We start from the raw sequence: 112,715 nt of genomic DNA on the forward strand, positions 1-112,715 counted from the left end.
CGATGCGCTCGAGCGCGGCCTCGGCGAGCGCGCGGCTCGTGGTGCGGCCCGCGGCGAGGTCGGCGGCCAGCTGGGCGAGCGGAGGGAATGGCGTGAAAGCGGATGGGGCTGAGGAGGCTGAAGGCGTGGCGGTCATGGCAGCGGGGGCATCGATGGCAATACGGTGGGCGGGGGTGCCGCGGGCGCGTCGTGACGCGTACGACGGCCGTGCAATGCGGCCATGCGCCGCGGCAAGGGACACATCATTGTAGAACGTGAATTTTTCTTGAGTAGCGATTTGGCGAGTCGCATGCATCGGGTAACATTCAACTTCTCGATAGCATTTTGTAAGGATATTCTGCCCATGCACCAGGGAATCGGCTTTATTCAGGATCTGGCAGTCGTGATGGCGATCGCGGGGATCGTCACCGTGCTGTTTCATCGCCTGAAGCAGCCGGTGGTGCTCGGCTATATCGCGGCGGGCGTGATCATCGGGCCGTACACGCCGCCGTTCCAGCTCATCCACGACGAGCAGACCATCCAGACGATGGGCGAGCTGGGCGTGGTGTTCCTGATGTTCTCGCTCGGGCTCGAATTCAGTCTGCGCAAGCTGTTCCAGGTGGGCGCGACCGCCATCGTGGCGGCGCTATCCGAAATCGTGGTGATGCTGTGGATCGGCTACGAGATCGGTCGCGCGTTCGGCTGGGCCGCCATGGATTCGCTGTTTCTCGGCGCGATCCTCGCCATTTCTTCCACCACCATCATCGTCAAGGCGCTCGCCGATCTCGGGGTGAAGCGCGAGCCGTTCGCGCAACTCGTGTTCGGCATCCTGATCGTCGAGGACATCCTCGGTATCGCCATGCTCGTGCTGCTAAGCGGCATTGCGCAGACGGGCGAGCTCTCGCCCGGCATCGCGTTCGTCACGCTCGGCAAGCTGCTGCTCTTCATGACGGTGTCGCTGCTCGCGGGCATCCTGATCGTGCCGCGCGTGCTCGGCTACGTGGCGCGCGTGGGCAGCGACGAAATGCTGCTCGTTTCGGTGCTCGGCTTTTGCTTCGGCTTTTGCCTGCTGGTCGTGAAGCTCGATTACTCGATTGCGCTCGGTGCGTTCCTGATCGGCGCGATCATGGCCGAGTCGCGCCATCTGCCACGCATCGAGCATCTGGTCGCGCCGCTGCGCGACGCGTTCTCAGCCATCTTCTTCGTGACGATCGGCCTGATGCTCAATCCGCTCGTGCTGGTCGACTACGCGTGGCCGATCGCCGTGATCTCGTTCGCGGTGGTGTTCGGCAAGCTCGTGTCGTGCGGGCTCGGCACCTTCCTGGCCGGCCGCGATGGCCGCACGGCGATGCGCGTCGGGATGACGGTGTCGCAGATCGGCGAGTTCTCGTTCATCATCGCTTCGCTCGGCCTGACGCTGAAGGTGACGAGCGCCTTTCTCTATCCGATCGCCGTGACCGTCTCGGCGATCACGACGCTCACCACGCCGTATCTGATCCGCTTCGCCGATCCGCTCTCGCAGCGGCTTGCGCGCGCGATGCCGCCCGCGGTGTCGAATGTCTTCGGCATGTACAGCCAGTGGCTGCGCTGCCTGATGCCGCGCTCGGATGGCACGCAAGGCCCGACGCTGTTTGCGCTCACGAAGCGCATCGTCGTGCAGGTCGCGGTGAATCTCGCGCTGGTCTCGGCGATTTTCATCGGCGCGTCGTATGGCGCACGCTACGTTCTGCCGCTGCTCGCGGGCTGGGTGCCCGACGAGCGTATCCAGCGCGTGGTGCTCTGGAGCGCCGCGCTGCTGCTTGCGATTCCGTTTCTGGTGGCCGTCTGGCGCAAGACGCAGTCGCTCGCGCTGTTGCTCGCCGAGGTGAGCGTGCAGCCCGAAAAGGCAGGGCGCTTCACGCGTGCGCTGCGCCATGCGATCGCCGAGCTCGTGCCGGCCGTCTCGATGATCGGCGTGTTCGTGCTGGTCGCCGCGCTCTCGGGGACGATCCTGCCGCCCACGGGCTTCCTGATCGGCGTGCTGGTGTGCGCGGCGGTGCTCACGATGCTGCTGTGGCGCTGGTGCGTGAAGATCCACGCGAGCATGCAGATCGCGCTGCGCGAGACCTTCGACGAGCGGCCGGAGCCATAAGGCCGGCGCGCGGTTGGGCGCGGTTGGACGCAGATTGGGTGCGGGACCTGCCCGTCCCTGATCGGCTGTGCCTAGCCGGCCGCACCTAGTCGGCCGCACCTGACCGGCCGTACCTAGCCGGCCGCACCTAACCGGCCGTACCCAACTGCAACGGAATGTGAGCGTTTGTGCACGGGGGTGGCGGCGATATGCGGTGCGACGCATAATCGAAACCCTGTTCATTCGTTCGCGCGCGCGGCGCGCCCGACCCCACGTTATGAGCGAAAACAAATCCGACCACCCCGAGGTTCCCGGCGGCGCTGACCGTCCTGCCAAGACCGATGCCCCCGGCGCTTCCGCTTCTCCCCACGCAACGCCCGCCGGCACACCCGGCGCAGCCACGTCCGGCTCTTCGGGCGCGGCTGCGGAGCGCGCATCGACCGATGCGCCCGCGAGCGCCTCGGCGCTGACGCCGGATGCAGCCGGCGCGGACAGCTCGGGCAGTGGCAGCGACGAGGAGCCGGTCTCGGCGCAGGTGGGGGCCGCTCCGAGCGCGCCGCCAGCCGGCGAGCCGCACGACGAGGCGGCGCGCACCGTGGCGCGCCAGCAGGCCGAAGCGGCCGGCGCACCACGCATTCCGATCGAGGTAGTGGGCGACGTGGGCAAAGAGGTGCCGGCGCCCACTGAGACCGGGACGCAGGACACCACAACGCAAGCCGCCCAGCCTTCGCCGCCGCAGGCCGGGGCCAGCCCGCGACCGGGCGCTGCGCCTGCCGGTTTCGGCCAGGCGCCCGACTTCACCGCGCAGCATCCCCCGCCGCCGCACGCCATTCCGCCTGAGCCGCCGCGCTATCTGCGGCCGAGCGATTCGGCATGGTCGGTGTTCGGCCGCATCATCGCGGCGCGCGCACGGCAATTGTTCGACCGCGCCGGTCAGCGCATCACCCAGCGGACGTTGCGCATCGGCGTGTCGGCCCGCATCTTTCACCCGGAACCCGGCGCAGCGGGCCTGCGCGGCAAGACGCTGCAATATCTCGAAGAGTCGATCGCGCATTGGGTCATGTCGCGCGACGTGATCGTCTTCATGATTCCGACGGTCGGCCATCAGGGCATGCTGCACCCGAGCAACATCCGCCTGCGCGACTACGCAAAGCACCTCGACGGCCTCCTGCTGCAAGGCGGCGCCGATGTCTCGCCGCAAACCTACGCGGAGACTGCGCCGCGACCGGAGTGGCCCGGCGATCGCGTGCGGGACATGTACGAGCTGGAGCTGCTGCACGAATTCATCGAATCGGGCAAGCCGGTGCTGGGCGTATGCCGCGGCTGCCAGCTCATCAATGTCGCGTTCGGCGGCTCGCTCTATCAGGACATCGCCACCGATGTGCCCACCGCGGGCGTGCACGTGAGCGAGCACTACGACCAGCATCGCCACGCCGTCCACTTTCCGGAGGGTTCGTCGCTGGCCAGCATGTTCCCGGGCAGGCGCGAGGCCATCGTCAACTCGATTCACCATCAGGCGGTCAAGAGCCTTGGCCGCGATCTGACAGTCGAGGCCGTCTCGTCCGGTGACGGCCTGATCGAAGCGGTGCGCTACCGGCGCGCGCCCTTCGTCGTGGGCGTGCAGTGGCACCCGGAGTTCCACCGCGCGGGTGGCCCGGAGCTGCTCGACTGCACACCGCTGCTCGATACGTTTCTGCGCTCGGCGCGCGAGACGCGGTTCTGACGAAAAAGGGGGCGCCGCCCCCTTTTTTAATATTGAGCGACATCGATCCCGATTCCAGTCACGCATTCCTAATCGGAAGTAGGTGATTTCGGACAAGTAATTGGCTGCTCTGTCGGTTATCCGAATTTAATCGACGTTTATGAGATTTTCTGGCGGCGATAATAAGCGGTTACTCGGAATCCTGAACGGAACAGGCAGTCATGAAGCAATCAACCCTGCTGCGTCGCGCCTTGCTGGGCGCCGCGGTCTTTACGCTCCTGCAGCACGGCGTGCTCGCATGGGCAGGCGCACCCGCTAGCGACGTGGCGCCGGTGGCCGGCAACCGGCCGTCGCTCGGCAGCCTGACGCCGCAGCCGGCGAACATGCCGCCGCCCGCGGGCCTGGTGGACGATCAGGCGACCACAGGGGCTTCGCAGGGCGACGTGGCTACGCTCATGCAGCTCATCCACGACGCGCAGCTTGTCGAATTGCGCACGACCTATAACGCCAGCTACGGCGCGAGCCTGTTCTTTTATCCGCCCGAGATGACGTATTACGTGGTGCTGTTCCAGGACAAGCACTTCTGGCGCGTGATTCGCTCGCAGGACGACACGCGCGCGGAAGCCATCTATGCGAATTTCGTCCAGCAGACCCAGCGCCTTGCCGAGGTGGAGATTCGCCGGACCCAGATCGAGGCGCAAAAGGCGTTCATCGATCGCGTCATCGCAATCAATGAGGACCGCGCGCGCCGGTTGCAGGCGGACCTCAACGTGGCGCGCACGCAGCAGGCCCGCGTCGACGACTATCAACGCCAGATGCAGGGCAATGCGCGGGCGCTCAATGCCGAGAAGATCCAGGCGCAGACCCAGTTGCGCGATCTTCAGAATCAGGTGGACCAGTTGCAGCGCGAAACCGAGGTGGGCTTGCCCGGCTCCCGCCGCTAACAACCTGTTGGGTTTGCATCGTGTCGTGCCGCTGGTGGGCGGTGCGGCGCGGCAGGACAAGTGGAGAAGCAGGCACGCAAAAAAGCCCGGCACCGATGCCGGGCTTTTTTGTTGTTGTGCTGGGCGTGAATCGCACGCGCCGCCCGCTAGCGTGTGTACGGGCGGGCGCTGCGCCGCGTGTCGAATGGCGGCTTACTTCGCGAAGCTGTCAGGCACCTCGGTCACGCGGCGTTGTGAAACGTGATTCACCCATTCTGTGTTGTCGACGTTCACCGTTGCGCGGCCTGCTGGCGGCGCGGCTGTGTGCGTGCCCGCGTAGGTCGTGAGCGAGGGATAGTCGTCGCTCGGCGCCGCGCTCGACCGGAGCGGCGAATAATCGGCCGCTTCAGAGTACATGCCATGCGTACGCTGGGTCGTCACGAGCGGCGCGCTCCGGTGCGCCGCGAAATCGTGCGCCGGATGCCGGCCGGCTTCCTTGTACGCCGTGTTGTCCCTGGTGCCGGCGGCCTGGCGGCCCTTGGCGAGCTGCGCAGCCTTGGCCGCCCGGTCGCCTGTGAGCGCGGCTTGGGGTGTCAGCGTGGCGCGCTGCGGTGCGCTCGCCTGTGTGTGTCCGGCGTAGTCGGGGCGCACGGGGGGGGCAGGTTTCGAAGGCGAGGCTGTTGCGGGGGCAGCGGCGCGTGTGGGGGCGGGCCGTGCTTCCGGCGTGATGATGATCGGTGCGGATGCAGGACCTTGACGCGGCGTTGCATTGGCCGCCGCCGCCACCGTCGTTGCGGTGGGTTGCGTGGCCGCAGCCGGTGCGCTTGCCGCGCGCGTCGTTGTTGCAGCGGACGTGTCCTTGTTGCTCCCTGCGGCGCTGGACATCGCGAGGTCGTGCTGCGAGCGTTCGTCGGAAAGGCGCGCCGACACGCTCGCGTCGGAGCTCGAGACAGGGCTCGCTGGCGTATGCAGGACCGTCTTGTCCTTGCCGTCGCCGAATTGCGTATGGCTGGCCACGATCCAGGTGAGCAGCACTGCGCCGCCAATGGCGATGGCGGTGGCCGCGAGCTTGTGCGACGAAGGCGGTGTGCGCTCGACACGAGCGGTGGTGCGCGCGGGCCGTGCACCGGCTGCCGGGCGCTGCTGCAAGGTATCGGCAGCGGCTTGCTGGGCCTGCGCCGCGTCGAGCGTGCCGCCGACGGGGGCGGCGGCGGGGCGCGGCGGCTCAGGAACGAAGCGGCGATGCAAGTCCCAGCGGCACGCCTGGCGGAACGCTTCGGCGCTCAGGCACACCGTGCGCAGGAAGGCGGCATAGAGCGCCTGGAGTTCGGTGCGCAAGCTGAAGTGCGGAGGCATGAGCGCCCAATCGCGGCCAAACGGCGGCGGGACGCGGGTGAGTGGACGCATGCGCGGTATCGCGAGTTCGCCTTCCACCTGGACTAACGGAAAAGTTGACATGGATCTCTCGCTGCCTTGGCGTGGTTGGGGCACCAGAACACGGTGGAGCCCGAAAGACGCGCGTTTTGCCAGCGCTGCAATGCCTTGTGCGGGTCAATCGTTTGGATTCGAATGATGCGGGTCAGGCTTGCGGCAATCCATCGGAAACGTCTGAAAATCAGACGAAAATTGTAGTCGGTGCGTGTTTTGGGGCGCGCCAGTGTGCGCGCTCGCGCCGCAGTGGGGCGATCCGGTGGCCTGACCGTCTGCGGGTGCGCGAATCCGCTGTCCCTTAAGTTATGCGGTATCGAGCCGGTAGACGTAGCGCAGGGCGGTAATGTCGATGCCGCCCATATGGTCAGGCTCCGCCCCCGAATATTCCCAGCCTTGGCGCTCATAGAACGCAATGGCGGACGCGTTGCCTTCGAGCACGTAGAGATAGAGCTGCGTTTCGCCCTGGGCGCGCGCCCAGGCCTGGGCGGCCTGCATGAGCCGCTTGCCTGCGCCAATGCCCTGATGGGCCGGCAGCGCATGGAGATTGTCGAGCAGCACGCCCCAAGGCGACCCGGGCTGACGCTCGGCGCAGACGAAGCCGACCGGCGTGCGCTTTGCCGATTGCTCCTCCAGCTCGGCGATCAGCACGAGGCGGCGTTCCTCGCCGGGGGCCTCCATGCGCGCGCGCCAGTAAGCGGCCCGTTCGGCGTCGACTTCCTGCTCGAGGAACGCGGCCGGCAGCAGATCGCGATACGTGGCCTGCCAGCTCGCGGCATGCATGGCGGCAAGCAGGGGGGCGTCGGCGGTCGTGGCCGGGCGCAGGGTCAGGGCAGCGGCGGTGGTCATGCGGGGCATCGGGCAATGGGGGGCGGACGGCGCAAAACGAAGCCGGCCGCGTCATCGCGTTATTGTGCACGATAGGCGGGCTCGCGCGGCTCAAGCGCTGTTGCGACGCCGGCGAAAGGCTCGGGAGTTCCACCAGGCAAACGCAATTTCAGGCGCAAAGCCCCTCGCGATGTGCGTATTGTGGTGCAGTCGGGAGTAAAGTGTCAGGCAGCGTTCCGGCTGGGGCGCACAGCACGATGGGCGTCCGCCAGGCACGCTCACGCGTGAGAACCGATGGTGGCGGGCGCTTCTGCTCCCTCAGATCATGTCGGACGGGGCGCTCGCAGGCATCATCCGCATCTCATCTGGCGAGATCTCGAGGGAATGTCATGTCTACCGCGTCTCATGCTTCCTCCAGCGAATCGAAAGTCCGGACGGTTTTCCGCGTCGTCAGCGGCAACTTCCTGGAAATGTACGATTTCATGGTCTACGGCTATTACGCTTCGGCGATCGCCCGGACCTACTTCCCCAGTAACAACGCCTTCGCTTCGCTGATGCTGTCGCTGTCCGTGTTCGGCGCCGGCTTTCTCGTGCGGCCGCTCGGCGCCATCGTGCTTGGCGCGTATATCGACCACCACGGGCGACGCAAGGGCCTGATCGTCACGCTCGGCCTGATGGCGCTCGGCACGCTCACCGTCGCGCTCATACCGGGCTACGCGACGATCGGCGTGCTCGCGCCGGCGCTCGTGCTGTGCGGGCGCCTGCTGCAGGGCTTCTCCGCCGGCGCGGAGCTGGGCGGTGTCTCGGTCTACCTCTCGGAGATCGCGACGAAGGGCAACAAGGGCTTCTACGTGTCGTGGCAATCGGGCAGCCAGCAGGTGGCCGTGGTGTTCGCGGCGCTGTTCGGCGTGCTGCTGCATCGGATTCTGCCCGTGGAAGACATGACGTCATGGGGCTGGCGCATCCCGTTCATCGTCGGCTGCTGCATCGTGCCCTTCCTGTTCCTGATCCGCCGCTCGCTGCAGGAAACCGAGGAGTTCGCGCGCAAGAAGCATCGTCCGTCGATTGGCGAAATCCTGGCGTCGATGGTGCAGAACTGGGTCATCGTGCTCGGTGGCATGGGCATGGTCATCATGACGACCGTGTCGTTCTACATGATCACGGCCTATACGCCCACTTTCGGGAAGGAAGTGCTCAAGCTGAGCGAGATCGACACGTTTGTCGTGACGGTCTGCATCGGCTTGTCGAATCTGTTCTGGCTGCCCGTGTCCGGCGCGGTCTCCGACCGTATCGGCCGCCGTCCGGTGCTGCTCGTGTTCACGATCCTCACGATTCTGAGTGCGTATCCGTCCGTGCAGTGGCTCGTCGCCGATCCGTCGTTCGGTCGCCTGCTCATGGTCGAGCTCTGGCTCTCGTTCCTGTACGGCTGCTACAACGGCGCGATGGTCGTGGCCTTGACCGAAGTCATGCCGGTCGAGGTGCGGACGGCGGGATTCTCGCTCGCCTACAGCCTCGCCACGACGATCGGCGGCTTCACGCCGGCCATCTCGACCTGGCTGATTCACATGAGCGGCAACAAGGCGGCGCCGGGCGCCTGGATGGGCGTCGCGGGCATCTGCGGGCTGATCGCCACGCTCGTGCTCTATCGGTCGGCCGAAGCGCGCAATCAGTACAAGACGGTCTGAAGCAGGCTTCGCCAACCCATGAAAAAAACCCGCGCAGGCGGGTTTTTTTCATGGGGCCGCCGCGTTTCGCGCAGGCGCGCGAAGGGGCCTGTCGGGCACCCGCTATCAGGCGTCGCGCAGCGCCGCGGCAACGCGCGCAACCACGTCGTCCCATGCGCCGGGCCGCGGCTGGCGCACGAGGCGCGCGCGCGGATACCAGGGGCTCGCGTCGGTGCCGGCGAACCAGCGCCAGTCGGCGGCGAACGGCAGCATCAGCCAGAGCTTCGCGCCCAGCGCGCCCGCCAGGTGGGCAATGGAGGTGTCGATGGAGACCACGGCGTCGAGGCGCTCGATGACGGCGGCGGTATCCGCGAAATCCTCGAGCTTGCCATCCAGCCGATGAATCGTGCGCGCGCGCGGATGCGCGTCGAGCGCCGCGTGCTCCGCCGCGCTCAAGTGCGGCTGGAGCACGATCCAGTCGATGCCTTCCAGTGCGAACAGCGGATCGAGCGCGGCGAGCGGCAGCGTGCGGTTCTCGTGCTTGTGGATGCGGCCCGACCAGGCCAGCCCGATCTTGCGCTTGGCCTGCCCGCCGAGCGAGCCGCGCCACTTGCGCAGATAGGGGGCGGGGGCCGCGAGATACGGCATCGGCGCGGGCACGGTCTCGAAGGTCGTGCCGAGCGCGAGCGGCAGCGAGAGCAGCGGGCAGTGCAGGTCGACGGCGGGGCGGGGCGTGCCTTGCGCGATCAACGAAATGCGCGCAACGTGGGCGGCCGGCGCGATGAGCGGCACGAGCGATGCCTGCACTTCAAGCACGATGCGTGCGCCGCTGTGGGCCAGCGCCACGACGTTCGGCACGAAACGCACGAACTGGAGCGTGTCGCCGAAACCTTGCTCCGCGTGGATGAGCAGCGTGCGGCCGGCGAGCGGCTCGCCGCGCCAGCGCGGCACGTGGGCCAGGGCGGCGCTGGCGGCCGCAGTGGCTTGAGGATCGGCGGCGGGCGGCACGCTGGCCATCGCGATGCCGGCGCCGGGCCTGACGCAGGCGACGCCCGCGGCGCCAGTCACGCTTTCGCGCGCGGTGGGGTCGAGTCGCCACTCGTAGGCGGGCAGGCCGCGCTGGAAGTCGCCGAGCGTGAGCAGGACCAGCGCGCGGTTCAGATGCGCGGCGGCGAGGTCGGGGCGCACGCGCAGCGCTTCCTCGAATGCGCGCAGCGCGGCGGCGTGGCGGCCGAGCGCGTGCTGCGCCGTGCCGAGCGCGAGCCATGCGAGCGCGAACTTCGGATCGAGGCCGATCGCGCGCTCATAAGCGCCGAGCGCGTCTTCGTGCCGCCCGAGCGCCGCCAGCGCATTGCCGAGCCCGAACAGCGCGGGCGGGAATTGCGGCTGCAGCGCGAGGGCGGCCTCGAAGCCCGCGGCGGCTTGCGCGTGATAGCCGGTCGCGTCGAGCGTGTTCGCCAGGTTGAAATGCGCGGCGACGAAGCGCGGCTGGACACGCAGCGCTTTCTGGAAATGTTCGACGGCGCCCGCGCTGTCGCCGAGCGCATTCAGCGCCATGCCGAGGTTGTTGTGCGCGCCCGCGTGGCCCGGACGGATCTTGAGCGCGCGGCGAAAGGCCTCGGCGGCTTCGGCGTGGCGGCCGAGCGCGTGCAGCGCGTTGCCGAGGTTGTTGTGCGACGAGGCGTCGCCGGGCTGCAGGCGCACCGCATGGCCGAACGCATACATCGCGTCCTCGTGGCGGCCGGTCGCCGCGTAGGCGTTGCCGAGGTTGTAGTGCGCGAGCGGGAAGGTGGGCGCGAGCGTGAGCGCATTGCGAAAGCGCTCGATCGCCCCATCGAGCTGGCCGAGCGCCTTCAGCGCGTTGCCTAGGTTCAGCTGGAGCGCGGCGTCGTCGGGCCGCAGCTCGACCGCCCGGCGCACGAGGTCCGCGGCTTCGGCGTGCTGGCCCTGCTGGTGCCGCAGCACGCCGAGCATGTGCAGCGCATCGACGTGCACGGGATCGGTGGCGAGCGTCGCGCGGTAGCCGCGCTCGGCGTCGTCCAGCCGGCCGTCGCGATGTGCGGCGTACGCGCGGACAAAAACCTGTTCCATAACCGAAAGGCAAATACTTGGGAGAAGCGAAGGCGGCATTTTCCCATACTCGGGCGGGCGCACCCCGAACCTGACGGGCGTGGCCTTCGCGTAGGGCTTGACCTGTTGCTGTGCTGCAACTAACATATGAACACCTGTTCATATGTGTGTGTCATTATCATGTCGCCCAATTCCGAGGACGAGCGCGTAGTACCGCTCGCCGACCTGTTCCGCCTGCTGGGCGATCCCACGCGCCTGCGTATCGTGCTGGCCTGCGTGCAGGGCCGTCGCGCCGTGGGCGCGATAGCCGATGCGCTTGGACTCTCACCGTCGCTCGTGAGCCATCATCTGCGTCTGTTGCGCGCCGCGCGCGTCGTGCGTGCGGAACGGGAGGGCAAACAGGTGTTTTATGCGGCCGCGGACGCGCATATCAGCGCAATGCTCGCGGGCATGCTGGAGCATGTGGCCGAGCCTGTGTCCACGTGGCAGGAGCTTCCATGAAGAACGTCAATTCCGGGCGCGCAGGCGAGGGCGCCGCGCCGCTCCATGCGCACGGAGCACATGGGCATGACCACGACCATGGCGACGCTCACGGCCATACGCATGGCGACGAGCACGGACACGAGCATGAGCATGAGCACCGCGACGACCACGGGCACGGCGCGCATGGCCACCACCATCACCACCACCACGCACCGGCCTCGGGCCATGGCCGCGCGTTCGCGCTCGCTGTCGCGCTGAACATCGTCATCGTGGTCGCGCAGGCGGTCTATGGCGTGATCGCGCATTCCACGGCGCTGCTCGCCGACGCCGGCCACAATCTCTCCGACGTCCTCGGCCTGTTGCTCGCCTGGGGCGCCGCGTGGCTGGCCACGCACCGGCCCTCGGGGCGCTACACCTTCGGCTTCGGCAGTTCGTCGATCCTCGCCTCGCTCGCGAACGCGGCGCTGCTGCTGGTCGCCTGCGGCGCCATTCTTGCCGAGGCGATCGGGCGTCTGATCCATCCCGCGCCCGTGGCGGGCCTCGCCGTGTTCATCGTCGCCACGCTCGGCATGGCGGTCAATGGCTTCTCCGCGTGGCTCTTCATGCGCGGCCAGAAGGACGATCTCAACATCCGCGGCGCCTTCCTGCACATGGCCGCCGACGCCGCCGTTTCGGGCGCGGTCGCCGTGAGCGGCCTCGTGATCCTCGCGACGGGCTGGAGCTGGATCGATCCGGTGATGAGCATCGTCGTCGTGCTCGTGATCGTGCGCGGCACGTGGGGGCTGTTGCGCGAGTCGGTGCGGCTGGCGCTCGCCGCGGTGCCCGAAGGCGTCGATATCGAGCGCATCCGCGTTTTTCTTGCGCAGCAGCAAGGCGTGACCGACGTGCACGACCTCCACATCTGGGCGCTCTCGACCACGGGCAATGCGCTTTCGGCACATCTCGTGATGCCGGCGGGCCATCCCGGCGACGCCGCGCTCGACGCCATCGTGAGCGCGCTCGGCGTGCGCTTTCGCATGACGCACGTGACGCTGCAGGTGGATCTGGGCACGAGCGCGCATCGCTGCGCGCTCGATGGTGCGCCGCAAATGCATCCTTGAGCGCGCGCTCGCGCGCCTGCGCGCACGCTGCATCCTGGCGTTCGGCGTGGTGAGGAGCGGGCGTACACTACGACTCATGTCGATCGCATGGAGGTCTGCATGACCGTGGCTCCTTCCCAGCCGTCCGTGCTCATCGTTGGCGCGGGACCGACCGGTCTCGCCGCCGCCCTGAGTCTTGCCCGTGCGCGCATTCCGGTCCGCCTGATCGATCGCGCGCGAGAGCCCGGACGTCACACACGTGCTATCGGCATTCAGGCGCGCACACTCGAACTCTTCGAGCAGCATCGCATTGTCGCGCCCTTTCTCGAGCACGGTCATCGCGCGCACGTCGCCAATCTCTATTCGAATGGCCAGCGCCGCGCGCGCCTCGATTTCGATCCCCTGTTCACACGCTATCCGTACCTGCTGTTCATCGATCAGACGGAGACTGAGCGCATTCTCGCCGCCCAGCTCGCGACGCTCGGCGTGGAAGTCGAGCGCGGCGTCGAACTGGTCGAATTCAATCAGGGCTCCGCGGGCGTGAGCGCGGACCTGCGTCTTGCCAATGGACGCACCGAAGCCTTGCGCTGCACCTGGCTGATTGCCGCCGACGGCGCGCACAGCACGGTGCGCCACCACCTGGGCATGCAGTTCGATGGCGAGTCGCTCGAGCAGTCGTTCCTGCTTGCCGACGTTGCCGCGACCACGCCCTGGCCCGAGGACGAGTTCCACGTGTTCGCCTCGGGCGATGGGCTTGCCGCGATATTCCCGTACGGACACGGCCGGTATCGCCTGATCGCCGATCACAAGGCGATGCTGCCCGCCGCGCCCGAGGGCACGCGGCCCGTGCCGACCCTCGAGGAATGCCGCTCGATCGTCGAGCGGCGCATGCATCATCCCGTATCGGTCGCCGACATGAGCTGGGCCTCGTACTTCCACGTGAACAGCCGCATCGTGCGCTTCCTGCGCATGGACCGCGTCTTCCTCGCGGGCGATGCCGCGCACGTGCATAGCCCCGCAGGCGCACAGGGCATGAACACGGGCATCCAGGAGGCGTTCAATCTGGGCTGGAAGCTCGCGCGCGCGCTGGGCGGCGCGCCCGATCGGCTGCTCGATACCTATCACGCCGAACGTTATCCAATCGAGCGCATTGTGTTGCGGCAGACGAGCTTCATGACACAGCTCGTCGAAGCCGATCACGGGCCGCTGAAGCTGTTGCGCGAGCGCGTGATGCCGGCGCTCGTCGCGCTTGGACCGCTGCGCGATGCGGCGCGCGAGGCGCTGAGCGAGCTCTCGATCCAGTATCGGCGCAGCCCGCTTACGCTCGAGCGCGTGCTCGACGGCGGACCGCGCGCAGGTGAGCGCGCGCCCGACGCATTGGTGCGCGTGGTCGATGGACCGCTCGGCAAGGCGCCGGAAAAAGGCCGCATCTTCGATCTGCACGACCCGGCGAGTTTCTCGCTGTTCCTGCTGGTGGACGGTGAAGCCGTGCGCGCGGCGGATGCCGCGGAGCATGCGGAGCCGGGAAGTGCAGCGAGTGCCGCGAGCACGCCCGGCGTGGCGAACGGAGCAGGCACGGCTGGGGCGAGTGGCGCGGCCGACGCCGCGAGCGGCCTGGCAGTGCTCAAGCCGTTCGCCGAAGCCGTCGAACGGGTCTTGCCGCAGGCGGTGCGCGTCTGGTGGGTGGCGGATCTACCGGGCGCGGAGGCGCCATTGGCGGGAGAGGGCGCGCCGTCGCTCGGCGACGCCTACGGGCGCACGCGGCCCGCGTTCTATCTCGTGAGACCCGACGGCTACATCTGCGCACGCGGCCGCACAGGATCGGACCTGCACGGCCTGCTGCGCCATTGCGAGCTGTGGTTCGCGCCTGCGCCCGCTCCGCGGCCGGCAGCGCAATAGTCGAGTGCCGGCCGAGGCGAGGCAGCGCTCTTGCGAGGCCGCGCGAGAGCACGCGGTGCGCGTGCGTCGCGTGACCTCCCGCGGCGAAACGCTCAAGCCGTAGCTGCGGGCGCGAGCGAGTCGCGATACTTCGTGAGCGCGGCGACCACGATCTCGGTAAAGCCCGCTTCCTGCGCGTCGGCATCGGCCGCCGTGCCATCGAGCGCGGCAAGCAGCGTGCGGCGCATGCGCGGCTCCCAGAACTTGCGGATGTGCTCGGCGATGCCCGTGAGCGCTTCCTCGCGATCGGGCAACGAGTCGAAGAACATGCCGATCTGGTTCGCCATCTCGATCAGGTGATCTGCTTTCATCGCGTTATTTCCCTGCTCATTTTCCTGAAGTCGTGACCGATTCGCGCTGGCTGAGCAATTCGAGCTGCGTCGAGTTGAAGCGCGAGTACTCGCGCTGCCACTCCGACGGCTGCTGCACGTGGCTCACCTGTACGGCGGTCACCTTGTACTCGGGGCAGTTGGTGGCCCAGTCCGAGGCGTCCGTGGTGATCACGTTCGCACCCGATTCGGGGAAGTGGAACGTCGTGTAGACCACGCCCGGCTGCATGCGCGTGCTGACCTTCGCGCGCAGCACCGTGTGCCCCGCGCGCGATTCGATGCCCACCCAGTCGCCTTCGCGGATGCCGCGGTCCTCCGCATCGACCGGGTGAATCTCCAGCCGGTCCTCCTCGTGCCAGCGCGAGTTCTCGGTGCGGCGCGTCTGTGCGCCCACGTTGTACTGCGAGAGGATGCGGCCCGTCGTGAGCAGCAGCGGGAAGCGCCGCGTGACCTTTTCCAGCGAGGCGATGAACTTCGTGATCACGAACTTGCCCTTGCCGCGCACGAACTCATCAATATGCATGATCGGCGTGCCTTCCGGCGCCTCTTCGTTGCAGGGCCACTGGATGCTGCCCATCTCGTCGAGCTTCTTGTACGAGACGCCGTGGAAAGTGGGCGTGAGACACGCGATCTCGTCCATGATCTGTGACGGATGCGTGTAGTTCATCTCATAGCCGAGCGCGCGCGAGAGCAGGATCGTCGCTTCCCAGTCGGCGTAGCCGGCGATCGGCGGCATCACCTTGCGTACGCGCGAGATGCGGCGCTCGGCGTTGGTGAAAGTGCCGTCCTTCTCGAGGAACGACGAGCCCGGCAGCAGCACGTGCGCGTATTTCGCCGTCTCGTTCAGGAAGATGTCCTGCACGACGATGCATTCCATCGCTGAAAGCGCCGCCGCCACGTGCTGGGTGTTCGGGTCCGACTGGACGATGTCCTCGCCCTGGCAGTAGAGGCCCATGAAGGTGCCGTCCATCGCCGCGTCGAACATGTTCGGAATGCGCAGGCCCGGCTCGCTATGCAGCGCGACGTTCCAGGCGCTCTCGAACTCGCTGCGCACGGTTGCGTCGCCCACGTGGCGGTAGCCCGGCAGCTCGTGCGGGAACGAGCCCATGTCGCACGAGCCCTGCACGTTGTTCTGGCCGCGCAGCGGATTCACGCCCACGCCTTCGCGGCCGATGTTGCCCGTCGCCATCGCGAGATTGGCGATGCCCATCACCATGGTCGAGCCCTGCGCGTGTTCCGTTACGCCGAGGCCGTAGTAGATCGCCGAGTTGCCTTGCTGCGCGTAAAGACGCGCGGCGGCGCGCACTTGCTCCGCCGGCACGCCCGTCACTTCGGCCATGGCCTCGGGCGAGTTCTCGGGCAGCGCCACGAAATCGCGCCATTGCTCGAACGCACGCGTCTCGCAGCGCTCGGCCACGAACGCCTCGTTCACGAGACCTTCGGTGACGATCACGTGCGCGAGCGAGTTGACCATCGCGACGTTGGTGCCAGGGCGCAGTTGCAGGTGATGCTCGGCCTTCACGTGCGCGGTGTCGACGATGTCGATGCGGCGCGGATCGACGACGATCAGCTTCGCGCCCTCGCGCACGCGGCGCTTCAGTCGCGAGCCGAACACGGGGTGGCCGTCGGTGGGGTTCGCACCGATCACCATGATCACATCGGAGTGATCGACCGAGGCGAAGGTCTGCGTGCCCGCCGATTCGCCGAGCGTGGTCTTCAGGCCATAGCCCGTGGGCGAGTGGCACACGCGCGCGCAGGTGTCGACGTTGTTGTTGCCGAACGCGGCGCGCACGAGCTTTTGCACGAGATACGTCTCTTCGTTCGTGCAGCGCGAGGACGTGATGCCGCCGATCGAGTCGCGGCCGTACTTGTCCTGGATGCGGCGGAACTCGCTCGCCGCGTATTTGATCGCTTCGTCCCAGCTCACTTCGCGCCACGGATCGGTGATCTTCGCGCGGATCATCGGCTTCTTGATGCGGTCCTTGTGCGTGGCGTAACCCCACGCGAAGCGGCCCTTCACGCAGGCGTGGCCTTCGTTCGCCTGGCCGTTCTTGTGCGGCACCATGCGCACGACCTCGTTGCCCTTCATCTCGGCTTTGAGCGAGCAGCCCACGCCGCAATACGCGCAGGTCGTCACGACCGAATGCTCGGCCTGGCCCAGCATCACGACGCTCTTTTCCTGCAGCGTCGCGGTCGGGCAGGCGGCCACGCACGCGCCGCACGAAACGCACTCCGATTCCATGAACGGCTCGCTCGCACCCGCTGCGACGCGCGACTCGAAGCCACGCCCGGCGATGGTCAGCGCGAAGGTGCCCTGGGTTTCCTCGCATGCGCGCACGCAGCGGTTGCAGACGATGCACTTCGACGGATCGTAGGTGAAGTACGGATTCGACTCGTCCTTCTTGTCCTTGAGGTGGTTCGCGCCGTCGAAGCCGTAGCGCACCTCGCGCAGGCCCGTCACGCCCGCCATGTCCTGCAGCTCGCAGTCGCCGTTGGCGGGGCAGGTGAGACAGTCGAGCGGGTGATCGGAGATGTAGAGCTCCATCACGTTGCGGCGCAGCTTTTGCAACGGGTTGCTTTGCGTGCGCACCTTCATGCCGGCCTCGACGGGCGTCGTGCACGAAGCGGGATAGCCGCGGCGGCCTTCGATCTCGACAAGGCACAGCCGGCACGAGCCGAACGGTTCGAGCGAGTCGGTGGCGCAGAGCTTGGGCACGTTGATGCCCGCTTCGACCGCGGCGCGCATGACGGAGGTGCCAGCGGGCACCGTCACGGCCTGGCCGTCAATCTCGAGCGTGACGTCCACATCGGCATGGCGCAGCGGCGTGCCGAAGTCGGTGTCGTCGAAAGGCGAGCGTTGCTTTATTGCTGCCGATTTACAGGCGCAATTGCCGGAGCCGCAACCGCCGGCTTGAGGCATGAGCGAGTCGGACATGGTGGAGGCTCCTCGTTCAGGCGGCCGCCGCGTCGGCGGCTGGCTGGACAGGTTCAAGACCGAAATCTTCGGGGAAATAGTTCAGTGCGGAGATCACCGGATAGGGCGTCATGCCGCCCATCGCGCAGAGCGACCCGGACACCATCGTGTCGCACAGATCGCGCAGCAGCGTGACCTGCTTCTCCGAGGTGTCGCCCTTGCGGATCTTCGCGATGACCTCGACGCCGCGCGTCGAGCCGATGCGGCACGGCGTGCACTTGCCGCACGATTCGAGCGCGCAGAACTCCATCGCATATTGGGCGAGACCGGCGAGGTCGGCGGTGTCGTCATGCACGACGAGGCCGCCGTGACCCACCACCGCGCCCACTGCGGCATACGCTTCGTAGTCCATCGGAATGTCCCACTGGCTCTCGGGCAGATAGGTGCCGAGCGGGCCGCCCACCTGCACGGCGCGCGCGGGGCGGCCGCTGGCGGTGCCGCCGCCGTAGTCGAACATCAGCTCGCGCAGCGTCACGCCGAACGCGATTTCCACGAGCCCGCCGCGCGCGATGTTGCCGGCGAGCTGGAACGGCAGGGTGCCGCGCGAGCGACCCATGCCGAAGTCCTTGTAGTACGCCGCGCCCTTCGCGAAGATGATCGGCACGGTGGCGAGCGTGATGACGTTGTTGATGACCGTCGGCTTGCCGTAGAGGCCGGCGAGCGCGGGCAGCGGCGGCTTCGCGCGCACGATGCCGCGCTTGCCTTCGAGCGATTCGAGCAGCGCCGTTTCTTCGCCGCACACATAGGCGCCTGCGCCCTTGGCCACGAACAGGTCGAAGCGCTTGCCGCTGCCGAGCACGTCGTCGCCGAGCCAGCCCTTGGCGCGCGCGCGACGGATGGCTTCCTCGAGCGCGGCGATCGAATGCGGATACTCGCTGCGCACGTAGATGTGGCCGACGGTGGCGCCCACCGTGATGCCGGCGATCGTCATGCCTTCGATCAGCACGTAGGGGTCGCTTTCCATCACGAGGCGGTCGGAGAAGGTGCCCGAGTCGCCTTCGTCTGCATTGCAGACGATGTACTTCTGATCCGCCTGGGCCTGGGCGACAGTGCGCCACTTGATGCCGGCGGGGAAGGCCGCGCCGCCGCGTCCGCGCAGGCCCGATTCGATCAGCGCTTCGCAGGCTTGGGTGCCGGTCATCGCGAGCGCATTGCGCAGGCCTTCGAGGCCGCCATGCGCGACGTAATCGTCGGTCGAGAGCGGGTCCGTGATGCCGATGCGCGCGAACGTGAGGCGCTGCTGCTTGAGCAGATACGGAATCTGCTCGACGAGGCCGACCGAGCGCGCATGCTGCGCGCCTTGCAGGAAGCCCGCGTCGAAGAGACTCGCCACGTCGGCTTCTTCGACGTTCGCATAGCCGACGCGCCCATCGGGCGTTTCGACTTCGACGAGCGGTTCGAGATACAGCAGGCCGCGCGAGCCGTTGCGCACGAGCTCGATGGCCATGCCGCGCGCGGCGGCTTCGCGCTCGATGGCGGCGGCGATGTCATCGGCGCCGAGCGCGAGTGCCGAAGAATCGCGAGGAACATAAATGCGCGTCATACGGCCTCCTCGGTACGGGCGACGGCGGCCACCGCTTTTGCCAGCAACGCGTCGAACTTTTGCGGGGTCACGCGCGCATGCAGCGTGCCGTTGATCATCATGGCGGGCGAGAGCGCGCACTGGCCGAGGCAATAAACCGACTCCAGCTCGACTTCGCCTGCGTGGTCGTGCACGTGCTCGCTCGCGTGGCCGTGCTGCTTGAAGCGGCAGCCGGTGTGCGCTTCGGCGTGCTGCGCGAGGGCTTCGCTGCCCATGCTGCGGCACGCCTCGGCACGGCACAGCTGCACGACGACGGGCGCCGGCGGCGCGGTACGGAAGTGATGGTAGTAAGTGATGACGCCGTGCACTTCGGCGCGCGAGAGGTTCAGCGCCTTCGAGAGCGGGGCGACCGCGGCGGGCGGCACGAAGCCGGCTTCGTCCTGGATCGCGTGCAGGATCGCGAGCAGCGTGCGGCCCGGCTGGGCATGGCGCCGTACGAGGTCGTCCGGCGCGCTGGTGGTTGTCTCGTCCACTGTAGAGCTCCTGCGGAGGCATATATGCGCTTGCTATTCATAAAGTGCGCATCTATGCTGGGGTTGTTTTCTTGTATGCCCGAACAATAGGCCCGTAGAAAAGCCGATGCAATAGGAGGCGAGATTTCATAATGATCAAGGTCGAGTGCCAGGCGCAACTGGTCGTGCGCGATGCGCAAGGCCGCGAGGCAAGCCTGACGGACGTCGTGCCGCTGCTCGCGCTCGTCGCTGAAGAAGGCAGCATCGCGCAGGCCGCGCAGCGTAAGGGTTTGTCCTATCGTCATGCATGGGGCCTGTTGCGCGATCTGGAGGAGCGCCTGGGCGGCGCACTGATCGCCAAGGCGCGTGGGCGCGGCTCCGTGCTCTCTGAGCTGGGCGAGGCGGTGCTGCGCTCGCAGCGTCTGTGCGGGGAGCGCCTGACCGGCAACCTCCAGGCGCTCGCGAGCGAAGTGGCGAGCGACCTCAACCGCTGGCTTGCGCCCGACAGACAGGACCTGCGCATCCACGCCTCGCACGGTTACGCGGTGGCGGCGCTGGTCACCGCGCTCGTGGCCGACCAGGTGCCGGTGGAGATCAAGTACCGCGACAGCGCCGACGCCATCACGGCGCTCGCGCGCGGCGAATGCGATCTGGCGGGCTTCCATCTGCCGCGCAGCGACTTTCGCGAAGCCTGCGCCGATGCCTACCGCAACTGGCTCGATCCGCAGCGCCACGTGCTGATCCACCTCACGCGCCGCAAGCAGGGCCTGTTCGTCGGGCGTGGCAACCCGCGCGGGATCGCCGGCCTCGCTGACCTCTCACGCGCCGACATCCGCTTCGTGAACCGGCAGCCGGGCTCGGGCACGCGCCTCCTGATCGACTTGCTGCTCACACGCGTGGGCGTCGATCCGGAGCGGGTGAACGGCTACGCCTCGTCGGAGCTCACGCATTCGGCGATCGCGGCATTCGTCGCGAGCGGGATGGCCGACGTGGGCTTTGGCGTGGAGCCGGCGGCGCATCACTTTGGCCTCGATTTCATCCCGATCGCCGACGAGGACTACTTTTTCGCCTGCGAGCGCGCACAACTGGAGCGCGAGCCTCTGGCGAGCGTGCTCCAACTGCTGCGCGGCGCGCCGTTCCGCGAGTCGGTGGCGCAACTGGAGGGCTACGATCCCGGCGAATGCGGCGCCATCGTGCCGCTCGGGGTGGGCTGGTCCGGCCAGGCGCGGGCGCGCTGACTGGCAGGTCTTTGTAATACGAAGCAATATGGCGGTCGGTTGGCGCTGCAGAGTGCGCCACTTTTTGTGATACTTTGGGCCGGTACTGGCTCCACTGTTTTGGATGCGCGTCATTCGCGCCGATCGACCATGAAATTTTTGCTTAATGTTTGTACAGCTGCCGCAGCCGCGGCTGCGCTCTTTGCAACCGTCGACATCGCTTTCGCGCAGAATTCGCCGGGCGTGCCGGGCGGCATCCTCACCGACGAATTCAAGATCAACGAGCATCCGCAAATGCCGTTCGCGGCATCGGCGCCTTCGAACAAGTATCAGAGCGGCAAGCCGTCGTCGATGCGCAAGAAGGGCGATCTGGGTGACCCGAACGGCTGTAATCTGCAGTGCCCGCAGGATAATTGATCTTCGGGATGGCTGGCGGCGCGAGAGCGCCGCATTGGTGCCTGATGCTGCAATTGACGCGCGATTAAATCCGGGCGTTAAAAAAAGAAAACTCGCGAAGCTTTTGGGCTGTCGCGAGTTTTTACTTTCTTTCAAAAAAATCTGGTGGAGCCGGCGGGAATCGAACCCGCGTCCAGAAGCAGTCCATAACCAGTTCTACATGCGTAGTTCTGTCATTTAATTTAACCGCAGCGACGCGGACGAACACGCTGCGCTACGGCGATTCACTAGATTTTCGACTCTGGCGTCGTGACGCCGACAGAGCTTAACTGACGTATATGACCTCTGGCGGTATTGCTACCGGTCTTGCGACACTAGCCCGTCAGTGAGCCAGGCAGAGGACGGCGGCCCTTAGGCTGCCAGTGCGAACGTTTCGTCGTTTGCAGTTACGTTTTTCCCATTGATTAACGAGGTGACGGGTCCTCGGCATGCCCTGATTACTTCATAACCCCTGTCGAAACCAGGTCGGCCCCGGGGAGAACACCAATTATCCCATAGTTCCGCCGATGAGGCTAACCGCGCCCGAATCAAGGGCGCGTACGTCAATACTCACGCGCGGCGAGGGCCCTGGCGTCAGGCGCGCCGGCCCACCCGCTGGAGCAGGGCGAGCAGCGATCCGGCGGCATCGGCCACGTAGTCGGCATTCCACTGTGACGGCGGTTCCACGTTGCCGCAGTAGCCATAGGCCGCGGCGATCGTCGCCATGCCGGCCGCGTGGCCAGCCTGCACGTCGCGCAGGTCGTCGCCCACGTAGACCACGCGCTGCGCCTCGATGCCGAGCGCCTGCGCCGCGTGCAGCAGCGGGGCGGGATGGGGCTTCGAGTAGGGTGTGGTGTCGCCGCTCACGACACAGGCCGCGCGCGTGTCCAGATGCATGAGCTTCACGAGCGGATCGGTCAGCCGCGCGACCTTGTTGGTGACGATGCCCCAGCGCACGCCGCGTGCGTCGAGGTCGTCGAGCACCGCGTCGATGCCCGGGAAGAGGGCCGTCTCCACGCGCAGGTTGGCCGCGTAGTTGGCGAGGAACTCTTCGCGCATGGCGGCGAACTCGCGGTCGTCGGGCCCGACGCCGAATGCGCCCCCGATCAGGCCGCGCGCGCCCGCCGAGGCGAGTGGGCGCAGCTTCTCGTAGGGCGCGGGCGCGAGGCCGCGCGCGTGACGCATCTGGTTGACCGCGGCGGCGAGGTCGGGCGCCGTGTCGGCGAGCGTGCCGTCGAAGTCGAACAGCACGGCGTCGAATGCTTCGAGCGCCGCGCTCGGGCCCCTTAGAGGCGTAGTTTCAAGCTGGGTCTGAGTCATATCGGAGGAGGCGCGCGAGTGGCTTCAGGCGTCGCGCCGGCAGGCAATCATATAGTTGACGCTGGAGTCGTTCGACAGTGCGAAGCGGCGCGTGAGCGGGTTATAGGTGATGCCCTTGATTTCGGCCGGACGCAGGCCGGCTTCGCGAGCGAAACCCGCGAGCTCGGAAGGGCGGATGAAGCGCGCGTAATCGTGCGTGCCCTTGGGCAGCATCTGCGCGATGTATTCCGCGCCGATCACGGCAAGCAGGTACGACTTCACGTTGCGGTTCAGCGTGGAGAAGAACACCCAGCCGCCCGGCTTCACGAGCGTTGCGCAGGCCTTGACCACGCTCAGCGGCTCCGGCACGTGCTCGAGCATTTCCATGCAGGTGACCACGTCGAACGAAGCGGGCTCGCGCGCCGCGATGGCTTCGGCCGCGATCTCCTCGTATTCCACCGTGATCCCGCTTTCCAGGCTGTGCAGGTCCGCGACGCCCAGCGCTTCGCTGGAGAGGTCGATGCCTTTGACGTTCGCGCCGAGGCCCGCCATCGATTCGGACAGGATGCCGCCGCCGCAGCCAATATCGAGCACGCGCTTCGCGCTCAGATGCGCATGGCTATCGATCCAGCCGAGGCGAATGGGGTTCAGTTCATGCAGCGGCTTGAATTCCGCGTTCGGGTCCCACCAGCGATGAGCGAGATCGCTGAATTTCTGCAGCTCGTGGGGATCGGCGTTGGTCATGTCGAAGAGGCCTCTGGCGCGGCAGGGCCGGTGAGAATAAGTAAGCCCCGAGTATATAGGCGGGGGCCTGCGGCGGCAAAATGGGTGGCGATGCCATCGCCCTTAATGCCGGGAAGTTGGCGGCAGGTTCGGCGGCAGATAGACGCAATTGTCTGCGTGATACGAAGCAAGCGCGAAATAAGCGGGGCGATGTGCGAATAAAAAAAGCCCCGCCGAAGCGGGGCTTTGAGACTTGCTGTCGCAGCTCGCAGATTACTGTTGCGGTTGCGCGTCGGTCTTCTGCGTGCCAACAACTTCGACTTCCACGCGACGATCCGGTGCGAGGCAGGCGATGAGTTGCTTGTGGTTCTTCTGGTTGCAGCCCGTCGTAACCGGGTTGCGCTTGCCCTTGCCTTCCGTGTACACGCGGTCGGCCGGGACGCCCTTGCTGACCAGGTACGACTTGACGGCTTGCGCACGGCGCAGCGACAGACGGTCGTTGTAAGCGTTCGAGCCGATGCGGTCGGTGTAGCCCGTTGCAACGACGACTTCGAGGTTCAGTGCCTGGATCTTGCTTGCCAGATCGTCCAGCTTTTCCTTGCCAGCCGGCTTCAGGATAGCCTTGTCGAAGTCGAACAGAGCGTCAGCCTGATACGTGATCTTCTGGCTCGTGATGGCCGGCGGCGGCGGAGCGACCGGCGGCTGCGGTGCCTGGGCGACCAGGGCGCCATCGCACTTTGCGTTGGCGGTGGCCGGCGTCCAGAAAGCATCGCGCCAGCAAAGCTCGTTCGTGCCGTTCATCCACACGTATTCGCCGGTACCATTCACCCAGTTGTCATTGACGGCTTGTCGCGACGCCGGCACCGACTGTGCCTGAGCGGATGCAGCCACAACTGCGGTAGCTGCAATGAACGCGAGCTTTGAAAGTTTATTCATATTTCTCCTCTCGAAATTGAGATTACCGCAGGTTTACTGCGAGCCATATGACGAAGACTAGTCATACATTGCTCGAAGTATAACATTGGCGAGTTGTGAGACACGTCTTGTGTAGACTTCGAGCGGTGTCTAACTTTGTGCGTTGGCATTTTGCCATATCGTTCCCGTCCGACGATAAAAAAAATCCGCCCCTTTCATTGACGCTCGCCGAATGTGGTACACCCGCAACAAAAAGTTCCCACTCGATCTCCTGGTAGTGTGCCTGGTTGATCGAGGAGTGCAAGGAGACTTTTAGCGGGAGCTGCGCCGCGTCACCCGAACGGTGTCCGGACCTCGTTGGCGCACGATATTTGCCGGCGCGTGCGGATCCCTTCGAAGCGCTTTGCGCCGTTTTGAGCCGCTCGGGCTCGCCCCACTAATAGGTATACGCACGCGGCCTCCTGGAGGCGGGCAGGGGCCCCGCGCATGATAGAATCATAAGATTGCGCTGCGTCTGCGGCGTCCATGCGACAGCAGGGCGCGTTGCGCGGCTGGTCCGGCTTGCAGGCTAGCCGGACCAGCCGCGCAACGCGCCCGACAACGACATCGATAATGGATCAATTCGCCAAAGAGACTCTGCCTATCTCCCTCGAGGAGGAAATGCGCCGCTCGTATCTCGATTACGCGATGAGCGTGATCGTCGGGCGGGCGCTTCCGGATGTGCGTGACGGCTTGAAGCCCGTGCATCGGCGCGTGCTGTACGCGATGCACGAGTTGAACAACGACTGGAACCGCGCTTACAAGAAGTCGGCGCGTATCGTCGGCGACGTGATCGGTAAATACCACCCGCACGGCGACACGGCTGTATACGACACCATCGTCCGGATGGCGCAGGACTTCTCGCTGCGCTACATGCTGGTCGACGGCCAGGGCAATTTCGGCTCGATCGACGGCGACAACGCCGCGGCCATGCGTTACACCGAAATCCGCATGGCGAAGATCGGCCACGAGCTGCTCGCCGACATCGACAAGGAAACCGTCGACTTCGGGCCGAACTACGACGGCAGCGAAAGCGAGCCGCAGATCCTGCCCGCGCGCATCCCGAACCTGCTCATCAACGGTTCGTCGGGCATCGCGGTCGGCATGGCCACGAATATTCCGCCGCACAATCTCAACGAAGTGGTCGATGCTTGTCAGCACCTGCTGAAGAATCCGCAAGCCACCATCGATGAATTGATCGAAATCATCCCGGCGCCGGATTTCCCGACCGCCGGCATCATCTATGGCGTCGCCGGCGTGCGCGACGGCTATCGCACCGGGCGCGGGCGCGTCGTGATGCGCGCGGCCACGCACTTCGAGGAGATCGATCGCGGCCAGCGCATGGCGATCATCGTCGACGAGCTGCCGTATCAGGTGAACAAGCGTTCGCTGCTGGAGCGCATCGCCGAGCTCGTCAACGAAAAGAAGCTTGAAGGCATTTCTGACATTCGTGACGAGTCCGACAAGAGCGGCATGCGTGTCGTGATCGAGCTCAAGCGCGGCGAAGTGCCCGAGGTCATCCTCAACAATCTGTATAAGGCGACGCAGCTGCAGGACACGTTCGGCATGAACATGGTCGCGCTGGTGGACAACCAGCCGAAGCTGCTGAACCTGAAGGAAATGCTCGAGCATTTCCTGTCGCACCGCCGCGAAGTGCTCACGCGGCGCACGGTATACGAACTGCGCAAGGCGCGCGAACGCGGCCACGTGCTCGAAGGCCTCGCGGTCGCGCTCGCGAACATCGACGACTTCATCGCCATCATCAAGGCCGCGCCTACGCCGCCGATCGCGAAGCAGGAGTTGATGAACCGTCCTTGGGATTCGTCGCTCGTGCGCGAGATGCTCACGCGCGCGGAGCAGGAGAACGCCTCCGCCGGCGGCCGCGAAGCGTATCGTCCGGAAGGTCTGAACCCGCAATACGGCATGCAGGCAGACGGCCTCTACCGTCTGTCCGATACGCAGGCGCAGGAAATCCTGCAAATGCGTCTGCAGCGCCTGACGGGTCTGGAGCAGGACAAGATCATTGGCGAGTACCGCGAAGTCATGGCGCAAATCGCCGACCTGCTCGACATCCTTGCGCGCCCCGAGCGCGTAACGACCATGATCTCCGACGAACTCACCTCGATCAAGAGCGAATTCGGCGATGCCCGCCGCTCGAAGATCGAGATGAACGCGACCGAGCTGAACACCGAAGACCTGATCACGCCGCAGGACATGGTGGTGACCATGTCGCACGCGGGTTACGTGAAATCGCAGCCGTTGTCCGAATATCGCGCCCAGAAGCGCGGAGGTCGCGGCAAGCAGGCGACCTCGATGAAGGACGACGACTGGATCGATACGCTCTTCATCGCCAACACGCACGACCATATCCTCTGCTTCTCGAACCGCGGCCGCGTGTACTGGGTGAAGGTCTATGAAGTGCCGCAGGGCTCGCGCAACTCGCGCGGCCGTCCGATCGTCAACATGTTCCCGCTCCAGGACGGCGAGAAGATCACCGTCGTGCTGCCGGTGAAGGAGTTCTCGGCGGACAAGTTCGTGTTTATGGCGACAGCCCTCGGTACGGTCAAGAAGACGCCGCTCGAAGCATTCAGCCGCCCGTTGCGCAAGGGTATTATTGCGGTCGGCCTCGACGACGGCGACTATCTGATCGGCGCGGCCATCACGGACGGCGAGCATGACGTGATGCTGTTCTCGGACGCGGGCAAGGCGGTGCGCTTCGACGAAAACGACGTGCGCCCGATGGGCCGCGAAGCGCGCGGCGTGCGTGGCATGCAGCTCGAAGACAGCCAGCAGGTCATCGCGCTCCTCGTGGCCGGCGACGAGCAGCAGTCGGTGCTCACCGCAACGGAGAACGGCTATGGCAAGCGCACGCCGATCACCGAGTACACGCGCCACGGCCGCGGCACGAAGGGCATGATCGCGATCCAGACCTCGGAGCGTAACGGCAAGGTGGTGGCGGCAACGCTCGTCGACTCCGAAGCCCAGATCATGTTGATCACGACCACGGGTGTGCTGATCCGCACGCGTGTCTCGGAGATCCGCGAAATGGGCCGTGCAACGCAAGGTGTTACACTCATCAGCCTCGACGAAGGCACGAAGCTTTCGGGTCTGCAGCAGGTCGCGGAGGCCGATGCCGAAGGCGATATCGCCGAAGGCGAGGGTGAAAGCGAGGAGTAATCTTCGCGCAGGTTGATGTGGCCCGGCGGCCCGCGTGAGCGGGCCGCTTCGTGTCAGGAATGCCGTGGGCAATACGAGTGGCCAACGGTGCTGAATGGTGCCGGGCGGATCGCTGGATCGGGCGGCGGGCGTGCAGGACGCACCCCGGAGCGCCCCACGGTTCGCGCGGCAGGCAGTTCGATTATTTTCTCAGAGGGAGTAATGATGCAAAAACGATTCAAGCAGGTAATGTTGCTGGCCGCTCTCGTGCCGACGTTCGCAATGGCTCAGGCGCTTCAAAACCAGGCGCCCGCCATGGCGCCGGCCCCGGCTGCTGCCGCAGCACCGATCGATCCGGCCAAGCAAGCCGCGATCAAGGACCTGCTGGACGCGATCGATGCGCAGAAGCTCGTCGGCGCAATCGGCAACAGCGCGCAAATGCAGGCGAAGCAGCTCGTCCCGGCGATCCTGTCGGACGCACTGTCGGAAAACAAGACGATGACGGACAAGCAGAAGCAGGCTTCCGTCCCGACGCTGCAGAAGAACGCCGTGCCGAAGCTGGTTGACTCGGCAGGCCAGGTCTTCACGACCCCCTCTTTCCAGCAAGACGCAATGCAAGCTCAGTACGACGCTTACGCGAAGTACTACAGCACGCAGGAAATCAAGGACCTGACCACGTTCTACCGCAGCCCGACCGGCCGCAAGTTCATCCAGGTTCAAGACCAGGTGGGCCGCGACGTCGTCAATGGCCTGATGCAGAAGTACATGCCGCAGTCGATCAAGGCGACGCGCGACCAGGCCGACAAGGAAGTCGCTTCGGTCAAGCCGACCAAGTAAGCATCGTCCGCGGCACCTCGTTCAGCTCAGTCTTTCGCGCGCCTCGCGGCGCATAAAGGCGGGCCAGATCGGGGTGCATCGCCCGGGAGGCCCGCGTTGGCGGGTTCCCGGCGAGAATGCGATAATGGCCGTTTGTGCGATAAGCACAAGCGGCCATTATCTTTTTCCGGCGCATCCGGCTCGTTGCCGTAGCGCCTGCCTCGGGAATCCCTTTAGATGCGCGTCTTCAACTTCTCCGCCGGACCGGCAGCATTGCCCGAAGAAGTGCTCCGCCAGGCCGCCGACGAAATGCTCGACTGGCACGGCAGCGGCATGGGCGTGATGGAAATGAGCCATCGCGGCCCGGAGTTCATGCAGATCCACAGCGAGGCGCTACTCGATCTGCGCGAGCTGATGCAGGTGCCGGCGAGCCACCAGATCCTGTTCCTGCAGGGCGGCGGCATTGGCGAGAACGCGATCGTTCCGCTGAACCTGTTCGGCACGAAGCCGCGCGCCGACTTCGTGATCACGGGCTCGTGGTCGCAGAAGTCGCAGAAGGAAGCGCTCAAATACGGCGCGGCGCATATCGCCGCGACGGGCCGCACCGAAGCGGGCTTCACGCATTCGCCGGCGCGCAGCGAATGGAAGCTCTCCGACGACCCGGCCTACGTGCACCTGTGCACGAACGAGACGATCGACGGCGTCGAGACTTTCGAGATTCCCGACCTGGGCGACATTCCGCTCGTGGCCGACGCCTCGTCGCACATCCTCTCGCGTCCGATGGACATCGCCAAATACGGCGTGCTCTACGGCGGCGCGCAGAAGAACATCGGCATGGCGGGCGTGACGGTCGTGATCGTGCGCGAAGACCTGCTCGACCGCGCGATGGCACTTTGCCCGTCGGCGTTCGAGTGGAAGACGGTTGCCGCGAACAATTCCATGTACAACACGCCGCCCACCTATGCGATCTATATCGCGGGGCTCGTGTTCAAGTGGCTCAAGCGCCAGGGTGGCCTCACGGCCATCGAGGCGCGCAATATCGAAAAAGCGCAGTTGCTCTACGACACGATCGACGCGAGCAGCTTCTATGTCAACAAGGTGGAGCGCCGCGCGCGCTCGCGGATGAACGTCCCGTTCTTCCTCGCCGACGAGACACGTAACGATGATTTCCTGGCCGGCGCGAAGGCGCGCGGGCTTCTGCAGCTGAAGGGCCACAAGTCCGTCGGCGGCATGCGGGCGTCGATTTACAACGCGGTGCCGCTCGAAGCAGTGCAGGCACTGGTCGAGTACATGAAGGAATTCGAAGCGAAGCACGCCTGACGAGGCCTCACGCCTTCAGTCGAGCGCGCGGCGCGCGTGCCGGCCCGGACGCATCCTGCTTGCCCGGGCCGTGCGCATCTCCTTTCAGATTGCCGGTTTCACGCATGGACGACGAACTCAATACACAACTCAAGCCGCTGCGCGAGCGCATCGACGCCATCGATGCCCAGCTCATCGCGCTCCTGAACCAGCGCGCGGCGGTCGCGCTCGAAGTGGGCGAAGTCAAGAAGCATTTCAACGCGCCCGTGTTTCGCCCGGAGCGCGAGCTTCAGGTAATCGAGCGCCTGCAGAACCTGAGCGCAGGCCCGCTCGGCAACGATCACATCAGCGCGATCTGGCGCGAGATCATGGCCGCGAGCCGCTCGCTCGAAAAGACAATTTCGGTCGCGTTCCTCGGACCGGTCGGCACCTATAGCGAGCAGGCGATGTACGGGTACTTCGGTCAGTCGATCGAGGGCCTCGCCTGTCCGTCCATCGACGAAGTGTTCCGCGCGGTCGAGGCGGGCGCCGCCGAGTTCGGCGTCGTGCCGGTCGAGAATTCGGCCGAAGGCGCGGTGTCGCGCTCGCTCGACCTGTTCCTGCAGACGCAGCTCGTGATCGGTGGCGAAATCGCGCTGCCGATCCAGCACAACCTGATGACGCAAAGCGGCAAGCTCGACGGCGTGACGCGCGTATGCGCGCACCCGCAGGCGCTTGCGCAATGCCAGCGCTGGCTCACGGCCAACGCGCCGCAACTGGAGCGCCACGCCGTCTCGAGCAATGCCGAGGCCGCGCGCCTCGCGTCGCAAGACCCGACGGTCGCGGCCATCGCCGGCGAGAGCGCGGCCACGCACTATGGCCTGCTGATCGCCAATGCGCTGATCCAGGACGACCCGCATAACCGCACGCGCTTCGTGATGATCGGCAAGCAGCCGGCGGGCGTGACGGGTCACGACCAGACTTCGATGATCGTCTCGGTGAAGAACGAGCCGGGCGCGGTCTACAAGCTGCTCGAGCCGCTCGCGCGCCATGGCGTGTCGATGACGCGCTTCGAGTCGCGTCCGGCGCGCGTCGGCACGTGGGAGTACTACTTCTACATCGACTTCGAAGGTCATCGCGACGATCCGGCCGTGGCTGCCGCGCTCGAAGAGTTGGGCAAGAAGGCCGCGTTCCTGAAGATTCTCGGTTCGTATCCGCGCGCGCGCTAAACACGGCGTATTCATTTTCGCCGCCGTTGTTTCGCTTTAACTACGCGCTTTTGCTTCGCGCTTTTCCTTCGCTTTCGCTTTAGCCGCGCGCCTCACGGCCGCGCGGCGGGCGAGGCCAGCAAGTTTCCTGCATGGGGTGAGTCCGTGCTTTGTGCGAACGCTCACCGGGACTGGAGAAACACGCATGACCACGCAATTCGGCCCTTCCTATGTGCGCGCCATCGCACCGTATGTCGCCGGCAAGCCGATTTCCGAAGTCGCCCGCGAGTTCGGCCTCGACGAGGCGCGCATCGTGAAGCTCGCGTCGAACGAGAATCCGCTCGGCGTGCCCGAGTCGGCGCAACGCGCCATCGCCAAGGCGGCAAGCGAGTTGGGCCGCTATCCGGATTCGAACGCATTCGAGTTGAAGGCCGCGCTCGCCGCGCGCTACGACGTGCCGCCCGAGTGGATCACGCTCGGCAACGGCAGCAACGACATCCTCGAAATGGCGGCGCATGCATTCGTCGAGCGCGGCCAGTCGATCGTCTATTCGCAGTATTCGTTCGCGGTCTACGCGCTCGCGACCCAGGGGCTCGGCGCGCGCCATCTCGTGACGCCGGCGGTGAAGTACGGCCACGATCTGGACGCCATGCTCGCCGCGATTGCCGACGACACGCGCCTCGTCTTCGTTGCGAATCCGAACAATCCGACGGGCACGTTCATCGACGGCGCCGCGCTCGAGGCATTCATCGCGAAGGTGCCGAGCCATGTCGCGGTGGTGCTCGACGAGGCCTACACCGAGTACCTCGCGGCGGACAAGCGCTACGACTCGATCGCGTGGGTGCGCCGCTATCCGAATCTGCTCGTCTCGCGCACGTTCTCGAAGGCGTATGGGCTGGCGGGTCTGCGCATCGGCTTCGCGATCGCGCAGCCCGAGCTGACCGATCTGCTCAACCGTCTGCGCCAGCCGTTCAATGTGAACACGCTCGCGCAAGCCGCGGCGATTGCGGCGCTCGGCGACACCGCCTTCCTCGAAAAGAGCGCGGCGCTCAATGCAGAAGGCTATCGCACGCTTACCGCCGCGTTCGAGCGCATGGGCCTCGAATATGTGCCGTCGGATGGCAATTTCGTGCTCGTGTGCGTAGCGAAGGACGACAAAGCGGACGACGCGGCCGGCGAGCGCGTCAATCTCGCATTGCTCAAGCAGGGCGTGATCGTGCGTCCGGTCGGCGGCTATGGCTTACCGCAGTGGCTGCGCGTGACCATCGGCCTGCCCGAGGAGAACGCGGCGTTCCTCGCAGCGCTCGAACGCGCGCTCGCTCCCGCATGAGCGCGCAATTTTTCTTTTTTCCGGTGATGGTGTGAGCGCGTTTTCCTTCAACAAGCTGGTGATTTTCGGCGTCGGCCTGATCGGCGGGTCGCTCGCGCGCGCGTTGCGCGAGCGTAATGGCGCCATGGGTCGGGTGATCGGCGTGGGCCGCCGTGCGCACTCGGTGGCGCGCGCGCTCGAACTGGGCGTGATCGACGCGTCCGCGACGCTCGACGACGAAGCGGCGCTGGCCGCGGCGCTCGAAGGCGCGGACCTCGTGCTGCTCGCGGCGCCTGTTGCGCAGACGCAGGCGCTGCTCGAGCGCATCGCGCCGCATCTCGAACCGCAGACCATCGTCACCGACGCTGGCAGCACCAAGGGCGACGTGATCGCCGCCGCACGCGCGGCGCTGGGCGCGCGCATCGGCCAGTTCGTGCCGGGGCATCCGATCGCGGGCCGCGAATCGAGCGGCGTCGAGGCGGCATTGCCTGACCTCTACGTGGGCCGCAATGTCGTGCTGTGCCCGCTCGAAGAGAACGCGCCCGAGGCGGTCGAGCGCATCGCCGCGATGTGGCGCGCCACGGGCGCCGTGATCGGCCAGATGCCGGCCGCTCAGCACGACCGCGTATTCGCGTCGGTGAGCCATCTGCCGCACGTGCTCTCGTTTGCGCTCGTCGACCAGATTCTGGCCACGCCCGACGCCGAATTGAAATTCTCGTTCGCCGCGGGCGGTTTCCGCGACTTCACGCGCATTGCCGCGTCGAGCCCCGAAATGTGGCGCGACGTCTGCCTCGCGAACCGCCCGGCGCTGCTGGCCGAGCTCGACGCCTACACTGAGGTGCTGGCGAAGCTGCGCGCGGCGATCGACGCCGGCGACGGCGACGCGCTCGAAACCGTGTTCGCGCGCTCGCGCGCGGCGCGCGAGGCATGGCAGGAACGCGGCGGCAAGCGCGCAGGCGGCGCGGCGGCAGGGGTTGCCCCAGCCGTCGGCAACGATGCCGCCGACGCGGCCCCCGGCAAGTAGGCAACAGTCATGTGGCGCGGCGCATCATCCTGAAGCCCGCCATCATCGAACTATCAGGACACGCTCATGGAATTCCTCGATCTCGGACCGTTCACCCGTGCGTCCGGCACGGTCCGCCTGCCTGGCTCGAAGAGCATCTCGAACCGCGTGCTGCTGCTCGCGGCGCTTGCCGAGGGCGAAACGACGATCACGAACCTGCTCGACTCCGATGACACGCGCGTGATGCTCGATGCGCTCGAAAAGCTCGGCGTGAAGCTCAAGCGCGAAGGCGACACCTGCGTCGTGCAGGGCACGCGCGGCGCGTTCACGGCGAAGCAGGCGGACCTGTTCCTCGGCAACGCAGGCACGGCGGTGCGCCCGCTCACGGCGGCGCTCGCGGTCAATGGCGGCGACTATCGCATCCATGGCGTGCCGCGCATGCACGAGCGGCCGATCGGCGACCTCGTCGACGGCCTGCGCCAGATCGGCGCGAAGATCGACTACGAGGAGAACGAGGGTTTTCCGCCGCTGCGCATCCGGCCGGCGCAAATCTCGGTCGATGCGCCCATCCGCGTGCGTGGCGACGTGTCGAGCCAGTTCCTCACCGCGCTCCTCATGACGCTGCCGCTCGTGCGCGCCCAGGGCGGCGTGAGCGTCGTCGAGGTGGAAGGCGAGCTGATCTCGAAGCCCTACATCGAGATCACGATCAAGCTGATGGAGCGCTTCGGCGTGAAGGTCGAGCGTCACGACTGGCACCGCTTCGAGGTGCCGGCGGGCGTGCGTTACCAGTCGCCGGGCAAGATCATGGTCGAGGGCGATGCCTCGTCGGCCTCGTACTTCCTCGCGGCGGGCGCCATCGGCGGCGGTCCGCTGCGCGTGGAAGGCGTGGGCCGCTCGAGCATCCAGGGCGACGTCGAGTTCGCGGCCGCGCTCATGCGCATGGGCGCGAACGTGACGGTGGCCGACGACTGGATCGAGGTGCGCGGCATCGGCAACGATCACGGCAAGCTCGACCCCATCGACATGGACTTCAACCTGATCCCCGATGCGGCGATGACCATCGCCGTGGCGGCGCTCTTCGCCGATGGCGCGACCACGCTGCGCAACATCGCGAGCTGGCGCGTGAAGGAGACGGACCGCATCGCGGCGATGGCCACCGAATTGCGAAAAGTGGGCGCCGATGTGGAAGAGGGCCCCGACTACCTGGTCGTGCGTCCGCCCGAGAAACTCACGCCTAACGCCGCGATCGACACCTACGACGATCACCGCATGGCCATGTGCTTCTCGCTCGTGAGCCTCGGCGGCGTGCCGGTGCGCATTAACGACCCGAAGTGCGTCGGCAAGACGTTCCCCGATTATTTCGAGCGCTTCCTCGCGCTCGCACAACCTTGATTCCTCCGCAGCCGAATTCCTTTGCCGCATGAAACCGACCCGTCCCTTTTATCCGACGCCCGTGATCGCAATCGACGGCCCGACCGCCTCCGGCAAGGGCACGGTGGCCACGCTGGTGGCCGCGCATCTCGGCTTTCACCTGCTCGACAGCGGCGCGCTGTACCGGCTCGCCGCGCTCGCGAGCGTGCGCTACGCGATTGCGGCCGATGACGCCGACGGGCTGGCCAAGCTGATCGACGATCTCCACATCACGTTCCGCGAAGGCCTCGCGCAGCTCGACGGCGTTGACGTTTCGAACGAAATCCGCGCCGAGGAAGTGGGCAACCGGGCCTCCGTGATCGCCGCGCATGGTTCCGTGCGCACCGCGCTGGTGGCCCGTCAGCGGGCGTTCCGCAAGCTTCCGGGACTCGTCGCGGACGGCCGCGACATGGGCACCGTGATCTTCCCGGACGCCGACCTGAAGGTGTTCCTGACGGCCAGCGTGGAGGCCCGCGCGGCCCGCCGGCATAAGCAATTGATCCAAAAAGGTTTTTCTGCTAATATGGATGACTTGCTCCGGGATTTGCGTGAACGCGACGCGCGCGACAGTAATCGCGCTGCCGCGCCGCTCAAGCCCGCAGCGGATGCGAAGCTGCTGGATACCTCGGCGCTGTCCATCGACCAGGCGGTCGAACAGGTCGTGCAGTGGTATCAGGAGTCGAGCGAACTGCGGCCGGTGCGCCATCCCGATGGCCACGGCAAATCGCAGTAAGAAGCAGTCGTTGTTGTAAGTGTTGGTGCCCTGCTGGGAAGCGGGGCGTTCGTTAAACCCTTTAACCCCGTATGGCTTTTGCATCTGTGCCGCGAGCGTAAGCGTTCCGGCCTCAACGCACCACCGGTCAAGACTGGCCAAAGGTGCAGCGAAAACCATGCAAATCCAGATTTTTATGTCCGACCTGCAAACCTCCACCCCCAATACCGAATCTTTCGCGGCTCTGTTCGAAGAGTCGCTGACCCGCCAGGACATGCGCGCCGGCGAAGTCATCTCCGCTGAAGTCGTGCGCGTCGACCACAACTTCGTGGTCGTCAACGCTGGCCTGAAGTCCGAGGCCTATATTCCCATCGAGGAATTCCTGAACGACCAGGGCGAAGTGGAGGTTCAGGCGGGCGATTTCGTTTCCGTCGCGATCGACGCGCTGGAAAACGGCTACGGCGACACCATCCTGTCGCGCGACAAGGCGAAGCGTCTCGCTTCGTGGCTGTCGCTGGAAAAGGCTCTCGACAACAACGAACTCGTGACCGGCACGATCACGGGCAAGGTCAAGGGCGGCATGACCGTCATGGTCAACGGCATCCGCGCGTTCCTGCCGGGTTCGCTCGTCGACACGCGTCCGGTCAAGGACACGACGCCGTACGAAGGCAAGACGCTCGAATTCCGCGTCATCAAGCTCGACCGCAAGCGTAACAACGTCGTGCTGTCGCGCCGCGCAGTGATCGAAGCCACCCAAGGCGAAGAGCGCGCAAAGCTGCTCGAAACGCTGAAGGAAGGCGCGATCGTCAACGGCGTGGTCAAGAACATCACCGACTACGGCGCGTTCGTGGACCTCGGCGGCATCGACGGCCTGCTGCACATCACCGACATCGCATGGCGTCGCGTGCGTCACCCGAGCGAAGTTCTCTCGGTTGGCCAGGAAGTCACCGCGAAGATCCTCAAGTTCGACCAGGAAAAGAACCGCGTTTCGCTCGGTATCAAGCAACTGGGCGACGATCCGTGGGAAGGCATCTCGCGCCGTTACCCGTCGGGCACGCGCCTGTTCGGCAAGGTCACGAACATCACCGACTACGGCGCGTTCGTCGAAGTCGAATCGGGCATCGAAGGCCTGGTTCACGTGTCGGAAATGGACTGGACCAACAAGAACGTTGCTCCGTCGAAGGTTGTCCAGCTGGGCGACGAAGTCGAAGTCATGGTCCTCGAGATCGACGAAGACCGCCGCCGCATCTCGCTCGGCATGAAGCAGTGCAAGCCGAATCCGTGGGATGACTTCAGCCGCAACTTCAAGAAGGGCGACAAGCTGCAAGGCGCAATCAAGTCGATCACCGACTTCGGCGTCTTCATCGGTCTGCCTGGCGGCATCGACGGCCTCGTCCACCTTTCGGACCTGTCGTGGTCGGAAACGGGCGAAGAAGCCGTTCGCAAGTACAAGAAGGGCGACGAAGTCGAAGCCGTGGTTCTGGGCATCGACGTCGAGAAGGAACGCATCTCGCTCGGCATCAAGCAGCTCGAAGGCGACCCGTTCAGCAACTTCGTCGCGATCAACGACAAGGGCGCAACGGTCGACGGCGTCGTGAAGTCGGTGGACGCGAAGGGTGCGGTCATCACGCTGACGGCGGACGTCGAAGGCTACCTGCGTGCTTCGGAAATCGCGCAAGACCGCGTGGAAGATGCTCGCAACGTGCTGAAGGAAGGCGACAAGGTCAACGCGATGATCATCAACATCGATCGCAAGTCGCGTGGCATCAACCTGTCGATCAAGGCCAAGGATTCGGCTGAGACGCAGGAAGCGCTGCGCAGCATGTCGGCTGATTCGGGTCAGGCTGCTACCGGCACGACCAACCTCGGCGCGCTGCTCAAGGCCAAGCTCGACGGCCAGAACCAGTAAGCCTCAAACGGGGGCAAGCTGAAGTATGACCAAATCTGAATTGGTCGCGCAGCTGGCTACGCGATTTCCGCAACTGGTTCTCAAGGATGCGGATTTCGCGGTCAAGACGATGCTCGATGCGATGTCCGAGGCGCTTGCCAAGGGCCATCGCATCGAAATTCGCGGCTTTGGCAGCTTCGGCCTGAATCGTCGGCCGTCGCGCGTGGGACGCAATCCCAAGTCGGGTGAAAAGGTGCTGGTGCCTGAGAAGTTCGTGCCGCATTTCAAGCCGGGCAAGGAGTTGCGCGAGCGCGTGGACCGTAATTCGGGCGAGCCGCTGAAGGCAGACGAGCCGGACGACGATCTGTAAGCGCCGCAGGGGTTTTGCAGCGGTTGCAGCCGTTGGCGGTCAATGCCAGATGGCCAGTGCATGGACCGGAAAAAGCGCAGGGTTTTTCGAAACCCGGCGCTTTTTTTTCGTCCACAGTTTTGAGTGGGTGGCGGCCTCCCCGGGAGCGGCCTTGCGCGCGCATATTGCCCGCGCGCGGCTTGCGGCTTCGCGCACGTGCCGGCTCGCAAGCCGTTCCATTACAATACGGGACACTTCGGCGCGGCCGATGCTGCGGTGCGGCAGACAACCCGCACCGGCGCTTCTTTCCTGTAACTGCCAAGAGAATCCTTCATGAGATTGATCGCCTGGGTGATCCGTGTGCTGGTTTTCGTACTGCTGCTCGTGCTTGCACTGGGCAATACGGATCCCGCGACGCTGCACTTCCTGGCCGGCTATTCGTGGCAGGCTCCGTTGATCCTGATCGGCCTCGCGTTCTTCGTGGTCGGGCTGCTGGCCGGGCTGCTCTCGGCGCTGCCGCCCCTGTTCCGGCTACGCATGGAGAACGGCCGCTTGAAGCGCGATCTGCGCAGCGCGAAGGAAACGCCGGCGACGCCCGTGGAACCGCCGCTGCCGCCGCTCATTTGATTCGAATTGCCGTGCCGTGTGTCGCAGATGTCTCATAGGCGCTTGCCAGGCGCTTTATAGATATCCGCGGCGCGCGGCCCGATTACCGCTCATACCATCGCTCGCATGGATCTCGATTTTTGGTGGCTGCTCGTCATTCCCGTCGCGTTTGCGCTCGGCTGGGTGGCGTCGCGCTACGACCTGAAGGCGCTGCTGTCCGAAAGCGCCAACCTGCCGCGTTCTTATTTCCGCGGCCTGAACTTCCTGCTCAACGAGCAGCCCGATAAGGCCATCGACGCTTTCATCGAGGTCGCCAAGCTCGACCCGGAAACCGTCGAGCTGCACTTCGCGCTCGGCAACCTGTTTCGCCGCCGCGGCGAGACCGATCGCGCGATTCGCGTGCACCAGAACCTGTTGTCGCGCTCGGACCTGCCCGTGAACGAGCGCGATCACGCGCTCTATGAGCTCGGCCAGGACTTCCTGAAAGCCGGCATGCTCGATCGCGCCGAAGAGACGTTCAGCATGCTCAAGTCCGGTGACTACGCGCAGGGCGCGCAGCGCGCGCTGCTCACCATCTACGAGATCGAAAAGGACTGGAACCGCTCGATCGAGACCGCGCGCCTGCTCGAAACCATGGGTGCGCCGTCGCTCGACCTCGAAATCGCGCAGTTCCATTGCGAGCTCGCACAGGAGGCGCTGCAGCGCAAGAGCCCCGACGAGGCGCGGCGCCAGCTCGCGCTCGCGCTCAAGGCCAATGAGCAGAACGTGCGCGCGACGATACTCGGGGGCGACGTGGATGCCGCGAGCGGCGACTGGCCAGCCGCGCTCGCGCAGTGGAAGCGCGTCGAGGCGCAGAATCCCGCCTATCTGCCGCTGGTGGCCGAGAAGGTCATGAAGGGCTACGAGGCGCTGGATCGCGCGCAGGAGGGGGCGCAACTGCTCACCGAATGGGTCGACCGCCATTCCTCGAACGATCTGCTCGACGTCGCCTATAAATACGTTGCCGAGCTGAGCGGCACAGACGCGGCCCACACGCTCGCCCGCACGCAGATGCAGAAGTCGCCGAACCTCGCTGGGATGACGCGTTTGCTCGAAGCGCAGCAGGCCAGCGCCGAAGAGCCGCGCCGCAGCGAGCTCGAGCTCATGCGCAAGCTGATCCAGCAGCGCACCAAGAATCTGCCACGTTACACGTGCCAGAACTGTGGCTTCCGGGCGCGCCTGTTCTACTGGCAGTGCCCCGGCTGCAGCGGCTGGGAAACCTATGCGCCGCGCCGCGTCGAGCCCATCCCGGCATCGAGCTGATGCGCGAGGCACCCAACTTGAAGGCGCATGGCGCGCGCGTCTGCGCGGCCACACGCCGACGCCACTGAGCGAGCGGGCGCCGTCTGCCGGGTGCGCAGCGGCGCCTATGCAACACCCCTTTCCGAATCTGTCACCGGAGCGCGTATGAAAATCACCATTATCGGTACCGGCTACGTCGGCCTCGTCACCGGGGCGTGCCTTGCCGAAATCGGTCACGACGTGTTCTGTCTCGACGTCGATCCGCGCAAGATCGACATCCTGAACGGCGGCGGCGTGCCGATCCACGAACCGGGTCTGCTCGAGCTCATCCAGCGCAACCGCAAGGCGCGCCGCATCACGTTTTCCACCGACGTCGCTGCGAGCGTCGAGCATGGCGAGGTCCAGTTCATCGCCGTGGGCACGCCGCCCGACGAAGACGGCTCGGCGGACCTGCAGTACGTGCTCGAAGCCGCGCGCAGCATCGGCCGGTACATGAACGGCTTCAAGGTGATCGTCGACAAGTCGACGGTGCCCGTGGGCACCGCCCAGCGCGTGCAGGACGTGCTCGCCGAGGAGCTCGCCAAACGCGGCCTCGGCGCGAGCAACCAGCACCGCTTCTCGGTGGTCTCGAATCCCGAGTTCCTGAAGGAGGGCGCGGCCGTCGACGACTTCATGCGCCCGGACCGCATCATCATCGGCATCGACGAAGATGCGAACGGGGAGCTCGCGCGCGAAAAGATGAAGCGCCTCTACGCGCCGTTCAACCGCAACCACGAGCGCACGATCTACATGGACGTGCGCTCGGCCGAATTCACGAAGTACGCGGCCAATGCCATGCTCGCAACGCGCATCTCGTTCATGAACGAGATGGCGAATCTCGCCGACCGCGTGGGCGCCGACATCGAGTCGGTGCGCCGCGGGATCGGCTCCGATCCGCGCATCGGCTATCACTTTCTTTACGCGGGCTGCGGCTACGGCGGCTCCTGCTTCCCGAAGGACGTGCAGGCGCTGATCCGCACGGCCGCCGAGTCGGGCCAGCACCTGCGCATCCTGGAAGCGGTCGAGGACGTGAACCACGGCCAGAAGGACGTGCTCGTCGACAAGATCGTGAAGTCGATGGGCGCGGACCTCACGGGCAAGCACTTCGCGGTCTGGGGTCTCGCCTTCAAGCCGAACACCGACGACATGCGCGAGGCGCCGAGCCGCCGCCTGATCGCCGAGCTGCTCGCGCGTGGCGCGACGGTCTCAGCCTACGATCCGGTGGCCACCGACGAAGCGCGGCGCGTGTTCGCGCTCGATCTCGCCAACGCGCCGGATCAGCACGCGCGCCTCTCCTTCGCGGCGAGCCAGGACGACACGCTCGCGGGCGCGGATGCGCTCGTGATCGTCACCGAATGGACGGCATTCAAGGCCCCCGACTTCGAGTATCTGAAAGAGGAGCTGAAGGCGCCGCGCATCTTCGACGGACGCAACCTCTATGAGCCGGACGCGATGGCGGAGCTCGGTTTTGACTATCACTCGATTGGACGGCCTCATGTCAAACTCGTCAAGCAAGCAAGCGATGCAACCCCCGCAGCCTGAGAACGCGACGCTCGCACCCGCGGTGACGGTCGTCCCGCGCGAGCGGTTCGCCGCCTCGCGCGTGCTGGTGGTGGGCGACGTGATGCTCGACCGCTACTGGTTCGGCGACGTCAACCGTATCTCGCCGGAGGCGCCGGTGCCCGTGGTGCACGTGCAGCGCCAGGAAGACCGCCTTGGCGGCGCGGCCAACGTCGCGCGCAACGCGGCGGCGCTCGGCGCGAGTGCGGGGCTGCTGTGCGTGGTGGGGCATGACGAGCCGGGCGAGCGCATCGTCGAACTGCTCGGCGAGAGCCATGTGAACGCGTATCTCGAGCGCGATCCCGCGCTGCCCACCACGATCAAGTTGCGCGTGCTCTCGCGTCAGCAACAGCTACTGCGCGTGGACTTCGAAAAGTCGCCGACGCATGAGGCATTGCTCGCGGGACTCGCGCGCTTCGACGCACTGCTGCCCACCCATGACGTGATCCTCATGTCCGACTACGCCAAGGGTGGCCTCACGCACGTCACGCAGATGATCTCGAAGGCGCGCGCCGCGGGTAAATCGGTGCTGGTCGATCCAAAAGGCGACGACTGGGAGCGCTATCGCGGCGCGAGCATCATCACGCCGAACCGCGCGGAGCTGCGCGAAGTGGTGGGCACCTGGAAGTCCGAAGCAGATCTGCTCGCGCGCGTGACGAAGCTGCGCCACGAATTGCAGTTCGACGCGCTGCTGCTCACGCGCTCGGAGGAGGGTATGACGCTCTTTTCCAATGACGGCGTGCTGCACGCGCCGGCCGTCGCACGCGAAGTGTATGATGTCTCGGGTGCCGGCGACACCGTGATCGCGACCGTCGCGGCCTCGCTGGGCGCGGGCCTGTCGCTCGTCGAGGCCGTTGCGCTCGCGAACCGCGCCGCCGGTATCGTGGTCGGCAAGCTCGGCACCGCCACCGTCGACTACGACGAACTCTTTCAATGACGTTCCGCGGGTCGCCGCGCTGCTGAACTCCATGAGCGCAATGAGCGTGGCTACTCGACGGGCGCGGTGAGGCAGGGATTTCCGGAGAGTTTTCCCGGCCTCGCGTGAACCTCTTCACCGCAGAACTATCATGACCCTCATTGTGACCGGCGCGGCCGGCTTCATCGGCAGCAACATCGTCAAGGCGCTGAACGAACGCGGCGAAGACCGCATCATCGCCGTCGACAATCTCACCCGCGCAGACAAGTTCAAGAATCTCGTCGATTGCGAGATCGACGATTACCTCGACAAGACCGAGTTCGTCGAGCGCTTTGCGCGCGGCGATTTCGGCAAAGTGCGCGCGGTGTTCCACGAAGGCGCCTGTTCGGACACCATGGAAACCGACGGCCGCTACATGATGGACAACAACTTCCGCTATAGCCGCGCGGTGCTCGACACCTGCCTCGCGCAGCGCACGCAGTTTCTCTATGCGTCGTCGGCCGCGATTTACGGCGGGTCGAGCCGTTTCGTCGAAGACCGCGAAGTGGAAGCGCCGCTGAATGTCTACGGCTATTCGAAGTTCCTGTTCGACCAGGTGATCCGCCGCGTGCTGCCCACCGCGCAAAGCCAGATTGCGGGCTTTCGCTACTTCAACGTGTACGGTGCGCGCGAGACGCATAAAGGCCGCATGGCTTCGGTGGCGTTCCATAACTTCAACCAGTTCCGCGCCGAAGGCCGCGTGAAGCTGTTCGGCGAGTACAACGGCTATGCGCCGGGCGAGCAGACGCGCGACTTCGTTTCCGTCGAAGACGTCGTGAAGGTCAACCTGTTCTTCTTCGATCATCCCGAGAAGACCGGCATCTTCAATCTCGGCAGTGGCCGTGCCCAGCCGTTCAACGACATCGCGAGCACGGTGGTCAACACGCTGCGCGTGATGGAAGGCAAGGGCGCGCTCACGCTCGAAGAGCAGGTGCAGCAGGGGCTCATCGAGTACATCGCGTTCCCCGACGCGCTGCGCGGCAAGTACCAGTGCTTCACGCAGGCCGATCTCGGCAAGCTGCGCGCCGCGGGCTACGATGCGCCGTTCCTTACGGTGCAAGAGGGTGTGGACCGCTACGTGCGTTGGCTGTCCGGCCAGGTGTAAGCGAAGGCCGCGTCTCCCTAAACTGGACTCTCCTCGCCGGCGATGGTCGCCGGCGTTGGGCATCAACGGAGATCCAGCATGATCAAGAAATTGCTCGCCGCGGCAGCGCTCGTTGCCGCATTCGGCCAGGTGTTCGCGGCCGTGGACGTCAACACGGCCAACGAGGACGCGCTGCGCGGCATCAAGGGCATCGGGCCCGCGCGCGCCAAGGCCATACTCGACGAGCGCGGGGCACATGGGCCGTTCAAGGACGCGTCCGATCTCGGCAAGCGTGTGAAGGGCCTCGGTGGTCACACCGTCGAACGTTTGCAGGCCGAAGGATTGTCGGTCGGGCCTGCGAATGCGCAGGCGGCGCAATCGACGCAGTCGACCCAAGCGGCGGCGGCACAGGCCGGCGCGAAGAGTGCCCCTGCGAAGGCCGGAGCCACGCAGCCGCAAGGCGCAACGGTGGTCGTCAAGAAGTAGTGCTCGCCGCGTCTTCGTATCGTGTCACATCCGTGCGACCGACTGGGGCGATCGCCAGCAGCGGTTGCACGGCTCCCCGCGATTCGCGGGACCAGTTTCCTTCAGGTGTCGCTGCGGCGACGTTGACCCGCGGCCCGGGCCGCGGGCTTTTTGCGGGCCTCGCGTGCCGGCTCCGGATTGGGCGTGGAGCAGGGCGGCAAAGCGAGCCCTGGCGGACATCCCTTAAGTCTTCAGGGGTCGCCAGCGCTGGGTGGCCGCGTGGTTTAGAATCCAAAAATCGTCCAATCACGCCAGACCGGCGCCCGACCGCCATTACTTATGCCATACAAGACCATTGAAGACACGATTGGCAACACGCCGCTCGTGCAGCTCGTCCGCTTGCCCGACGACGAGATTCGCGCCCGCAACAACGTCGTGCTGGCCAAGCTCGAAGGCAATAATCCGGCGGGCTCGGTGAAGGACCGGCCGGCGCTTTCGATGATCCGCAAGGCCGAAGAACGTGGCCGCATCAAGCCGGGCGATACGCTGATCGAAGCCACGAGCGGCAACACCGGCATCGCGCTGGCCATGGCCGCCGCGATTCGCGGCTACAAGATGATTCTGATCATGCCCGAGGACCTGTCGGTCGAGCGTCGCCAGAGCATGGCCGCCTACGGCGCCGAGATCATGCTCACGCCCGTAAAGGGCGGCATGGAATACGCGCGCGATCTCGCCGAGCAGATGCAGCGCGACGGCAAGGGCATCATCCTCGACCAGTTCGCCAACCCCGACAATCCGCTGGCGCATTACGAGGGCACGGGTCCGGAAATCTGGCGCGAGACCGAAGGACGCATCACGCACTTCGTCTCGTCGATGGGCACGACGGGCACGATCATGGGCACGTCGCTGTATCTGAAAGAGCAGAATCCGGCGATTGAGATCGTCGGCGCGCAGCCCGAAGAGGGCTCGCGCATTCCCGGCATCCGCAAGTGGCCGGAAGCCTACATGCCGAAGATCTTCGATCGCAGCCGCGTGGACCGTGTTGAGAACGTGAGCCAGGCTGCTGCTGAAGCGATGGCGCGCCGGCTCGCATCGGTGGAGGGCATCTTCGCGGGGATTTCGTCGGGCGGCGCGTGCGAGGTGGCCATACGTCTCGCGCGTCAGGTCGAGAATGCGACGATCGTGTTCATCGTCTGCGACCGTGGCGACCGTTATCTGTCGACGGGTGTGTTTCCGGCCTGATTGTGGCCTGAATATCGGCATGAATTCCGGCATGAATTCCGGCCGTCTTTCCAGGCGAGTCTTCCAGGCGAGTCTTCCAGGCCGGACGGTAAGGGCCGAATCCGGCGCCTGAACTGAAAACGGGCGGCGTGTCTCTCGTGAGACGCGCCGCCCGTTGTGCTTTGCGCAGGGGCGTCGTTCGTCAGTGGCACTTATTGCCGCTGTGCCTGCCGCTGCGTCGACTGCGCGCCGCCGTTCGAGCCGACGCCGTTCGTCGCGAGCATCTGCGCCTTTACGCGTTCGCCAAGCTGGTAGACCGCGAGCGCGTAGAAGAAGCTGCGGTTGTAGCGCGTGAGCACGTAGAAGTTTTTCAGCCCCAGCATGTACTCCGTCGGCCGCCCAGGCGTGGGCAGGTCGACGACCGTGACCGGCGTGCCGCCCTCGGCGGCGAGATCCACATTCGGCTCGTTCAGGGCAAGGCCCGAGCGCAGCAGTTGCCCGAGCGGCAGGCGCGGTTCGGGCTTGCCATCGGCGGCGGCTTGCGCGATGCCCTGGCTGCCCGCATCGTCGGCGATCTTCCACACTACAGGGCGGCCCGGTTCCCAGCCATTCTGCTTCAGATAGTTCGCGACGCTGCCGATCGCGTCGGCCGGGCTATTGCGCAGGTCGATATGGTGATCGCCCTCGTAATCGACCGCGTATTGCACGATGCTGCTCGGCAGGAACTGCGGAATGCCGATCGCGCCCGTGTACGAGCCGAGCACCGAGCTCGGATCGATCTCGGAGCCGCGCGTCCACACCAGATAGTCTTCGAGGTTCTTGCGGAACGTCGCCATGCGGTCGGCGCGATTGGGCGTGTTCGGATAATCGAAGGCGAGCGTGGTGAGCGCGTCGAGCACGCGGAAGTTGCCCATGTAGCGCCCGTAAATCGTCTCCACGCCGATGATGCCGACGATCACCTCGGGCGGCACGCCGAACTCATCGGCGGCACGTTGCAGCGTGGCCTGGTTCGCGCGCCAGAAGCGCACCCCCGCGTTGATGCGCACCGGGTCGAGAAAACGTGCCTGGTAGGCGCGCCAGTTCTTCGCGCTCGGCGTGGGCGAGGGCGTGACGAGCTTCACGGCCGTGGCCGAATAGCTCACGGTCGAGAACAGCGCGTGCAGCGCGTCGGCATTGAAGTCGTAGCGCGCGACCATGTCGTTGATGAACGCGTCGACATTGGCGTTGTTCACGTAGCGCTGCGGAACGATTTCCTCTTCGAACGTCTGGCCTTGCGTGGCGCTTTGCGGCGGCACCTGGGTGGGCTGCGCGGGCGCCGCTTGCGTCGTCTGCGGCGCTTTGTTCGCCTGGGCCGGTTGCATCGATTTCGTCGATTGCGCCTGCTCGGCGCATGCGGACAGCATTGCCGCGGCGCAAAGCGCGAGCGCGAAAGACTTGATGCGCGGTTGGCTGAAGGCGGGTGAAACGGACGGGTGCGCGGACTTTTGCGTCATGGCAGGCGGGCGGGTTGGAACGAGAGGACGTGATGCGGCGCAGTATACCCGAGCGCCCCCTACCAAAAGGTGTGCGCGTGCGGTGGGCGCGGGCTCGCGGGTGCCGCTCGGGTGGGCTGTGGTAACGTGACGACTGTCCGCGCTCGAACGCGGCCCGCGCGACTGTTGCAAAACCCTGTGCAGCACACCCGACGAAGATCTGATGGAGACCCGCAGCGCGCGCTCGAGACAGGCCCGAGCGCACGGTGCGGCCAGTACTGGACATGACGACCGGCTTTTTCACGCACCCCGACTGCCTGCTGCATGAAATGGGCGAGTGGCATCCCGAATGCCCCGCGCGCCTGCAGGCGATCGAAGACCAGCTCATTGCGAGCCGCATCGACGCGCTGATCGAGCGCGACGACTCCGCGCCGCTCGTCGAAGAATCCGCGCTCTTGCGCGTGCATACCCAGGCGCATATCGACTGGTTGCGCGAGATTTCGCCGCAGGAGGGCTACGCGGCGATCGATCCCGATACCTCGATGAATCCGCACACGTTGCAGGCCGCATATCGTGCGGCGGGCGCCGCCGTCGCCGCGACCGACGCCGTGATCGCGGGCCGCTACGAGAACGCCTTTTGCAGCGTGCGCCCGCCCGGCCACCACGCCGAGCCGGCGCACGCGATGGGCTTTTGCTTCTTCAATAACGTCGCGGTCGCCGCGCGCCATGCGCTCGACGTGCATGGCCTCTCGCGCGTGGCGGTCGTCGACTTTGATGTCCATCATGGCAACGGCACGGAAGCCGCTTTTGCGGGCGATTCGCGCGTGCTCATGTGCAGCATTTTTCAGCACCCGTTCTATCCGTTCTCGGGCGCGGACAATCAGGCGCCGAACATGGTCAATGTGCCGATGCCGGCGTACACCAAAGGGATGGAAGTGCGCGAGGCGATCGACATCATGTGGCTGCCGCGTCTGCACGAGTTCAAGCCGGAGATGGTGTTCGTCTCGGCGGGGTTCGATGCGCACCGCGAAGACGATCTCGGCAACCTGGGCCTCGTCGAGGACGACTACGCGTGGATCACCGAGCAGATTTGCGAGGTCGCGCGGCGCCATGCGAAGGGGCGCATCGTGAGCTGTCTCGAAGGCGGCTATAACCTCTCGGCGCTCGGGCGCAGCGTGGTCGCGCATCTGCGCGTGCTGGCCGGTATCTGATCGACTCGATCGAGCCGATCGTACGCGGCTATCGTGCGCTAGCCGCGCATTGAGCGTCCCAGCGTCGTTTCCGTTTCCCGAATCCCGCGCGTGCGACCGGGCGCGCGCACCCCAAAAGGAGCCGTGCATCATGAGTGCTGCAGCCGTTCCGTCTTCGTCGTCTGCTTCCGCGGATGCCGCACCGCTCATCGAGATTGCGCACGACGCGTACGGCGTGCCCGGCGTCGTGCGCCTCACGCTGAACCGGCCCGACGCGTTCAACGCGCTGTCCGAAGCGCTCATCGACGCGTTGCAGACACAACTGGCGGACATCGCGCAATCGGATGCGCGCGTCGTGGTGATCGCGGCGGCGGGCCGCGCGTTCTGCGCCGGCCACGATCTCAGGGAAATGCGCGCGGCGCCTTCGCTCGAATACTACAAGCGGCTCTTCGCGCGCTGCTCGAAGATGATGCTGACGATCCAGACGATGCCGCAGCCCGTGATCGCGCGCGTGCAGGGCGTGGCGACGGCGGCGGGCTGCCAGCTCGTCGCGATGTGCGATCTCGCCGTGGCCGCCGAGCGGGCGCGCTTTGCGGTCTCGGGCATCAATCTCGGGCTGTTCTGCTCGACGCCGGCGGTGCCGCTCACGCGCAACGTCTCGCGCAAGGCCGCTTTCGAGATGCTGATGACGGGCGAGTTCATCGATGCGCAGAAGGCACTGCGCGAGGGGCTCGTGAACCGCGTCGTGGCCGAGGAAGCGCTCGATGCCGCCGTGACTGCGCTCGCGGCAAGCATCTGCGCGAAGCCGCGCGAGGCGGTGGCGGCGGGCAAGGGGCTGTTCTACCGGCAACTCGAGATGGGTGTCGAAGCCGCTTATCAGCTGGCGGGGCAGACCATGGCCTGCAACATGATGACCGACCCGGCGCTCGACGGCGTGCAGGCGTTCATCGACAAGCGCGGCAGCAAGTAAGTGGCGCGGGCTGGCGAGCCCGGCCAGTTTTCCACAGCGTTTCCTGCCGTGCTTCTTGCCGCCTCCGGCCAGTTAGCCGTCGAGCAGAGTTGGCGCCTTGGCGTCTGCGCTGGTTCCGTGCAGAACGCTTGCTCGAGGCCCACGCAAAGCTAGTGGCGCTCGATCCAGTCGATCATCGCGCCGATCACGCGCTCACGGTCGAGATCGTTGAGCGTCTCGTGATAGCTGCCCTCATAGAGCGTGAGCGTGCGATCGGGCGACCCCACGTGCGCGCCGAACCCGCGGCTGCCTTCGGGCTCGGTGAGCTTGTCCTCGGTGCCATGCCAGATCAGCACCGGCATGCGCAACTGTGCGCGGCCCGCTTCGATACGCTTCATCGCTTCGAGCAACTCCGCGCCCGTGCGTGCGGGAATCGCGCCATGGTGAACCAGTGGATCGGCGCGGTTGGCCTCGACCACGGCGGCGTCGCGCGCGAGCAGGGCGGCGTCGATCTTCATCGCGGGAAAGTGCGGCCAGATCGCGCTCATCACGCGGCTCGCGGCAATCATCCAGTTTGGAACGTCGCGGCCCGGCGCGAGTGCGGCGCTCGAGAGCAACAGGCCCGCGAAGGCCGCGTCCGAGTGCGGCGCGCGCTCGATCGCGTAGAGCGCGGCAATCGCACCGCCCATGCTGTGGCCCATCAGGAAGAGCGGCGTGTTGCGCGCGCGGCATTGCGCGGCGGCGTATTCGACGAGCGCTTGCGCATCGTCGAGATAGTCGTCAAAGCGCGTGACCCAAGCGCGGCGTCCGCCCGCGCGGCCGTGCCCGCGCAGATCGATCGCATACACGTCGATGCCCGCCGCGTTCAGGCGTGCCGCGAGCGCCGCGTAACGGCCTGCGTGTTCCGCAAGCCCATGCACGAGCGCAATGGCCGCGCGGGGCGCAACGATTGGCGCCTGCCAGACGTACAGCGGCAACTCGGCGCCGTCGCGGGCGCGCAGCGTCGAGCGTTGCGGTGCGGTGCCGGTCGTGGATGCCGATGCAGCGCGTGCCGCATCCTGTGGCTGAGTCGTCTCCATTGTCGCTGCTCCCCTGGCTAATCGTTGTAAGCGCGTTGTAGGGCTATAGGGCTGATCTGAACGGTCGGCAGAGGGTAGCACCCGGTTTGGCGTGCGGCTGCCGCAATAGCCCTCTAATAAGTACGAGTTATGAAAGTATCGGAAATGATTATTAATAGGAATTTTGCCCGCCAGGGTAAAATAGCGAGCTAACTCCAGTCCAGCAAACGGCGGCTGTCTGCCGGCGCGACGCGTCTTGCGCGATTGAAAGATCGCGGCACAGGCCAAGCGGCGCGCGGCACACCCGCCGTTTCGTTTTTTTCATGATCGAAATTCGAAACGTTTCCCAGCGCTTCGCCGGCCCGCAAGGCTGGATCGAGGCGCTGCACAACGTCAATCTGACGATACCGCCGGGTGAAGTATTCGGCATCATCGGGCGCAGCGGGGCGGGCAAAAGCACGCTCGTGCGCACCATCAATCTGCTCACGCGGCCCACCGAAGGCGACATCGTCGTCAACGGGCGCACGCTCACGTCGCTCTCGAGCGCCGATCTGCGCGAGGCGCGCCGCGAGATCGGCATGATCTTCCAGCACTTCAATCTGCTCTCGTCGCGCACGGTGTACGACAACGTCGCGCTGCCGCTCGAGCTCGCGGGCATGAAGCGCCAGCAGATCGCGGAAACGGTGCTGCCGCTGCTCGAGCTCGTCGGCCTCGCCGCGCAGAAAGACCGCTACCCGTCGCAGATCAGCGGTGGCCAGAAGCAGCGCGTGGGCATTGCGCGCGCACTCGCGAGCAAGCCGAAGGTGCTGCTCTCCGATGAGGCGACTTCCGCGCTCGACCCGGAAACCACGCGCGCCATTCTCGACCTGCTGCGCAAGATCAATCGCGAGCTGAACCTGACGGTCGTGATGATCACGCACCAGATGGAAGTGATCAAACAGGTCTGCGACCGCGTGGCCGTGCTCGACGCGGGCCGCGTCGTGGAGACCGGTCCCGTCATCGACGTGTTCCTGCAGCCGCGCCACGAAGTCACGCGCGCGCTGCTCGGCGACGTGATCGCGCAGGAGCTGCCGCCCGCGCTCAAGGCCCGCGTGGCCGAGCGTCTCGCGAAGGGCAGCGGGCATTTGCTGCGTCTCGCCTTCACGGGCACCGGCGTCGATCAGCCCGTGCTCTCGGAGACGATCCGCCGCTTCGAGCTCGATTTCAACATCCTGCATGGCCAGATCGACGAGATCCAGGGGCAGGCGTTCGGCTCGCTCGCGGTGCTCGCGGGCGGCGATCCCGTGAAGGTGGCGCAGGCGATCGCGTGGCTGCGCGAGCAGGGTGTGGTGGTGGAGGAGCTGTCCCATGTGGAGTGAAATGTTCGATATGTTCGTCCAGTCGTTCTGGGAGACGCTCATCATGGTGGGCATTTCCGGACTGGTTGGCGCGGCCATCGGCTTGCCGCTCGGCGTGCTGCTCTATCTGACGGACCGCGACGGCGTGCTGCAGAACATCGCCCTCAATCGCGTGATGGGCGTGGTCGTCAACGCCGTGCGCTCGACGCCGTTCATCATCCTGCTCGTGGCCGTGATTCCGTTCACGCGCGTCGTGGTGGGCTCGTCGATCGGCACCGCGGCCGCCATCGTGCCGCTCACGATTTCCGCCGCGCCGTTCATCGCGCGTCTCGTGGAAACCGCGCTGCGCGAGGTCGACCGCGGCCTGATCGAAGCCGCGCAGGCCATGGGCGCGAGCACGGAGCAGATCGTCTTCAAGGTGCTGCTGCCCGAGTCGCTGCCGGGCGTGGTGGCCGGCTTGACGATCACGTTCATCTCGCTCGTCGGCTATTCGGCGATGGCGGGCGCAATCGGCGGCGGCGGTCTGGGCGACCTCGGCATCCGCTACGGCTATCAGCGCTTCGAGCCCGAGGTCATGCTGATCGTCGTCGTGATCCTGATCGTGTTCGTGCAGCTCGTGCAGTCGTTCGGCGACTGGCTCGTGCGGCGCCTGAGCCATAAATAAGCAGTCCTTCGATAACCGCTATACAGAACAAGGGTTGGATATGCAGCGTCGTTTCATGATCCGGCTGGCGGCTGCGCTTGGCGCGGCGTCGCTGCTTGCACCGCTTCTCGCGCACGCCGACGAGACCATCAAGGTTGGCGTGACGGGCGGCCCGCATGAGCAGGTGATGGAGGTGGTGAAGCAGGTCGCGGCGAAGAACGGCCTCACGATCAAGATCGTCGAATTCTCCGACTACGTGCAGCCGAACGCGGCGCTCGCAGGCGGCGACCTCGATGCGAACAGCTATCAGCACGAGCCGTATCTCGACGCGCAGGTGAAGGACCGCGGCTACAAGCTGATCAAGCTCGCCGACACGGTCACGTTCCCGATGGGCATCTACTCGAAGAAGGTCAAGACGCTCGCGGAGCTCAAGCCGGGTGCGCGCATTGCGGTTCCCAATGATCCGACCAACGGCGGCCGCGCGTTGCTGCTGCTGGAGAAGCAGGGCCTCATCAAGCTGCGTGCCGGTGCCGGCTTGAAGGCAACGCCGCTCGACATCGTGGAAAACCCCAGGAAGCTGAAGATAGTCGAATTGGACGCTGCGCAGATTCCGCGCTCGCTCGATGATGTAGACGCCGCGGCGATCAACACGAACTTCGCGATGGAAGCGGGGCTCAAGCCGAAGCAGGACGCGATCGCGATCGAAGACCCGAACGGGCCGTACGTGAACATCATCGCGATCCGCGCGGCCGACCGCAACAAACCGTGGGCGGCCAAGCTGGTGGCGGCTTACCACTCGCCGGAAGTGAAGCAATACATCGAGCAGAAGTTCGGCGGGGCCGTGGTCGCGTCGTGGTGAGCCCGGCCCGGCGGGTGAGAGATAAGTGCCGGATTAGGTAGAGAATTCGGTCGGAGAAACCCGGACTTGATGCCCGGGTTTTTTCCGGCTTAAAATAGCACGATCGTTCGCAACTGACGGCTAAGCAGGGGCAGAAGCGGGTTGTGCGGGAAATGTGCTGGCGGGTGGATGCGTGCGGGAACGCTATCGCTATAATGTCCGCCAGGTTGACGTATTCGTAACTTCGGAGCATGTGAATGAAAGTCCTTGTGCCAGTCAAGCGCGTAGTCGATTACAACGTCAAAGTTCGTGTGAAGTCGGATGGCACGGGCGTCGACATCGCCAACGTAAAGATGTCGATGAACCCGTTCGACGAAATCGCCGTGGAAGAGGCGGTTCGTCTGAAGGAAGCCGGTGTGGCGACGGAAGTGATCGCCGTGTCGGCCGGTGTGGCCCAGGCGCAGGAAACGCTGCGCACGGCGCTGGCGATCGGCGCGGACCGCGCGATCCTGATCGAGTCGAATGAAGACCTGCAGCCGCTCGCCGTGGCGAAGCTGCTCAAGGCGCTCGTCGACAAGGAGCAGCCGCAGCTCGTGATCCTCGGCAAGCAGGCCATCGACGATGATTCGAACCAGACCGGCCAGATGCTCGCCGCGCTGGCGAACCTGCCGCAAGCAACCTTCGCTTCGAAGATCACGGTCGCCGACGGCCGTGCCACGGTCGCGCGTGAAGTCGACGGCGGCGCGGAAACGCTCTCGCTGAAGCTGCCCGCAGTGGTCACGACGGACCTGCGCCTGAACGAGCCGCGCTACGTCACGCTGCCGAACATCATGAAGGCGAAGAAGAAGCCGCTGGAAACGATCAGGCCCGAAGACCTCGGTGTGGACGTCACGCCGCGTCTGAAGACCCTGAAGGTTGCCGAGCCGCCCAAGCGCAGCGCCGGCGTGAAGGTCGCCGACGTGAAGACGCTGGTCGAGAAGCTGAAGACCGAAGCCAAGGTGCTGTAAGGGAGCGAGACGAAAATGACGAATCTGGTTATTGCTGAACACGACAACGCATCCATCAAGGCTGCGACGCTGAACACCGTGGCTGCCGCGCAGAAGATCGGCGGCGACGTGCACGTGCTGATCGCGGGCCACAACGCCCAGGCTGCCGCTGAAGCGGCGGCGAAGATCGCCGGCGTCTCGAAGGTGCTGCTGGCTGACGCGCCGCAGCTCGAGCAGGGCCTCGCGGAGAATGTCGAAGCGACGGTGCTTTCGATCGCGAAGAACTACACGCACATCCTGGCGCCGGCAACCGCCGCGGGCAAGAACGTCACGCCGCGTATCGCCGCGAAGCTGGACGTCGCGCAGATCTCGGACATCACGGCAGTGGATTCGCCGGACACGTTCGAGCGTCCGATCTACGCGGGCAACGCAATTGCGATCGTGCAATCGGTTGATCCGATCAAGGTCATCACGGTTCGCACGACCGGCTTCGACGCGGTTGCGGCCGAAGGCGGCAGCGCAGCGGTGGAGAAGATCGAAGCGGCAGCGGACAGCGGCCTCACGCAATTCGTCGGCCGTGAAGTCACGAAGCTCGACCGTCCGGAACTCACGAGCGCGAAGATCATCGTCTCGGGTGGCCGGGGTCTGGGCAGCGGCGAGAACTACACGAAGGTTCTCGAGCCGCTCGCCGACAAGCTCAACGCCGCACTGGGCGCCTCGCGCGCGGCAGTCGACGCGGGCTACGTCCCCAACGACTACCAGGTCGGCCAGACCGGCAAGATCGTCGCACCGCAGCTCTACATCGCAGTGGGCATCTCGGGCGCGATCCAGCACTTGGCAGGCATGAAGGACTCGAAGGTGATCGTGGCGATCAACAAGGACGAAGAAGCACCGATCTTCAGCGTGGCCGACTACGGCCTCGTGGGCGATCTGTTCACCGTCGTGCCGGAGCTCGTCAAAGAGCTCGGCTAAGCGCCGCAGCACAGGCGAAGCCGGACGCAGTGCGATGTCCGGCGACACACAAAGGGGCGCTTCGAGCGCCCCTTTTTTTCATCATCGCAAGCCTCGACCGGAGACAACGGCCATGTACAACGCACCGATAAGCGACATGCTGTTCGTGATGAAGGAGCTGGCAGGACTCGACGAGATCGCCGCGCTGCCGGGTGGCGAGGACGTCACGCCCGAGACCGTGCAGGCCGTGCTTCAGGAATGCGCGAAGTTGTGTGAAGAGGTGCTGGCACCGCTGAACGTCGAAGGCGATCGCAATCCCAGCCGCTGGGAAAACGGCCAGGTGCACACGTCACCCGGTTTCGCCGATGCCTTTCGTCAATACGTGGCGGGCGGCTGGCAGGGCGTGCAGCATCCTCAGGAATACGAAGGACAGGGCTTGCCCAAGCTCGTTGGCACGCCGTGCGTGGAGATGCTCAACGCGGCGAACCTGTCGTTCGCGCTGTGCCCGCTCCTGAGCGACGGCGCGATCGAGGCGCTGCTCACGGCGGGCAGCGAAGAACAGAAAAAGCGCTTCGTGCCCAAGCTCATCTCGGGCGAGTGGACCGGCACGATGAATCTCACCGAGCCGCAGGCAGGCTCCGATCTCGCGGCCGTGCGCACGCGCGCCGAGCCGCAGGCCGATGGCAGCTACAAGCTGTTCGGCACCAAGATCTTCATCACCTGGGGCGAGCACGACATGGCGGAGAACATCGTCCATCTCGTGCTCGCGCGCACGCCGACTGCGCCCGAAGGCGTGAAGGGCATCTCGCTCTTCATCGTGCCGAAGTTTCTCGTCAACGACGACGGCTCGCCCGGTATGCGCAACGACGTGCATTGCGTCTCCATCGAGCACAAGCTCGGCATCAAGGCGAGCCCGACGGCCGTGCTGCAATACGGCGATTATGGCGGCGCGGTCGGCCAGTTGATCGGCGAGGAGAATCGCGGCCTCGAATACATGTTCATCATGATGAACGCGGCGCGCTTCGCCGTGGGCATGCAGGGCGTGGCGATCTCGGAGCGCGCGTATCAGAAGGCGGCCGCGTATGCGAAGGAGCGCGTGCAGAGCCGCCCGGTGGACGGCTCGTCCAAAGCAGCCGTCACCATCATTCACCACCCCGACGTGCGCCGCATGCTCTCGACCATGCGCGCGCTCACCGAGGCCGCGCGCGCGCTCGCGTACGTGGCGGCGGGGGAGAGCGATCGCGCGCATCGGCATCCGGACGAGGCGGTGCGCGCGCAGCATCAAGCGCGCTACGAATACCTCGTGCCGATCGTGAAGGGCTGGAGCACGGAGCTCGCCATCGACGTGGCGAGCCTCGGCGTGCAGGTGCACGGCGGCATGGGTTTCATCGAGGAGACGGGCGCGGCGCAGTTCTATCGTGACGCGCGCATCCTGGCGATCTACGAGGGCACCACGGCGATTCAGGCCAACGACCTCATCGGCCGCAAGACGCTGCGCGACGGCGGCGCGGCGGCGCAGGTGCTCATCGACGAGATCGGGCAGACCGTTGCGGAACTCGGTACGCACGAAGGCGCCGCATTCAAGTCGATGGCGAAGCACCTGGCGCTTGGTCAGCAGGCGTTGGCCTCGGCGGTGGGCTTCGTGCTGGCCAACGCGAAGCGCGATCCGAACGCGGTCTTCGCCGGCAGCGTGCCTTATCTGAAGCTGGCGGGCGTCGTGCTCGGCGGCTGGCAGATGGCGCGCGCGATGCTCGCCTCGCAGCGTCTGATGCAGGACGATCCGAAGTTCCACGGCGCGAAGATCGCGACGGCGCAATGCTTCGCCGTGCACGTGCTGCCGCAGGCCGTGGCGCTCGAGGCGGCGATCGTCAGCGCGAATGGCGCGGAGGGCATGCTGGCGCTATCGGAGGATCAGTTCTGAGGATGCCTGACGATGTTGGCTGGCCGTAAGGCAATGACGCGGCCGAAACGAAAAACGGCGCCCGAGGGGCGCCGTTTTCACATCAGACACAGAGGACGCATTAAGCGTAGGCCGGGCGATGCTCGCCTTGCGTTTCCCCGAGGTAGCGATAGACCGAGAGATCGTCGGCCTTGATCGCGGGCTTCTTGCCCGAGATGAGGTCGGCGAGCAACTGGCCCGAGCCGCACGACATGGTCCAGCCGAGCGTGCCGTGCCCCGTGTTCAGGAACAGGTTCGAGAACGGGGTGCGGCCCACCACCGGCGTGCCGTCCGGCGTCATCGGACGCAGGCCGGTCCAGAAGGTGGCCTGCGAGGTGTCGCCGCCGCCCGGGAACAGGTCGTTCACGCACATTTCGAGCGTCTCGCGGCGCGCCTGCTTCAGCGTCTTGTCGTAGCCCACGATCTCGGCCATGCCGCCCACGCGGATGCGGTCGTCGAAACGCGTGATCGCGATCTTGTAGGTCTCGTCGAGCACGGTGGAAACCGGCGCAGCGCCTGCATCGACGATCGGCGCGGTGATCGAGTAGCCCTTGAGCGGGTAGACCGGGATCTTCACGAGGCCGGCCAGCATCTTCGTGGAGAACGAGCCGAGCGCGACGACATACGAGTCGGCGCGCACGAGCTCGCTGCCGCACTGCACGCCCACGATGCGCTCGCCCTGCACGGCGAGGCCGTCGATCGGCGTGTTGTAGCGGAACTTGACGCCCAGCTCCTCGGCCATTTTCGCGAGACGCGTGGTGAAGAGCTGGCAGTCGCCGGTTTCGTCGCCGGGCAGGCGCAGGCCGCCGGTGAGCTTGTGCGAAACCGCCGCGAGCGCCGGCTCGGCGCGGCCGAGTTCGGCGGCCGTGAGCAGCTCGTAGGGGACGTTCGCATCCTTCAACACGGCGATGTCCTTCGCTGCGCCGTCGAATTGCTGCTGCGTGCGGAACACCTGCAGCGTGCCGCCCGTGCGGCCCTCGTACTGGATGCCGGTGTCGGCGCGCAGCGCCTGCAGGCAGTCGCGGCTGTATTCGGCGAGGCGCACCATGCGGCCCTTGTTGAGCGCGTAGCGCTCGGCCGTGCAGTTCTGCAGCATCTGCCACATCCACTGCAGCTGGAACTTCGTGCCGTCGAGGCGGATGGCGAGCGGCGCGTGCTTTTCGAACATCCATTTGATCGCCTTGAGCGGCACGCCCGGCGCGGCCCACGGCGCGGCATAACCGGGCGAGATCTGGCCGGCGTTGGCAAAACTGGTTTCGAGTGCGGGACCGGACTCGCGGTCGATCACCGTCACTTCATGGCCCGCGCGGGCAAGATACCAGGCGCTGGCAACCCCGACCACACCACTGCCCAACACGACGACTCGCATAGCCTGCTCCATTTAGATTTGTTAGGGCTACGCCGTTGTGCCGCGCGCTGCTGCGCCCATTTTTGGGTCGTCCAGCGCCGATGGCATGAAAAATCGGATGTAGCCAGTAATATCGACTATGCTATTGTTCTCAGTCCAGATTTTGTTATCGTATTTTTCGGATTTTCAGGAAAAAAACATGAGAACGCAGCGTCAGCCGGTCCGTGCGCTGGACCGGCTCGATCACCGGATCCTGAAACTGCTTCAAGAGGACGGCCGCATGGCCATGAAGGACCTGGCTGAGCAGGTCGGGCTCTCCGTCACGCCCTGCATCGAGCGGGTCAAGCGCATGGAGCGCGATGGCGTCATCACCGGCTATTACGCGCGCGTGAATCCGAACGTGCTGGGTGCGGCGCTGCTGGTGTTCGTGGAGATCACGCTCGATCACAAGAGCGGCAACATGTTCGACCAGTTCCGCCGCGAGGTGAAGAAGATCCCGGAAGTGCTCGAATGCCATCTGGTCTCGGGCGACTTCGACTATCTGATCAAGGCGCGCATCGGCGAAATGGCCGACTACCGCAAGCTGCTCGGCGACATCCTGCTGCAATTGCCGGGTGCGGTGCAGTCGAAGAGCTACGTGGTCATGGAGGAGATCAAGGAGACCCTGACGATCGCGGTGGGCGAGTAGCCGGGCGACGGTTCGCGGGGCTTCGGCACGCGCAGGCGCAATCGAAAGCGCCCCCGTTTTTCTCCCTCGACAAAGCGTCTTGATACTGTATATTTATACAGTATCAAGACGCTTTGTTGCTTTGTGCCGTGAACGAACTGGACCCCGACTCCACCCCCGACACCTGGTATCCTGTCGCCCCGCCTGCGCCGCGCAAGGGGCGTGGGGCAGTCACGAATCTGCAGGGGCGTTACGAGGTCGATCAGCGCGAAGCTTTCGACGACGGCTGGCAGCACGTGCCGCCTGGCGAGGGCTCGGGCGCGCACGAAGGCGATGCCGGGCGCGACGGCGAGGGCGCCGGAGCGGGCGATTTCGCCGCCGAGGAAACGCCCGCATTGCGCACCCAGGTCTTCGAGGAGCGCGCGAAAAGCATTCTCACGCGCAACCAGTCGCCTGATATTCCGTTCAATGTTTCGCTCAATCCGTATCGCGGTTGTGAGCACGGCTGCATCTACTGCTTCGCGCGGCCCACGCACAGCTACCTCGGGCTCTCGCCGGGGCTCGATTTCGAGAGCCGCATTTACGCGAAGATCAACGCCCCCGAGCTGCTCGCGCGCGAAATCGCCAAGCCTGCTTACGAGCCGGAGCCCATCGCACTAGGCGTGAATACCGATGCCTGGCAGCCCGTCGAGCGCGATCTGCGCATCACGCGCCGCGTGATCGAGGTGCTGAGCGAGCGCGAGCATCCGTTCGCGGCCATCACCAAGTCTTCGCTGATCGAGCGCGATCTCGACCTGCTCGTGCCCATGGCACAGCGCCAGCAATTCATGGCCGCGATCACGATCACCACGCTCGACGCCGATCTCGCGCGCACGCTCGAGCCGCGCGCGGCCACGCCCGCGCGCCGGCTGCGCACGATCCGCACGCTCGCGCAGGCAGGCATTCCGGTCGGTGTGAGCATCGCGCCCGTGATTCCGTTCGTCACCGAGCCGGATATGGAGCGCGTGCTGGAGGCCTGCGCCGAGGCGGGCGCGACGAGCGCGAGCTATATCGTGCTGCGTCTGCCGTGGGAAGTGGCGCCGCTCTTCGAAGGCTGGCTCGAGGCGCATTTCCCGCAACGCGCCGCGCGCGTGATGAGCCGCGTGCGCGACATGCGCGGCGGCAAGGATTACGACTCGTCGTTCTCGCAGCGCATGAAGGGCACCGGGCTTTGGGCCGATCTGCTCAAGCAGCGCTTTCACAAGGCCGTGACGCGGCTCGGGTTGAACGAGCGGCGCCACGGCATCCTGGACATGTCGGCGTTCGTGCGCGCCAAGACCGTGCGCGAGAAGCCGCAACTCGATTTGTTCTAGTTTTGTCCTGGCGCGCCGCTGCCGCCGTTGTTATTGAGAGAGCGCCTTGGCCGCTTCGACCTGCGATTCGAAGTAAGTCTGGAACGAGAGGGCGAGGCCCGTCATCAGCAAGAACGCGCCGATCAGCAGCGAGAAGATCACCACGAAGACCACGGTCCAGCCCGAACGGCTCGCACGGCTTCCGGCGAAGGCCGCATTGAACTGCGCGTCCCACTTGGCGTCCGGGCGCAGCCCATAGACGATGGCGGCAAGAAAAGCCGAGAGCACGGATACGGCGCCGATCACGGCCAGCGCCCAGCCGGGTATCGACGCGCGCTGGGTGGCCATGAGCAGGAGCACGCCGGGAATGCCGAGCAGCGTGCCGGCGAGATGCGCCCAGCCCCACACGTCGCGCGATCCATATAGATAGAAGCGGTGCGCGCCGAGGCAGCCGAACAGGAAGGCGAGGGCGGCGGTGAGTGTCTTGGAGCGAAAGCGTGCGGGATTCTTTTGATTGGACATGGGCAGACGGATTCGATGACTGCGCGTTGACTCTTGCGTTGACAGCGCGCGTGGACGTGGGCCGCCGGCCATTGTACGTGGCGTGCGCGCGTGCAAGCAGATGGCGCCGCTTATGCCGGGAAATGCCCGAAGCCGGGCGGGCGGGCGTGCGAGCGCGGCCGCGCCACGTGCGGCAACCAGGGCTTCGCGCAACTACGGCTTCGTATAGGTCACGCGATAGATCGCGCCTGCGTAGTCGTCGCTGATGAGCAGCGATCCGTCGGGCAGCGGCAGCACGTCGGCGGGGCGGCCCCACTCGGTCTCGTCGCTGTTGAGCCATCCCTGGGCGAACACTTCCTGATGCGCGTCCGTGCCGTCGGCGTTGGCGATGATGCGCACCACGCGATAGCCCACCTTCTTGCTGCGATTCCACGAGCCGTGCTCGGCAATGAAGATGCTGTCGCGATACCCGGGCGGGAACATCGTCCCTGTATAGAAGCGCATGCCGAGCGACGCCACGTGCGCGCCCAGCTTCGCGACGGGCGGCGTGAAGCCGCTGCACGGATGGCCCGCGCCGAACTCCGGATCGGCGACATCGCCGCCGTGGCAATACGGAAAGCCGAAATCGAGGCCCACGCGCGCAAGGCGGTTGAGCTTGTCGTCGGGGACGTCGTCGCCCATCATGTCGCGGCCGTTGTCGGTGAACCACAGCTCGTGCGTCTGCGGATGCCACGCGAAGCCCACCGTGTTGCGCACGCCGCGCGCGATCGTCTCGTAGTGCGTGCCGTCCGGGTCCATCCTGCCGATCATCGCGTAGTGGCTGCGCTGCGGATCGTTCGCGGGCAGGCAGACATTGCAGGGCGCGCCCTGCGGCACGTAGAGCTTGCCGTCCGGGCCGAAGGCGATGAACTTCCAGCCGTGGTGACGCTCGGGCGGCAGCGCATCGGTAACGACGGCGGGCTTGGGCGGATCGTCGAGATGCGTGTCGATGGCGTCCAGCCTCACGATCTTCGAGACCGCGGAAACATAGAGCGCTCCATCGTGCCAGGCCACGCCCACGGGCATCGTGAGCCCGGAAGCGACCACGTGGCGCTTGACGACCTTGCCGTCGCGCAGCTCGAGCGCGTAGACGCGGCCCTCCATGCTGCCCACGTAAAGGATGCCTGCAGGCGAGAGCGTCATTTCGCGCGCGCTGGGCACGTCGTCGGCGAGCAACTCGATGTGGAAGCCGGCCGGTAGCCGGATGCGCTCGATGGGCAGCGTGGCCCGCGCGAGCGGTGCGCCGAGAAGCGCGGCGAGCGCGAGCAGGGCGCCACAGCATCGCCGTACAATGCGTGGCGATCGGTGCGTGCGCCAGGTGCGCGAGCCGCCAGGGCCGCGGTCATGTCGATGTGGGGCTCGATCCGCTGCATGAACGGGCGAAGGTGCGTTGTCATGCCGCCACAGGCGGAGGAGGGTGGCGCAAGCCCACACCACCAGCCGCTCCGACGCGGGCGCCAGGCCCTGTCGGTCATGCCCGTCAGCCGCCGATCGATCGCCATTCATCGCCGCTTCCTCACGGTTGCCACGCAGTTTCCGCCCGGTTTCTGGTTAAGTGTTTGTTATGCCATTGGTTTCGGGCTATAATCGCATGTTTCAGTAGTCCCGAACCCCGGTTTTCAAGGATTCTAGTATGGTCATCATCCGTCTGGCACGCGGCGGCTCGAAGAAGCGCCCGTTCTACAACATCGTCGCAACCGATTCGCGCAACCGTCGCGACGGCCGTTTCATCGAGCGCGTGGGCTTCTACAACCCGGTCGCCACCAAGGGTGAAACCCTTCGTATCGCGCAAGATCGCGTGACGTACTGGCAAGAAAACGGCGCGCAAATGTCGCCGGCCGTCGAGCGTCTCGTGAAGGAAGCGCAAAAGGCTGCTGCCGCTCAACCGGCTGCTTAAGTCTTACCCAAGTGCGCGCGGCGTGAGCGGCGTGTACGAGTTCAAGCTGGCTGCGAGGTTTGCCCATGCCCGTGCATGACGATACACAAGCGGACAGGGGCGCTGCTGCCGCAGCGGGCGATGTACCGCGCAAAAACCATGATGCAGGTGGCAAGTCAGGCGCCGAAGCATCATCGGGCGGCGGCTCGCGCAAGGCGCCGTCGTTTGGCGCGTTCGTGCGCAAGCCTGCGGAACGCGCGCAGACGCGCAGCAGTGCGTCTGAAGCTGCAGGCGCGGCCGAAGGCCTGCGCGCGGAAACGCCGGAAACCTGGCCGGCCGACGCAGTCGAGGTCGGCACCGTGCTCGATGCCTATGGCCTGAAGGGCGGGCTCAAGATCGCCCCGCACGCGCAAGGCGGCAAGGCGCTCATCGCGGCGAAGCGCTGGTGGCTCCTGAAGGGCCGCGAGCGTCCGGAGCGACATTCCGCGGTGCGCGTGAGCGCCAAGGTGCACAGCGACAGCGTCGTCGGGCAACTGGGCGGTGTTGCGGATCGCGACGCCGCGCTGCGTTTGCGCGGCGCGCGCATCTACGTGAGCCGCGCGGATTTCCCCGCGACCGAAGCCGACGAGTATTACTGGGTCGACCTGATGGGTCTTCACGTCGCCAACGAAGCGGGCGTGGAGCTCGGCACGGTCGCCGACCTGATCGACAACGGCGCGCAGTCGGTGTTGCGCGTCGAGTATCCGTCGACGGGCAAGGATGGCAAGCCCACCACCGGCGAGCGGCTGATCCCGTTCGTCGGCGTGTTTGTGAAGACGGTGGACCTGGCGGCGAAGCGCATTGTCGTCGACTGGGAAGCCGATTACTGAACCTGCTGTGCTGATTCGCTGAACGGAGAGAGCGATGCAGTTCGATGTCGTTACGCTCTTTCCCGAGATGTTCCGCGCGCTCACCGACTGGGGTATCACCAGCCGGGCCGCGAAGCAGCAGCGTTATGCGTTGCGCACGTGGAATCCGCGCGATTTCACGACCGACAATTACCGCACCATCGACGATCGGCCTTACGGCGGCGGCCCCGGCATGGTCATGCTGGCCAAGCCGCTCGAAGCGGCGATCGGCGCGGCGAAAGCTGCGCAGGCCGAGCCGGGCGTCGCGAGTCCGCGCGTGCTGCTGATGTCGCCGCAAGGCAAGCCGCTCACGCACGAGCGCGTCGTGCAGTTCGCCCAGGAGCCCGGTTTCGTGCTGCTGTGCGGCCGCTACGAAGCGATCGATCAGCGTCTGGTCGACCGTTGCGTGGACGAAGAAGTGAGCGTCGGCGACTTCGTGCTCTCCGGCGGCGAATTGCCCGCGATGGCGCTGATGGATGCCGTGGTGCGGCTCTTGCCCGGTGTGCTCAATGACGCGCAGTCGGCGGTGCAGGACAGTTTCGTGGACGGTCTGCTCGACTGCCCGCATTACACGCGGCCCGAGGAATACGACGGCGTGCGTGTGCCTGATGTGCTGCTCGGCGGCCATCATGCGGAAATCGAGCAATGGCGCCGCCGCGAGGCGCTGCGCAATACGTGGCACAAACGGCCCGATCTGATCGACCGGGCCAGGAAGAACAAGATGCTAAGCCGTGCCGATGAGGCATGGCTCGCTAGTTTCGCGAAGGGCGCGAACGAAGCGTAAGGCTTCGGGCGGGCGCGACACGGGACGCCAAAGGCGGTGCCGCTTCATGCGTGAACGGCGCCAGATGTGAATCCATCCTCTATCGGGGCCGTAGTTGCAGGCAATCCTGCACAGGTACGAACGCCGACAAGATGGCTTACGGAGTCAGTAATGAATCTGATTGAAAAACTCGAGCAGGAAGAAATCCAGCGCGTGCTGGGCGAGAAGACCATCCCCGAATTCGCTCCCGGCGATACGGTGATCGTCAACGTGAACGTGGTCGAAGGCACGCGTAAGCGCGTTCAGGCATACGAAGGCGTCGTGATCGCAAAGCGTAACCGCGGTCTGAACTCGTCGTTCATCGTTCGCAAGATCTCGTCGGGCGAAGGCGTCGAGCGTACGTTCCAGACGTACTCGCCGCTGCTGGCCAGCATCGTGGTGAAGCGTCGCGGCGACGTGCGTCGCGCGAAGCTGTACTACCTGCGCAACCTGTCGGGCAAGAAGGCACGTATCAAGGAAAAGCTGGTGTTCAAGAGCGCAGCTGCTCCGGCCGATCAGGCGTAAAAGCTGTAAGAAAGAAGCACCCCTCGGGGTGCTTTTTTCTTTTTGGCCGCAAAATACGCAGGTGTGTCCGAATTTCGAGCCAGCCGTTGATCCGTCCAGTATTTGAACCCGAAAACCTGCCGATCGAATCGACAGGCATCGAACTCCCCCATGTCGCCGCCGTCCGGCTCACGCCCGAAGGCTTGCGTGCGCGTTTCGAGCAGCGCCTGCCCTGGGACCCCGAGCCGCAGGACGCGCGCGTGACCGAGATCGCCGATCCGCGCGAGGCCGCCGTGCTCGTGCCGATCGCGATGCGTCCTGCCGGGCTCACCGTGCTGCTCACGCAGCGTGCCGACAACCTCAGCAATCACGCCGGACAGGTCAGCTTCCCGGGCGGCAGCCGCGAGCCCGCCGACGCCACGTCGATCGCCGCCGCGCTGCGCGAGGCGCACGAGGAGGTGAATCTCGACCCCGCGCGCGTCGAAGTGCTGGGCGCGCTGCCCGACTACCTCACGGGCACGGGCTTCAAGGTGACGCCGGTGGTGGGCCTCGTGCACGAGCCGTTCACGTTGGCCGCCGATTCGCTCGAAGTGGCGAGCATCTTCGAAGTGCCGCTCAGCTTCCTGATGAATCCGGCGCATCACCAGGTGCGCGTGCTGCGCTGGGAGGGCGGCGAGCGCCGCTTCTTCGCCATGCCGTATCCGCAAGAGGGCGCGGGCGTGGCCGGCGTGCACTTCATCTGGGGGGCGACTGCGGGCATGCTGCGCAATTTCTATCGTTTCCTGCTCGCCTGACGCGGCGTAGTTTGCGCGCGGGGCATGCGCCACGCGTCCCGCTGTTGTGTCTTTGCCGCCACATGTTCAGGCACATCTGGCCCTGTGATATCGTTGCAACAATTTCTGAAGACCCCCGAAATCCCTTTAGCAACCCGACTCACTGCACGGCGCGTGGCATGACCTTCTTCTCCGTATTGCTGGCCCTCGTCATCGAACAGGTGCGGGCGCTTTCGCCCAATAATCCGGTGATGGCGCTCCTGCGCCTCAATGCGGACTGGGCCGCGCATGGCTTCGACGCGGGCAAGCAAAAGCACGGTCTGATCGCCTGGCTCGTGGTCGTGGTGCCGTGGACGGCGGCCACCGCGCTCGTCTACTACGTGCTCTATCACATCAGCTTCGTGCTGGCGTTCCTGTGGAACGTGGTGGTGGTGTACTTCACGCTGGGCTTCCGCCAGTTCAGCCACTATTTCACCGATATCCACCTCGCGCTGAACAACGACGACGTGCCGCGCGCGCGCGAGATCCTCACCGAGTGGACCGGCATCGACGCCGTGGACATGCCCGTGAGCGAGATCGTGCGCCATACGCTCATCCACGCCGTGGTGGCCTCGCACCGGCACGTGTTCGGCGTGTTCTTCTGGTTTCTCGTGCCGATCGGGCCAGCGGGCGCGGTGCTGTACCGCATCGCCGAGTATCTGGCGCGCGCATGGTCGCGTCCCGCCGACGACCGTACCGAAGCCTTCTCGAACTTCGCGCAGCAGGTGTTCTTCGTGATCGACTGGGTGCCGGCGCGGCTCACGTCGCTGGGCTTTGCGATCGTCGGCAATTTCGAGGACGCGATCTACGCGTGGCGCAACCACACGAACCAGTGGCCCGACACCAACGAAGGCGTGCTGCTCGCGACCGGCAGCGGCGCGCTCGGTGCGCGCCTCTCGGGGCCGCTCGCGGAGCAGTCGAGCGTCGACGTGCTCGCCCAGCCCGGCGAAGGCGATCCCTACACGGTCGGCGACGACTGCACGCCGCGCACGCTGCAATCGGCCGTGGGCCTCGTGTGGCGCGCGGTGATCCTGTGGATGATCCTGCTGCTCATGCTGACCATTGCCGTCTGGGTCTGAGCGCCCCCGGCGTCTTGCGCAAATGACAACGGCCCGCCTCTCACGAGCGGGCCGTTGTCTTTTCCAGACGCGGCAGGGCGGGGCGGGAAGTTTTCAGTCGTCGCGCGGATCGCGCGCGCGGCCGCACTGCCAGCACACCGTGAACTGCGGCTCCAGCGTCTCGCCGCATTGCGGGCAGCGCCACGACGGCGCGCCCGGCGGCGGTCCGTTCGTGGCGTCGGCAATCAGCTTGCGCGCGAGCGTCTCGTCGCGTTCGTCGACGAGCCAGATCTCCGGCGCGCATTGATCGGCGGGAATCTCGCCCATCGCCCCGCTCAGATAGCGGTTGTGCAGCTCGCACGGCACGCCGGCCGCCGCGAGGATGTTCATCCAGTGCTGGGCAATGACGACATTCGGCGCGCGCACGAGCTTGAGCATGGGGACGGCTGGCGCGTCAGCGCACGATCTGGCTGATTTCGTGCACGAGCTGCGCATAGAGCGCATGGCGCTCCGGCTCGACGCGGCCGTCCTCGACGGCTTCGAGCACCGCGCATCCCGGCTCGTGCAGATGATGGCAGTTGTAGAAGCGGCAATGCGCGAGCAACGGCCGGAACTCTGGGAACGCGCGTTCGAGCGTGCCTTCGGTGAGGTGATAGAGCCCGAACTCCTGGAAACCCGGCGAGTCGATCAGCGCGCCGCCTGAGTGATCACCATCCGGGAGCTTGTAGAGGCGCGTGAACGTCGTCGTGTGGCGGCCGCTGTTGAGCGCCGTGGAGATCTCGCGCGTGGCGGCCTCGGCGTCGGGAATCAGCAGGTTCACGAGCGTGGATTTGCCCATGCCCGATTGCCCGAGCAGGATGGTCTGGTGGCCATGCAGATGCTCGGTGAGAATCGCGCGCGCCTCCTCGGGGTGCTTCTTCTCTGACACTTCCAGCACCGTATAGCCAAGCGTGCGATAGCGCTCGAGCCGCTCGCGCGCGAGCGGCAGCGAGGCCTCCAGGTCGATCTTGTTGAGCAGGATGATCGGCTTCAGGTCGTTGGCCTCGGCGGCCACGAGCGCGCGGCCGAGCAGGTCTTCGCTGAAGTGCGGCTCGGTGGCGAGCACGATCAGGAGCTGGTCGAGATTGGCCGCGAAGAGCTTGGACTTGAACTGATCGGAGCGGTAGAGCAGGTTGCGCCGCTCGCCGATGGCGACGATCACGCCCTGGTCCGCCGAAGTCGATTGATATTCGACGCGGTCGCCCACCGCGACCTCGCTCTTCTTGCCGCGCGGGAAGCACTGCAGCGGCGCGCCGCCTGCGTCCGGTGCGACCAGATAGTGGCGCCCGTGCGCCGCGATCACGACGCCGTGCAGCGTCGCCCCCGTCCCCGCCGATGCTGCGCCGCCGGCGGCTTTCGTTGCGCGCCGGTTCATGCGTGCGCGAGCAGTCGGTCGATCCGCTGCGATGCCGGCGGATGCGAGTAGTAGAACGCGGTGTAGAGCGGGTCGGGCGTGAGCGTCGACGCGTTGTCCTCATACAGCTTGACGAGCGCGTTCACGAGGTTTTGCGCGTCGGTCTGCGTGGCGGCGAAGGCGTCGGCCTCGAACTCGTGCTTGCGCGAGCTCAGGCTGGACAGCGGCGTGACGAAGAACAGGAACACCGGCACGGCGAGGAAGAACAGCACGAGCGCGAGGCCTTCATTGCCGCCGAGCAGTGACGGCCGCACGCCGAGTCCCTCGTAGAACCAGACGCGCTGCGTGAGCCAGCCGAGCACGCCGAGCAGCACGAGGCTGATCGCGAACGTCACCACCATGCGCTTGATCACGTGACGGCGCTTGAAGTGGCCGAGCTCGTGCGCGAGCACGGCCTCGATCTCGCTACCGGAGAGGCGCGCGAGCAGGGTGTCGAAGAAGACGATGCGCTTGGCCGCGCCGAAGCCCGTGAAATAGGCGTTGCCGTGCGCGGAGCGGCGGCTGCCGTCCATCACGAACAGGCCCTTGGCCGCGAAGCCGCAACGCTGCATCAACGCTTCGATGCGCGAGCGCAGCGCTTCGTCCCGCAGCGGCTCGAACTTGTTGAAGAGCGGCGCGATGAAGGTGGGGTAGAGCACCAGCACGAGCATCTGGAACGCGACCCAGACCACCCAGGTCCAGAGCCACCAGAGGCTGCCCGCCTGCTTCATGAGGTACAGCACGACGAAGAGCAGCGGAATGCCGAACAGCGCGCCGATCAGGAGCCCCTTGATGCGGTCGGCGAAGAAGATGCGCCGCGTCATGCGATTGAAGCCGAAGCGCTCCTCGATCACGAACTGGCGGTAGTAGTCGAGCGGCAACTCGACGATGCCGCTCACCGCGAGCACGGCCGCGACCAGCGCGATCTGGCCGACGTAGTCGCGCCCGATCAGGTCCGAAATGCCGAGGTCGAGCGCCTGCACGCCGCCCAGCAGCGTGAGCGCGATCAGCACGACCGCGGAGAGCACGATCTCGATCATGCCGAGGCGCGTGCGCGCGATGGTGTAGTCGGCGGCGCGCTGGTGCGCCGTCAACGGGATGGTGGCCGCGAACTGGGGCGGCACCGCGCTGCGGTGCGCCGCCACGAAGCGGACCTGGCGCGAGGCGAGCCAGAGCTTGGTCGCGACCATGGCCAGCACGGCGATCACGAAAATGACGCTGAAAGCCAGCGCGGGGGACAACGCAGTTGAGGAGGTCGGCATCCGGGGAGTCCGTGGTATCTATGCGACAATTATATGTTCTCGGCGGCCCGGCCATGGCATCCCCGCATTTGGCGTGCGGGCCGCGCCAGCATCATGCGTGCGCAGCGTAATCGCGCGCGCGTTGCTGGACCATTCAGGCGGTGTCGGACGCCGCATCTCAACCGTTTCAGGCTGCCCCTCATGACTGATATCACTTCTGCCGAACCGGCGGGCCAGGCGACTCCGGCGATGGAGCGCACCGACATGAATTTGATCTGGCTCGACATGGAGATGACGGGGCTCGATCCCGACAACGACCGGATCATCGAGATCGCCGTGGTGGTGACGAACTCCACGCTCGAGAAGATCGTGGAGGGCCCCGTGCTGGCGATCCATCAGCCGGAGGCCGTGCTCGACCGCATGGACGAATGGAACCGCAATACGCACGGCCGCTCGGGCCTGACCGAGCGTGTGCGCGCCTCTACCGTGACCGAGGACAGCGCGACCGAGCAGATTCTCGCGTTTCTCTCGCAATACGTGCCGCCGGGCAAGTCGCCGATGTGCGGCAACTCGATCTGCCAGGACCGCCGCTTCATGGCGCGCTGGATGCCCACGCTCGAGCGCTTCTTCCACTACCGCAATCTGGACGTGAGCACGCTCAAGGAACTGTGCCGCCGCTGGCAGCCGGCCATCTACAAGGGCTTCCAGAAGCGCGCGATGCATACGGCGCTGGCCGACATCCACGAGTCCATCGACGAGCTCAAGTACTACCGCGAGCACTTTCTCATTCCGGCCGCGGGCACGGCGGACGCCGCCGCCCAGACGGGCGGCGCGGCGAAGTAAGGCTGCCTTTGGGCCTGCGAAGGTGCGGACGCGTTTTTGCGCCGCACCCTGCGCAGCCCGCGGCGACGGGGTATTACGCGCGCGGCGCTCGCTGCGCGTTCTTGGGCCGGAATGCCGCGACGATAGTCGGATCGGTTTCGATATACGGACCGCCGATCAGGTCGATGCAGTAAGGCACCGCGGCGAAGATGCCCGGCACTTTTACCGTGCCCTGGTCGTCGCGCAAGCCTTCCAGCGTTTCCTTGATCGACTTGGGCTGACCCGGCAGGTTGATGATGAGCGCCGCGTGGTCGTCGGTCTCGCGGATCACGGCCACCTGGCGCGAAAGAATCGCCGTCGGCACGAAATTCAGGCTGATCTGGCGCATCTGCTCGCCAAAGCCCGGCATTTCCTTCGTGGCGACGGCAAGCGTCGCCTCGGGCGTCACGTCGCGGCGCGCGGGGCCGGTCCCGCCCGTCGTCAGCACGAGGTCGCAGCCGAGCCCGTCCACCAGCGCCGTGAGTGTGGCCGAGATGGTGGCTGCGTCGTCGTGGATCAGGCGCGTTTCGGCGCGCCACGGCGACTTCAGCGCGTGGCCGAGCCATTCCATCAGCGACGGAATGCCCTTGTCCTCGTAGACGCCGCTCGTGGCGCGGTCGCTGACCGACACGAGGCCGATCACCAGTTCGTCAGGATGGCTGCGCTCAGGCTTCGTCATCTTCGCTATCCTCGTCGAGATCGGCGTGCGGGCGCTGGTTCGCCGCTTCCAGCGGATCGTCGGCGCCCTGGCGGCTCATGTCCTTGATCCACTGGAACAACTCGCGGAAATACTTCGGCGGGCGGCCTTGCTGCTGCTCGCGGCGCGCGTTGCGGATCAGCGTGCGGCCTTCCTGCGGATCGGCCGCCGGATGCTGGTGAATGAAGGCGGTGAGCGCGGCGTCGTCGGCAAGCAGCTTTTCGCGCGTGCGCTCGATCCAGTGCAGGCGCGCCGTGGCGGCCTTGTTCACGCCGCGGTGCTCGTCGAGCGCGGTGCGCAGCGCGGCGACCTCGTCCTCGCGCAGGCCGCGCATCATGCGGCCGACGTACTGGAGCTGGCGGCGCTTGCCTTCGTGGTCGGTGATGCGGCGGGCCTCGTGGACGGCGTCGGCGAGGTCTTCCGTCATGGGCATGCGCTTGAGCGCGTCCTTGGGCAGGTCGACGAGCGCGATGCCCAGCTCCTGGAGCGCGGTCATTTCGCGCTTGAGCTGCGACTTGCTCGGGCGATCGTAGCCGTTGTCGTCCTCGTTGTCGCCCTGTTTGGCGGCAGCGTCGTTCATGGGTTGAATGCGGGTTTTGCGTTTCATGACGCATATTGTAGCCTGCGCGCGCGCTCCGATCGGCACGCGTCTGGCTCGCGCGGTCCATGCGCCTGCGGTGCGTGTTCGCATACCTTGCTATGATCGCGGAACGCGCCTTTTACCGAGGCGCCTGATCCGACACACCCGATACACGACAAGCGGGCCGCCCCGGCCCGAAACCGGACCGTAACGACAATGGCTGCAGACATCGAAGCCCGGCAACGATTTTTCCCGCACACCCAGGACGAGCTGAAGGAGATCGCGTCGGACATTCTCCGCCACGCGAAGGCGCTCGGCGCAAGCGACGCCGCGACGGAGATCTCCGAAGGCGATGGCCTGTCGGTTTCCGTGCGGCGCGGCGAAGTCGAGACCATCGAGCACAACCGCGACAAGTCCGTGGGCGTGACCGTCTACATCGGTAACAAGCGCGGCAATGCGAGCACCTCGGACTTTTCCGCGCAGGCGCTCAAGGACACCGTGGCGGCCGCCTACAACATCGCGCGCTTCACCGCCGACGACGACTGCGCGGGTCTCGCCGACCCCGAGCTGCTGGAAACCGCGCCGCGCGACCTCGACCTCTATCACCCGTGGAGCCTCACGGCCGACGAGGCCGTCGAGATCGCGCGCCGCGCCGAGGACGCCGCGTTCGCCACCGACCGCCGCGTGACCAACTCGGAAGGCGCGAGCGTTTCGGCGCAGCATTCGCAGTTCGTGCTGGCCACCTCGGGCGGCTTCATGCACGGCTACCCCTATTCGCGCCACTACATCGCGTGCGCGCCCATCGCGGGCACGGGCCGCAGCATGCAGCGCGACGACTGGTACACCTCGCGGCGCAGCGCGAGCGAGCTCGCCACGCCCGAGTCGGTCGGCCGCTACGCCGCCGAGCGCGCGCTCGCGCGCCTGAACGCGCGTGGACTCGACACGCGCAAGGTGCCGGTGCTGTTCGAAGCGCCCATCGCGGCGGGCCTGCTCGGCGCGTTCGTGCAGGCCACGAGCGGCGGCGCGCTCTATCGCAAGACCTCGTTCCTCGTCGACAGTCTCGGCAAGCCGGTGTTCGCGCCGCATATCCAGGTCGTCGAGGACCCGCACGTGGCGCGCGCCGCGGGCAGCGCGCCCTTCGACGAGGAAGGCGTGCGCACGCAACGGCGCGAAGTCGTGAAGGACGGCGTGGTGCAGGGCTATTTCCTCTCGTCGTATTCGGCGCGCAAGCTCGGCATGCAGACGACCGGCAACGCGGGCGGCTCGCACAACCTGCGGCTGCAAAGCTCGCTCACGAAACCCGAAGACGACTTCGAGGAAATGCTCAGGAAGCTCGGCACGGGCCTGCTGCTCACGGAACTGATGGGGCAGGGCGTGAACATGGTGACGGGCGACTATTCGCGCGGCGCCTCGGGTTTCTGGGTCGAGAACGGCAAGATCCAGTATCCGGTCGAGGAGATCACGGTGGCCTCCACGCTGCAGGAGATGTTCCACCACATCGTCGCGGTGGGCGCCGATACGCTCGCACGCGGTACGCGCCAGACCGGCTCGGTGCTGATCGAGCGCATGACGGTGGCGGGGCAGTAAGCACGCGCGGCGCGTTTCGCGCGCTTTTCCGCACTTCAATGCAAAACGGCACGCCTGCGCGTGCCGTTTTCGTTTTTGCGCGCCCACATGCCAAACCAATGGCCATACCGGCGGTGTTTTCGGCGCTCAGTCGCGCCGTTCGTACGTCACGAACGCGAAGTCGAAATTGTTGGGCGGATTGGCGTGCAGCGTTTCGCGCGCCGTCTCGCGCCAGTGCGCCGGATCGGGCGCGGGGAAGGTGGCGTCGCCTTCGAAATCGATGGCGATCTCGGTGACGATCAGCTTCTGCGCGAGCGCGATGCCTTCCGCGTAGAGCTGCGCGCCGCCGATCAGGAACGCTTCGGGCGCCTGATCCTGTGCCGCGAGCGCGAGCGCGGCTTCGAGGCTCGTGACCGTGTCGCAGCCGGGAAAGCGCTTGGTGGCGTCGCGCGTGACGACGATGTTGCGGCGGCCGGGCAGCGCGCGGCCGATCGATTCATGCGTCTTGCGGCCCATCACGATGGGCGCGCCCATGGTGGTGCGCTTGAAGAAGGCAAGGTCCTCGGGCAGCCGCCAGGGCAGCTCGTTGTCGCGGCCGATCACGCCGTTGCGGGCGCGAGCGACGATCAGAGTGAGCGTCGTCATCGAGAGAGTCGAAGTGCGTTGGAATGGAAAAGCCAGTCGCACCGATTCTACCCGACGCTCTCGTCGCCGCCCTTGCGGCCGGCGGCAGGGCTGCGCGCGCCGCGCGCAAAAAGCCCTGCACGCCCCCGCAGCGTCAGGCCTCGGGCTCGGGCGGCAGGTCCGGCTGGTTCTCCGCTTCGCCGCCGAAGATCGTCTTCTCGTCGCGCAGCCCGTGCGTGCCCATGAGCCGGTACAGCGTCACGCGCGAGATGCCGAGGTCGGTGGCCGCTTCGGTCAGGCGATGGCGATGGCGCAGCAGCGCGGCCTCGATCGCGCGTTTTTCCGCGGCCTCGCGCGCCTGGGCGAGCGTGACGGTCTGCTGCTCGGTGAACTGGTCGAGATCGAGATCCTCGGCCGAGATCAGCTTGCTTTCGGCCATCACGATCGCGCGCCGCACGCGGTTGATGAGCTCGCGCACGTTGCCGGGCCAGTTGTAGTTGTACATGGCCTCGATCGCATCGGGCGTGAAGCCGCGGATCCTGCGCGCGCTGTCCTGCTTGAACTTGTGCAGCACATGGTGCGCGAGAATTTCGATGTCCTTGCCACGCGCGCGCAGCGGCGGCTCGTCCACGCGCAGCACGCACAGGCGGTGAAACAGGTCCGCCCTGAAACGTCCGTCGCGCATGGCGGCTTCGAGATCGACGTGGGTGGCCGAAATGATGCGCACGTCCACGGGAATCTGCTCGTGGCCGCCGAGGCGCTCGATCTTGCCTTCCTGGAGAAAGCGCAACAGGCTCGCCTGGCTTTCCATCGGCAGGTCGCCGATTTCGTCGAGAAAGAGCGTGCCGCCGTTGGCGGCTTCCACGCGGCCGATCTTGCGCTGGTTTGCGCCTGTGAACGCGCCGCGCTCGTAGCCGAACAGTTCGGATTGCAGAAGATGATGCGGGATCGCGCCGCAGTTGATTGGCACGAACGGCGCCTTGCGGCGCGGCGAGCGCTCGTGGATCGCGAGCGCCGTCAGCTCCTTGCCGGTGCCCGACTCGCCCGAGATGAACACGGTCGCGTCCGTGTTCGCCACCTTGCGGATGGTGCGAAAGAGCTGCTGCATCGCCTCGCAGGTGCCCACCATCTCGTCTTCGTCCTGACTCGCGGCTGCGGGCGCCTCGTCGAGGTCGCACAGCGTGACCATGCCGAACGCGTGGCCCACGAGGTAGTCGAGCGTCGCCGGCGCGACCGGCAGATGCACATAGTCGAAGCAGTACTGGCGAATCAGGCGCCGCACTTCGGGGTCGGTGAGGCGCTTGGCGTCGGTGAGCGCGATCCACCCCACCTGCTGCAGGCGCAGCACCGCTTCGAGGCCGGCCAGGTCGCGCGCCGCGAACCCGGTCAGGTCGACGATGCCCGCGCAGGTCGGCTCGGCCTTGGCGAGGCGCGTCGCTTCGTGCGGGCTCTTGGCCGTCGCGACTTCCCAGCCGCGGCTGCGCAGATACGCGCCCAGCTGCGTGTCCGGCACGCGGGCGACGTACAGCAGCATGCGGTCGATATCGGCAATCGGTCTGCCGTCGGGCTCGCGGGCCGCGGCGTCGTAACCGGGCGGCCCGCTGCTGGCCGTGTCGTCCGCCGCCGCGGCCGGTTGCGGCGCGCCCGCCATGGCGAGCCGCTGACCCGCCCCGGCCAAAGGTGTCACGGTGGCGCCCAGATGTGAGGAATCGCGCACGATCGTCCTCGTATTCATCAGAAGGTATAGGGGAACCGCACGCCGACGACGAAGTTCGGCGCGTCGGGCGTGAGGCCCACCGACACCGCACCGTTGATCGTCAGGTGCTTGTTGACCACGTGATTCAGGCCGAAGTTGAGCACCGAGGCCGTGGTCTCGCTGCCCGGCACGCCAGTCCAGCTGCCGCCGGGCTGCTTGGTCTTCGACTGCGGCTCGATGGCCATCGTATAGGAGATGCTGGCCGAGTCCTTGTCGGAGAACGCGAGCGCGACGCCACCGCCGAACTGCACGATGTCGCCGAGCTTGACGTCGGCGGGCTCGGTCTGCCCGACGACCGACGAGATGTCGGCGAACGAGCGCGAGATGTTGTACGTGTACGAAAGGCTGCCGAACAGCACGACCGGGTCGTAGGTCTTCAGCACCGACATGCCCGCCGTGATGTTCCAGAAGCCCGTGCCGGTGGGCAGCTTGCTCGGCGCGACGAGGTTGGTGTTGTCGGGCGTGAGCTGTTGCAGCTTGATGCCGAACGGCGAGGTGCCGGTGGGCGTCTTCACGCGCAGGCTGCCGACCACGTCGGGCAAGTTGTTGGTCTCCTTCAGGAACTGATAGTAGATCCCGAAGTTCACGTCGCCGATCGCGTTCGAGTTCACGGACGCATCGGAGAGCGAGTTCGCCGAGCCGCCGGCGCCGCCCACGATGAAGCTGCTGTGGCGGTAGATGTAGGGCACGTCGACGTCGATGCTCATGCGGTCGGTGATGCCATACCGCGTGTCGAGGTCGGCCATGATCTGGTGAGACTTCGTCTCGCCCAGATTGATGTTGCCGAGAAAGATCGCATCGAGCGCGAGGAAGCCCGAAAGCTGCAACTGGCGGCGGTCGTAGTAGGTATCGCTGATACCCCAGTCCAGCGTGAGCTTGTGGTCGAAGAGCGGCGCATGCTCGCGTTGCACGACCGCTTCCTCAGACTGGGTACGGGTGGGCTCGGCGTTCTTTTGCGTCTCGCCCACGGTCGGGCTCCCGCTCGGATTGACGCCGACGGGCGCGCCTTGCTGCGGCCCGCTTGCGGCCGAGGAGCCGGTGGCGCCATTGGTCGGCCCGCTGTCGGGCGACGGCGGGTTCACCGGCACGCCCGTGGCGGTGCCGGTGAGCGAGCCTGGCGCGGTGGCGCCGGGCAGCGCCTGCGCGAGCGGCGGCAACGGCACGGGCAGGCCGTCCGCGCCGGGTTGCTCGGCGACGCTCGTGCCCGAAGCGGCATCCGGTGCATCTGCACCGGGCATGCCGCGCCCGCGTTGCGCCATTTCGAGGTTCGTGACCTGGCGCTCGAGAGACTGGATCTGCCGCTGCTGCTCGTCGACCACACGCATGAGCGTGTTGAGCCGGTCTTCGACAGACTGGCTTTGCAGCGCCTGCGCATGGGCGGATTGCGCGAGCGCGAAGATCAGGACTGCTGCTGGAATGGCGGCCAACGCTACACGCGGCGCTGCCGTCTTGTACGTCGTGTTCATTCTTTTCCCCCGGATCGAGCGCGGGTAAACGACGGAACCCCCTGGTTCCGCGCCCGCACTGTCGATACCCTTGCTTGATGCTTCACGCAGTCTGCTAGCCCGCGTGCACGTCTTCTTGTGCTGTCTCCTTGTTGTGGCCGTCGTTGGCGGTGGACGGCAGCTTGTTAATAAATCGGGCGGCGTTTTTTGTTAGCGGGTGTTGCGTAGAGCCTGTAATACGCCGGCCTGACGGATCATTTGTGCGCTCAACTGCTGCGTCTGCAGATTGAGCTGTAACTGATTGGCGACTTGCTGGTTGTTGCCAGCGATCTGCAGCAACTGCGCAATGGCGCCCGCCTGTTGTGTGCTGCTCGGCAAGATGTTTTGTGTCGCCATGCCTGCGGGTGTCTGCAGTGTGACGTTGATGCCATTGCTGCCGAACGCGATGCCGGCCTTGATGGTGCCTGCCGCGTTCGATGCCGATGCGCTCGGCTGATTGGCGCCCGCCATGCCGGCGAGTTGTGTGGCGCTGTTATTGGCGCCGCTATTGGTCGAATTGCTGTAGTCGATGGTCGCGGCGTTGGAGCCGACGTTGCTATTGCCGGCGACCTGCGTGATCTGCGATACGCCGTTGACCGACACGTTCTGGCCGCCGGAAGCCGACGTGTTCGGGGTGGCGCCGCTATTGGCCGCGTTCGTGCCGCCCGGTACCGGGTCGGTGACGTGGGCCGTGGTTTGCACGCTGGCGCTCAACTGGTTGGCCGCGTTCTGCGCGACCGTGAGCGAGCCTTGCGCCACGGCGCTCGCGCCGTTGGGCAGCTGCCATTGCGACAACACGTTGAGCACGAAGCCGGAAATCATGTCGCTGCCGGCGTATTTGCCGGTCTGATGCGCGAGCACGTCGTCGCCGACGGGCTCGCAGCGCACGGGCTGCGCGTCGGGGCCGCCCGCCGAGAGGAACGCGGGCACGGCGGCCTGGGTATCGGCAAGGCTCTCGGCGGCGCACGCACTACTTGAGCAAGCGCAGGCGAGCGCGTAGAGCGCTGCCGCTATGCCACACTGTGAGAGGTTGCGGTTCATGACTCGTCAGGACTTCAGAACATCACGGCCTTATCGAGGCCGTACTCGAAGAAGGGAGTCGGTGCCATGCCGTTGAGCAGGGCGTTCTCGCGCAGCTTCAGGGCGAGCGACTCGTTGTTCTGCAACAGCGGAGAGTCCTCCAGGAACGGTTTGCCGAGCACGGCGAAGACGAGTCCGTTCCACGTCTTCGCGAAGTCGTCCTCGGCCACGATACGGTTGCCGAGCGCGGGGTCCGCGATGAAGACGCGGCCGTTCTCGGCATGCTTGACGATCACGAAGTGTTCGTACCCATCGATATTCATGAGCACGAGCACGGGAATCTGCAGGTGATAGAGCGCGTCGGTGTTGACGCGAAAGCCCCGGCCGCGCAGGCCGATCGTTTCGACGAACTTCTTCATGTCGAGCATGGAGAAGCCGTTTTTCACGACCACTTCGGGCGTGGAGAACACCATCATGCGCCGGATCAGTTCCGGCTCCGGGATGTCGATGCCATAGCCGTACTTCAGCAGCGTCGCGAGTGCGGCGGCGCCGCAGCTATAGTCGAATTGCTGGGTGACGACGCTGTTGTAGCGGATGTCGCGCATCGAGTGGACCGGCAACTTGATCGGCACGCCGATCAGGTGGGTTGCGTCGATGCTCGACTGCGCACGGCAAGGCACCCAGGCCGCGGCGGCGGCAAGCGCCAGCGCGACAGCACACATCCTTGACCCCGGGGACGATACGGACCCGGACATGGTGGTCTCCTGCTTGTGGTTTGCGCGCCAGCCGCTGTGTGAGAGCGGCCGGCGCGCCGGGGTACTGCCTTTCGTTGCAGTTACTTGAGGACTGCTTAGTGGCCGTTGCTCATTGCTGCGATGGCCATGCCATTGTGCTGCAGGTTGCCGATGCCGCCGGCAATGTTCACGCCGATGTTGCCGCTTGCGCCGGTGAGCGTGTTGGCGCCGAGGCTAGCCGTACCCTGGAACTGGCCAGTGGCGGTCATGCCGGCGTTCTGCACGTTGTTGTCGGTCGCGACCATCGCCGTCGTCTGGGCGCTGCCTGCGTTGGTGGCCGTCGTCACGGAGCCGGCAAGGCTGTTGTTCTGTGCGTTGCCGATACCCGATGCGACGTTCACACCGACATTGCCCGAGACGCTGGCAAGCGAGCCGTCACCCACCGATGCGTTCAGATTGAAGTTTTTCACATTCGCGACGCCAGCGGACGCCTGATTGTTGAAAATCTGAGCGTTACCGAACACATTGCCCATGTCGACGGAAGCGAGCGCGACGTCGTTGCTTTGCGCGTTGTTGATGCCTTCCGCGATGTTCACGCCCAGGTTGCCCTGCACGCCGGTTGCCGCGTCGCTGCCCGTGGTGGCGTTGAGCGTGCCGGCCTGTTGCGTGTCAATGTGCTGCGTGATCGAGCCGGTCGTCGTTTCGTTGACCGTGGTCATCGTGTCGTTCACGCTATAGCCCCACGTCTTGCTTTCGTCCGTGGCCTTCGCGTACGAATGCGAGTGCGAGTTCGAGCTGGAGCTCGACGCGCTGTACGTGTGAGCGTACGTGTCGCTGGAGTTTTTCGTCTTGCTGCCCGAGCCGCTTGCGTTGGTCGAGACCGCTGCGCTCAACGTGGCATCGGCGTAAGCCGTGTTCGCGACGGTCTTGCTGTCGCTCGTGTTGCGGTCGTTGCTCGCGGACCAGGTGTTCGCATTCGACGACGAGTCGGTGTTGTCATGCGAGTTGGTCTTCGTGTGCGACGAGCTTTCGGTCAGGCCGGCGTTGATGCTGGCCGAGCCATTGTGCTTGTTGCCGCTGCTCGCCCACGTCGCGCTCGCATCCAGGTTCGCGTTACCGCTTTGCGACTTCGTCGACGTGTTGTTGCCGACGCTGCTGGACATGTGGGTCTTGCTGTTGCCGCCCGTGTCGCTATACGTGCTGGCGCTCGTCGCGTTGTGGCTGCCGCCGTCGTCGGCCGTGGCGTGGAAGTCGGCGTTCACGCTCGCGCTGTTAGCCTTGCTGTAGGTGTAGCTGCTCGACGAAGCCTTCGTGGTCGACGCATTCACGTCATTCGTCTTCGAGGACGAGCTCGACGACATCGACTGGTCGGCCGTGGCGAAGGACGAGGTCTTGTAGCTCGAGTTCGTGCCCGTGCCGACCTTGCTCCACGTGTTGTTGTCGTAGGTGGTCGTCACGTTGCCGAAGTTATAGCTCTGCGCCTGGGGCTTGAGCGTGCCGCCGGCGGTGTTCTGGGTATTGTTGATGACTGCGCCTGCCGTGCTCGAGACGCTCACGCATCCGAACAGGCCGACAAAGCCTTCGATGCCCACGTACTCGGTGACTCCCGTGGCGTTGAAGAGGAATGCGGTCTTCGGGCCTGCGAAAGCTGAACTTGCCACGGTCGCGAGGACTGCTGCTGCGATGAGGGTGCGCTTCATGTTTCGCTCCGATACTTGAGTGGTCAGTTAAAAAAGAGTGCCCGCCGGGGGACGGAGCACAAAACTGTTTGCCGTAGCGTTACCGGCACCGGCTGTCTGGTTCACCTGCATGAGGCCCGTTGCATTCCTGAAGGCCACACCGTCGATGCGTACCTCACGAATGCCGCCTGCCTGGCCTGCCTGGTTCCCCATTCCGCCGTTTGCTGCGGTGACCGCGGACATTTCTCCGTCCGAGAGCAACGCAACTCCGAGCACACCAGTGCCGATCTGCGCACTGTTGCGCTGGATATTGCCCACGCCGGCCGCCTGATTCACCATCATGGCGCCCGACGTGTTCGCGAAGGCGCCCGAGCCGATGAGCGCGCTGGCGTTGCCAAGCCGAGCGCGCACCAGGGCGCCTTGTTCGTCGAGATTCACATTGCCCACCGAGCCGCCATTGGTGATGGTCAGCTGGTTGCCCTGGGCGTTGTCGAGCCCGGCCGCTTCGTTCACGGCGAGCGCGCCGGTTGTCAAGGTGGCGGCGTTCGGCGCGATCACGGCGGTTGCGCCTACCGTGACCTGGGCGTGCGCGGGCGTGGAGAGCGCCGCCCAAGAAGCCGCGAGGGCGAGCGCCGCCAGGACGCGAGTGACATGCGCGCGGCTCATTTCATGCCTCCGATCGCGCCCAGCGCACTCGTGAGCGGCGCGAGCGCGCCGTTGACGGTCGACGAGATCGTGCCGCCGATCCCGCCGATGGCCTGGCCGCTGCCGCCGGCGCCGAGCGCCGCGTTCGAACCCGCCGGATTGCCCACGAGGATGCGGTTGATGGCTTGCACGCCGGCGGCTTCTCCGGCGAGCGCGCCGCTCGTGTTCACGCCGGAATTGCCGCGCGCGTTGGTGAGATCCGTATCGCTGACGAGCGTCGCCATGGCGGGGTCGTACGAATTCTTCGGGAAGGTCGTGGCGCGCACGAGCACGGGGTCCTGGCTCTTCGGCACGCTGGCGAAAGCGCTGCGCGGGGTGATGTCGCGTTCGACGATGATGTCGCCGGGATTGGCCACCTGCTGCGCGCTGACACCTGCTGTCAGCACCGCCGCGAACGCCGCGCCCAGGACGGCTGCGAGCCGGGCTGAGTGCCGGCGCCCAGCGGGCGTCTTAAAGCGAACGATCATGTTTGTCTCCGTCTGCATTTCGCAACCGGCGTGTGTCGAGTGCCGCCTGCGATCCGCGCCACGAGGGGCACGGGTCCTGTTGGGTGATAACCGTGCTGGTTCGGGTTACTTTCGGACGTAGCTGGCGATGTTGCCTTGCGCCGCCTGGCCGGCGTCCACCGGAATCGGCAGCGGGCTGGGCGGGGCGATTTCGTCCCACAGCGTCACGCTGTTGCCACGCATGAGCTGGGGCGTGGCGGCGACCATCACCATGCCCACGGCGCCGCCGCGCTGGCGCGCGAGCGTCTGGTCGTCGAGTGCGCCGAAGCCGGCGAGCACCTGATCGTCCCCAGCGGGGCCGGGGTCGGCGGCGGGGGCGCTGGCGCTCATGCCGCTGCTCAAGTTTTCGCCGTTCGTGTCGTTATCAGAGTTGGGTGCCACGCTCGCGTCGAGCGTTGCGGGCACCATGGCCGCGCCTGTTGCAGGAACGACACCGGTGTTCGCCGCAACGACGCTCGCACTCGCCGCATCCGTTGCGGTCTGTGCGCGCACCGACGGCGCGAGAGCGAGGAGCGCGGCCGGAATCAGCACGGCGGCGAGCTTGCCGCACGTGCCGGAAACACTGCGCTTGACGTTCAAAAGGATGAGTCGCATGGCGTATCTCCTGGTGCGAGACATTTAGCGAAACGTGTGCCATGCCACGCAACCCGTTGATACGTCGCGGGTCCGGATATTTTCTACGGATTTTGAATAGCGGATTTTCGCAAAAACGTTTCAGCGCTGAAACGTCGACCCGTTTTAAACGCTGGGAATTCGCTCGAAAGTTTCAACGGAGAACGTTTGCGCGATATTTGTGTTACGCAATCGCGACGCCTTGGGAAAAAGGTGCGGGAGCAACAGAATGAAAACATCCGTAATGAATTTTCTTCTTACTATTCAGTACTTGCGTAATGGAAACCTTTCCATCGGACCCTAAGCTATTCGTGGTGCATATTTTCTATCCAACACCCCGGTCCATATAGTAAGCTTCAGAAAAACGCGTAATACCCATAAGAAAAGCCCAGCCATGGGCAAGTTGACACACACGCCGCAACTCGGGGATTCACTGTCAGCAAAAGCCCCATCTCGCCACGTCCTTTTGCGCCTGGCGAATGTTGTCTTTTGCTGCGTGTCTGTACATCAGGTGCGTGCCGTCATTTCGCAACGATGTGTTGGCAAGAGGATCTGAATAATGGAATCCGCAACGCGGCAATTGGTTTACGTGACGCGCAATCCGAATGATGCGCTGAGCGAGCGGTTCCACGAGCGGGGCTGGCAGGTGGAGATTGTCGGCAACGCGCGGGACACGCGACGTGCGCTGCGCGCGGGCCTGCCCGCGGGCGGCCTGATCGACTTGACCAGCGAATTCCATGTGCATGAGATCGGCGCGTTCGAGCCGTGCCTCACGTTGCCTAACGTAGGCTGGGTTGCCGCCACCACCACGGGCCAGTTGCAGGATGCCAATTTGCGCCGCCTCGTGCGCGATTACTGTTTCGATTACGTAACGGTGCCCTGGAGCGGCGAGCGCATTGTCGATTCCGTGGGTCACGCATTCGGCATGGTCGCGCTCGGCGAGGGCGCTTCGAACGACACCACGGGCGGTGCGGAAGGCGAAATGGTCGGCTCGTGCGAGGCGATGCTGGCGCTGTTCCGCTCGATCCGCAAGGTCGCGATGACCGACGCGCCGGTGTTCATTTCGGGCGAATCCGGCACCGGCAAGGAACTCACCGCGGTTGCCATTCACGAGCGCTCGGCGCGCCGCAATGCGACCTTCGTGCCCATCAATTGCGGGGCGATCCCGCCACATCTGCTGCAGTCGGAACTATTCGGCTATGAGCGCGGCGCGTTCACGGGCGCGAACCAGCGCAAGATCGGCCGCGTGGAAGCGGCCAACGGCGGCACGCTCTTTCTCGACGAAATCGGCGACCTGCCGATGGAAAGCCAGGCGAGCCTGTTGCGCTTTCTCCAGGAAGGCCGGATCGAGCGCCTCGGCGGCCACCAGTCGATTCCCGTGGATGTGCGCATCATCTCGGCCACGCACGTGGACATGCGCGCGGCCATGGTCGAGGGGCGCTTCCGCCAGGATTTGTATCACCGTTTGTGCGTCCTGCAAATTGACGAGCCGCCGCTGCGGGCGCGCGGCAAGGACATCGAATTGCTCGCGCGGCATATGCTCGAGCGCTTCAAGAAAGACGGCGGGCGGCGTTTGCGCGGCTTTTCTCCCGACGCCATCGCCGCGCTGCATAACTACAGCTGGCCCGGCAACGTGCGCGAGCTCATCAACCGCGTGCGGCGTGCGATCGTCATGACCGAAGGGCGCGCGATCACGGCGCGCGATCTGGAGCTGGGCGACTACGTCGAGGTGGTGCCGGTCTCGCTCGCGCAGGCGCGCGAGGCCGCCGAGCGCCAGGCTATCGAGCTCGCCTTGCTGCGCCATCGCGGGCGCCTTGGCGACGCCGCGCAGGAACTAGGCATTTCGCGTGTGACGCTGTACCGGCTGCTGTGTGCGCACGGCATGCGGCATATGGAAAGCGATCCGCTTGCGCCGCATCCGGGCGGACTGGTTTCGGGGGGCGGGGCCTGACGGCGGCCTCGTCGAGGGGACCATATAAGCGCCGCGCGATGCGGCCGCACAAGCACTGACGAAGCAGGCTGACGAAGAGCCGGAACGGCCGTGAGGGTACGAGGTAGCAGGGGTGCAAGCGGGCCTGCGCGGGGGCGCAGGTTCGTGCGGCGGGCGGCCCGTGGGTGCGGGCCGCCCTGTCCGCGTTTGCGCGCGATGGGCGCGTTGTCGCTTGGGTCTCGATATTACGGATTATTTCCGAACGATTTGCCACGCGCTTGTCATCTCGCTGATCGCGTTAGTTCGTCGCGCTAATCCACGCATTGATTTTTAGCCGTTTGTCTTTGCCGGACTTCGCCATGCGGCGCATTATCCGCGGCATTATCCGATTTTTCATTGCTTCGACATAATGCGTATTTTACGAGCATGTTATGCGGGTGCAGCGAATGGTGTCGTCGCGCGTATCCCTTTCCAGCCGGTCATTCGAAATGACGCTGTGCGCCGTGGCCGTGCCTGTCCCCGATTGCCCCGTGTTTGCTTTCCGCTCGCTCGCCGCTTGCTTGCCATTGGGCCCGGTCTGCCGTTTGCCGGCTTGCTATAGAATCTCTTCTTTTGAATCCGCACCGGGTGCGCTCGCGCGCCTGCTCAGGGACCACGCATGAAACAGTACCTCGAGCTCGTCCGCTCGATTCTCGACACCGGCAGCTGGCAGGAAAACCGCACCGGCATCCGCACGATCAGCATGCCGGGCGCCATGTTGCGATTCGACCTGCAACAAGGCTTCCCGGCCGTCACGACGAAAAAGCTCGCGTTCAAGTCGGCGGTGGGCGAGTTGATCGGCTTCCTGCGCGCCTCGCGCAGCGCGGCGGATTTCCGTGCGCTCGGCTGCAAGGTGTGGGACGCCAATGCGAACGAGAACGCGCAGTGGCTCGCCAATCCGTATCGCCGCGGCACCGACGACCTCGGCGATGTCTATGGCGTGCAGTGGCGCCAGTGGCCCGCCTACAAGGTGCTGGACGCCGACGCGGGCGCGCAGCTGGCCGACGCGCAGTCGCGCGGCTATGCGCGCGTGAGCGAATTCAACGAGGACGGCCGCCCGAAGGTGCTGCTCTACAAGGCGGTCGACCAGCTGCGCCAGTGTCTCGACACGATCATGAACAACCCCGCCGACCGGCGGATTCTGTTTCATGGCTGGAACCCGGCGGTGCTCGACGAGATCGCGCTCCCCGCATGTCACCTGCTTTATCAGTTCCTGCCGAACGCGGCGAAGCGCGAGATCTCGCTGTGCCTGTATATCCGCAGCAATGACGTGGGCCTCGGCACGCCGTTCAACCTGACCGAAGGTGCGGTGCTGCTGCATCTCGTCGGCCGCCTGACGGGCTACACGCCGCGCTGGTTCACGTACTTCATCGGCGACGCGCACATCTACGAGAACCAGCTCGGCATGCTCAACGAGCAGCTGAGCCGCGAGCCTTATGAGAGCCCGCGCCTCGAGATCGCGTCGCGCGTGCCCGAGTACGCGAAGACCGGCGTCTACGAGCCCGAGTGGCTCGAGAAGGTCGAGCCCGCCGACTTCTCGTTGGCCGGCTATCGGCACCACGATCCGCTCACGGCGCCGATGGCGGTCTAAAGTGCCGTAGGTGTCATCGCGCCGCGATCGGCGCGCGATAAGCAAAAAGCCCGCGAACAGCGACGTTCGCGGGCTTTTTCGTTGGCGGCGCGCGCTTTGCGGCACGCGCCGGGGTGGTGGGCTCAGCCGTGATGACGCTCGTCGTGGCCGCCGCTCGCTTGCGGATGCGGTTGGGGCTGCGGCTGCGGATGGGGTTCCGGACGCGGCTGGGGCTGCGGTTGCGGGTGGAACTCGGCGCGCGGTTGCGGCTGCGGTTGCGGATGGGGTTCCGCACGCGGCTGGGGCTGCGGTTGCGGATGGTACTCCGCACGCGGCTGAGACTGCGGTTGCGGGTGGACTTCCGCACGCGGCTGCGGCTGCGGGCGAGGCTCTTCGCGCTGCTGAGGTTGAGGCTGCGGATGAAACTCGGCGCGCTGCTGCTCCAGTTGCGGATGGGCATCCGCACGTGGTTGCATCTGCATCGGCTGCTGCCCGTGCGGTGCTTCGCCCGCGCCGGGCTGGGGCGCGCGCGCAGGCGCGCCTTCATGCGGCTGTTGCGTCGCGAGCGCTTGCTGCCGGTTTTCCTGACCCGGTGCCGCGCCGCCAGGCTGCCCGTGTTGCGCCATCGGTGCATGCGGCTGCATCCAGGAGGGCTGACGCGCCTCGCCCGGCGTGCCGGCCATCGCGTGGCCATTCATGTTGCCGGCGGCGCCCGGTGCGTGCGGTTCGCCGCCGGGCATGGCGCCTTGCGGCTGTCCACCCTCCGGCCGGCCCGCGAACTGCGGCGGATGCGGCACGCCGTGCGCTTCGTTGCCCTGCGGGGCGGCCGGCCCGTGGCCGTTCGCCATCGCGGGCGGCATGCCGGGCTGTCCGGGTTGTTGTCCATGCGGGGCCATGGCTTCGTTCGGGCCATGCGGGCCGCCCTGGGCGAACGCGCCCGGACGCGGCTCCTGACCTGGCGCCTGGCCCGGCGCGCCGTTCGGCCGGCCCGCCGCGCCGATCACCGGCGAGTGAGGCGGCACGACACGCACGTTCTGCTGCGGCCATCCCCCGTGCGAGGCGGGCGAGAAAGGCGAGAACGAAGCGTGCGCCGGCGCCGAGACGCGCACGACCGGCGCGCCCGCGCCTGGCACGGCCCCGCCGCTGTGGGCGAAGCGCTGCGCGAGGTTGTCGCGGAAGGCGGGCGGCGCGACGGGCGCGCGCGTTGCCACCACCTGACGCTGATTGAGCGAGGCCGGCGGCCGGTAGTCGGCGCGGCGCAGGTCCGGACCGAAGCTGCCCTTGACCGGCGCGATGCCCGGCGTGCCCGACTGGACGCGCGCGTTCTGCCATTGGCGCGGGTCGACACGCTGTGCGAAGCGCGAGGTCGGCTGGCCGTGCACGAAGGCCGTGGCGGGCACGGCGGTCACGGCGCCCGGCACGCGGTAATTCACGAACGTGTTGTGCACGTTGATGTTCGTGATGTTCACGTCGTGGCGGTAATTGTTGACGATCACGGTCTGATTCACGCGGTCGTAGTAGTGCGGGCTCCAGTCGCCCCAATGCGGATGCCACGGCTCGCCCGGCCCGAGCGCGAACCACGCGACGCCCGCAGCCGCTGCGCCGCCGATGGCGAGATTCACGCCCCAGTCGGGGCCACCACCGCCGCCGCCCACGAAGGCGACGAGCGCAGGCGCGTAGACGGGCGGCGCGGTCTCGACAATCGGACCCGGCACCCAGGCCCACGAATCGTCGACATAGGCCCAGCGGCCGTAGTGGTAGGGCGCGAAGCCCCACGGCGCATCGTCCACCCACGTCCAGCCCCACGGCGCTTGCCAGACCCAGTGGCCGTCGTGATACGGAGCCCAGCCCGAGGGCACGTCGCTGGGCGTCCAGACCTCGCCGTACTGCGGGCTTTCCCGCCACGTGCCGTTGTTGTCCAGATCCTGATAGCCGGGCACGTCGCGCGAGACGTAGCGCGCCGAGACCGAGCGGTCCTCGCCGGCGTCGCGCGCGAGCGCCCACTGGTCGAAGGCATCGGGCGGCGGCGCGGCCGCGCTCGCCACCTGCTGCAGGTCGGTGCCCGCGAAACGGATCTGCTGGCCCGCCGACATCGGCGTCTGGCCGTTCTCGCCGTACACCGTGACGCTGCCGCTGCGCACCGTCACGGTCGTGCTGCTGCCGTCGGGCGCGACGTCCACGCGATAGTCGCCGGGGCTCGTCACGCCGAGCGCGAGGTTGGGCGTGTCGATTTCGTACGAGGCCCCGGGGGGCAGCTCGCGCACGCGCGTCGAGAGCGTGCCTTGCGCGACTTTCAGCTGGGCGGTCGAGTCGTCGAGGTTGAGGACGTCGACGCTCGTTTGGGGGCCCATGCGCACCGCCGTCGAGCCGATGTGCAGCTCCGAGCGCGCGTTGGTGTCGTTCCAGAGCTGGTCGCCGGTCGTGAGCGGGCGGTTCAGCTGGGCGTAGGACCAGTCGGTGGCGCCGGCCGGCTCGGTCGTGACGTCGCCTGCCATGTAGTCGAGACGCGCGACGCGTCCGGGCGGGTCACCGGCTGCGCTGGCAACGGGGGCGCCTTGCGGCGCGGCCTGCGCCCACGCGTTCGCGCCCGCGAGGCTGAGCGCGAATGCGGCGAGCACGGCGCCGGCGATGAGCGTGCGGCCGCGCGGGCGGCGCACTGCGACGGGCGTGTCCAGGTGCGTGTCTTGGATGGTGTCGTGGCGGCGGAACGTGATGGGCGAAGAGGTGCGGGTTGTCATTTTGGTTCTCCTGTCGACCAGAGTTGGCGCTTTAGCGCCTTACTCTGGTCCCATGCAAGGCTCAGCCTCTGGAGCGAATGCCAGGGTGCTATGTGGGGAACTCTATCCGCCGCGCCTGTTTCCATGCGCGCTCAATTGTTAGGGCTTATGCACCAGATGTAACAGAACGTGTGACAGGCGCGCGAAAGCCCGCTTTTCGGTGCCTGTTAAGCGGTGTTGTTGGGTATTTGTCAGCTTCCCGGGCCGTTTTCTGGACCATCTATGCGGCTACGAACGCGTCGAATTCACGCTGTCCGAGCGGCGTGATGCGCAGCACGCGCGGGCGGCTGGCGTGCTCGACCCAGCCGTTCGAGGTGAAGCGCTCGAGCAGCGCCGCGCCCAGCGCGCCGCCCAGATGCGGGCGCCGTTCGCTCCAGTCGAGGCAGGTGCAGGCGAAGCGCCGCCGGCGCGCGCGCAGCGCGCCTAGATCGACGCCCCAATCGGTGAGCCGCGCGACGCCTTGCTCCGTCACGTCGAGGTCATCGTCGTTGCGCACGAGCCAGCCGCCTTCGACGAGCCGGTCGAACACGCGCACCGCGACCTCGCCCGCCATGTGGTCGTAGCAGGTGCGCGCATGGCGCATCTCGACGGGCACGGTGCGCGCGGGGCGGGTCACGGGCTGCGCCGGCGCGGCGGCGTGCGCGACGTTCATCAGCGCTTCGATGGCCGTGGCGATTTCGGGTGTGGCGATGCGGTAATAGCGGTGCCGCCCGCGCACCTCGGGCGCGAGCAGGCCGCCGTCGGCGAGCCGGGCGAGGTGCGCGCTTGCCGCGGACGGCGAGAGCCCCGCGATCATCGTGAGCTCGCCTGCGGGGCGCGCGCTGCCGTCCATGAGCGCCCATAGCATGGCGGCGCGCCCGGGATCGGCGAGCAGCGCGGCGACGCGTGCGAGACCGGGGAAGTGGCTGGTTTCATCGCTGGCGGGAAGAGGCATGATGGCTCCCATGCGGAACGTTCGGTTTTAATGGCCCGTGTGCGGCGCCTGCTTGGGCGTGGCGCGAAGGCCGTTAAACTTACTTTAGCGAAATCCCGCATTCGACGTTTCAGGCTGCCATGAAATATGGCGTGCATGACATGGACGATGCGGTGGTGCTGCCGGCCAATCGGTTGCGCCCAGCGGCACCGCGCTAGAATGAATTCCTTTCTGGAAGCAAACAGGCAGTCATGAAACGGATTCTGGCCCTTGCAGCGCTGGCGCTGCTCTGCGCGGCCTGCGCCCAGGGCGGCAGCGGGCCGTCGAGCGGCGCGAGTGGCATCACGATGTACGGCACGATCGACGAGGGCATCACTTTTCACAAGTAGCAGGACGCGCGAGGCGATCTGCATGACGCTGCGCCGCCCCGCGGCCTGGTACGTCGCGCCATGGCAGAAATTGACGCAAGATCGACGCGCCTGCCAACGGCGCGCATGCGATGATGGCTGTATCGAGCCATCATCGCCCCTTCTTCCCTATGTCTGCCTCTTCCTGCGCGCGCCACGTGGTGTTCGCGGTCGCGCCCGATCTCGTGCTGCTTGACGCCTGCGGGCCCGTCGAGGCTTTCTGGCGGGCCGAGCTGGCCATGCGCGCGAGGCGCGCCCAGGCGGCGCCCATCTCAGCCGAGCCCTGCGCCTATCGCGTCACGCTCGCCTCGGTGGCGGGCGGCGTGCTGCCCACGTTCGCGGGGATGCCCGTCGTCACCGAGCGGCTCGACGCGCTCGATACCGCCACGATCGACACGCTGATCGTCCCGGGCGTTCCCATCGACGAAACGACCGTGCTGCAGCCCGAGCTGGTCGCATGGATCGCCGCCGCTGCGCCGCGCGCGCGTCGCGTCGCCTCGGTCTGCACCGGCGCGTTCTACCTGGCCGCCGCGGGCCTGCTCGACGGCCGCCGCGCCACCACGCACTGGCGCAACGCGGCGCAGCTCGCGCGCCGTTTTCCGCGCGTGAACGTCGATCCCGAGCCGATCTTCGTGCGCGACGAGCGTGACGGCCGCGTGGTCTGGACCTCGGCGGGCGTGACGGCCGGCATCGATCTCGCGCTCGCGCTGATCGAGGAGGACTGCGGCCACGCCGCCGCCATGCATGCCGCGCGCCGGCTCGTGGTGTTCATGAAGCGCCCGGGCGGCCAGGCGCAGTTCAGCGAGGCGCTGGAGGCGCAAAGCGCGGCGGGCGGCGCCTTCGACACGCTGCACGGCTGGATGGCCGCGAACCTGCGCACCGAGTTGAGCGTCGAGCGTCTCGCCGAAGAGGCGCGCATGAGCCCGCGCACCTTCGCGCGGCGCTATGTCGAGGCCGTGGGGCGCACGCCCGCGCGCACCGTCGCGGCCATGCGCGTGGAAGCGGCGGCGCATGCGCTCGCGCAGTCGCGGCAGAGCGTCAAGCGGATTGCCGCGGACTGCGGCTTCGGCACGGAGCAGAATCTGCGGCGCGCGTTCGAGCGGCGCTATGGCGTGCGGCCGCTCGACTACCGGGCGCGCTTTTCGGCGGCTTGAGCGTGGGCCTTAGCGCGGCTTTAGCGTGCCCTGAGCGCGACGCGGGAAGCGGACGCCGCGCCGGCCTGCATGACTATCTGCGGATGACATATGGCGCTCGTATAATCGACAGGACCCTATAACGACGCCTTGCCGGCAAGGCGCAAACCCCACGAGCGGAGCCCCTATGAGTACGCCTTCCCAGCCGCTGGACCGTTCGGAAACGACGTTCCGCTTTCTCGCCGAGCCGACCTCGGTGAACTTCGGCGGCAAAGTCCACGGCGGCGCCCTGATGAAATGGATCGACGAAACCGCCTACGCGTGCGCCGCCGTCTGGTCGGGCCGCTACTGCGTGACGGTGAGCGTGGGCAATATCCGCTTCCGGCGGCCGATCCTCGTCGGCAACATGGTCGAGCTGCGCGCGCGCGTGGTGGCCACGGGCCGCACGTCGATGCACATCCACATCACCGTGCACGCGGGTGACCCGAAGAGCGGCCAGCTGCGGCTGACGACCGATTGCCTGATCGTGTTCGTGGCCGTCGACGAAAACGGCAACCCGATTCCCGTGCCGACCTTCGTGCCGGAAACGGAGGAGCAAAAGCGTCTGGCGAAATACGCGCTCGACGTGAGGGACGCGCTCGACGCGATCGTCGAACTGAAGCCCGAGGAAGTGGCGAAAGGCAAGGTGTGATGAGCCGAAAGCGGGGCTGAATGCGCCGCATCGGCTGCATGCATAAAAAAGCGGGCGGCAAAGCTTCAAGCCTTGCCGCCCGCATTGCGTTTTAGCCCCTGAATCAGGGCTTATTTCTTCAGCGTGCCGACCATCTCGCCGGGCTTGACCCATTCGTCGAACTGCTGCTCGGTCACGTGTCCGAGCGCGAGCGCGGCGGCCTTGAGCGTCGTGCCTTCCTTGTGCGCCTTCTTGGCGATTTGCGCGGCCTTGTCATAGCCGATGTGCGGATTGAGCGCCGTCACGAGCATGAGCGACTCGTTGAGCAGCGTGTCGATGCGCGTACGGTTGGGCTCGATGCCCACGGCGCAGTGATCGTTGAAGCTCAATGCGCCGTCCGCTAGCAGGCGGATCGATTGCAGCACGTTGTGCGCGATCATCGGGCGGAACACATTGAGCTCGAAGTTGCCGCTCGCGCCGCCCACGTTCACGGCCACGTCGTTGCCGAACACCTGGCAGCAGAGCATCGTCACTGCTTCGGATTGCGTAGGATTCACCTTGCCCGGCATGATCGAGCTGCCCGGCTCGTTCTCGGGGATCGAGAGCTCGCCCAGACCGCAGCGCGGGCCGCTCGCGAGCCAGCGGATGTCGTTGGCGATCTTCATGAGGCTTGCCGCGACGGTCTTGAGCGCGCCGTGCGCGAACACGAGCGCGTCGGCGGCGGCCATCACCTCGAACTTGTTGGGTGCGGTGACGAAGGGCACGCCCGTGAGCTTCGCGATGGTCTCGGCCACCTTCTGCGCGAACTGCGGGTGCGCATTCAGGCCCGTGCCGACGGCGGTGCCGCCTTGCGCGAGCTCGTAGAGATGCGGCAGCGTCGACTCCACATGCTTGATGCCTTGATCGAGCTGCGCGACGTAGCCCGAGAATTCCTGGCCGAGCGTGAGCGGCGTGGCGTCCTGCAGGTGCGTGCGGCCGATCTTGACGATGTCGGCGAACTGCTTCGACTTCGCTTCGAGCGTGTCACGCAGCGTCTTCAGCGCGGGCAGCAGATGCTTGACGATGCCGTACGCAGCGGCCACGTGCATGGCCGTGGGGAACACGTCGTTCGACGACTGGCCGCGATTGACGTCGTCGTTCGGATGGACCTTGCGCGCCTCGCCGCGCTCGCCGCCCAGAATCTCGCTGGCGCGGTTCGCGATCACCTCGTTGAGGTTCATGTTGGTCTGCGTGCCGGAGCCCGTCTGCCAGACCGCGAGCGGGAACTCGCCGGGGTGCTTGCCTTCGATGATTTCGTCGGCGGCCGCAATGATCGCGCGCGCCTTGACCTCGTCGAGCACGCCCAGCGAGTGGTTCACTTCGGCGGCGGCGCGCTTGATCGTGGCGAGTGCCGTGATGAGCTCGGGCGACTGCTTCTCGCTCGAGATGCGAAAGTTCTGCAGGGATCGCTGCGTCTGCGCGCCCCAGAGCTGGGCGGCCGGCACGGCGATCTCGCCGAACGTGTCGCGTTCCATTCTGACGTTCTCATTGCTGGCGGTCATGGTGACACTCCGATGGTGGATGAGGCGAGCGTGCAGGGACGCAGCGCCTCATGCATGCGTGGTGGGTTCGGGGCCGACGAGTGGCTCAACCGTGCGGTGCCGCAGCGGCGGGGCCGCGACACGGCGCTGTCGCGGCGCGCAATTCGCGCGTGCTTTTCACAACTGGTTGTCGACCGGCAACAGCAAGAATAGTCCGGTTAGGAGATTCCTGTAGAAACCCGCGCCGGGATCGAGGTTGTAGGTGCGGATCATGCCGTCTTCCTCGTCGGTCCACACGAGCGGCGAGGAAATCGCGCTGCCGCGCTGCGACGCGAGCTCGGCGGGCGTCGCGAGCGAGACGCGATAGCTCGCCTGGGGCGAGGTCGCGAGCTTGAACAGGGCGGCCGCGTCGTGCGCGATCGGCGGGTTTTCGATCGCGAGCGCGAGCTCCGTGTTGAGGCTGGCCGAGCGCGGGTCGAGATTGAGCGAGCCGATCACGAGTGTGCTCTCGTCGATCACATAGACTTTCGCATGCAGGCTCGCGCGCGAGCGCGAGCCCATCACGTGCACGCGCCGCGAGTCCCGGGTCTCGGGCTGCGTGGGCTTGAATTCGTAGAGTTCCGCGCCGGCCTCGAGCATCGGCACGCGGTAAGGGCTGTAGCCGGCCTGCACGGCGACGGCGTCGGTGGCCGCGAGCGAATTGGTGAGGATCGCCACGCGCACGCCGCGCGCCGTGAGCGCGCGAATGGCCTGCACGCCCGCCTTGTGCGGCACGAAATACGGCGAGACGATCAGCACGCTGCTGTGCGCGTGATTGAGACGGTCGAGCAGCGAGCGCATGGCGTCACCCATCTGGCCGTGCTCGGGGTCCGCGATCTTGTCCGGCGAGTCGGCCACGAATTGCCACTTCGCCCAGATGAGGCCCAGCTCGTCGCGCGTGATCTGCTGGGCGAGCGGGGTGGCGTTGAGCGGCTTGGCGTTGTACGGGTCGGCGTTCTCGCGCCAGTGCGCGCGCAATTCATCGCGCGCGACGTCGAGATCGTGCGGATCGAACTTCTGATGATTGAGCACGCTCAAGGGGTAGGCCACGCTGCTGTTCCAGTACTCGTCGAAGCTCGCCGAGACGCTTGCCGCGACCGGCCCGGCCGCGAGCACGTCGAGGTCGCGGAACTGCAGCGTCGGGCTCGCGCTGAAGTATTCGTCGCCGAGATTGCGCCCGCCGACGATCGCGAGCTCGTTGTCGACGATCGTCGCCTTGTTGTGCATGCGGCGCGTGAACTGGTCGACGTTCGTGAAGAAGTTGCGCGTGCGCGTGAACATGTTCTCGCTCGGACTGCCGTACGGATTGAACACGCGGATCTGGATGTTCGGATGGCTGTTGAGCGCGGCCATCAGGCGGCCGATGTCGTGGAAGTTCAGGTCGTCGACGAGCATGCGCACGCGCACGCCGCGGTCGGCCGCGTAGAGCGCCGAGCCCAGCAGCAGCTTGCCGGTGGTGTCCTCGTTGGCGATGTAGTACTGCATGTCGAGGGTTGTCGTCGCCGCGCGCGCGAGCGCGATGCGCATCTGCAGCGAGTCGGTGCCGGTGGCGAGCAGGCGAAAGCCCGATTCGTCGGGATGCGCCGCCACGGGCCCGGCGAGCGCGGCGCCGAGTGGCGTGGCGCTCGACTCGGAGGTGGGCAGGGCCGACGAGGTCTGGCGCTGGAAGACCGTAGCGGGCGGACGTGTCGCGCAGGCCGCAATGAGCGTGACGCTCAGGAGCGCGAGCAGCGCGCGGGCGAGCGCGGCGCGGCGCGGCGGCGCCGCTTCGGCGGCAAGCGGGGCGCCAGGGGCGACGCGCTGAACGGTGTGCACGGACAAGCGGATTCTCCTCTCCAGTGTCGGCCTGAGTTAGTGCTTCAGCGCTTAGTCAGGCCCCACGCTTCGCGTTTCCCATGCTTCGCGGTCGACCCGCGTTCGCGCGTGAGTCGCACCCCTGCGGTCGCATGCAAAGCGGTCGGCGCTGGGGCGTCCCCGATGGTTCGCTTACGTTGCGCGCCTTTTGCCGCCGATTCTAGCGGGAAGCGGCAAGGTACAGCGCGCAACGCGCGTGCCGTGCCGCATTTGCGGCAAGCAAGCCTCGCGTGGCGTTGGCCACAATCGTCAAGCAATTCGGCGCGCCGGCGCCGCGCGCCGCAAGCCTCGTTTCATGCCGGACGGAAACGTTAGCGCTCGCGCTCGCCGCACACTGCTTCCATCACGAACGATGGGAGAGTGCGATGGACCGGATCATGCAAGCTGGTGAGATGAGGGCGCAGGAGCGGTGCGAGGAACTGTGCATCGCGCGCGGCCGTTGCCGGCTCGTGCGCCATGCGCAAGGCGGCTTGCTCGGCGTGCTCGAAGGGCGCGTGCTGATGACCGTGGAAGGCGACGCGCAGGACTATTGGCTAGAGCCCGGCGAAGCGTTGCCGTTCGCGCCCGGGGAACGGGTGTGGATCGGCGGATGGGACGAGGCCGTGCGCTGCGAGGTGCGCACGCCGGCCTCGCCGTGGGGCGAGGGGCGCGTGCTCGCGTGGCTTGTGGGATTGGCGGCGCTGGCAGTGCGCATGGTGAAGCGGCCCGCACGCGTGCGCCTGCGCGCACTGCGTGGGTGAGGCCGCGCCCGGAAGCGGCCGGGCGGTACGCGCGAGCCGGGCACGACTCAGGCACCGCCAACCGGCTACACAAGCGGGCTGATACGCGCCGGTCCGCCGATGCTCAGACCTTCTCGGTGCGTGCCTCGCGCGCGTCGCGCTCGCTGCCGCGCGCCGGCTTGCCGGCCCAGTAGCCCGCGAGCAGCGACCCCGAGAGGTTGTGCCACACCGAGAACAGCGCGCCGGGCAGCGCGGCGAGCGGCGAGAAGTAGAGCTTGCCGAGCGTTGCGGCGAGGCCCGAGTTCTGCATCCCCACCTCGATCGCAAGCGTGCGGCACACGGATTCGTCGAAGCCGAGCAGTCGGCCGCCCCAGTAGCCGCCCAGCAGGCCAATGCCGTTGTGCAGCACCACGCCGAGCGCCACGATCGGGCCCACCGTGGCGATGCTCGCGTGCGTGCCGCCCACCACGGCCGCGATGATCGCGAGGATCGAGACCATCGAGACGAGCGGCAGGATGGGCTCGACGCGCCGCACGAGGCCGCCCGCGAGACGGTTCACGACGAGGCCGACGGCGATCGGCAGCGCGACGATCTGCAGGATGCTCATGAGCATGCCGTGCACGTCGACGACGATCGAGGCGTCGACGTAGAGGCGCGTGAGCAGCGGCGTCGCGAACACGCCCACGAGCGTCGAGAGCGCGCTGATCGTCACGGAAAGCGCGACGTCGCCGCGCGCGAGATAGATCATCACGTTCGAGGCCGTGCCGCTCGCCACGCTGCCCACGAGCACCATGCCCGCAGTGAGGTCGGGCGGCATATGGAGCGCATGGGCGATGACCCAGGCGGCCAGCGGCATCACCAGATAGTGCAGGACGATGCCGGCGAGCACTGGCGCGGGCCGGGTGAAGACGCGCTGGAAGTCGGCGAACGAGAGCGTCACGCCCATGGCGAGCATGATGACCATCAGGAGCGTCGTGACGTGCGGCGCGATGGGGGCGACGAGGCCCGGATTGAAGTAGGCGAGAAGCGAGACGAGGACGGCCCAGAGCGGGAACAGTCGGGTAATCGGGGCAAGCATGAGTGGGTGGTCCGTGAGCGGGTCTTAATTGTTGGGGCAGGGGACGCGGCAGCCGACTCCATGACGACGCGCGCACGCGCGGGCTGGCGCGGACGAAACGCGTGGGTGGGATTCAGGGCTGAGGCTGATGCGCCGGCTGGCCTGCGGTGCGTCGCGCGTGCGGCCGGGGTGGCCGGCCTGGCTGCGAACGGGCATGTCTCCTGGGTCGGCCGATGTGGGCGCTTGAACGCTCACGCCGGCCCCATGCAACAGGGCCGCTGTTTTCCTGCCCTTGTGGGACGGACGGCGGGCGGCGCCGGTCCGATATTTTAACCGGGCGCTTAACGACCCGCGCAGGACGTCCTTGTGGGTGCCTTGTGCGCCCTAAGGGCTCGCATTGGATACGGCCAGGGCTCGCGTACGCCCCGCGTGGCCGCCCGTGCCACCTCAGCCCGCGCGCGCCGCCGCCTCGAGTTGCACGCCCCGGCTCTTGCGGTGAAAACGCCACGTCATGAGCGCGGCCACGCTCGCGAGGCCCGCTGCGAGCCCCCACCAGAGCCCGAGCGCGCCCAGCCCGAAATGGAACGCGAGGGCATAGCCGATCGGAAAGCCGATGCCCCAGTAGCCGAGCGTCGCGGCCAGCATCGGAATGCGCGTGTCCTTCAGGCCGCGCAGGCAGCCGGAGCCCACGGTCTGCATGCCGTCGACGATCTGGAAGATAGCCGCCACGCCGAGCAGCGACGTTGCGAGCGCGACGGTCTGCGCGTTGGCCGGATCATCGAGATGCAGGTAGAGCCCGACGATCCAGTGCGGCGCGAGCACCATCACGAGCGCCGACATCGACATGAAGCCCACGCCCAGCGCCAGCGCGACGAAGCCCGCGTGGCGCGCCGCGCGCGGCACGCCCGCGCCGATCCAGTAGCCCACGCGCACGTTGGCCGCCTGGCCGATCGAGAGCGGCACCATGAACATCACCGAAGCCACGTTCAGCGCGATCTGGTGCGCGGCCAGCGGCGTCGCGCCCAACAGGCCCATGAGCAGACCCGTGGCGAGAAAGAGCGTCGCCTCCACGGCGTAGGTGATCGCCACGGGCCAGCCGATGGCGAAGAGCTCGCCCATCAGCGGCGCGGTGGGCCGCCTGGCGACCACGAAGTGCTGATGCGAGGGCCGCAGATGCAGGAGCGCCATCAGCACGAGCGTCGTGACCCAGATCGTGATGGTGGTGGCGGTGGCCGAGCCGAGAAAGCCGAGGCGCGGCAGGCCCCACACGCCATGAATCAGCCCGTAGTTCAGGAAGCCGTTGGAGAACACGCTGATGATCGACACCCACAGCAGCCGCTTCGCCGCGCCGATCGCGGGCAGGAACGAACGCATCAGGCCCACGCCGATCAGGCTGGCGGGGGCGCCCCAGCGCAGCACGGCCGCGTACTCGCCCACCTGATGCGCGAGCACGGGCGGCTCGCCGAGCGCGAGCAAGACCGGCCCCGCGAACGACAGCAGCGCGAACGCGGGAACGGCCAGCAGCAGCGAGAGTGCGAGGCCGGTCCAGTAGATGTGCGGCACGCGGTGCAGATCGTCGGCGCCGCGCGCCTGCGCGACGCTCACGCTCACCGAGGTCAGCACGCCCTGCAGCACCGTCACCACCACGAAGAACAGGTTCGCGCCGAGCCCGCCTGCCGCGAGCGCGCCCGCGCCCAGCGAGCCGAGCAGCACGGTGTCGGTCACGCTCATGGCCATCTGCGAAAGCTGGGCGATGGCGAGCGGCGCGGCGAGGCGCGCGGTGTCGGCGGCGTGGCGCTTGAGCGAGGGCGGGGCGATGGCGCGTCTCGCCTGATCGGCGCGCGCGGGGGCAGTGGGTCGGGTCATGAAAACAGACGCGCGGCGCGATGATGAATCGCGCCGCGCGTTCAGAAAGTGCGTTGGTGTCGAGATTGAAAGCTCAATGCGAGATTACCCTTCTTTCGGATAAAAAGCACCTGGATGGTGCATTCGCTTTCGAACGTATTTCACCTCGACACGCGTGGGGGGCGCCTGGTCAGCCTATGGGAGCCGTTGCGCCGCACGCCTCATTCGGCTTCGCGCACGGCGATGCGCGTGTCGCCGAGCAACACCGATTGTCCCGCGCGGATCTTGCAGGTCTTGCGCAGTTCGACCTCGCCGTCGACCTTCACGGCGCCGGAGGCGACGATCTGCTTGGCCGAGCCGCCGCTGTCGGCGAGACCGGTGATCTTCAGGAGGTTGTGGAGTTCGACGTAGTCGCCGGTGAGCATGAAATCGAGATTGGGCATGGGGCAAACGAGATTCAGGTGCGCGCCGGACAGGGCACGCGAAGGGTGAGCATCATAAGCGATCCCGCACGCGCGGGCCGCTGTTACATCCCGGGGCCAGATGTCATGATTTCGTAAGAAGATGCAACGTTGGGTAACGTCGGGAGACCTTGCGTCGATCTTCAGATGAAAATGGTCTCACCCCGAAACGACCCCGCCGCAGCGCAATCACGCACCGCGGCTCGATCGGGCGGAATCGCGCCGCAAGCGGACCTGTCCGCAGCGGCATGGATCCCGGAACGACTACAAAGAGGATACGCCATGACTCATATTCGCAAGCTGCTCACCGGTACCGCTCTCGCCACGGCTGCCATCTTCGCGCAAGGCGCCTTCGCCCAGGGCGCGGCGCAGCCCGGCGCCGAGGCGCCCACGGCCATGCCTTCTGCCGCGCCTGCCATGGCGCCGGCTATGGCGCCGAGCCAGGCGCCGGCAGCAGCGGGCCTCTCGCAGCCCGCGCCGCAGGACTTGAGCGCGGCGCAATCGGCCGATCCGCTGGTGCAAAAGCGCAACGCCGATGCGACCGCGAACGCCGAATACCGCAGCGCCAAGAAGTCGGCGAAAGCGGAATACAACTCGACGAAGAAGCAGGCCAAGTCGCAGTACAAGTCGCAGGTGAAGGACGCGAAGATCAACCACAAGGCCGACCAGCAGGCCAACAAGTCGGAAATGATGGACCAGATGAGCGGCCAGTCGGCTCAGCAGCCGGGCGGTGAGGCTCAGCAATAAGGCGCTTCGATAGCCTGGTGGCGCGCGCTGCGCGCTTTCGGGCTGGGTGAGGCTTTTCCATTCGGCGCCAGCCCCGGTGCTGGCCTGTGCAGGACGTGAAGCGGCGGCGCCCGGAAGCGGGCGTCGCCGCTTTGTTTCGGGCCGTCGGGCCTGGTGCGCTACGTTCCGATTCTGAAGTTCGGGTCTGAATAGCGCCAGATCGCGGCAAGATCGGCGCTTGCCGGTGCGGGGTGTATGGATATACAGTATGCGTCGCCACGCTCGCCAATACGCGGCGCGTCGATCCTTTCATCGCTCACCGAATACCCACTGCGCCCGCCGTGTCCACCGTCTCCCTCGCCGATTCCCCCGCCACGAGCGACGCCGCGCTCGCGGCGGCGTCGTACCTCGCGAAGCTCAACGACGCCCAGCGCGCCGCCGTCGAGCACGGCGGGCCGCAGGCGTACGCGCCGGGCGCGGCGCTGCCGGCGCCGCTGCTCGTGATCGCTGGCGCGGGCTCGGGCAAGACCAACACGCTCGCGCATCGCGTGGCGCATCTGGTCGCGAACGGCGCCGATCCGCACCGCATCCTGCTGCTGACCTTCTCGCGCCGCGCGGCGCAGGAGATGACGCGGCGCGTTTCGCGCATCGCGGCAGGCGTGTCGGGCGCGGCGGCGGCGCTGGCCCAGGGGCTCACCTGGGCGGGCACGTTTCACGGCATCGGCGCGCGCCTGTTGCGCGAATACGCCGAGCAGATCAGCCTCTCGCCCGCGTTCACGATCAACGACCGCGAAGATTCCGCCGATCTCATGAACCTCGTGCGCCACGAACTGGGGTTATCGGCGAAGGAAAAGCGCTTTCCCGCGAAGTCGACGTGCCTCGCGATCTACTCGCGCGTCGTCAACACGGGCGACTCGCTCGCGAACGTGCTCGCGCGCTCGTTCTCGTGGTGCCTCGAATGGGAGCCGCAGTTGCGCGCGCTGTTCGCGGCCTACGTGGACGCCAAGCAGAAGCAGAACGTGCTCGACTACGACGACTTGCTGCTCTACTGGGCGCACATGGCGGCGGAGCCGGCTATCGCGGCCGATCTGGCGGGGCGCTTCGACCATATCCTCGTCGACGAGTATCAGGACACCAACCGCCTGCAGGCGTCGATCCTGCTCGCGCTGAAGCCCGACGGGCGGGGCCTCACCGTGGTCGGCGACGACGCCCAGGCCATCTATGCGTTTCGCGGCGCGACGGTGCGCAACATCCTCGACTTTCCCGCGCAGTTCGATCCGCCCGCGCGCCAGGTCACGCTCGAGCGCAACTATCGCTCGACCGCGCCGATCCTCGCCGCCTCGAACGCCGTGATGGACGCCGCCGCCGAGCGCTTCACCAAGAATTTGTGGACCGACCGCGCGTCGCAGCAGCGTCCGCGCCTCGTCACGGTCGCCGACGAGGCCACCCAGGCTCGCTACGTGGTCGAGCAGATCCTGGAGGCGCGCGAGGGCGGCATGAAGCTCAAGCAGCAGGCGGTCCTCTTTCGCGCCGCGCACCACAGCGCGACGCTCGAGATCGAGCTGGCGCGGCGCAATATCCCGTTCGTGAAGTTCGGCGGCCTGCGCTTCCTCGACGCCGCGCACGTGAAAGACGTGCTCGCCGTGCTGCGCTGGGCCGAGAATCCGCTCGACCGCGTGGCGGGCTTTCGCGTGACGCAACTGCTGCCCGGCGTCGGGCCCGCGACGGCCGCGCGACTGCTCGATCAGGTCGCGGCCTGCACGGGCGCGTACCGCGCCGCGCAGGCGCTCGCTGCGTTCGCGCCGCCGCCGCGTGCGGCCGAGGACTGGCCGGCGTTCACCGGGCTCGTGGAGCAGCTCGGCGCGCGCGCGACGCCCTGGCCCGCCGAGTTCGAGCGCGTGCGGCGCTGGTACGAGCCGCACCTCGAGCGCAATTACGAAGACGCCCAGGTGCGGCTCGCCGACCTGCTGCAGATGGAGAGCATCGCCAGCACCTACGCGTCACGCGAGCGCTTCCTGACCGAGCTCACGCTCGACCCGCCCGACGCCACCAGCGCCGAGTCGGCCGATCCGCTCCTCGACGAGGACTATCTGATTCTCTCGACGATCCATTCGGCCAAAGGCCAGGAATGGCGCAACGTGTTCGTGCTCAATGGCGTGGATGGCTGCATTCCTTCCGATCTCGGCGCGGGCAGCGACGAAGAATTAGAAGAGGAGCGGCGTCTGCTCTACGTGGCGATGACGCGTGCAAAGGAGGACCTGCACATCGTCGTGCCGCAGCGCTTCTATGTGCACAACCAGGCCGCGAGCGGCGACCGTCACGTGTGGGCGTCGCGCACGCGCTTCATTGCGGCGTCGATGTTGCCGCTGTTCGAATCGTGCGCTTGGCCGCCCGCGCCGGTGGCGAGCCCGCCGAGCGCGGTGGGGCTGGCGGCCGCGGCGCGTGCGAAGGTCGAGATCGGCGCGAAGCTGCGCAAGATGTGGGACTAGAGCGCTACCTCGCGGCGCGCGTTCAGCCGCGCACCTGATTCTTCGGCGGCGGCACGAAGAAGTTGCGCAGCCAGGCGGCAAGGCGCGTGAACACGTCGTCGGGTTCCTCGACGAAGATCTCAGGCTTCAAAAGACGCAGATATTCCATGATCTGCTGCGCCTCCTGCTTCTGGAACGTGCCGTGCGCGATGCCCAGACGCAGGAGCCCACGCAGCTCGCCCAGACGCTCGCGCGCGAGGCTGCCGCTCGCCTGCTCGCAGCCGATCTTCGCTTCATAGACGCGCTGCCGCACCGATTCCGCGAGGCGCCACGCAGGCGTCTGCATCGACTCTTCCAGCGCCTGGATGTCCTGCACGCCGGACTTGATCTGCGCGGCGAGCGGCTCGATCAGGGATTCGGCCGCCTGCGCCTCGTGCACGATCGCCGCCGCCCACTCCCGACACTGCTTCGCCAGCTCGTCGGGCGTCCACTCGGGCCGCGACGCAAAGCCAAAGCCGAACTCGCCCGCCTGACGCAGCAGGATCGACACGACCTCGGGAAACTCCTTGTCGAGCGTGCGCTTGGCCCATGCGTACTGCCCGCCCTGCAACAGCCGCTGCACGGCCTGCTCGGTGAGCGGCGTCATGTTGTCGAGCAGCTTCGCACGCAGGAAGTCCTCGAACGACGGCGTGAGGAACTGCGGGTCGAGCTTCAGCGAGACGCGCAGGAACGCATCGAAATCCTTGCGCAGCGACGCAAGCGTCTCGTCCTTGAGATTGAGGGTGATGTGCCCCATGTGGTTGCCCCGGTGTATTCCTGGCGGTGCCTGGCGGTCTCTTGCGCGTGCGCCAATGCAGGCCTCGACGGTTTATCGGCGCACGGGGGCGAAACTTGAGCCGGGACCGCTCAGGCGTGCCGCGAGCGCGGCGCCTGGCGGCAGCGGGGAGCGAGTCGGGCTGGCATCTCAGGAGAGCGTGTCAGGGGGCGGAGAGGGCGCGGGAAGCCAGCGGAGAGCGCGCGGCGAGCCAGCGGAGAAGGCGCGGGAAGCCAGCGGGCAACCCCGGACAAATTCAGCGCAACACCACGCCCTGCCAGAGGAAGAACACGGCGAGCCCCACGGCGATGGTGAGGAGCGGCCGCTTCGTGAGCGCGCTCACGGCGATCGCCGCGATTGCACCGACGAGCTGCGGATTGCGCCACGTGAGCTCGGCGTGCTGGCCGTGAGGCGAGACGGCCATCGGCACGATGATCGCGGTGAGCACCGTGACGGGCACGAAGCCGAGCGCGGTGCGCACGATCGGCGGAAACACGAGCCGTTCGCCCAGCACGAAGACGGCCGTACGGATCGTCACCGTAATCAGGGCCATGCCGAGGATCAGGACGACGTAGTTCATGGGCGGCCTCCTGCGGCGGCGTGGGTGTCGTGACAGGGGATGCGCGTAGCGCTGGCTTCGCTCGTGCTCTTGCCGGCCGGGCCGGCGGCGGCATGCGCGTCAGGGTGGCCGGCAGCGGCGCTCGCCGCGCGCGGCTTGCGCGGCAGCGAGAGCGCGACGCCCACGGCCACGCCCGCGAGCACGGCGCCGAGCAGCCCGAGCTTGTACGGCCAGCCCTGCCAGAAGAAGGCGAGCGCGCCCGCCGTGACGGCGGCGGCCAGATAGCGCACCGCGACGAGCTGCGGCACGACGATGGCGATGAACGTGGCGACCATCGCGAAGTCGAGCCCGAGCGACTGCAGGCCCGGAAACGCCGCGCCGAACAGCAGGCCGGCGGCGGTCCAGATCTGCCAGTTCACATACATCGAGACGCCGGAGCCGAGGAAGTGCCACGGTGAGACGTCGCCGGGCGGGTGGCGGCGGAAATATGCCCAGGCGACGGCGAACACCTCGTCGGTGAGCAGGCCGCCGAGCACGAGACGCCAGCGCATCGGCAGATGCGAGACGTAGGGCGCGAGCGTCGCGCTATAGAGCACGTGGCGCAGGTTCACGATGAGCGTGGTGGCCCAGATCACGGCGAAGCTCGCGTGCGAGGCGATCAGTCCGAGCGCGATGAACTGCGCCGAGCCGGCGAACACGGCGAGCGACATCAACTGGCCGTGCCAGAGCGAGAGCGGGCCCGAGGTGACGAGCGTGCCGAAAATCACGCCGAAGGGCGCTGCGCCGATCATCATGGGGATCGTGTCGCGCGCGCCGGCGACGAATTCCTTGAAGCGATGGGGATGGCGGGTCAAGCGAGTCTCCTAAGATGGAGGCCAGCTTAGCGGGAGGCGGCGCGGGTGGCTTGTACGTTCTTGCGCCAAGCGTGAACAGGCCCTAGCTCGCCTGCCAGCGGCCCGGCGGCACGCCGAACATGCGGCGGAAGTGCCGTGTGAAGTGGCTCTGGTCCGTGAAGCCGCTCGCCGCGGCGCTTCCGGCGACGCTGGCGCCCGCGCGCAGCGGCCCGAGCGCGCGTTGCAGCCGCAACTGGGTGCGCCAGGCGTGCGGCGGCAGCCCGGTGGCCTGCGTGAACAGGCGCGTCGCGTGGAATGGCGAGAGGCCGACCGCCTGGGCGAGATCCGCCACGCGCAGCGGCGTGGTGAGATCGGCGGCCAGCAGCGCCTTCATGATTTCGACGCGCGGCTCGTTCGCGGCGGACCCGATCGGCGCCTCGCGTGTGCGGGCGTGGCGGGTGAGGAGTGTCGAGAGCGCGTCGAGCAGCGCGTCCTCCACGGCGAGGAGATCGGGCTGCGGCGCGCCCGGCGCAAGCACCGCGCGCCGGCGGTCGGCGTCGGCCTCCAGCAGCCGGTGCGTGCGCGAGAGGCGGCGCGCGAGATCGGGGTCGCGGATCACTTCGGCGTCGAACCACGGCAGCGGCTCGGCGCGGCCCGCAATTTCGGCCGCGAGCGTGTGCAGGTAATCGACCGGCACATACATGACGCGATAGCGCCAGCCTTCGTCCACGGCGCGCGAGCCCGTGTGGAGCTCGCCCGGATTGATGACCGGCACGCTGCCCGCTTCCGCGACATGCTGCGCGCCGCGGTAGCGATAGCACTCGGCGCCGTCCTCGATCACGGGGATCGTGTAGGCCTCGTGCCAGTGCGGCGTGAACGTGTGATCGTGATATTCGGCCGTGAGCAGATCCGCGCCGGGCAAAAGCGGCGTGCGCCAATAGCGGGCGAAATCGCGAAAACGGGAGAGGGTCATGGCTAGGGTCCGGCCTGGCCCCTCAGTTTAGCGCACGGGAATGGTCGTGCCCGCGGGCATCGGCACGGCGGTGACGCTGTTTTTCGCGCTGCCGCTCACCACGCGGTCGCTGTAGGTCAGGTAGACGAGCGCGTTGCGCTTCGTGTCGACCACACGGACCACGTGCAGCGTCTTGAAGAGAAACGACATGCGCTCGTTGAAGACGTCGGCCTGCTGCTTGAGCGGGGCGGCGAAGCTGATCGGGCCGACCTGGCGGCAGGCGATCGACGCTTCGGTCGGGTCTTCGGCGATGCCGAGCGTGCCCTTCACGCCGCCGGTGCGCGCGCGGGAGACGTAGCACGTGACGCCGGCGACGGCGGGATCGTCGTAGGCCTCGACGACCACCCTGTCGGAGCCGGTGACGCGGAAGTTGGTGTTGACGCTGCCGATCTGCTCGGCGTGCGCGGCGCCAAGCGCGAGCGCGCCCGCGCAAAAGGCGAGGGCCGGACGCAGTCGGGCGGCGAGGCGAGTCGATTTCATGCGGATTCCCGAAGATGACGAAGCGACATTATCGGGCAGGGTGGGGTGGCGGAGGACGATTGTCGATAGCGCCTCGAAATAACGGCTATAGATGTTGGGGTAAGTCCATCGCATCGTGAAGAATGCGCAAGACTTCAATGGTTCGCGCATCTTTTGCGTGGACACGAAACATGACGAAGTGACGTCCTTTGCGGCGATTGCGTGCGACGTGGAGCGTCATGATGCCGGACACGATCTCGTCGCGTGCACGTACGCCCGGTAGCGAAGGACCATTCGTCAGATCCTGTAGCGCAAGCGAAAGTGTGATGGCATACGCGTGTCCCTGAGCAAAACCGAATTGCTCGATGGTCCAGCTCATGATGTTGTTGAAGTCGTTCTGGGCCAGTTCGGTGAGGCGGACGGTCCAGGCCGTCTTACGTTGTGTCACCGTGTGCGCTTCGTTGCGCCTGCTGCCACCAAGGCATTCTCTGCGAGGCTGTCGAGAAAGTCGCCCAATGCTTGAGCGGAAGTGAAACTGCGCATGCGTCCTGCGTCTGCATCGGCAATACCGGCGCGCGCGGCATCGCGTAGCGCTTCGAGTCTCGCTTGCGTTTCGGCTTCTTCTCGCTCGACAAGACGTAGACCGGCGCGCAGGACCTCACTTGCATTCTGAAAACGGCCCGAATTGACGAGCGAGTCAATCAGATGAGCCTGATGATCCGTGAGTACGACATTACGGGTAGGCATGGAGCTAACTCCGTCAAAGAGCAGTGATTGGCAGATTATGCCATGCTCTCGAGGGCGATGATGGAGGGAGGGGATGCGTTTGCGCAAGGCAGAAAAGAAAAAAGGCGTTACGCGATATGCGCAACGCCTTCGATATTTTGGCTCCCCGACCTGGGCTCGAACCAGGGACCTACGGATTAACAGTCCGGCGCTCTACCGACTGAGCTATCGGGGAACAGCAGTACAGCTACAACTTTAACTTCATGAAAAAGCCCGTTGTGCGTTGTGATTAACACCAACGGGCCTTTGCGAATCTTGGCTCCCCGACCTGGGCTCGAACCAGGGACCTACGGATTAACAGTCCGGCGCTCTACCGACTGAGCTATCGGGGATCAACAAAAGCAGAGAACGAGATTCTATGGGGTCTGGCGGAGTCTGTCAACACCCTGTCGCCATCTTCTTGGTGATCCCTGCCGAAATGGGCAGGGTTTCAGGATGACGACAGCCCCGGAGACGGACGCTCAGCGTGCGAGCAGCGCGAGCTTGTCCTTCACGTCCTTGAATTCGTCGGCTTCCGGCAGCGGCGCCTTGGTCTTGGTGATGCTCGGCCAGCCCTTGGCGAGGTCGGCGTTCAGCTCGATGAACTGCTGCTGGTCGCCAGGCACGTCTTCTTCGGCGTAGATGGCGTTCACCGGGCATTCGGCAACGCACACGGCGCAGTCGATGCACTCGTCCGGGTCGATCGCGAGGAAGTTGGGACCTTCGCGAAAGCAGTCCACCGGGCACACATCGACGCAGTCGGTATAGCGGCACTTGATGCAGCTTTCGGTCACAACGTGGGTCATTCAGGCAGCTCCTGCATGCTTGTATCGGGGGTTGGCAGTTTGCCAAAACCGGTATTGTAACTGATGCCGATTTTTCTCAACCAGACGTCCGCAGCGTGTCTTAGATCGTTTCGTGATTAGTTTATGCGCTGCGGCGCTGGCGGCTTGGTTTGGGCTCATTCGGGTAACATGGGCGCATCACCGGCGCATGCCGTTTGCGGCGCTGTCGTCTCGCCCTTCCTTGCAGGGCGAGGGCGGCCGGCAAGCAGGCGCGCGCCCTCCGATAGCAGTCCGGCTCGCCCATCATGATCATTACTTCGCTGCTCGATACCGATCTGTACAAATTCACGATGATGCAGGTGGTGCTGCATCATTTCCCCGCGGCCAATGTGGAATACCGCTTCCGCTGCCGCACGCCCGACATCGATCTCGTCCCTTACGTCGATGAAATCCGCGGCGAGATCCAGAAGCTTTGCAGGCTGCGCTTTGCCGAGCCCGAGCTCGAGTATCTGCGCAAGATGCGCTTCATCAAGAGCGATTTCATCGATTTCCTCGCGCTCTTCCATCTGAACGAGAAGTACATTTCGGTCACGCCTTCGCCTAAGGGCAACGGCGAAATCGACATCGAGATCAAGGGGCCGTGGCTGCATACGATCCTCTTCGAGATTCCGGTGCTCGCGATCGTCAACGAGGTCTATTTCCGCAACACGCAGCATCATCCGCAGTACGACGAGGGTCGCGAGCGCCTGCGCCACAAGATCGAGCTGCTCGGCGCGAAGCCTGAATTCGCCGACTGCAAGATCGCCGACTACGGCACGCGGCGCCGCTTCTCGAAGCGCTGGCACGAGGAGGTGATCCTCACGCTCAAGGACGACCTGGCCGAGCAGTTCACGGGCACGAGCAACGTCTACTACGCGATGAAGCACAACCTCACGCCGCTCGGCACCATGGCGCACGAGTATCTGCAGGCCTGCCAGGCGCTCGGCCCGCGCCTGCGCGATTCGCAGATCTACGGCTTCGAGATGTGGGCGAAGGAGTATCGCGGCGACCTCGGTATCGCGCTCTCGGACGTCTACGGCATGCAGGCCTTTCTGCGCGACTTCGACATGTACTTCTGCAAGCTCTTCGACGGCGCGCGCCACGACTCGGGCGACCCGTTCGAGTGGGGCGAGCGCCTGCTCAAGCACTATGAGGACAATCGCTGCGACACGCGCACGAAGACCATGATCTTCTCGGACGCGCTCGACATCCCCAAGGTGCTGCGCCTTTACGAGCGCTTCAAGGACCGCTGCCGCCTCGCGTTCGGTGTCGGCACCAATCTCACCAACGACCTCGGCTATCAGCCGCTGCAGATCGTCATCAAGATGGTCCGCTGCAATGGCCAGCCCGTTGCCAAGCTCTCCGATTCGCCGGGCAAGAACATGTGCGACGACAAGGCTTATCTGGCCTATCTGCGCCAGGTGTTCGGCATCGAGCAGCCCACGGAAGAAGAGCTCGCCAGCAGTTAAGCCCCGCGCATCGGGCGTTGATTCGCCCACGCACCGCGCCAGAAGAACAGCGACGCCCCGGTATAATCGGCGCGTCGCTTTTCTTCATCTGTCGAGGACGCGTATGGACTCCAAGGTCGACACCACGGCCGCCCGCCGCAGCATACTCGCGCGCATCCGCGCGGCGCAGGGCCGCGACGCGACGCCCGCCGCGCACGAGCGCGACGCCGTCGCCGACTACCTCGCGCGTCATCCGCAAGGCCCGCGTCCGCTGCTCGAAGACGATCTCGTCGCGCGCTTCGTGGCCGAGGCGAAGAAGATGGCTTCGAGCGTCGACGAAGTCGCGCAGCTCGCCGATGTGCCCGCCGCCGCCGCGCGCTATCTCGCGTCGCTCGGTTTGCCCACGCAAGCGGTGGCCTGGCAAACGCTCGAATCGTTCGACTGGGCCGGCGCGGGCTTGAGCGTCGAATTCCGCAAGCCCGAGGATCGCGATCTCGTCGGCCTGACCGGATGCTTTTGCGCAACCGCCGAAACGGGCACGCTGGTCCTCCTTTCCAGCCCGCAGACGTGGGCCTCCGGCGCGTTGCTGCCCGAGACGCACATTGCCGTCGTGCCCGCTTCGCGCATCGTCGCCGGTCACGAGGACGCCTTCGCGCTCATGCGCGCCGAACGCGGCGAGTTGCCGCGCGCGGTCAATTTCGTTTCGGGGCCTTCGCGCACTGGCGATATCGAGCAGACCATCATCCTCGGCGCGCACGGGCCGTATCGCGTGCATGTCATCGTCGTGCAGGGCGCATGACGTTTGAGACCGTCGCGCGCACCGAGCGCACCGAAGCCGCGCAGCACGTGAAGGGCAGGGCCGGGCGACCCATGCGTTGTTTCGCGTTTTTCGCACGCCATGCGGGCGCCGCGATCGTCGCGGCACTCGGCGTGACGATTGCGCCCGCGGCGCAGGCGGCCGGCGTGGACGGCGCGACGCTTTCCGCGACCTGGGGCCTCCCGTTCGCGTGCATGCTGCTGTCGATCGCGCTCTTCCCGATGTTCGCGGCCACGTTCTGGCATCACCACTTCGGCAAGATCTCGGCGGCCTGGGCGCTCGCGTTCCTGCTGCCGTTCGCGGCGACGCACGGGTTTGCGGCCACCTGGCCGCTGTTCCTGCATGCGCTCGTCGACGAGTACGTGCCGTTCATCGTTTTGCTCGGCGCGCTCTATACGATATCGGGTGGCATCTGCGTGTACGGTAATCTGCGCGGCTCGCCGCGCACGAACACGGCGATTCTCGCGCTCGGCACCGCGCTCGCGAGCGTGATGGGCACGACCGGCGCGGCGATGCTGCTGATCCGGCCGCTCTTGCGCGCGAACGACAACCGGCGCCACAACGTTCACGTCGTGGTGTTCTTCATCTTTCTCGCCGCCAATGCAGGCGGTTCGCTCACGCCGCTCGGCGACCCGCCGCTTTTCCTCGGCTTTCTCAACGGCGTGGGTTTCTTCTGGACTACGCAGCATCTCGCGCTGCCGATGCTGTTCGTCTGCGGCGTGCTGCTCGCCGCGTTCTGGCTGCTCGATTCGTGGTACTTCCGTCGTCCGAGCGAGATGCGCTCGGCGATTCTCGATCCGACGCCCGATATGCCGCCGCTTCACGTCGGTGGCAAGTTCAACTTCGTGCTGCTGGCGCTCGCGATCGCGCTTGTGCTGATGAGCGGCGTCTGGAAGCCGGATATCGGCATCGCGCTGCCGGGCACGCGCATCGAGTTGCAGAATCTCGTGCGCGACGTGGGGCTTGTCGCGTTGTCGGTCGTATCGCTCGTCTTCGCGTCGCGCAAGGCGCGCGCGGACAACGGCTTCGACTGGGCGCCCATCGCCGAGGTCGCGAAGCTGTTCGCAGGCATCTTCGTGACGATCACGCCCGTCATTGCGATGCTGCGCGCGGGCGAGGCGGGTGCGTTCGCGCAGCTGATCCAGTTCGTGAACGACGCGCCGGGGCGCCCCAACGAGGTGCTGTACTTCTGGGCGACGGGCGTGCTCTCGTCGTTCCTCGACAACGCGCCCACCTATCTCGTGTTCTTCAATCTCGCGGGCGGCGATGCGCAATCGCTGATGACAGGCGGCGCGAAAACGCTCGCGGCCATCTCGGCCGGTGCCGTCTGGATGGGCGCGATGACCTATATCGGCAACGCGCCGAACTTCATGGTGAAGGCGATCGCGCAGCAGCGCGGCGTGCGCATGCCGGGCTTCTTCGGCTATCTTGGCTGGTCCTGCGTGGTGTTGCTGCCGGTGTTCGCCATGGCGACCTGGCTCTTTTTCGTCTAGCTCGCCTGGCTCATCCAGGCGGCTGGTTTAGCCGCCATCTGTGGCCTGATTCGCGGCCGAATGCACATCAGCCGTCCGGCAGGCTTCCGCTGGCGCCCCTTCGCGCGGGACAATGGCGGACAGCCGCAACCGGCCGACCCGGTCAAAGCAACGCAAGCGGATCAACCTCTGAAGTGTGGAGAGCAACGATGCAAAAGATTCTCGTGGCGCGCCCGATCTTTCCCGACGTGATCGATCGTCTCAAGCAGTATTTCGACGTCGACTGGAACAACGGCGAGACGCTGTCCGCCGACGCCCTCAAGGCGCGCCTCGCCGACAAGGACGGCGCGCTCACCATGGGCGAGCCGATCGATGCGGCGGTGCTGGCCGCGGCGCCGCGCCTGCGCGTGGTCTCGAACATGGCGGTGGGCTACAACAACTTCGACATGGCGGCCTTCAACGCCGCCAACGTTCTGGGCACCAACACGCCCGACGTGCTCAACGAAACCACGGCCGACTTCGGCTGGGCGCTGATGATGGCGGCCGCGCGCCGCGTGGCCGAGTCGGAGCACTTCCTGCGTGCGGGCAAGTGGCAGAAGTGGTCCTTCGACATGTTCATGGGCACGGACGTGCACGGCTCGACGCTCGGCGTGGTCGGCATGGGCCGCATCGGCCAGGCGCTCGCGCGCCGCGCGCGCGGCTTCAACATGCGCGTGATCTATCACAACCGCTCGCGCGTCGCGCCCGAGATCGAGGCCGAGCTGAACGCCGAGTACCGCACGAAAGAGGCGCTCCTCAAGGAGGCCGATCACGTCGTGCTCGTGCTGCCGTATGTGCCGGCGAATCACCACACGATCGGCGCGGCCGAGCTCGCGCTGATGAAGCCCACGGCCACGCTCACGAACATCGCGCGCGGCGGCATCGTCGATGACGCGGCGCTGGCCGAGGCGCTGCGCACGCGCCAGATCGCCGCCGCGGGCCTCGACGTGTTCGAAGGCGAGCCGAGCGTGCACCCGGCGCTGCTCACGGTCGACAACGTGGTGCTCACGCCGCACATCGCGAGCGCGAGCGAGGGCACGCGCCGCGCGATGGCGAACCTGGCTGCCGACAATCTGATCGCCGCGCTGGGCGAGGGCCCGCGCGCGGGTCAGCCGCCCAATCCGGTCAATCCCGACGTGATGGGGAAAGCGCGTTCATGAGCGCCATGCCGTTGATGGCGGTTGTGACGCTCGTGCTCGCGTTCGCGCTCTTATGCGCGATCGTAGCGTTGATGCGTGCGCGCCGTGGCGCGCATGACGACGAGCGCGCCGAAGCCACACTCGACGCGCTCGACCAGCTGAGCGACCGCATCGCGGGTTCGACCGACACGCAGGCGCGCGCGGCCGAGCGCATCGAGCGCGAGCTGCGCAACGAGATCGCGCGCACCGCGCAGGCCTCGCGCAGCGAATTCGGCGGCGGCTTCACACAGGTGCAGCAGGCGCTCGCCGGGCACCTCACGAGCATTGCGACCGTGCAGAACGGCCAGCTCGACAGCTTCGCGCAGCAGCTCGCGAAGCTCACCGAGAGCAACGCGCAGCAGCTCGACGCCGTGCGCCAGAGCCAGCAGTTGCAGGCGCAACAGGCACGCGACGAGCAAGGCCAGGCGCTGCGCCATTTCGGCAACGTGCTCGGCCAGCAGCTCGTGCAGCTGACCGAGGCGAACGACCGCCGCCTGGCCGAGGTGCGCGCGACGCTGGAACAGCGGCTGAAGGACATTGAAGCGAACAATGCGGCGAAGCTCGAAGAGATGCGCCGCACCGTCGACGAGAAGCTGCACGCGACGCTCGAGCAGCGTCTGGGCGAATCGTTCAAGCTCGTCTCCGACCGGCTCGAGCAGGTCCATCGCGGGCTGGGCGAGATGCAGACGCTCGCGGCCGGTGTCGGCGACCTGAAAAAGGTGCTGACGAACGTGAAGACGCGCGGCACGTGGGGCGAAGTGCAGCTCGAAGCGCTGCTCGAGCAGATGCTCACGCCCGACCAGTACGCGAAGAACGTGGCGACGGTGCCGGGCAGCAGCGAGCGCGTGGAGTTCGCGATCCGGCTGCCGGGGCGCGGGCTGCAGGGCGGCGGCTCCGCTTCCGCCTCGTCCGCCTCGGCCTCCGATAGCGCGCCGGTCTGGCTGCCCGTCGACGCCAAGTTTCCGCGTGAGGACTACGAGCGGCTCATCGACGCGCAGGAGCGTGCCGACGCCGCCGGCATCGAGGAGGCGGGCCGCGCGCTCGAGGCCCGCGTGCGCGCCGAAGCGCGCACCATCGCCGAAAAATACGTCGCGCCGCCGCACACGACCGACTTCGCGCTGCTGTTCCTGCCCACCGAAGGGCTCTATGCCGAGATCCTGCGCCGGCCGGGTC

Annotated in this window: 102 protein-coding genes, 2 tRNA genes and 1 other RNA gene (2 of these 105 running past the window's edge); 57 read left to right on the plus strand and 48 right to left on the minus strand. The window is 66.3% G+C overall.

Annotated elements, in window-relative coordinates; all coding sequences use genetic code 11:
- Positions 1–136: the 5' end (the start) of an amidase gene (locus E1956_RS07270; protein WP_134748005.1), read on the minus strand. Its footprint begins 1,271 nt before the window's first position; only the first 136 of its 1,407 coding nucleotides appear in the window; its start codon is at positions 134–136; the stop codon falls past the left edge of the window.
- A 207-nt stretch (positions 137–343) separates the two neighbouring features.
- Between E1956_RS07270 and E1956_RS07275 the strand changes: the two genes are divergently transcribed.
- The 3 genes from E1956_RS07275 to E1956_RS07285 all read left to right on the plus strand — a co-directional run bounded on the left by E1956_RS07275 (position 344) and on the right by E1956_RS07285 (position 4,735).
- Positions 344–2,110, plus strand: a complete 1,767-nt coding sequence (locus E1956_RS07275; RefSeq protein ID WP_134748006.1) for a cation:proton antiporter — start codon at positions 344–346, stop codon at positions 2,108–2,110.
- Between the two features lie 256 nt (positions 2,111–2,366).
- Positions 2,367–3,812 carry a gamma-glutamyl-gamma-aminobutyrate hydrolase family protein gene (locus E1956_RS07280; protein ID WP_134748007.1) on the plus strand — a complete coding sequence of 482 codons (1,446 nt, stop codon included), beginning with the start codon at positions 2,367–2,369 and terminating at the stop codon, positions 3,810–3,812.
- 200 nt (positions 3,813–4,012) lie between these two features.
- The gene (locus E1956_RS07285) at positions 4,013–4,735 is read left to right on the plus strand and encodes a DUF2968 domain-containing protein (RefSeq protein WP_134748008.1); all 723 of its coding nucleotides are present in this window, start codon (positions 4,013–4,015) and stop codon (positions 4,733–4,735) included.
- Positions 4,736–4,927: 192 nt separating this feature from the next.
- On the opposite strand, the gene E1956_RS07290 is transcribed toward E1956_RS07285, so the two are convergent.
- Positions 4,928–6,121: a hypothetical protein gene (locus E1956_RS07290; RefSeq protein ID WP_134748009.1), complete on the minus strand. Its 1,194-nt coding sequence runs from the start codon at positions 6,119–6,121 to the stop codon at positions 4,928–4,930.
- Between the two features lie 327 nt (positions 6,122–6,448).
- On the minus strand, positions 6,449–6,991 hold the full coding sequence (locus E1956_RS07295) for a GNAT family N-acetyltransferase (RefSeq protein WP_134748010.1): 543 nt from the start codon (positions 6,989–6,991) through the stop codon (positions 6,449–6,451).
- 368 nt (positions 6,992–7,359) lie between these two features.
- Between E1956_RS07295 and tcuC the strand changes: the two genes are divergently transcribed.
- Positions 7,360–8,655 carry an MFS transporter gene (gene tcuC / locus E1956_RS07300; RefSeq protein ID WP_134748011.1) on the plus strand — a complete coding sequence of 432 codons (1,296 nt, stop codon included), beginning with the start codon at positions 7,360–7,362 and terminating at the stop codon, positions 8,653–8,655.
- Positions 8,656–8,760: 105 nt separating this feature from the next.
- On the opposite strand, the gene E1956_RS07305 is transcribed toward tcuC, so the two are convergent.
- Positions 8,761–10,725 carry a tetratricopeptide repeat protein gene (locus E1956_RS07305; protein ID WP_134748012.1) on the minus strand — a complete coding sequence of 655 codons (1,965 nt, stop codon included), beginning with the start codon at positions 10,723–10,725 and terminating at the stop codon, positions 8,761–8,763.
- A 159-nt stretch (positions 10,726–10,884) separates the two neighbouring features.
- On the opposite strand from E1956_RS07305, the gene E1956_RS07310 reads away from it, so the two are divergent.
- From E1956_RS07310 to E1956_RS07320, 3 genes are all read left to right on the plus strand, one after another.
- On the plus strand, positions 10,885–11,205 hold the full coding sequence (locus E1956_RS07310; protein ID WP_232071320.1) for an ArsR/SmtB family transcription factor: 321 nt from the start codon (positions 10,885–10,887) through the stop codon (positions 11,203–11,205).
- Positions 11,202–12,287: a cation diffusion facilitator family transporter gene (locus tag E1956_RS07315; RefSeq protein WP_134748014.1), complete on the plus strand. Its 1,086-nt coding sequence runs from the start codon at positions 11,202–11,204 to the stop codon at positions 12,285–12,287. Before E1956_RS07310 ends, E1956_RS07315 begins: the two co-directional genes overlap by 4 nt.
- 99 nt (positions 12,288–12,386) lie before the next feature.
- Complete coding sequence (locus tag E1956_RS07320; protein WP_134748015.1) at positions 12,387–14,165, plus strand: FAD-dependent monooxygenase; 1,779 nt, start codon at positions 12,387–12,389, stop codon at positions 14,163–14,165.
- A 92-nt stretch (positions 14,166–14,257) separates the two neighbouring features.
- Here the strand turns inward: E1956_RS07320 and E1956_RS07325 are convergent, their stop codons facing one another.
- From E1956_RS07325 to E1956_RS07340, 4 genes are read right to left on the minus strand one after another with little or no spacing between them, the layout of a single operon-like run.
- A complete protein-coding gene (locus tag E1956_RS07325) occupies positions 14,258–14,515 on the minus strand; it encodes a formate dehydrogenase subunit delta (RefSeq protein WP_134748016.1) in 258 nt (85 codons plus the stop codon).
- A gap of 16 nt (positions 14,516–14,531) precedes the next feature.
- Positions 14,532–17,468, minus strand: a complete 2,937-nt coding sequence (gene fdhF / locus E1956_RS07330) for a formate dehydrogenase subunit alpha (RefSeq protein ID WP_134748017.1) — start codon at positions 17,466–17,468, stop codon at positions 14,532–14,534.
- A 16-nt stretch (positions 17,469–17,484) separates the two neighbouring features.
- Positions 17,485–19,050, minus strand: coding sequence for a formate dehydrogenase beta subunit (locus E1956_RS07335; RefSeq protein ID WP_134748018.1), 1,566 nt, complete (start codon positions 19,048–19,050; stop codon positions 17,485–17,487).
- The gene (locus tag E1956_RS07340; protein ID WP_134748019.1) at positions 19,047–19,562 is read right to left on the minus strand and encodes an NAD(P)H-dependent oxidoreductase subunit E; all 516 of its coding nucleotides are present in this window, start codon (positions 19,560–19,562) and stop codon (positions 19,047–19,049) included. Before E1956_RS07340 ends, E1956_RS07335 begins: the two co-directional genes overlap by 4 nt.
- A gap of 131 nt (positions 19,563–19,693) precedes the next feature.
- Between E1956_RS07340 and E1956_RS07345 the strand changes: the two genes are divergently transcribed.
- Positions 19,694–20,779 carry a substrate-binding domain-containing protein gene (locus E1956_RS07345; protein ID WP_134748020.1) on the plus strand — a complete coding sequence of 362 codons (1,086 nt, stop codon included), beginning with the start codon at positions 19,694–19,696 and terminating at the stop codon, positions 20,777–20,779.
- A 129-nt stretch (positions 20,780–20,908) separates the two neighbouring features.
- Complete coding sequence (locus tag E1956_RS07350) at positions 20,909–21,175, plus strand: hypothetical protein (protein WP_134750422.1); 267 nt, start codon at positions 20,909–20,911, stop codon at positions 21,173–21,175.
- Between the two features lie 142 nt (positions 21,176–21,317).
- Here E1956_RS07350 and ssrA read toward each other — a convergent pair.
- The 4 genes from ssrA to ompA all read right to left on the minus strand — a co-directional run bounded on the left by ssrA (position 21,318) and on the right by ompA (position 24,151).
- Positions 21,318–21,687: a transfer-messenger RNA gene (ssrA, locus tag E1956_RS07355) on the minus strand.
- 100 nt (positions 21,688–21,787) lie between these two features.
- Positions 21,788–22,513, minus strand: coding sequence for a phosphoglycolate phosphatase (gene gph, locus E1956_RS07360; protein WP_134748021.1), 726 nt, complete (start codon positions 22,511–22,513; stop codon positions 21,788–21,790).
- A gap of 24 nt (positions 22,514–22,537) precedes the next feature.
- Positions 22,538–23,236 carry a bifunctional 2-polyprenyl-6-hydroxyphenol methylase/3-demethylubiquinol 3-O-methyltransferase UbiG gene (gene ubiG / locus E1956_RS07365; protein ID WP_134748022.1) on the minus strand — a complete coding sequence of 233 codons (699 nt, stop codon included), beginning with the start codon at positions 23,234–23,236 and terminating at the stop codon, positions 22,538–22,540.
- 252 nt (positions 23,237–23,488) lie between these two features.
- Entirely contained in the window at positions 23,489–24,151 is a 663-nt protein-coding gene (ompA, locus tag E1956_RS07370) for an outer membrane protein OmpA (RefSeq protein WP_134748023.1), read from the minus strand.
- 591 nt (positions 24,152–24,742) lie between these two features.
- Between ompA and gyrA the strand changes: the two genes are divergently transcribed.
- The 17 genes from gyrA to cysM all read left to right on the plus strand — a co-directional run bounded on the left by gyrA (position 24,743) and on the right by cysM (position 44,530).
- Complete coding sequence (gene gyrA / locus E1956_RS07375) at positions 24,743–27,346, plus strand: DNA gyrase subunit A (protein WP_134748024.1); 2,604 nt, start codon at positions 24,743–24,745, stop codon at positions 27,344–27,346.
- Between the two features lie 204 nt (positions 27,347–27,550).
- On the plus strand, positions 27,551–28,162 hold the full coding sequence (locus E1956_RS07380; RefSeq protein WP_134750424.1) for a DUF2059 domain-containing protein: 612 nt from the start codon (positions 27,551–27,553) through the stop codon (positions 28,160–28,162).
- 216 nt (positions 28,163–28,378) lie between these two features.
- Positions 28,379–29,461 carry a 3-phosphoserine/phosphohydroxythreonine transaminase gene (gene serC / locus E1956_RS07385; protein ID WP_134748025.1) on the plus strand — a complete coding sequence of 361 codons (1,083 nt, stop codon included), beginning with the start codon at positions 28,379–28,381 and terminating at the stop codon, positions 29,459–29,461.
- Between the two features lie 104 nt (positions 29,462–29,565).
- A complete protein-coding gene (gene pheA / locus E1956_RS07390; protein ID WP_134748026.1) occupies positions 29,566–30,648 on the plus strand; it encodes a prephenate dehydratase in 1,083 nt (360 codons plus the stop codon).
- A 184-nt stretch (positions 30,649–30,832) separates the two neighbouring features.
- Entirely contained in the window at positions 30,833–31,957 is a 1,125-nt protein-coding gene (gene hisC / locus E1956_RS07395; RefSeq protein WP_134748027.1) for a histidinol-phosphate transaminase, read from the plus strand.
- 31 nt (positions 31,958–31,988) lie between these two features.
- Positions 31,989–32,960, plus strand: coding sequence for a prephenate dehydrogenase (locus E1956_RS07400; protein WP_134748028.1), 972 nt, complete (start codon positions 31,989–31,991; stop codon positions 32,958–32,960).
- Positions 32,961–33,026: 66 nt separating this feature from the next.
- Entirely contained in the window at positions 33,027–34,331 is a 1,305-nt protein-coding gene (gene aroA / locus E1956_RS07405; protein ID WP_134748029.1) for a 3-phosphoshikimate 1-carboxyvinyltransferase, read from the plus strand.
- 28 nt (positions 34,332–34,359) lie between these two features.
- Positions 34,360–35,082 carry a (d)CMP kinase gene (gene cmk, locus E1956_RS07410; RefSeq protein ID WP_134748030.1) on the plus strand — a complete coding sequence of 241 codons (723 nt, stop codon included), beginning with the start codon at positions 34,360–34,362 and terminating at the stop codon, positions 35,080–35,082.
- 157 nt (positions 35,083–35,239) lie between these two features.
- Positions 35,240–36,970 (plus strand): 30S ribosomal protein S1, encoded by a 1,731-nt coding sequence (gene rpsA, locus E1956_RS07415; RefSeq protein WP_028215904.1) that lies wholly within the window; start codon positions 35,240–35,242, stop codon positions 36,968–36,970.
- 25 nt (positions 36,971–36,995) lie between these two features.
- Positions 36,996–37,319: an integration host factor subunit beta gene (locus E1956_RS07420; RefSeq protein WP_027817382.1), complete on the plus strand. Its 324-nt coding sequence runs from the start codon at positions 36,996–36,998 to the stop codon at positions 37,317–37,319.
- 312 nt (positions 37,320–37,631) lie between these two features.
- Positions 37,632–37,925 (plus strand): lipopolysaccharide assembly protein LapA domain-containing protein, encoded by a 294-nt coding sequence (locus E1956_RS07425; RefSeq protein WP_134748031.1) that lies wholly within the window; start codon positions 37,632–37,634, stop codon positions 37,923–37,925.
- 105 nt (positions 37,926–38,030) lie between these two features.
- Positions 38,031–39,206, plus strand: coding sequence for a lipopolysaccharide assembly protein LapB (lapB, locus tag E1956_RS07430; protein WP_134748032.1), 1,176 nt, complete (start codon positions 38,031–38,033; stop codon positions 39,204–39,206).
- 144 nt (positions 39,207–39,350) lie between these two features.
- Complete coding sequence (locus E1956_RS07435; protein WP_134748033.1) at positions 39,351–40,766, plus strand: UDP-glucose dehydrogenase family protein; 1,416 nt, start codon at positions 39,351–39,353, stop codon at positions 40,764–40,766.
- A complete protein-coding gene (gene rfaE1 / locus E1956_RS07440; protein WP_232071322.1) occupies positions 40,747–41,721 on the plus strand; it encodes a D-glycero-beta-D-manno-heptose-7-phosphate kinase in 975 nt (324 codons plus the stop codon). The genes E1956_RS07435 and rfaE1 overlap by 20 nt, the downstream gene beginning before the upstream one ends.
- 130 nt (positions 41,722–41,851) lie before the next feature.
- Entirely contained in the window at positions 41,852–42,844 is a 993-nt protein-coding gene (gene rfaD, locus E1956_RS07445; RefSeq protein WP_134748035.1) for an ADP-glyceromanno-heptose 6-epimerase, read from the plus strand.
- A 78-nt stretch (positions 42,845–42,922) separates the two neighbouring features.
- Positions 42,923–43,309, plus strand: a complete 387-nt coding sequence (locus tag E1956_RS07450; RefSeq protein ID WP_134748036.1) for a ComEA family DNA-binding protein — start codon at positions 42,923–42,925, stop codon at positions 43,307–43,309.
- Positions 43,310–43,627: 318 nt separating this feature from the next.
- Positions 43,628–44,530 (plus strand): cysteine synthase CysM, encoded by a 903-nt coding sequence (cysM, locus tag E1956_RS07455; RefSeq protein ID WP_134748037.1) that lies wholly within the window; start codon positions 43,628–43,630, stop codon positions 44,528–44,530.
- A 191-nt stretch (positions 44,531–44,721) separates the two neighbouring features.
- Here cysM and mltB read toward each other — a convergent pair whose 3' ends face one another.
- Positions 44,722–45,912 (minus strand): lytic murein transglycosylase B, encoded by a 1,191-nt coding sequence (gene mltB, locus E1956_RS07460; RefSeq protein WP_134750426.1) that lies wholly within the window; start codon positions 45,910–45,912, stop codon positions 44,722–44,724.
- 353 nt (positions 45,913–46,265) lie between these two features.
- On the opposite strand from mltB, the gene E1956_RS07465 reads away from it, so the two are divergent.
- On the plus strand, positions 46,266–47,192 hold the full coding sequence (locus tag E1956_RS07465; protein ID WP_134750427.1) for a histone deacetylase family protein: 927 nt from the start codon (positions 46,266–46,268) through the stop codon (positions 47,190–47,192).
- 130 nt (positions 47,193–47,322) lie between these two features.
- Positions 47,323–48,141 carry an enoyl-CoA hydratase gene (locus tag E1956_RS07470; RefSeq protein ID WP_134748038.1) on the plus strand — a complete coding sequence of 273 codons (819 nt, stop codon included), beginning with the start codon at positions 47,323–47,325 and terminating at the stop codon, positions 48,139–48,141.
- Between the two features lie 149 nt (positions 48,142–48,290).
- On the opposite strand, the gene E1956_RS07475 is transcribed toward E1956_RS07470, so the two are convergent.
- The gene (locus E1956_RS07475; protein WP_418789249.1) at positions 48,291–49,121 is read right to left on the minus strand and encodes an alpha/beta hydrolase; all 831 of its coding nucleotides are present in this window, start codon (positions 49,119–49,121) and stop codon (positions 48,291–48,293) included.
- 380 nt (positions 49,122–49,501) lie between these two features.
- On the opposite strand from E1956_RS07475, the gene E1956_RS07480 reads away from it, so the two are divergent.
- The 6 genes from E1956_RS07480 to E1956_RS07505 all read left to right on the plus strand — a co-directional run bounded on the left by E1956_RS07480 (position 49,502) and on the right by E1956_RS07505 (position 55,854).
- The gene (locus E1956_RS07480) at positions 49,502–50,536 is read left to right on the plus strand and encodes a methionine ABC transporter ATP-binding protein (protein ID WP_134748040.1); all 1,035 of its coding nucleotides are present in this window, start codon (positions 49,502–49,504) and stop codon (positions 50,534–50,536) included.
- Positions 50,526–51,179 carry a methionine ABC transporter permease gene (locus E1956_RS07485; RefSeq protein WP_134748041.1) on the plus strand — a complete coding sequence of 218 codons (654 nt, stop codon included), beginning with the start codon at positions 50,526–50,528 and terminating at the stop codon, positions 51,177–51,179. Before E1956_RS07480 ends, E1956_RS07485 begins: the two co-directional genes overlap by 11 nt.
- Positions 51,180–51,219: 40 nt before the next feature.
- The gene (locus tag E1956_RS07490) at positions 51,220–52,017 is read left to right on the plus strand and encodes a MetQ/NlpA family ABC transporter substrate-binding protein (protein WP_134748042.1); all 798 of its coding nucleotides are present in this window, start codon (positions 51,220–51,222) and stop codon (positions 52,015–52,017) included.
- A gap of 236 nt (positions 52,018–52,253) precedes the next feature.
- Positions 52,254–53,003: an electron transfer flavoprotein subunit beta/FixA family protein gene (locus E1956_RS07495; RefSeq protein WP_134748043.1), complete on the plus strand. Its 750-nt coding sequence runs from the start codon at positions 52,254–52,256 to the stop codon at positions 53,001–53,003.
- A 15-nt stretch (positions 53,004–53,018) separates the two neighbouring features.
- A complete protein-coding gene (locus tag E1956_RS07500) occupies positions 53,019–53,954 on the plus strand; it encodes an electron transfer flavoprotein subunit alpha/FixB family protein (RefSeq protein ID WP_134748044.1) in 936 nt (311 codons plus the stop codon).
- A 112-nt stretch (positions 53,955–54,066) separates the two neighbouring features.
- Positions 54,067–55,854 (plus strand): acyl-CoA dehydrogenase, encoded by a 1,788-nt coding sequence (locus E1956_RS07505; protein WP_134748045.1) that lies wholly within the window; start codon positions 54,067–54,069, stop codon positions 55,852–55,854.
- 100 nt (positions 55,855–55,954) lie between these two features.
- Here E1956_RS07505 and E1956_RS07510 read toward each other — a convergent pair whose 3' ends face one another.
- The gene (locus tag E1956_RS07510; RefSeq protein WP_134748046.1) at positions 55,955–57,241 is read right to left on the minus strand and encodes a D-amino acid dehydrogenase; all 1,287 of its coding nucleotides are present in this window, start codon (positions 57,239–57,241) and stop codon (positions 55,955–55,957) included.
- 178 nt (positions 57,242–57,419) lie between these two features.
- On the opposite strand from E1956_RS07510, the gene E1956_RS07515 reads away from it, so the two are divergent.
- Together E1956_RS07515 and E1956_RS07520 are read left to right on the plus strand one after the other, a co-directional pair.
- Entirely contained in the window at positions 57,420–57,908 is a 489-nt protein-coding gene (locus E1956_RS07515) for an Lrp/AsnC ligand binding domain-containing protein (protein ID WP_028215922.1), read from the plus strand.
- Positions 57,909–58,045: 137 nt separating this feature from the next.
- The gene (locus tag E1956_RS07520; RefSeq protein WP_134750429.1) at positions 58,046–59,239 is read left to right on the plus strand and encodes a PA0069 family radical SAM protein; all 1,194 of its coding nucleotides are present in this window, start codon (positions 58,046–58,048) and stop codon (positions 59,237–59,239) included.
- 30 nt (positions 59,240–59,269) lie between these two features.
- Here the strand turns inward: E1956_RS07520 and E1956_RS07525 are convergent, their stop codons facing one another.
- Both E1956_RS07525 and E1956_RS07530 read right to left on the minus strand, forming a co-directional pair.
- Complete coding sequence (locus tag E1956_RS07525; protein WP_134748047.1) at positions 59,270–59,740, minus strand: NINE protein; 471 nt, start codon at positions 59,738–59,740, stop codon at positions 59,270–59,272.
- A 192-nt stretch (positions 59,741–59,932) separates the two neighbouring features.
- Entirely contained in the window at positions 59,933–61,264 is a 1,332-nt protein-coding gene (locus E1956_RS07530; protein ID WP_134748048.1) for a PQQ-dependent sugar dehydrogenase, read from the minus strand.
- A 127-nt stretch (positions 61,265–61,391) separates the two neighbouring features.
- Here E1956_RS07530 and rpsP point away from each other — a divergent pair, with 127 nt between their 5' ends.
- The 6 genes from rpsP to E1956_RS07560 all read left to right on the plus strand — a co-directional run bounded on the left by rpsP (position 61,392) and on the right by E1956_RS07560 (position 65,718).
- The gene (gene rpsP / locus E1956_RS07535; RefSeq protein ID WP_028215925.1) at positions 61,392–61,655 is read left to right on the plus strand and encodes a 30S ribosomal protein S16; all 264 of its coding nucleotides are present in this window, start codon (positions 61,392–61,394) and stop codon (positions 61,653–61,655) included.
- 65 nt (positions 61,656–61,720) lie between these two features.
- Positions 61,721–62,503 carry a ribosome maturation factor RimM gene (gene rimM, locus E1956_RS07540; RefSeq protein WP_134748049.1) on the plus strand — a complete coding sequence of 261 codons (783 nt, stop codon included), beginning with the start codon at positions 61,721–61,723 and terminating at the stop codon, positions 62,501–62,503.
- A 34-nt stretch (positions 62,504–62,537) separates the two neighbouring features.
- Positions 62,538–63,305 (plus strand): tRNA (guanosine(37)-N1)-methyltransferase TrmD, encoded by a 768-nt coding sequence (gene trmD, locus E1956_RS07545; protein ID WP_134748050.1) that lies wholly within the window; start codon positions 62,538–62,540, stop codon positions 63,303–63,305.
- Between the two features lie 150 nt (positions 63,306–63,455).
- Positions 63,456–63,848, plus strand: coding sequence for a 50S ribosomal protein L19 (gene rplS / locus E1956_RS07550; RefSeq protein ID WP_028215927.1), 393 nt, complete (start codon positions 63,456–63,458; stop codon positions 63,846–63,848).
- Positions 63,849–63,934: 86 nt separating this feature from the next.
- Positions 63,935–64,621, plus strand: coding sequence for a CoA pyrophosphatase (locus E1956_RS07555; protein ID WP_134748051.1), 687 nt, complete (start codon positions 63,935–63,937; stop codon positions 64,619–64,621).
- Between the two features lie 158 nt (positions 64,622–64,779).
- Positions 64,780–65,718 carry a CobD/CbiB family protein gene (locus tag E1956_RS07560; protein WP_134748052.1) on the plus strand — a complete coding sequence of 313 codons (939 nt, stop codon included), beginning with the start codon at positions 64,780–64,782 and terminating at the stop codon, positions 65,716–65,718.
- 93 nt (positions 65,719–65,811) lie between these two features.
- Here the strand turns inward: E1956_RS07560 and E1956_RS07565 are convergent, their stop codons facing one another.
- Genes E1956_RS07565 through E1956_RS07575 form a run of 3 tightly spaced genes read right to left on the minus strand, consistent with a single transcriptional unit; the run spans position 65,812 to position 68,391 of the window.
- Positions 65,812–66,135: a putative signal transducing protein gene (locus E1956_RS07565; protein ID WP_134748053.1), complete on the minus strand. Its 324-nt coding sequence runs from the start codon at positions 66,133–66,135 to the stop codon at positions 65,812–65,814.
- A 16-nt stretch (positions 66,136–66,151) separates the two neighbouring features.
- Positions 66,152–67,111, minus strand: a complete 960-nt coding sequence (rsgA, locus tag E1956_RS07570; protein WP_134748054.1) for a ribosome small subunit-dependent GTPase A — start codon at positions 67,109–67,111, stop codon at positions 66,152–66,154.
- Entirely contained in the window at positions 67,108–68,391 is a 1,284-nt protein-coding gene (locus E1956_RS07575) for a M48 family metallopeptidase (protein WP_134748055.1), read from the minus strand. Before E1956_RS07575 ends, rsgA begins: the two co-directional genes overlap by 4 nt.
- A 180-nt stretch (positions 68,392–68,571) precedes the next feature.
- Here E1956_RS07575 and orn point away from each other — a divergent pair, with 180 nt between their 5' ends.
- Positions 68,572–69,213 (plus strand): oligoribonuclease, encoded by a 642-nt coding sequence (orn, locus tag E1956_RS07580; protein WP_134748056.1) that lies wholly within the window; start codon positions 68,572–68,574, stop codon positions 69,211–69,213.
- A 73-nt stretch (positions 69,214–69,286) separates the two neighbouring features.
- On the opposite strand, the gene mog is transcribed toward orn, so the two are convergent.
- Together mog and yjgA are read right to left on the minus strand one after the other, a co-directional pair.
- Positions 69,287–69,910: a molybdopterin adenylyltransferase gene (gene mog / locus E1956_RS07585; RefSeq protein WP_134748057.1), complete on the minus strand. Its 624-nt coding sequence runs from the start codon at positions 69,908–69,910 to the stop codon at positions 69,287–69,289.
- Entirely contained in the window at positions 69,897–70,535 is a 639-nt protein-coding gene (gene yjgA, locus E1956_RS07590) for a ribosome biogenesis factor YjgA (RefSeq protein WP_134748058.1), read from the minus strand. The genes mog and yjgA overlap by 14 nt, the downstream gene beginning before the upstream one ends.
- Positions 70,536–70,724: 189 nt before the next feature.
- On the opposite strand from yjgA, the gene pmbA reads away from it, so the two are divergent.
- Positions 70,725–72,095, plus strand: a complete 1,371-nt coding sequence (gene pmbA / locus E1956_RS07595; RefSeq protein WP_134748059.1) for a metalloprotease PmbA — start codon at positions 70,725–70,727, stop codon at positions 72,093–72,095.
- A 126-nt stretch (positions 72,096–72,221) separates the two neighbouring features.
- Here the strand turns inward: pmbA and E1956_RS07600 are convergent, their stop codons facing one another.
- The 9 genes from E1956_RS07600 to E1956_RS07640 all read right to left on the minus strand — a co-directional run bounded on the left by E1956_RS07600 (position 72,222) and on the right by E1956_RS07640 (position 81,176).
- Positions 72,222–72,719 (minus strand): dihydrofolate reductase, encoded by a 498-nt coding sequence (locus E1956_RS07600; RefSeq protein ID WP_134748060.1) that lies wholly within the window; start codon positions 72,717–72,719, stop codon positions 72,222–72,224.
- Positions 72,720–72,852: 133 nt separating this feature from the next.
- The gene (locus E1956_RS07605; protein ID WP_418789250.1) at positions 72,853–74,232 is read right to left on the minus strand and encodes a sigma-54 dependent transcriptional regulator; all 1,380 of its coding nucleotides are present in this window, start codon (positions 74,230–74,232) and stop codon (positions 72,853–72,855) included.
- 200 nt (positions 74,233–74,432) lie between these two features.
- Entirely contained in the window at positions 74,433–75,920 is a 1,488-nt protein-coding gene (locus tag E1956_RS07610; protein WP_134748061.1) for a DUF3450 domain-containing protein, read from the minus strand.
- A 189-nt stretch (positions 75,921–76,109) separates the two neighbouring features.
- Positions 76,110–76,979, minus strand: a complete 870-nt coding sequence (locus E1956_RS07615) for a peptidase C39 (RefSeq protein ID WP_134748062.1) — start codon at positions 76,977–76,979, stop codon at positions 76,110–76,112.
- Between the two features lie 14 nt (positions 76,980–76,993).
- Complete coding sequence (locus E1956_RS07620) at positions 76,994–77,680, minus strand: C39 family peptidase (RefSeq protein WP_134750433.1); 687 nt, start codon at positions 77,678–77,680, stop codon at positions 76,994–76,996.
- A 128-nt stretch (positions 77,681–77,808) separates the two neighbouring features.
- Entirely contained in the window at positions 77,809–79,392 is a 1,584-nt protein-coding gene (locus E1956_RS07625; protein WP_134748063.1) for a serine-rich family protein, read from the minus strand.
- 27 nt (positions 79,393–79,419) lie between these two features.
- Positions 79,420–79,929, minus strand: coding sequence for a hypothetical protein (locus E1956_RS07630; protein ID WP_232071326.1), 510 nt, complete (start codon positions 79,927–79,929; stop codon positions 79,420–79,422).
- A 104-nt stretch (positions 79,930–80,033) separates the two neighbouring features.
- The gene (locus E1956_RS07635; RefSeq protein ID WP_134748065.1) at positions 80,034–80,543 is read right to left on the minus strand and encodes a hypothetical protein; all 510 of its coding nucleotides are present in this window, start codon (positions 80,541–80,543) and stop codon (positions 80,034–80,036) included.
- A gap of 105 nt (positions 80,544–80,648) precedes the next feature.
- On the minus strand, positions 80,649–81,176 hold the full coding sequence (locus E1956_RS07640; RefSeq protein ID WP_232071328.1) for a hypothetical protein: 528 nt from the start codon (positions 81,174–81,176) through the stop codon (positions 80,649–80,651).
- A 577-nt stretch (positions 81,177–81,753) separates the two neighbouring features.
- Between E1956_RS07640 and E1956_RS07645 the strand changes: the two genes are divergently transcribed.
- Together E1956_RS07645 and E1956_RS07650 are read left to right on the plus strand one after the other, a co-directional pair.
- Positions 81,754–83,145, plus strand: coding sequence for a sigma-54 dependent transcriptional regulator (locus tag E1956_RS07645; protein ID WP_134748066.1), 1,392 nt, complete (start codon positions 81,754–81,756; stop codon positions 83,143–83,145).
- 637 nt (positions 83,146–83,782) lie between these two features.
- Positions 83,783–84,754 (plus strand): thymidylate synthase, encoded by a 972-nt coding sequence (locus E1956_RS07650; RefSeq protein WP_134748067.1) that lies wholly within the window; start codon positions 83,783–83,785, stop codon positions 84,752–84,754.
- 122 nt (positions 84,755–84,876) lie between these two features.
- On the opposite strand, the gene E1956_RS07655 is transcribed toward E1956_RS07650, so the two are convergent.
- Both E1956_RS07655 and E1956_RS07660 read right to left on the minus strand, forming a co-directional pair.
- Positions 84,877–87,471: a DUF6600 domain-containing protein gene (locus E1956_RS07655; RefSeq protein WP_134748068.1), complete on the minus strand. Its 2,595-nt coding sequence runs from the start codon at positions 87,469–87,471 to the stop codon at positions 84,877–84,879.
- Between the two features lie 259 nt (positions 87,472–87,730).
- Complete coding sequence (locus E1956_RS07660) at positions 87,731–88,444, minus strand: ArsR/SmtB family transcription factor (RefSeq protein WP_134748069.1); 714 nt, start codon at positions 88,442–88,444, stop codon at positions 87,731–87,733.
- Positions 88,445–88,674: 230 nt separating this feature from the next.
- Between E1956_RS07660 and E1956_RS46065 the strand changes: the two genes are divergently transcribed.
- From E1956_RS46065 to E1956_RS07670, 3 genes are all read left to right on the plus strand, one after another.
- Positions 88,675–88,812, plus strand: coding sequence for a hypothetical protein (locus E1956_RS46065; protein ID WP_167759982.1), 138 nt, complete (start codon positions 88,675–88,677; stop codon positions 88,810–88,812).
- Between the two features lie 149 nt (positions 88,813–88,961).
- Entirely contained in the window at positions 88,962–89,984 is a 1,023-nt protein-coding gene (locus E1956_RS07665; protein ID WP_134748070.1) for a GlxA family transcriptional regulator, read from the plus strand.
- A 166-nt stretch (positions 89,985–90,150) separates the two neighbouring features.
- Positions 90,151–90,654, plus strand: a complete 504-nt coding sequence (locus E1956_RS07670; RefSeq protein WP_134748071.1) for an acyl-CoA thioesterase — start codon at positions 90,151–90,153, stop codon at positions 90,652–90,654.
- Positions 90,655–90,764: 110 nt separating this feature from the next.
- Here the strand turns inward: E1956_RS07670 and fumC are convergent, their stop codons facing one another.
- Together fumC and E1956_RS07680 are read right to left on the minus strand one after the other, a co-directional pair.
- Positions 90,765–92,174, minus strand: coding sequence for a class II fumarate hydratase (gene fumC / locus E1956_RS07675; protein WP_134748072.1), 1,410 nt, complete (start codon positions 92,172–92,174; stop codon positions 90,765–90,767).
- Positions 92,175–92,330: 156 nt separating this feature from the next.
- Positions 92,331–93,923 carry a phospholipase D family protein gene (locus E1956_RS07680; protein WP_232071377.1) on the minus strand — a complete coding sequence of 531 codons (1,593 nt, stop codon included), beginning with the start codon at positions 93,921–93,923 and terminating at the stop codon, positions 92,331–92,333.
- 488 nt (positions 93,924–94,411) lie between these two features.
- Between E1956_RS07680 and E1956_RS07685 the strand changes: the two genes are divergently transcribed.
- Positions 94,412–94,786: a DUF2917 domain-containing protein gene (locus E1956_RS07685; RefSeq protein ID WP_134748074.1), complete on the plus strand. Its 375-nt coding sequence runs from the start codon at positions 94,412–94,414 to the stop codon at positions 94,784–94,786.
- A gap of 103 nt (positions 94,787–94,889) precedes the next feature.
- On the opposite strand, the gene panS is transcribed toward E1956_RS07685, so the two are convergent.
- The 3 genes from panS to E1956_RS07700 form a co-directional block, all read right to left on the minus strand.
- Complete coding sequence (panS, locus tag E1956_RS07690) at positions 94,890–95,843, minus strand: ketopantoate/pantoate/pantothenate transporter PanS (RefSeq protein ID WP_134748075.1); 954 nt, start codon at positions 95,841–95,843, stop codon at positions 94,890–94,892.
- 426 nt (positions 95,844–96,269) lie between these two features.
- Positions 96,270–97,688, minus strand: a complete 1,419-nt coding sequence (locus E1956_RS07695) for an MATE family efflux transporter (RefSeq protein ID WP_134748076.1) — start codon at positions 97,686–97,688, stop codon at positions 96,270–96,272.
- A gap of 200 nt (positions 97,689–97,888) precedes the next feature.
- Positions 97,889–98,110, minus strand: a complete 222-nt coding sequence (locus E1956_RS07700; protein ID WP_134748077.1) for an RNA-binding S4 domain-containing protein — start codon at positions 98,108–98,110, stop codon at positions 97,889–97,891.
- 300 nt (positions 98,111–98,410) lie between these two features.
- Between E1956_RS07700 and E1956_RS07705 the strand changes: the two genes are divergently transcribed.
- A complete protein-coding gene (locus E1956_RS07705) occupies positions 98,411–98,875 on the plus strand; it encodes a hypothetical protein (RefSeq protein ID WP_134748078.1) in 465 nt (154 codons plus the stop codon).
- A 320-nt stretch (positions 98,876–99,195) separates the two neighbouring features.
- Positions 99,196–101,343: an ATP-dependent helicase gene (locus E1956_RS07710; RefSeq protein ID WP_232071330.1), complete on the plus strand. Its 2,148-nt coding sequence runs from the start codon at positions 99,196–99,198 to the stop codon at positions 101,341–101,343.
- A 22-nt stretch (positions 101,344–101,365) separates the two neighbouring features.
- On the opposite strand, the gene E1956_RS07715 is transcribed toward E1956_RS07710, so the two are convergent.
- From E1956_RS07715 to fdxA, 10 genes are all read right to left on the minus strand, one after another.
- Positions 101,366–102,118 carry a DUF4088 family protein gene (locus tag E1956_RS07715; protein ID WP_133194675.1) on the minus strand — a complete coding sequence of 251 codons (753 nt, stop codon included), beginning with the start codon at positions 102,116–102,118 and terminating at the stop codon, positions 101,366–101,368.
- A gap of 274 nt (positions 102,119–102,392) precedes the next feature.
- Positions 102,393–102,716 (minus strand): AzlD domain-containing protein, encoded by a 324-nt coding sequence (locus tag E1956_RS07720; RefSeq protein ID WP_134748080.1) that lies wholly within the window; start codon positions 102,714–102,716, stop codon positions 102,393–102,395.
- Complete coding sequence (locus E1956_RS07725; protein WP_134750438.1) at positions 102,713–103,489, minus strand: AzlC family ABC transporter permease; 777 nt, start codon at positions 103,487–103,489, stop codon at positions 102,713–102,715. Before E1956_RS07725 ends, E1956_RS07720 begins: the two co-directional genes overlap by 4 nt.
- Positions 103,490–103,631: 142 nt before the next feature.
- Complete coding sequence (locus E1956_RS07730; RefSeq protein WP_134748081.1) at positions 103,632–104,501, minus strand: AraC family transcriptional regulator; 870 nt, start codon at positions 104,499–104,501, stop codon at positions 103,632–103,634.
- Between the two features lie 27 nt (positions 104,502–104,528).
- A complete protein-coding gene (locus tag E1956_RS07735; protein ID WP_134748082.1) occupies positions 104,529–105,020 on the minus strand; it encodes a CreA family protein in 492 nt (163 codons plus the stop codon).
- An 85-nt stretch (positions 105,021–105,105) separates the two neighbouring features.
- Entirely contained in the window at positions 105,106–105,447 is a 342-nt protein-coding gene (locus tag E1956_RS07740; protein ID WP_232071052.1) for a type II toxin-antitoxin system RelE/ParE family toxin, read from the minus strand.
- Entirely contained in the window at positions 105,444–105,746 is a 303-nt protein-coding gene (locus E1956_RS07745) for a type II toxin-antitoxin system ParD family antitoxin (protein WP_134748083.1), read from the minus strand. The genes E1956_RS07740 and E1956_RS07745 overlap by 4 nt, the downstream gene beginning before the upstream one ends.
- 138 nt (positions 105,747–105,884) lie before the next feature.
- Positions 105,885–105,960: transfer RNA gene (locus E1956_RS07750), tRNA-Asn, on the minus strand.
- 81 nt (positions 105,961–106,041) lie between these two features.
- Positions 106,042–106,117 (minus strand) — tRNA-Asn (locus tag E1956_RS07755).
- 129 nt (positions 106,118–106,246) lie between these two features.
- The gene (gene fdxA, locus E1956_RS07760; RefSeq protein ID WP_028215964.1) at positions 106,247–106,570 is read right to left on the minus strand and encodes a ferredoxin FdxA; all 324 of its coding nucleotides are present in this window, start codon (positions 106,568–106,570) and stop codon (positions 106,247–106,249) included.
- 284 nt (positions 106,571–106,854) lie between these two features.
- Here fdxA and pncB point away from each other — a divergent pair, with 284 nt between their 5' ends.
- The 5 genes from pncB to E1956_RS07785 all read left to right on the plus strand — a co-directional run.
- Complete coding sequence (pncB, locus tag E1956_RS07765; RefSeq protein ID WP_134748084.1) at positions 106,855–108,057, plus strand: nicotinate phosphoribosyltransferase; 1,203 nt, start codon at positions 106,855–106,857, stop codon at positions 108,055–108,057.
- A 103-nt stretch (positions 108,058–108,160) separates the two neighbouring features.
- Positions 108,161–108,835, plus strand: coding sequence for a LutC/YkgG family protein (locus tag E1956_RS07770; protein ID WP_134748085.1), 675 nt, complete (start codon positions 108,161–108,163; stop codon positions 108,833–108,835).
- Positions 108,836–108,906: 71 nt separating this feature from the next.
- Positions 108,907–110,346, plus strand: a complete 1,440-nt coding sequence (locus tag E1956_RS07775; protein WP_134750442.1) for a sodium:proton antiporter — start codon at positions 108,907–108,909, stop codon at positions 110,344–110,346.
- 188 nt (positions 110,347–110,534) lie between these two features.
- A complete protein-coding gene (locus E1956_RS07780) occupies positions 110,535–111,524 on the plus strand; it encodes a 2-hydroxyacid dehydrogenase (RefSeq protein ID WP_028215968.1) in 990 nt (329 codons plus the stop codon).
- A protein-coding gene (locus E1956_RS07785) for a DNA recombination protein RmuC (RefSeq protein ID WP_134748086.1) crosses the window boundary here: on the plus strand, positions 111,521–112,715 show its 5' portion. Its footprint extends 347 nt past the window's final position; the window shows 1,195 of its 1,542 coding nt (coding positions 1–1,195); it begins with the start codon at positions 111,521–111,523; its stop codon lies off the right edge, out of view. Before E1956_RS07780 ends, E1956_RS07785 begins: the two co-directional genes overlap by 4 nt.

This window comes from Paraburkholderia pallida, from assembly GCF_004524855.1.
Lineage (GTDB): Bacteria > Pseudomonadota > Gammaproteobacteria > Burkholderiales > Burkholderiaceae > Paraburkholderia > Paraburkholderia oxyphila.

What these genes read in the sequence shown, in the direction of transcription:
- E1956_RS07495 (WP_134748043.1), top strand. Translation starts at nt 52,254, where the DNA reads ATGAAAGTCCTTGTGCCAGTCAAGCGCGTAGTCGATTACAACGTCAAA.
- E1956_RS07490 (WP_134748042.1), top strand. Translation starts at nt 51,220, where the DNA reads ATGCAGCGTCGTTTCATGATCCGGCTGGCGGCTGCGCTTGGCGCGGCG.
- E1956_RS07435 (WP_134748033.1), top strand. Translation starts at nt 39,351, where the DNA reads ATGAAAATCACCATTATCGGTACCGGCTACGTCGGCCTCGTCACCGGG.
- E1956_RS07275 (WP_134748006.1), top strand. Translation starts at nt 344, where the DNA reads ATGCACCAGGGAATCGGCTTTATTCAGGATCTGGCAGTCGTGATGGCG.
- gph (WP_134748021.1), bottom strand. Translation starts at nt 22,513, where the DNA reads ATGACTCAGACCCAGCTTGAAACTACGCCTCTAAGGGGCCCGAGCGCG.
- E1956_RS07505 (WP_134748045.1), top strand. Translation starts at nt 54,067, where the DNA reads ATGTACAACGCACCGATAAGCGACATGCTGTTCGTGATGAAGGAGCTG.
- E1956_RS07425 (WP_134748031.1), top strand. Translation starts at nt 37,632, where the DNA reads ATGAGATTGATCGCCTGGGTGATCCGTGTGCTGGTTTTCGTACTGCTG.
- fdhF (WP_134748017.1), bottom strand. Translation starts at nt 17,468, where the DNA reads ATGTCCGACTCGCTCATGCCTCAAGCCGGCGGTTGCGGCTCCGGCAAT.
- E1956_RS07770 (WP_134748085.1), top strand. Translation starts at nt 108,161, where the DNA reads ATGGACTCCAAGGTCGACACCACGGCCGCCCGCCGCAGCATACTCGCG.
- E1956_RS07530 (WP_134748048.1), bottom strand. Translation starts at nt 61,264, where the DNA reads ATGAATGGCGATCGATCGGCGGCTGACGGGCATGACCGACAGGGCCTG.
- E1956_RS07715 (WP_133194675.1), bottom strand. Translation starts at nt 102,118, where the DNA reads ATGGGGCACATCACCCTCAATCTCAAGGACGAGACGCTTGCGTCGCTG.
- E1956_RS07285 (WP_134748008.1), top strand. Translation starts at nt 4,013, where the DNA reads ATGAAGCAATCAACCCTGCTGCGTCGCGCCTTGCTGGGCGCCGCGGTC.
- E1956_RS07605 (WP_418789250.1), bottom strand. Translation starts at nt 74,232, where the DNA reads ATGCTGCTGTACGTCGCCCGCGTGCCGGACACGCAGCTGGGCGCGTAT.
- rplS (WP_028215927.1), top strand. Translation starts at nt 63,456, where the DNA reads ATGAATCTGATTGAAAAACTCGAGCAGGAAGAAATCCAGCGCGTGCTG.
- mog (WP_134748057.1), bottom strand. Translation starts at nt 69,910, where the DNA reads ATGACGAAGCCTGAGCGCAGCCATCCTGACGAACTGGTGATCGGCCTC.
- fdxA (WP_028215964.1), bottom strand. Translation starts at nt 106,570, where the DNA reads ATGACCCACGTTGTGACCGAAAGCTGCATCAAGTGCCGCTATACCGAC.
- trmD (WP_134748050.1), top strand. Translation starts at nt 62,538, where the DNA reads ATGCAGTTCGATGTCGTTACGCTCTTTCCCGAGATGTTCCGCGCGCTC.
- E1956_RS07350 (WP_134750422.1), top strand. Translation starts at nt 20,909, where the DNA reads ATGAAATTTTTGCTTAATGTTTGTACAGCTGCCGCAGCCGCGGCTGCG.
- E1956_RS07720 (WP_134748080.1), bottom strand. Translation starts at nt 102,716, where the DNA reads ATGAACTACGTCGTCCTGATCCTCGGCATGGCCCTGATTACGGTGACG.
- rsgA (WP_134748054.1), bottom strand. Translation starts at nt 67,111, where the DNA reads ATGAACCGGCGCGCAACGAAAGCCGCCGGCGGCGCAGCATCGGCGGGG.
- E1956_RS07510 (WP_134748046.1), bottom strand. Translation starts at nt 57,241, where the DNA reads ATGCGAGTCGTCGTGTTGGGCAGTGGTGTGGTCGGGGTTGCCAGCGCC.
- E1956_RS07655 (WP_134748068.1), bottom strand. Translation starts at nt 87,471, where the DNA reads ATGACAACCCGCACCTCTTCGCCCATCACGTTCCGCCGCCACGACACC.
- E1956_RS07705 (WP_134748078.1), top strand. Translation starts at nt 98,411, where the DNA reads ATGACTCATATTCGCAAGCTGCTCACCGGTACCGCTCTCGCCACGGCT.
- pmbA (WP_134748059.1), top strand. Translation starts at nt 70,725, where the DNA reads ATGGCTGCAGACATCGAAGCCCGGCAACGATTTTTCCCGCACACCCAG.
- E1956_RS07640 (WP_232071328.1), bottom strand. Translation starts at nt 81,176, where the DNA reads ATGCGACTCATCCTTTTGAACGTCAAGCGCAGTGTTTCCGGCACGTGC.
- E1956_RS07735 (WP_134748082.1), bottom strand. Translation starts at nt 105,020, where the DNA reads ATGAAATCGACTCGCCTCGCCGCCCGACTGCGTCCGGCCCTCGCCTTT.
- E1956_RS07575 (WP_134748055.1), bottom strand. Translation starts at nt 68,391, where the DNA reads ATGCCGACCTCCTCAACTGCGTTGTCCCCCGCGCTGGCTTTCAGCGTC.
- E1956_RS07685 (WP_134748074.1), top strand. Translation starts at nt 94,412, where the DNA reads ATGGACCGGATCATGCAAGCTGGTGAGATGAGGGCGCAGGAGCGGTGC.
- E1956_RS07620 (WP_134750433.1), bottom strand. Translation starts at nt 77,680, where the DNA reads ATGTGTGCTGTCGCGCTGGCGCTTGCCGCCGCCGCGGCCTGGGTGCCT.
- E1956_RS07745 (WP_134748083.1), bottom strand. Translation starts at nt 105,746, where the DNA reads ATGCCTACCCGTAATGTCGTACTCACGGATCATCAGGCTCATCTGATT.
- E1956_RS07695 (WP_134748076.1), bottom strand. Translation starts at nt 97,688, where the DNA reads ATGACCCGACCCACTGCCCCCGCGCGCGCCGATCAGGCGAGACGCGCC.
- E1956_RS07420 (WP_027817382.1), top strand. Translation starts at nt 36,996, where the DNA reads ATGACCAAATCTGAATTGGTCGCGCAGCTGGCTACGCGATTTCCGCAA.
- ubiG (WP_134748022.1), bottom strand. Translation starts at nt 23,236, where the DNA reads ATGACCAACGCCGATCCCCACGAGCTGCAGAAATTCAGCGATCTCGCT.
- E1956_RS07725 (WP_134750438.1), bottom strand. Translation starts at nt 103,489, where the DNA reads ATGATGATCGGCGCAGCGCCCTTCGGCGTGATTTTCGGCACGCTCGTC.
- E1956_RS07615 (WP_134748062.1), bottom strand. Translation starts at nt 76,979, where the DNA reads ATGAACCGCAACCTCTCACAGTGTGGCATAGCGGCAGCGCTCTACGCG.
- E1956_RS07560 (WP_134748052.1), top strand. Translation starts at nt 64,780, where the DNA reads ATGACCTTCTTCTCCGTATTGCTGGCCCTCGTCATCGAACAGGTGCGG.
- E1956_RS07325 (WP_134748016.1), bottom strand. Translation starts at nt 14,515, where the DNA reads ATGAAAGCAGATCACCTGATCGAGATGGCGAACCAGATCGGCATGTTC.
- lapB (WP_134748032.1), top strand. Translation starts at nt 38,031, where the DNA reads ATGGATCTCGATTTTTGGTGGCTGCTCGTCATTCCCGTCGCGTTTGCG.
- E1956_RS07670 (WP_134748071.1), top strand. Translation starts at nt 90,151, where the DNA reads ATGAGTACGCCTTCCCAGCCGCTGGACCGTTCGGAAACGACGTTCCGC.
- rpsA (WP_028215904.1), top strand. Translation starts at nt 35,240, where the DNA reads ATGCAAATCCAGATTTTTATGTCCGACCTGCAAACCTCCACCCCCAAT.
- gyrA (WP_134748024.1), top strand. Translation starts at nt 24,743, where the DNA reads ATGGATCAATTCGCCAAAGAGACTCTGCCTATCTCCCTCGAGGAGGAA.
- E1956_RS07515 (WP_028215922.1), top strand. Translation starts at nt 57,420, where the DNA reads ATGAGAACGCAGCGTCAGCCGGTCCGTGCGCTGGACCGGCTCGATCAC.
- E1956_RS07500 (WP_134748044.1), top strand. Translation starts at nt 53,019, where the DNA reads ATGACGAATCTGGTTATTGCTGAACACGACAACGCATCCATCAAGGCT.
- E1956_RS07485 (WP_134748041.1), top strand. Translation starts at nt 50,526, where the DNA reads ATGTGGAGTGAAATGTTCGATATGTTCGTCCAGTCGTTCTGGGAGACG.
- mltB (WP_134750426.1), bottom strand. Translation starts at nt 45,912, where the DNA reads ATGCTGTCCGCATGCGCCGAGCAGGCGCAATCGACGAAATCGATGCAA.
- E1956_RS07565 (WP_134748053.1), bottom strand. Translation starts at nt 66,135, where the DNA reads ATGCTCAAGCTCGTGCGCGCGCCGAATGTCGTCATTGCCCAGCACTGG.
- E1956_RS07310 (WP_232071320.1), top strand. Translation starts at nt 10,885, where the DNA reads ATGTCGCCCAATTCCGAGGACGAGCGCGTAGTACCGCTCGCCGACCTG.
- E1956_RS46065 (WP_167759982.1), top strand. Translation starts at nt 88,675, where the DNA reads ATGAAACGGATTCTGGCCCTTGCAGCGCTGGCGCTGCTCTGCGCGGCC.
- cmk (WP_134748030.1), top strand. Translation starts at nt 34,360, where the DNA reads ATGAAACCGACCCGTCCCTTTTATCCGACGCCCGTGATCGCAATCGAC.
- ompA (WP_134748023.1), bottom strand. Translation starts at nt 24,151, where the DNA reads ATGAATAAACTTTCAAAGCTCGCGTTCATTGCAGCTACCGCAGTTGTG.
- cysM (WP_134748037.1), top strand. Translation starts at nt 43,628, where the DNA reads ATGCCATACAAGACCATTGAAGACACGATTGGCAACACGCCGCTCGTG.
- pheA (WP_134748026.1), top strand. Translation starts at nt 29,566, where the DNA reads ATGGACGACGAACTCAATACACAACTCAAGCCGCTGCGCGAGCGCATC.
- E1956_RS07305 (WP_134748012.1), bottom strand. Translation starts at nt 10,725, where the DNA reads ATGGAACAGGTTTTTGTCCGCGCGTACGCCGCACATCGCGACGGCCGG.
- rimM (WP_134748049.1), top strand. Translation starts at nt 61,721, where the DNA reads ATGCCCGTGCATGACGATACACAAGCGGACAGGGGCGCTGCTGCCGCA.
- E1956_RS07380 (WP_134750424.1), top strand. Translation starts at nt 27,551, where the DNA reads ATGCAAAAACGATTCAAGCAGGTAATGTTGCTGGCCGCTCTCGTGCCG.
- E1956_RS07470 (WP_134748038.1), top strand. Translation starts at nt 47,323, where the DNA reads ATGAGTGCTGCAGCCGTTCCGTCTTCGTCGTCTGCTTCCGCGGATGCC.
- E1956_RS07315 (WP_134748014.1), top strand. Translation starts at nt 11,202, where the DNA reads ATGAAGAACGTCAATTCCGGGCGCGCAGGCGAGGGCGCCGCGCCGCTC.
- rfaE1 (WP_232071322.1), top strand. Translation starts at nt 40,747, where the DNA reads ATGCAACCCCCGCAGCCTGAGAACGCGACGCTCGCACCCGCGGTGACG.
- E1956_RS07775 (WP_134750442.1), top strand. Translation starts at nt 108,907, where the DNA reads ATGCGTTGTTTCGCGTTTTTCGCACGCCATGCGGGCGCCGCGATCGTC.
- E1956_RS07280 (WP_134748007.1), top strand. Translation starts at nt 2,367, where the DNA reads ATGAGCGAAAACAAATCCGACCACCCCGAGGTTCCCGGCGGCGCTGAC.
- E1956_RS07780 (WP_028215968.1), top strand. Translation starts at nt 110,535, where the DNA reads ATGCAAAAGATTCTCGTGGCGCGCCCGATCTTTCCCGACGTGATCGAT.
- E1956_RS07635 (WP_134748065.1), bottom strand. Translation starts at nt 80,543, where the DNA reads ATGATCGTTCGCTTTAAGACGCCCGCTGGGCGCCGGCACTCAGCCCGG.
- E1956_RS07465 (WP_134750427.1), top strand. Translation starts at nt 46,266, where the DNA reads ATGACGACCGGCTTTTTCACGCACCCCGACTGCCTGCTGCATGAAATG.
- fumC (WP_134748072.1), bottom strand. Translation starts at nt 92,174, where the DNA reads ATGACCGCCAGCAATGAGAACGTCAGAATGGAACGCGACACGTTCGGC.
- aroA (WP_134748029.1), top strand. Translation starts at nt 33,027, where the DNA reads ATGGAATTCCTCGATCTCGGACCGTTCACCCGTGCGTCCGGCACGGTC.
- E1956_RS07700 (WP_134748077.1), bottom strand. Translation starts at nt 98,110, where the DNA reads ATGCCCAATCTCGATTTCATGCTCACCGGCGACTACGTCGAACTCCAC.
- yjgA (WP_134748058.1), bottom strand. Translation starts at nt 70,535, where the DNA reads ATGAAACGCAAAACCCGCATTCAACCCATGAACGACGCTGCCGCCAAA.
- hisC (WP_134748027.1), top strand. Translation starts at nt 30,833, where the DNA reads ATGACCACGCAATTCGGCCCTTCCTATGTGCGCGCCATCGCACCGTAT.
- E1956_RS07345 (WP_134748020.1), top strand. Translation starts at nt 19,694, where the DNA reads ATGATCAAGGTCGAGTGCCAGGCGCAACTGGTCGTGCGCGATGCGCAA.
- E1956_RS07730 (WP_134748081.1), bottom strand. Translation starts at nt 104,501, where the DNA reads ATGACCCTCTCCCGTTTTCGCGATTTCGCCCGCTATTGGCGCACGCCG.
- pncB (WP_134748084.1), top strand. Translation starts at nt 106,855, where the DNA reads ATGATCATTACTTCGCTGCTCGATACCGATCTGTACAAATTCACGATG.
- E1956_RS07645 (WP_134748066.1), top strand. Translation starts at nt 81,754, where the DNA reads ATGGAATCCGCAACGCGGCAATTGGTTTACGTGACGCGCAATCCGAAT.
- rpsP (WP_028215925.1), top strand. Translation starts at nt 61,392, where the DNA reads ATGGTCATCATCCGTCTGGCACGCGGCGGCTCGAAGAAGCGCCCGTTC.
- E1956_RS07660 (WP_134748069.1), bottom strand. Translation starts at nt 88,444, where the DNA reads ATGCCTCTTCCCGCCAGCGATGAAACCAGCCACTTCCCCGGTCTCGCA.
- E1956_RS07480 (WP_134748040.1), top strand. Translation starts at nt 49,502, where the DNA reads ATGATCGAAATTCGAAACGTTTCCCAGCGCTTCGCCGGCCCGCAAGGC.
- E1956_RS07290 (WP_134748009.1), bottom strand. Translation starts at nt 6,121, where the DNA reads ATGCGTCCACTCACCCGCGTCCCGCCGCCGTTTGGCCGCGATTGGGCG.
- E1956_RS07450 (WP_134748036.1), top strand. Translation starts at nt 42,923, where the DNA reads ATGATCAAGAAATTGCTCGCCGCGGCAGCGCTCGTTGCCGCATTCGGC.
- E1956_RS07600 (WP_134748060.1), bottom strand. Translation starts at nt 72,719, where the DNA reads ATGACGACGCTCACTCTGATCGTCGCTCGCGCCCGCAACGGCGTGATC.
- E1956_RS07610 (WP_134748061.1), bottom strand. Translation starts at nt 75,920, where the DNA reads ATGAACACGACGTACAAGACGGCAGCGCCGCGTGTAGCGTTGGCCGCC.
- E1956_RS07320 (WP_134748015.1), top strand. Translation starts at nt 12,387, where the DNA reads ATGACCGTGGCTCCTTCCCAGCCGTCCGTGCTCATCGTTGGCGCGGGA.
- tcuC (WP_134748011.1), top strand. Translation starts at nt 7,360, where the DNA reads ATGTCTACCGCGTCTCATGCTTCCTCCAGCGAATCGAAAGTCCGGACG.
- E1956_RS07650 (WP_134748067.1), top strand. Translation starts at nt 83,783, where the DNA reads ATGAAACAGTACCTCGAGCTCGTCCGCTCGATTCTCGACACCGGCAGC.
- panS (WP_134748075.1), bottom strand. Translation starts at nt 95,843, where the DNA reads ATGCTTGCCCCGATTACCCGACTGTTCCCGCTCTGGGCCGTCCTCGTC.
- E1956_RS07665 (WP_134748070.1), top strand. Translation starts at nt 88,962, where the DNA reads ATGTCTGCCTCTTCCTGCGCGCGCCACGTGGTGTTCGCGGTCGCGCCC.
- E1956_RS07335 (WP_134748018.1), bottom strand. Translation starts at nt 19,050, where the DNA reads ATGACGCGCATTTATGTTCCTCGCGATTCTTCGGCACTCGCGCTCGGC.
- E1956_RS07295 (WP_134748010.1), bottom strand. Translation starts at nt 6,991, where the DNA reads ATGACCACCGCCGCTGCCCTGACCCTGCGCCCGGCCACGACCGCCGAC.
- E1956_RS07525 (WP_134748047.1), bottom strand. Translation starts at nt 59,740, where the DNA reads ATGTCCAATCAAAAGAATCCCGCACGCTTTCGCTCCAAGACACTCACC.
- orn (WP_134748056.1), top strand. Translation starts at nt 68,572, where the DNA reads ATGACTGATATCACTTCTGCCGAACCGGCGGGCCAGGCGACTCCGGCG.
- serC (WP_134748025.1), top strand. Translation starts at nt 28,379, where the DNA reads ATGCGCGTCTTCAACTTCTCCGCCGGACCGGCAGCATTGCCCGAAGAA.
- E1956_RS07625 (WP_134748063.1), bottom strand. Translation starts at nt 79,392, where the DNA reads ATGAAGCGCACCCTCATCGCAGCAGCAGTCCTCGCGACCGTGGCAAGT.
- rfaD (WP_134748035.1), top strand. Translation starts at nt 41,852, where the DNA reads ATGACCCTCATTGTGACCGGCGCGGCCGGCTTCATCGGCAGCAACATC.